At 57.8% G+C, this 113,560-nt stretch carries 113 protein-coding genes, 3 tRNA genes, 2 pseudogenes and 1 other annotated feature (1 of these 119 cut by a window edge); of the genes and pseudogenes, 61 read left to right on the top strand and 57 right to left on the bottom strand.

Features of this window, described 5'->3' with window-relative positions:
* The 3 genes from nhaA to dnaK all read right to left on the bottom strand — a co-directional run.
* Positions 1–803 carry the 5' portion of a Na+/H+ antiporter NhaA gene (nhaA, locus tag ACI2JR_RS10745; protein WP_462478513.1) on the bottom strand. The gene continues 370 nt to the left of window position 1, outside the view, so the window shows 803 of its 1,173 coding nt (coding positions 1–803); it begins with the start codon at positions 801–803; the stop codon falls past the left edge of the window.
* Between the two features lie 224 nt (positions 804–1,027).
* Positions 1,028–2,161, bottom strand: coding sequence for a molecular chaperone DnaJ (gene dnaJ, locus ACI2JR_RS10740; protein ID WP_132729967.1), 1,134 nt, complete (start codon positions 2,159–2,161; stop codon positions 1,028–1,030).
* Positions 2,162–2,248: 87 nt separating this feature from the next.
* Positions 2,249–4,165: a molecular chaperone DnaK gene (dnaK, locus tag ACI2JR_RS10735; RefSeq protein ID WP_132729968.1), complete on the bottom strand. Its 1,917-nt coding sequence runs from the start codon at positions 4,163–4,165 to the stop codon at positions 2,249–2,251.
* Positions 4,166–4,608: 443 nt separating this feature from the next.
* Between dnaK and satP the strand changes: the two genes are divergently transcribed.
* Complete coding sequence (satP, locus tag ACI2JR_RS10730) at positions 4,609–5,175, top strand: acetate uptake transporter (RefSeq protein ID WP_132729969.1); 567 nt, start codon at positions 4,609–4,611, stop codon at positions 5,173–5,175.
* A gap of 47 nt (positions 5,176–5,222) precedes the next feature.
* Here the strand turns inward: satP and ACI2JR_RS10725 are convergent, their stop codons facing one another.
* The 3 genes from ACI2JR_RS10725 to tal form a co-directional block, all read right to left on the bottom strand.
* On the bottom strand, positions 5,223–6,533 hold the full coding sequence (locus ACI2JR_RS10725; protein WP_462478512.1) for an MFS transporter: 1,311 nt from the start codon (positions 6,531–6,533) through the stop codon (positions 5,223–5,225).
* Between the two features lie 123 nt (positions 6,534–6,656).
* Positions 6,657–7,244: a molybdopterin adenylyltransferase gene (gene mog, locus ACI2JR_RS10720; RefSeq protein WP_132729971.1), complete on the bottom strand. Its 588-nt coding sequence runs from the start codon at positions 7,242–7,244 to the stop codon at positions 6,657–6,659.
* Positions 7,245–7,464: 220 nt separating this feature from the next.
* Positions 7,465–8,418, bottom strand: coding sequence for a transaldolase (gene tal, locus ACI2JR_RS10715; RefSeq protein WP_462478511.1), 954 nt, complete (start codon positions 8,416–8,418; stop codon positions 7,465–7,467).
* 203 nt (positions 8,419–8,621) lie between these two features.
* On the opposite strand from tal, the gene ACI2JR_RS10710 reads away from it, so the two are divergent.
* Together ACI2JR_RS10710 and yaaA are read left to right on the top strand one after the other, a co-directional pair.
* Complete coding sequence (locus ACI2JR_RS10710) at positions 8,622–10,052, top strand: alanine/glycine:cation symporter family protein (protein WP_462478510.1); 1,431 nt, start codon at positions 8,622–8,624, stop codon at positions 10,050–10,052.
* A gap of 77 nt (positions 10,053–10,129) precedes the next feature.
* Positions 10,130–10,903, top strand: coding sequence for a peroxide stress protein YaaA (yaaA, locus tag ACI2JR_RS10705; protein ID WP_462478509.1), 774 nt, complete (start codon positions 10,130–10,132; stop codon positions 10,901–10,903).
* Positions 10,904–10,942: 39 nt separating this feature from the next.
* On the opposite strand, the gene ACI2JR_RS10700 is transcribed toward yaaA, so the two are convergent.
* The 7 genes from ACI2JR_RS10700 to yjjY all read right to left on the bottom strand — a co-directional run bounded on the left by ACI2JR_RS10700 (position 10,943) and on the right by yjjY (position 17,711).
* Positions 10,943–11,218: a DUF2502 domain-containing protein gene (locus ACI2JR_RS10700; RefSeq protein WP_132729975.1), complete on the bottom strand. Its 276-nt coding sequence runs from the start codon at positions 11,216–11,218 to the stop codon at positions 10,943–10,945.
* Between the two features lie 223 nt (positions 11,219–11,441).
* Positions 11,442–12,728: a threonine synthase gene (thrC, locus tag ACI2JR_RS10695; protein WP_132729976.1), complete on the bottom strand. Its 1,287-nt coding sequence runs from the start codon at positions 12,726–12,728 to the stop codon at positions 11,442–11,444.
* Between the two features lie 3 nt (positions 12,729–12,731).
* On the bottom strand, positions 12,732–13,661 hold the full coding sequence (gene thrB / locus ACI2JR_RS10690; protein ID WP_462478508.1) for a homoserine kinase: 930 nt from the start codon (positions 13,659–13,661) through the stop codon (positions 12,732–12,734).
* Between the two features lies 1 nt (position 13,662).
* Positions 13,663–16,125, bottom strand: coding sequence for a bifunctional aspartate kinase/homoserine dehydrogenase I (thrA, locus tag ACI2JR_RS10685; protein WP_132729978.1), 2,463 nt, complete (start codon positions 16,123–16,125; stop codon positions 13,663–13,665).
* 25 nt (positions 16,126–16,150) lie between these two features.
* Positions 16,151–16,268 (bottom strand) — a sequence feature (Thr leader region).
* Positions 16,207–16,275 (bottom strand): thr operon leader peptide, encoded by a 69-nt coding sequence (gene thrL / locus ACI2JR_RS10680; protein WP_132730089.1) that lies wholly within the window; start codon positions 16,273–16,275, stop codon positions 16,207–16,209. Its footprint overlaps the feature before it by 62 nt.
* A gap of 212 nt (positions 16,276–16,487) precedes the next feature.
* The gene (locus ACI2JR_RS10675; RefSeq protein ID WP_462478507.1) at positions 16,488–17,174 is read right to left on the bottom strand and encodes a tRNA/rRNA methyltransferase; all 687 of its coding nucleotides are present in this window, start codon (positions 17,172–17,174) and stop codon (positions 16,488–16,490) included.
* 396 nt (positions 17,175–17,570) lie between these two features.
* The gene (gene yjjY, locus ACI2JR_RS10670) at positions 17,571–17,711 is read right to left on the bottom strand and encodes a YjjY family protein (protein WP_049268126.1); all 141 of its coding nucleotides are present in this window, start codon (positions 17,709–17,711) and stop codon (positions 17,571–17,573) included.
* Positions 17,712–17,806: 95 nt separating this feature from the next.
* On the opposite strand from yjjY, the gene arcA reads away from it, so the two are divergent.
* Positions 17,807–18,523, top strand: a complete 717-nt coding sequence (arcA, locus tag ACI2JR_RS10665; RefSeq protein ID WP_002887843.1) for a two-component system response regulator ArcA — start codon at positions 17,807–17,809, stop codon at positions 18,521–18,523.
* Positions 18,524–18,576: 53 nt separating this feature from the next.
* Here arcA and creD read toward each other — a convergent pair whose 3' ends face one another.
* From creD to creA, 4 genes are read right to left on the bottom strand one after another with little or no spacing between them, the layout of a single operon-like run.
* Positions 18,577–19,932, bottom strand: a complete 1,356-nt coding sequence (gene creD / locus ACI2JR_RS10660; protein ID WP_462478506.1) for a cell envelope integrity protein CreD — start codon at positions 19,930–19,932, stop codon at positions 18,577–18,579.
* 57 nt (positions 19,933–19,989) lie between these two features.
* Positions 19,990–21,414 (bottom strand): two-component system sensor histidine kinase CreC, encoded by a 1,425-nt coding sequence (creC, locus tag ACI2JR_RS10655; protein WP_462478505.1) that lies wholly within the window; start codon positions 21,412–21,414, stop codon positions 19,990–19,992.
* Positions 21,414–22,103 (bottom strand): two-component system response regulator CreB, encoded by a 690-nt coding sequence (creB, locus tag ACI2JR_RS10650; protein WP_462478504.1) that lies wholly within the window; start codon positions 22,101–22,103, stop codon positions 21,414–21,416. Before creB ends, creC begins: the two co-directional genes overlap by 1 nt.
* A gap of 12 nt (positions 22,104–22,115) precedes the next feature.
* Positions 22,116–22,589, bottom strand: a complete 474-nt coding sequence (gene creA, locus ACI2JR_RS10645) for a protein CreA (protein ID WP_132729982.1) — start codon at positions 22,587–22,589, stop codon at positions 22,116–22,118.
* A 209-nt stretch (positions 22,590–22,798) separates the two neighbouring features.
* On the opposite strand from creA, the gene robA reads away from it, so the two are divergent.
* Complete coding sequence (gene robA, locus ACI2JR_RS10640) at positions 22,799–23,668, top strand: MDR efflux pump AcrAB transcriptional activator RobA (RefSeq protein WP_132729983.1); 870 nt, start codon at positions 22,799–22,801, stop codon at positions 23,666–23,668.
* Here robA and gpmB read toward each other — a convergent pair.
* Positions 23,665–24,312: a 2,3-diphosphoglycerate-dependent phosphoglycerate mutase GpmB gene (gpmB, locus tag ACI2JR_RS10635; protein ID WP_132729984.1), complete on the bottom strand. Its 648-nt coding sequence runs from the start codon at positions 24,310–24,312 to the stop codon at positions 23,665–23,667. The two genes, robA and gpmB, sit on opposite strands and share 4 nt — an antisense overlap.
* Positions 24,313–24,424: 112 nt before the next feature.
* On the opposite strand from gpmB, the gene yjjX reads away from it, so the two are divergent.
* Entirely contained in the window at positions 24,425–24,940 is a 516-nt protein-coding gene (yjjX, locus tag ACI2JR_RS10630) for an inosine/xanthosine triphosphatase (protein WP_132729985.1), read from the top strand.
* Here yjjX and trpR read toward each other — a convergent pair.
* The gene (trpR, locus tag ACI2JR_RS10625; RefSeq protein ID WP_132729986.1) at positions 24,927–25,253 is read right to left on the bottom strand and encodes a trp operon repressor; all 327 of its coding nucleotides are present in this window, start codon (positions 25,251–25,253) and stop codon (positions 24,927–24,929) included. The genes yjjX and trpR overlap by 14 nt on opposite strands.
* 154 nt (positions 25,254–25,407) lie before the next feature.
* Positions 25,408–27,345, bottom strand: coding sequence for a murein transglycosylase (gene sltY / locus ACI2JR_RS10620; RefSeq protein WP_132729987.1), 1,938 nt, complete (start codon positions 27,343–27,345; stop codon positions 25,408–25,410).
* A gap of 223 nt (positions 27,346–27,568) precedes the next feature.
* On the opposite strand from sltY, the gene ettA reads away from it, so the two are divergent.
* Positions 27,569–29,236 (top strand): energy-dependent translational throttle protein EttA, encoded by a 1,668-nt coding sequence (gene ettA, locus ACI2JR_RS10615; RefSeq protein ID WP_132729988.1) that lies wholly within the window; start codon positions 27,569–27,571, stop codon positions 29,234–29,236.
* Between the two features lie 402 nt (positions 29,237–29,638).
* Here the strand turns inward: ettA and ACI2JR_RS10610 are convergent, their stop codons facing one another.
* The 4 genes from ACI2JR_RS10610 to serB form a co-directional block, all read right to left on the bottom strand.
* Positions 29,639–29,809 (bottom strand): hypothetical protein, encoded by a 171-nt coding sequence (locus ACI2JR_RS10610; protein WP_165905726.1) that lies wholly within the window; start codon positions 29,807–29,809, stop codon positions 29,639–29,641.
* A gap of 146 nt (positions 29,810–29,955) precedes the next feature.
* On the bottom strand, positions 29,956–31,188 hold the full coding sequence (gene nadR / locus ACI2JR_RS10605) for a multifunctional transcriptional regulator/nicotinamide-nucleotide adenylyltransferase/ribosylnicotinamide kinase NadR (RefSeq protein WP_132729989.1): 1,233 nt from the start codon (positions 31,186–31,188) through the stop codon (positions 29,956–29,958).
* A gap of 142 nt (positions 31,189–31,330) precedes the next feature.
* Entirely contained in the window at positions 31,331–32,713 is a 1,383-nt protein-coding gene (gene radA / locus ACI2JR_RS10600) for a DNA repair protein RadA (RefSeq protein ID WP_462478503.1), read from the bottom strand.
* A 9-nt stretch (positions 32,714–32,722) separates the two neighbouring features.
* Positions 32,723–33,694 carry a phosphoserine phosphatase gene (serB, locus tag ACI2JR_RS10595; protein ID WP_132729991.1) on the bottom strand — a complete coding sequence of 324 codons (972 nt, stop codon included), beginning with the start codon at positions 33,692–33,694 and terminating at the stop codon, positions 32,723–32,725.
* A 103-nt stretch (positions 33,695–33,797) separates the two neighbouring features.
* Between serB and ACI2JR_RS10590 the strand changes: the two genes are divergently transcribed.
* Positions 33,798–34,433 (top strand): YtjB family periplasmic protein, encoded by a 636-nt coding sequence (locus ACI2JR_RS10590; RefSeq protein WP_462478502.1) that lies wholly within the window; start codon positions 33,798–33,800, stop codon positions 34,431–34,433.
* An 11-nt stretch (positions 34,434–34,444) separates the two neighbouring features.
* Entirely contained in the window at positions 34,445–35,461 is a 1,017-nt protein-coding gene (lplA, locus tag ACI2JR_RS10585) for a lipoate--protein ligase LplA (protein ID WP_462478501.1), read from the top strand.
* 83 nt (positions 35,462–35,544) lie between these two features.
* Here the strand turns inward: lplA and deoD are convergent, their stop codons facing one another.
* From deoD to ACI2JR_RS10525, 12 genes are all read right to left on the bottom strand, one after another.
* Positions 35,545–36,264 carry a purine-nucleoside phosphorylase gene (deoD, locus tag ACI2JR_RS10580; RefSeq protein ID WP_041143950.1) on the bottom strand — a complete coding sequence of 240 codons (720 nt, stop codon included), beginning with the start codon at positions 36,262–36,264 and terminating at the stop codon, positions 35,545–35,547.
* A gap of 58 nt (positions 36,265–36,322) precedes the next feature.
* A complete protein-coding gene (gene deoB / locus ACI2JR_RS10575; RefSeq protein ID WP_132729994.1) occupies positions 36,323–37,546 on the bottom strand; it encodes a phosphopentomutase in 1,224 nt (407 codons plus the stop codon).
* Between the two features lie 52 nt (positions 37,547–37,598).
* Positions 37,599–38,921, bottom strand: coding sequence for a thymidine phosphorylase (gene deoA, locus ACI2JR_RS10570; RefSeq protein ID WP_132729995.1), 1,323 nt, complete (start codon positions 38,919–38,921; stop codon positions 37,599–37,601).
* Positions 38,922–39,066: 145 nt separating this feature from the next.
* Positions 39,067–39,846, bottom strand: a complete 780-nt coding sequence (gene deoC / locus ACI2JR_RS10565; RefSeq protein WP_462478500.1) for a deoxyribose-phosphate aldolase — start codon at positions 39,844–39,846, stop codon at positions 39,067–39,069.
* Positions 39,847–40,347: 501 nt separating this feature from the next.
* On the bottom strand, positions 40,348–41,127 hold the full coding sequence (locus ACI2JR_RS10560) for a TatD family hydrolase (protein ID WP_132729997.1): 780 nt from the start codon (positions 41,125–41,127) through the stop codon (positions 40,348–40,350).
* A complete protein-coding gene (locus ACI2JR_RS10555) occupies positions 41,124–42,197 on the bottom strand; it encodes a patatin-like phospholipase family protein (RefSeq protein WP_132729998.1) in 1,074 nt (357 codons plus the stop codon). The genes ACI2JR_RS10560 and ACI2JR_RS10555 overlap by 4 nt, the downstream gene beginning before the upstream one ends.
* Positions 42,198–42,349: 152 nt before the next feature.
* Positions 42,350–42,511, bottom strand: coding sequence for a DUF1328 domain-containing protein (locus tag ACI2JR_RS10550; protein WP_004857650.1), 162 nt, complete (start codon positions 42,509–42,511; stop codon positions 42,350–42,352).
* Between the two features lie 110 nt (positions 42,512–42,621).
* On the bottom strand, positions 42,622–43,236 hold the full coding sequence (osmY, locus tag ACI2JR_RS10545; protein WP_132729999.1) for a molecular chaperone OsmY: 615 nt from the start codon (positions 43,234–43,236) through the stop codon (positions 42,622–42,624).
* A 217-nt stretch (positions 43,237–43,453) separates the two neighbouring features.
* Positions 43,454–45,043 carry a peptide chain release factor 3 gene (gene prfC / locus ACI2JR_RS10540; protein ID WP_132730000.1) on the bottom strand — a complete coding sequence of 530 codons (1,590 nt, stop codon included), beginning with the start codon at positions 45,041–45,043 and terminating at the stop codon, positions 43,454–43,456.
* A gap of 91 nt (positions 45,044–45,134) precedes the next feature.
* Entirely contained in the window at positions 45,135–45,812 is a 678-nt protein-coding gene (gene yjjG / locus ACI2JR_RS10535) for a pyrimidine 5'-nucleotidase (RefSeq protein WP_132730001.1), read from the bottom strand.
* A gap of 103 nt (positions 45,813–45,915) precedes the next feature.
* Positions 45,916–46,362: a ribosomal protein S18-alanine N-acetyltransferase gene (rimI, locus tag ACI2JR_RS10530; protein WP_462478499.1), complete on the bottom strand. Its 447-nt coding sequence runs from the start codon at positions 46,360–46,362 to the stop codon at positions 45,916–45,918.
* Positions 46,331–46,744: a DNA polymerase III subunit psi gene (locus ACI2JR_RS10525; RefSeq protein ID WP_132730003.1), complete on the bottom strand. Its 414-nt coding sequence runs from the start codon at positions 46,742–46,744 to the stop codon at positions 46,331–46,333. The genes rimI and ACI2JR_RS10525 overlap by 32 nt, the downstream gene beginning before the upstream one ends.
* Positions 46,745–46,948: 204 nt before the next feature.
* On the opposite strand from ACI2JR_RS10525, the gene rsmC reads away from it, so the two are divergent.
* From rsmC to ACI2JR_RS10505, 4 genes are all read left to right on the top strand, one after another.
* Positions 46,949–47,977: a 16S rRNA (guanine(1207)-N(2))-methyltransferase RsmC gene (gene rsmC / locus ACI2JR_RS10520; protein WP_462478498.1), complete on the top strand. Its 1,029-nt coding sequence runs from the start codon at positions 46,949–46,951 to the stop codon at positions 47,975–47,977.
* Between the two features lie 167 nt (positions 47,978–48,144).
* A tRNA-Leu gene (locus ACI2JR_RS10515) sits at positions 48,145–48,231 on the top strand.
* A gap of 28 nt (positions 48,232–48,259) precedes the next feature.
* Positions 48,260–48,346, top strand: a tRNA-Leu gene (locus ACI2JR_RS10510).
* 30 nt (positions 48,347–48,376) lie between these two features.
* A tRNA-Leu gene (locus ACI2JR_RS10505) sits at positions 48,377–48,463 on the top strand.
* Positions 48,464–48,485: 22 nt separating this feature from the next.
* Here the strand turns inward: ACI2JR_RS10505 and ACI2JR_RS10500 are convergent.
* Positions 48,486–48,725 carry a DUF1435 domain-containing protein gene (locus ACI2JR_RS10500; protein WP_132730005.1) on the bottom strand — a complete coding sequence of 80 codons (240 nt, stop codon included), beginning with the start codon at positions 48,723–48,725 and terminating at the stop codon, positions 48,486–48,488.
* Positions 48,726–48,988: 263 nt separating this feature from the next.
* Here ACI2JR_RS10500 and ACI2JR_RS10495 point away from each other — a divergent pair, with 263 nt between their 5' ends.
* Positions 48,989–50,035: a GGDEF domain-containing protein gene (locus ACI2JR_RS10495; RefSeq protein WP_132730091.1), complete on the top strand. Its 1,047-nt coding sequence runs from the start codon at positions 48,989–48,991 to the stop codon at positions 50,033–50,035.
* Positions 50,036–50,144: 109 nt separating this feature from the next.
* Positions 50,145–50,933, top strand: a complete 789-nt coding sequence (fhuF, locus tag ACI2JR_RS10490) for a siderophore-iron reductase FhuF (RefSeq protein ID WP_462478497.1) — start codon at positions 50,145–50,147, stop codon at positions 50,931–50,933.
* Positions 50,934–50,974: 41 nt separating this feature from the next.
* Here the strand turns inward: fhuF and ACI2JR_RS10485 are convergent, their stop codons facing one another.
* Positions 50,975–52,318, bottom strand: coding sequence for a PTS sugar transporter subunit IIC (locus ACI2JR_RS10485; RefSeq protein WP_132730007.1), 1,344 nt, complete (start codon positions 52,316–52,318; stop codon positions 50,975–50,977).
* Positions 52,319–52,658: 340 nt separating this feature from the next.
* On the opposite strand from ACI2JR_RS10485, the gene ACI2JR_RS10480 reads away from it, so the two are divergent.
* Positions 52,659–53,117, top strand: a complete 459-nt coding sequence (locus tag ACI2JR_RS10480) for a YbaK/EbsC family protein (protein WP_132730008.1) — start codon at positions 52,659–52,661, stop codon at positions 53,115–53,117.
* Between the two features lie 16 nt (positions 53,118–53,133).
* On the opposite strand, the gene bglJ is transcribed toward ACI2JR_RS10480, so the two are convergent.
* The 4 genes from bglJ to pobA all read right to left on the bottom strand — a co-directional run bounded on the left by bglJ (position 53,134) and on the right by pobA (position 56,835).
* Positions 53,134–53,805, bottom strand: coding sequence for a DNA-binding transcriptional activator BglJ (gene bglJ, locus ACI2JR_RS10475; protein WP_462478496.1), 672 nt, complete (start codon positions 53,803–53,805; stop codon positions 53,134–53,136).
* Positions 53,766–54,488: a LuxR C-terminal-related transcriptional regulator gene (locus ACI2JR_RS10470; RefSeq protein ID WP_462478519.1), complete on the bottom strand. Its 723-nt coding sequence runs from the start codon at positions 54,486–54,488 to the stop codon at positions 53,766–53,768. Before ACI2JR_RS10470 ends, bglJ begins: the two co-directional genes overlap by 40 nt.
* Positions 54,489–54,754: 266 nt before the next feature.
* Entirely contained in the window at positions 54,755–55,627 is an 873-nt protein-coding gene (locus ACI2JR_RS10465) for a helix-turn-helix domain-containing protein (RefSeq protein ID WP_462478495.1), read from the bottom strand.
* Between the two features lie 23 nt (positions 55,628–55,650).
* The gene (gene pobA / locus ACI2JR_RS10460) at positions 55,651–56,835 is read right to left on the bottom strand and encodes a 4-hydroxybenzoate 3-monooxygenase (protein WP_462478494.1); all 1,185 of its coding nucleotides are present in this window, start codon (positions 56,833–56,835) and stop codon (positions 55,651–55,653) included.
* Between the two features lie 285 nt (positions 56,836–57,120).
* On the opposite strand from pobA, the gene ACI2JR_RS10455 reads away from it, so the two are divergent.
* The 6 genes from ACI2JR_RS10455 to opgB all read left to right on the top strand — a co-directional run bounded on the left by ACI2JR_RS10455 (position 57,121) and on the right by opgB (position 62,844).
* Positions 57,121–57,897 carry a threonine/serine exporter family protein gene (locus ACI2JR_RS10455; RefSeq protein WP_132730012.1) on the top strand — a complete coding sequence of 259 codons (777 nt, stop codon included), beginning with the start codon at positions 57,121–57,123 and terminating at the stop codon, positions 57,895–57,897.
* Entirely contained in the window at positions 57,888–58,361 is a 474-nt protein-coding gene (locus tag ACI2JR_RS10450) for a threonine/serine exporter (protein WP_132730013.1), read from the top strand. The genes ACI2JR_RS10455 and ACI2JR_RS10450 overlap by 10 nt, the downstream gene beginning before the upstream one ends.
* Positions 58,362–58,455: 94 nt before the next feature.
* Positions 58,456–58,995: a primosomal protein DnaT gene (dnaT, locus tag ACI2JR_RS10445; protein ID WP_132730014.1), complete on the top strand. Its 540-nt coding sequence runs from the start codon at positions 58,456–58,458 to the stop codon at positions 58,993–58,995.
* A gap of 2 nt (positions 58,996–58,997) precedes the next feature.
* Positions 58,998–59,735: a DNA replication protein DnaC gene (gene dnaC, locus ACI2JR_RS10440; RefSeq protein ID WP_132730093.1), complete on the top strand. Its 738-nt coding sequence runs from the start codon at positions 58,998–59,000 to the stop codon at positions 59,733–59,735.
* 65 nt (positions 59,736–59,800) lie between these two features.
* Positions 59,801–60,295 (top strand): DUF2501 domain-containing protein, encoded by a 495-nt coding sequence (locus ACI2JR_RS10435; protein WP_462478493.1) that lies wholly within the window; start codon positions 59,801–59,803, stop codon positions 60,293–60,295.
* A gap of 257 nt (positions 60,296–60,552) precedes the next feature.
* Positions 60,553–62,844, top strand: a complete 2,292-nt coding sequence (gene opgB, locus ACI2JR_RS10430) for a phosphatidylglycerol--membrane-oligosaccharide glycerophosphotransferase (protein WP_462478492.1) — start codon at positions 60,553–60,555, stop codon at positions 62,842–62,844.
* A gap of 38 nt (positions 62,845–62,882) precedes the next feature.
* Here opgB and ACI2JR_RS10425 read toward each other — a convergent pair whose 3' ends face one another.
* Positions 62,883–63,722, bottom strand: a complete 840-nt coding sequence (locus tag ACI2JR_RS10425) for a GNAT family N-acetyltransferase (RefSeq protein ID WP_462478491.1) — start codon at positions 63,720–63,722, stop codon at positions 62,883–62,885.
* Positions 63,723–63,755: 33 nt separating this feature from the next.
* On the opposite strand from ACI2JR_RS10425, the gene ACI2JR_RS10420 reads away from it, so the two are divergent.
* Positions 63,756–64,289 carry a GNAT family N-acetyltransferase gene (locus ACI2JR_RS10420; protein ID WP_132730018.1) on the top strand — a complete coding sequence of 178 codons (534 nt, stop codon included), beginning with the start codon at positions 63,756–63,758 and terminating at the stop codon, positions 64,287–64,289.
* A 79-nt stretch (positions 64,290–64,368) separates the two neighbouring features.
* On the top strand, positions 64,369–65,232 hold the full coding sequence (locus ACI2JR_RS10415) for a MurR/RpiR family transcriptional regulator (protein ID WP_132730019.1): 864 nt from the start codon (positions 64,369–64,371) through the stop codon (positions 65,230–65,232).
* On the opposite strand, the gene ACI2JR_RS10410 is transcribed toward ACI2JR_RS10415, so the two are convergent.
* The 5 genes from ACI2JR_RS10410 to ACI2JR_RS10390 form a co-directional block, all read right to left on the bottom strand.
* On the bottom strand, positions 65,229–65,828 hold the full coding sequence (locus tag ACI2JR_RS10410; RefSeq protein ID WP_132730020.1) for a 2-dehydro-3-deoxy-6-phosphogalactonate aldolase: 600 nt from the start codon (positions 65,826–65,828) through the stop codon (positions 65,229–65,231). The two genes, ACI2JR_RS10415 and ACI2JR_RS10410, sit on opposite strands and share 4 nt — an antisense overlap.
* Positions 65,815–66,687, bottom strand: coding sequence for a 2-dehydro-3-deoxygalactonokinase (locus ACI2JR_RS10405; protein WP_462478490.1), 873 nt, complete (start codon positions 66,685–66,687; stop codon positions 65,815–65,817). Before ACI2JR_RS10405 ends, ACI2JR_RS10410 begins: the two co-directional genes overlap by 14 nt.
* Before the next feature lie 10 nt (positions 66,688–66,697).
* Entirely contained in the window at positions 66,698–68,185 is a 1,488-nt protein-coding gene (locus tag ACI2JR_RS10400) for a sodium:solute symporter family protein (protein WP_462478489.1), read from the bottom strand.
* Positions 68,186–68,359: 174 nt separating this feature from the next.
* On the bottom strand, positions 68,360–68,752 hold the full coding sequence (locus ACI2JR_RS10395; protein WP_132730023.1) for a RidA family protein: 393 nt from the start codon (positions 68,750–68,752) through the stop codon (positions 68,360–68,362).
* A 10-nt stretch (positions 68,753–68,762) separates the two neighbouring features.
* Positions 68,763–70,202 carry an amidohydrolase family protein gene (locus ACI2JR_RS10390; RefSeq protein ID WP_462478488.1) on the bottom strand — a complete coding sequence of 480 codons (1,440 nt, stop codon included), beginning with the start codon at positions 70,200–70,202 and terminating at the stop codon, positions 68,763–68,765.
* Between ACI2JR_RS10390 and ACI2JR_RS10385 the strand changes: the two are divergent.
* Both ACI2JR_RS10385 and ACI2JR_RS10380 read left to right on the top strand, forming a co-directional pair.
* Positions 70,180–70,324 (top strand): annotated as a pseudogene (locus ACI2JR_RS10385) (hypothetical protein). The gene ACI2JR_RS10390 and the pseudogene ACI2JR_RS10385 sit on opposite strands and share 23 nt — an antisense overlap.
* Positions 70,325–70,403: 79 nt before the next feature.
* Positions 70,404–71,624, top strand: a complete 1,221-nt coding sequence (locus ACI2JR_RS10380) for an amino acid deaminase (RefSeq protein ID WP_462478487.1) — start codon at positions 70,404–70,406, stop codon at positions 71,622–71,624.
* A 92-nt stretch (positions 71,625–71,716) separates the two neighbouring features.
* Here ACI2JR_RS10380 and ACI2JR_RS10375 read toward each other — a convergent pair whose 3' ends face one another.
* Positions 71,717–72,727 carry an Ldh family oxidoreductase gene (locus ACI2JR_RS10375; protein ID WP_462478486.1) on the bottom strand — a complete coding sequence of 337 codons (1,011 nt, stop codon included), beginning with the start codon at positions 72,725–72,727 and terminating at the stop codon, positions 71,717–71,719.
* A gap of 67 nt (positions 72,728–72,794) precedes the next feature.
* A complete protein-coding gene (hpaR, locus tag ACI2JR_RS10370; RefSeq protein WP_132730027.1) occupies positions 72,795–73,247 on the bottom strand; it encodes a homoprotocatechuate degradation operon regulator HpaR in 453 nt (150 codons plus the stop codon).
* Positions 73,248–73,535: 288 nt separating this feature from the next.
* Between hpaR and ACI2JR_RS10365 the strand changes: the two genes are divergently transcribed.
* From ACI2JR_RS10365 to ACI2JR_RS10295, 15 genes are all read left to right on the top strand, one after another.
* Entirely contained in the window at positions 73,536–74,168 is a 633-nt protein-coding gene (locus ACI2JR_RS10365) for a fumarylacetoacetate hydrolase family protein (RefSeq protein WP_132730028.1), read from the top strand.
* Complete coding sequence (locus ACI2JR_RS10360) at positions 74,165–74,929, top strand: fumarylacetoacetate hydrolase family protein (protein ID WP_132730029.1); 765 nt, start codon at positions 74,165–74,167, stop codon at positions 74,927–74,929. The genes ACI2JR_RS10365 and ACI2JR_RS10360 overlap by 4 nt, the downstream gene beginning before the upstream one ends.
* Complete coding sequence (hpaE, locus tag ACI2JR_RS10355; protein ID WP_132730030.1) at positions 74,926–76,392, top strand: 5-carboxymethyl-2-hydroxymuconate semialdehyde dehydrogenase; 1,467 nt, start codon at positions 74,926–74,928, stop codon at positions 76,390–76,392. The genes ACI2JR_RS10360 and hpaE overlap by 4 nt, the downstream gene beginning before the upstream one ends.
* Before the next feature lie 10 nt (positions 76,393–76,402).
* A complete protein-coding gene (hpaD, locus tag ACI2JR_RS10350) occupies positions 76,403–77,260 on the top strand; it encodes a 3,4-dihydroxyphenylacetate 2,3-dioxygenase (protein ID WP_132730031.1) in 858 nt (285 codons plus the stop codon).
* Between the two features lie 9 nt (positions 77,261–77,269).
* The gene (locus tag ACI2JR_RS10345) at positions 77,270–77,650 is read left to right on the top strand and encodes a 5-carboxymethyl-2-hydroxymuconate Delta-isomerase (protein ID WP_132730032.1); all 381 of its coding nucleotides are present in this window, start codon (positions 77,270–77,272) and stop codon (positions 77,648–77,650) included.
* A gap of 45 nt (positions 77,651–77,695) precedes the next feature.
* The gene (gene hpaH, locus ACI2JR_RS10340; protein ID WP_132730033.1) at positions 77,696–78,499 is read left to right on the top strand and encodes a 2-oxo-hept-4-ene-1,7-dioate hydratase; all 804 of its coding nucleotides are present in this window, start codon (positions 77,696–77,698) and stop codon (positions 78,497–78,499) included.
* 10 nt (positions 78,500–78,509) lie between these two features.
* Positions 78,510–79,307: a 4-hydroxy-2-oxoheptanedioate aldolase gene (gene hpaI / locus ACI2JR_RS10335; protein WP_462478518.1), complete on the top strand. Its 798-nt coding sequence runs from the start codon at positions 78,510–78,512 to the stop codon at positions 79,305–79,307.
* A 176-nt stretch (positions 79,308–79,483) separates the two neighbouring features.
* Complete coding sequence (hpaX, locus tag ACI2JR_RS10330) at positions 79,484–80,842, top strand: 4-hydroxyphenylacetate permease (protein ID WP_132730034.1); 1,359 nt, start codon at positions 79,484–79,486, stop codon at positions 80,840–80,842.
* A 9-nt stretch (positions 80,843–80,851) separates the two neighbouring features.
* Positions 80,852–81,742, top strand: coding sequence for a 4-hydroxyphenylacetate catabolism regulatory protein HpaA (hpaA, locus tag ACI2JR_RS10325; RefSeq protein ID WP_132730035.1), 891 nt, complete (start codon positions 80,852–80,854; stop codon positions 81,740–81,742).
* Between the two features lie 336 nt (positions 81,743–82,078).
* Positions 82,079–83,641 (top strand): 4-hydroxyphenylacetate 3-monooxygenase, oxygenase component, encoded by a 1,563-nt coding sequence (hpaB, locus tag ACI2JR_RS10320; RefSeq protein WP_462478485.1) that lies wholly within the window; start codon positions 82,079–82,081, stop codon positions 83,639–83,641.
* Between the two features lie 19 nt (positions 83,642–83,660).
* On the top strand, positions 83,661–84,173 hold the full coding sequence (locus ACI2JR_RS10315; RefSeq protein ID WP_132730037.1) for a 4-hydroxyphenylacetate 3-monooxygenase reductase subunit: 513 nt from the start codon (positions 83,661–83,663) through the stop codon (positions 84,171–84,173).
* 290 nt (positions 84,174–84,463) lie between these two features.
* On the top strand, positions 84,464–86,614 hold the full coding sequence (locus ACI2JR_RS10310; RefSeq protein ID WP_132730038.1) for a carbon starvation CstA family protein: 2,151 nt from the start codon (positions 84,464–84,466) through the stop codon (positions 86,612–86,614).
* 95 nt (positions 86,615–86,709) lie between these two features.
* The gene (locus ACI2JR_RS10305; protein WP_132730039.1) at positions 86,710–86,913 is read left to right on the top strand and encodes a YbdD/YjiX family protein; all 204 of its coding nucleotides are present in this window, start codon (positions 86,710–86,712) and stop codon (positions 86,911–86,913) included.
* Positions 86,914–86,924: 11 nt separating this feature from the next.
* Positions 86,925–87,881 carry a GTPase gene (gene yjiA, locus ACI2JR_RS10300; RefSeq protein WP_132730040.1) on the top strand — a complete coding sequence of 319 codons (957 nt, stop codon included), beginning with the start codon at positions 86,925–86,927 and terminating at the stop codon, positions 87,879–87,881.
* 480 nt (positions 87,882–88,361) lie between these two features.
* Entirely contained in the window at positions 88,362–88,907 is a 546-nt protein-coding gene (locus tag ACI2JR_RS10295) for a YfaZ family outer membrane protein (protein WP_462478484.1), read from the top strand.
* A 63-nt stretch (positions 88,908–88,970) separates the two neighbouring features.
* Here ACI2JR_RS10295 and ACI2JR_RS10290 read toward each other — a convergent pair whose 3' ends face one another.
* Complete coding sequence (locus tag ACI2JR_RS10290; protein WP_462478483.1) at positions 88,971–90,341, bottom strand: NAD-dependent succinate-semialdehyde dehydrogenase; 1,371 nt, start codon at positions 90,339–90,341, stop codon at positions 88,971–88,973.
* Positions 90,342–90,555: 214 nt separating this feature from the next.
* Between ACI2JR_RS10290 and ACI2JR_RS10285 the strand changes: the two genes are divergently transcribed.
* From ACI2JR_RS10285 to ACI2JR_RS10250, 8 genes and pseudogenes are all read left to right on the top strand, one after another.
* Positions 90,556–91,356 (top strand): AraC family transcriptional regulator, encoded by an 801-nt coding sequence (locus ACI2JR_RS10285; protein ID WP_462478482.1) that lies wholly within the window; start codon positions 90,556–90,558, stop codon positions 91,354–91,356.
* Between the two features lie 46 nt (positions 91,357–91,402).
* Positions 91,403–92,065, top strand: coding sequence for a LysE family translocator (locus ACI2JR_RS10280; protein ID WP_462478481.1), 663 nt, complete (start codon positions 91,403–91,405; stop codon positions 92,063–92,065).
* Positions 92,058–93,350: a DUF445 domain-containing protein gene (locus tag ACI2JR_RS10275; RefSeq protein WP_132730044.1), complete on the top strand. Its 1,293-nt coding sequence runs from the start codon at positions 92,058–92,060 to the stop codon at positions 93,348–93,350. Before ACI2JR_RS10280 ends, ACI2JR_RS10275 begins: the two co-directional genes overlap by 8 nt.
* Positions 93,351–93,406: 56 nt before the next feature.
* Positions 93,407–94,651, top strand: a complete 1,245-nt coding sequence (gene mdtM / locus ACI2JR_RS10270; RefSeq protein ID WP_462478480.1) for a multidrug efflux MFS transporter MdtM — start codon at positions 93,407–93,409, stop codon at positions 94,649–94,651.
* A 37-nt stretch (positions 94,652–94,688) separates the two neighbouring features.
* The gene (locus ACI2JR_RS10265) at positions 94,689–94,928 is read left to right on the top strand and encodes a DUF2164 domain-containing protein (protein WP_132730046.1); all 240 of its coding nucleotides are present in this window, start codon (positions 94,689–94,691) and stop codon (positions 94,926–94,928) included.
* Positions 94,929–95,025: 97 nt separating this feature from the next.
* Positions 95,026–96,177 (top strand): annotated as a pseudogene (locus ACI2JR_RS10260) (double-cubane-cluster-containing anaerobic reductase).
* Positions 96,178–96,186: 9 nt separating this feature from the next.
* Positions 96,187–96,954 (top strand): putative 2-hydroxyacyl-CoA dehydratase activator YjiL, encoded by a 768-nt coding sequence (gene yjiL, locus ACI2JR_RS10255; protein ID WP_132730048.1) that lies wholly within the window; start codon positions 96,187–96,189, stop codon positions 96,952–96,954.
* On the top strand, positions 96,951–97,199 hold the full coding sequence (locus tag ACI2JR_RS10250; protein WP_132730049.1) for a DUF3343 domain-containing protein: 249 nt from the start codon (positions 96,951–96,953) through the stop codon (positions 97,197–97,199). Before yjiL ends, ACI2JR_RS10250 begins: the two co-directional genes overlap by 4 nt.
* Positions 97,200–97,201: 2 nt before the next feature.
* On the opposite strand, the gene ACI2JR_RS10245 is transcribed toward ACI2JR_RS10250, so the two are convergent.
* The 4 genes from ACI2JR_RS10245 to ACI2JR_RS10230 all read right to left on the bottom strand — a co-directional run bounded on the left by ACI2JR_RS10245 (position 97,202) and on the right by ACI2JR_RS10230 (position 100,162).
* The gene (locus tag ACI2JR_RS10245; protein WP_132730050.1) at positions 97,202–98,266 is read right to left on the bottom strand and encodes a DUF2955 domain-containing protein; all 1,065 of its coding nucleotides are present in this window, start codon (positions 98,264–98,266) and stop codon (positions 97,202–97,204) included.
* Positions 98,256–99,323, bottom strand: a complete 1,068-nt coding sequence (locus ACI2JR_RS10240) for an HlyD family secretion protein (RefSeq protein ID WP_462478479.1) — start codon at positions 99,321–99,323, stop codon at positions 98,256–98,258. Before ACI2JR_RS10240 ends, ACI2JR_RS10245 begins: the two co-directional genes overlap by 11 nt.
* Before the next feature lie 6 nt (positions 99,324–99,329).
* On the bottom strand, positions 99,330–99,794 hold the full coding sequence (locus ACI2JR_RS10235; protein ID WP_132730052.1) for a MarR family transcriptional regulator: 465 nt from the start codon (positions 99,792–99,794) through the stop codon (positions 99,330–99,332).
* A 203-nt stretch (positions 99,795–99,997) separates the two neighbouring features.
* A complete protein-coding gene (locus ACI2JR_RS10230; RefSeq protein ID WP_132730053.1) occupies positions 99,998–100,162 on the bottom strand; it encodes a DUF1127 domain-containing protein in 165 nt (54 codons plus the stop codon).
* Positions 100,163–100,339: 177 nt separating this feature from the next.
* Between ACI2JR_RS10230 and ACI2JR_RS10225 the strand changes: the two genes are divergently transcribed.
* Complete coding sequence (locus ACI2JR_RS10225; protein WP_132730054.1) at positions 100,340–101,752, top strand: aminotransferase-like domain-containing protein; 1,413 nt, start codon at positions 100,340–100,342, stop codon at positions 101,750–101,752.
* 53 nt (positions 101,753–101,805) lie between these two features.
* Here the strand turns inward: ACI2JR_RS10225 and ACI2JR_RS10220 are convergent, their stop codons facing one another.
* A complete protein-coding gene (locus ACI2JR_RS10220) occupies positions 101,806–102,249 on the bottom strand; it encodes a FosA family fosfomycin resistance glutathione transferase (protein ID WP_132730055.1) in 444 nt (147 codons plus the stop codon).
* Entirely contained in the window at positions 102,243–103,151 is a 909-nt protein-coding gene (locus ACI2JR_RS10215) for a LysR family transcriptional regulator (protein WP_462478478.1), read from the bottom strand. The genes ACI2JR_RS10220 and ACI2JR_RS10215 overlap by 7 nt, the downstream gene beginning before the upstream one ends.
* An 86-nt stretch (positions 103,152–103,237) precedes the next feature.
* Between ACI2JR_RS10215 and ACI2JR_RS10210 the strand changes: the two genes are divergently transcribed.
* The 11 genes from ACI2JR_RS10210 to cutC all read left to right on the top strand — a co-directional run.
* Positions 103,238–104,020, top strand: coding sequence for an NAD(P)H-dependent oxidoreductase (locus tag ACI2JR_RS10210; RefSeq protein WP_462478477.1), 783 nt, complete (start codon positions 103,238–103,240; stop codon positions 104,018–104,020).
* Between the two features lie 146 nt (positions 104,021–104,166).
* Positions 104,167–104,745, top strand: coding sequence for a TetR/AcrR family transcriptional regulator (locus tag ACI2JR_RS10205; protein ID WP_132730058.1), 579 nt, complete (start codon positions 104,167–104,169; stop codon positions 104,743–104,745).
* Positions 104,746–104,766: 21 nt separating this feature from the next.
* The gene (locus ACI2JR_RS10200; protein ID WP_132730059.1) at positions 104,767–105,576 is read left to right on the top strand and encodes a winged helix-turn-helix domain-containing protein; all 810 of its coding nucleotides are present in this window, start codon (positions 104,767–104,769) and stop codon (positions 105,574–105,576) included.
* A complete protein-coding gene (locus ACI2JR_RS10195) occupies positions 105,573–106,091 on the top strand; it encodes a FidL-like protein (protein ID WP_085397217.1) in 519 nt (172 codons plus the stop codon). The genes ACI2JR_RS10200 and ACI2JR_RS10195 overlap by 4 nt, the downstream gene beginning before the upstream one ends.
* A gap of 407 nt (positions 106,092–106,498) precedes the next feature.
* The gene (locus tag ACI2JR_RS10190) at positions 106,499–106,777 is read left to right on the top strand and encodes a BMC domain-containing protein (RefSeq protein ID WP_462478476.1); all 279 of its coding nucleotides are present in this window, start codon (positions 106,499–106,501) and stop codon (positions 106,775–106,777) included.
* 16 nt (positions 106,778–106,793) lie between these two features.
* Complete coding sequence (locus tag ACI2JR_RS10185; protein WP_041143877.1) at positions 106,794–107,078, top strand: BMC domain-containing protein; 285 nt, start codon at positions 106,794–106,796, stop codon at positions 107,076–107,078.
* A 14-nt stretch (positions 107,079–107,092) separates the two neighbouring features.
* A complete protein-coding gene (locus tag ACI2JR_RS10180; RefSeq protein WP_015585230.1) occupies positions 107,093–107,371 on the top strand; it encodes a BMC domain-containing protein in 279 nt (92 codons plus the stop codon).
* Positions 107,372–107,424: 53 nt separating this feature from the next.
* Positions 107,425–109,029, top strand: coding sequence for an acetaldehyde dehydrogenase (acetylating) (locus ACI2JR_RS10175; protein ID WP_462478475.1), 1,605 nt, complete (start codon positions 107,425–107,427; stop codon positions 109,027–109,029).
* A 26-nt stretch (positions 109,030–109,055) separates the two neighbouring features.
* Entirely contained in the window at positions 109,056–109,313 is a 258-nt protein-coding gene (locus tag ACI2JR_RS10170) for a EutN/CcmL family microcompartment protein (protein WP_132730061.1), read from the top strand.
* A gap of 15 nt (positions 109,314–109,328) precedes the next feature.
* Complete coding sequence (locus tag ACI2JR_RS10165) at positions 109,329–110,498, top strand: 1-propanol dehydrogenase PduQ (RefSeq protein WP_132730062.1); 1,170 nt, start codon at positions 109,329–109,331, stop codon at positions 110,496–110,498.
* A gap of 20 nt (positions 110,499–110,518) precedes the next feature.
* Positions 110,519–113,560, top strand: a 3,042-nt coding sequence (cutC, locus tag ACI2JR_RS10160; RefSeq protein ID WP_462478474.1) for a choline trimethylamine-lyase, incomplete at its 3' end; no start/stop codon positions are given.

Here is a 113,560-nt window from a genome sequence, read left to right as displayed (position 1 = left end):
GCGAAAAGCGGTAAAATCAGATAAGCCACCCACGGATGCAGGACATGCTCAAGCTGCCTGGCCGGAGATTTGCCGGCGCGTTCCTTCAGCGGGATCATGAAGCCGACAATGACCCCGGCTAAAGTCGCGTGAACGCCGGATTTCAACACCGCGGTCCACAGCACGGCCCCCACCAGGAGGTAAATACCGCTCCGCCGGACGCCGCACAGATTCAGCGCCGCCAGCACGACGATCGCCCCTGCCGCAACGGCCAGCGACAGCATCGACAGATCGTGGGTATAGAACAGGGCAATAATGACGATCGCCCCCAGGTCATCAATAATGGCCAACGCCATCAGGAAAATTTTCAGCGCGGTGGGCACGCGGCTCCCCAACAGGGCCAGAACGCCCAGTGCAAAGGCGATATCGGTCGCCGCCGGAATCGCCCACCCTTCCCGGGTAATCGGATCCTGAGCGTTAAACGCCAGGTAAATCAACGCCGGAACCACCATCCCGCCGAAGGCGGCGACCACCGGGAAAACCGCCTGACGACGGCTGGCTAGCGCGCCCTGAATCATCTCACGCTTCACCTCCAGACCAATCAACAGAAAGAAGACCGCCATCAGCGCATCGTTAATCCACAGCAGCATGTTCTTATTGATTTCCAACGCGCCCACACGCAGCTGAACGGGCGTTTGCAGAAAAGAGTGGTACAGAGCGCTGGTCGCGCCGGTATTAGCCAATAGCATCGCCAGCGCAGCCGCGCAAATAAGGATAATCCCTCCTGAAGCATCGCTACTAAAAAAACGCTGCAGATGTTTCACGTTTACTCTCTCTATAAGGCTAATTCATCGATGAAACTATTTTAGTCGCCATAACACTTCGAAAAAATAAGTTTATTATTGCGTTATAGATCGGCTTTTACGATATGAAACCAGACTTAGCAACAAGCACCCCGGCGGGGAGATACAGAGATCATTAACAGATAGTGGGCTATAAACAAAAAAGCCACTTTAACAATAAAGTGGCTTTTTAAACTCGCTGTGGATTAGCGGGTCAAATCGTCGAAGAACTTCTTCACGCCGTCAAAGAAACTTTTGGAGCGCGGGCTGTTTTTCTCCCCCGTCGGGCCGCCAAAACTTTCCTGCAGATCCTTGAGCAGCTGTTTCTGTTTGTCATTCAGCCCGACCGGCGTTTCAACCACCACACGACACAGCAGATCGCCCTGCGCACCGCCGCGCACCGACTTCACGCCTTTACCACGCATGCGGAACAGCTTGCCGGTCTGCGTTTCGCCTGGTACTTTCAGGTTCACGCGGCCATCCAGCGTCGGAACTTCAATCTCACCGCCGAGTGCGGCCATGGTGAAGTTAATCGGCACTTCGCAGTACAGGTTATTGCCCTCACGCTCAAAAATGGCGTGCTGCTTAACCTGGACCTGAACGTACAGGTCGCCCGCCGGAGCGCCGTGCTCACCCGCTTCACCTTCGCCTGAGAGACGAATACGATCGCCGGTATCGACACCCGCCGGGATTTTAACCGACAGGGTTTTGGTTTTCTCAACCCGACCGTGGCCGTGGCATTTGTTGCACGGATCTTTAATCAGCGTCCCGCGTCCCTGGCAATGAGGACAGGTTTGCTGAACGGCAAAGAAGCCCTGGCGCATCTGTACCTGACCGGCGCCGTGACAGGTTGGACAGGTTTGCGGCTTGCTGCCGGCTTTCGCGCCGCTGCCGTGACAGACATCACACTCTTCCAGCGTCGGAATACGAATCTCTTTCGTCACGCCGCGAACGGCTTCTTCCAGCGTCAGTTCCATGTTGTAACGCAGGTCAGCGCCACGCGCTGCGCGTTGACGGCCGCGACCGCCGCCGAAGATATCGCCGAAAACATCGCCAAAGATATCACTGAAATCTGCGCCGCCGCCAAAACCGCCGCCGCCGCCCATGCCGCCTTGTTCAAAGGCCGCATGGCCGTACTGATCGTAGGCCGCACGCTTCTGGTCATCAGTCAGGACTTCATACGCTTCTTTAATTTCTTTAAATCTGGCTTCGGCTTCTTTATCGCCCTGGTTACGGTCCGGGTGATATTTCATGGCCAGGCGCTTGTAGGCCTTTTTGATTTCACGCTCATCCGCTGTTTTGGAAACGCCCAAAATCTCGTAATAATCTTGCTTTGCCATTGGTGTTTTTCAGCCCCTTAACATGCGTGCACGGGCGGAGAGGAAACCTCTTCGCCCGTGCCAGTGTTTTACCCGTTCAAAGGGCGATTATTTTTTGTCTTTCACTTCTTCGAACTCTGCGTCAACGACATCGTCGTCCTTCGCATTGCCTTCGGAAGCTTCAGCGCCGCCAGCCTGCTGCTGAGCGTGCTGCTGCTGAGCAATTTCCATCAGCTTCTGCGAAGCCTGCGCCAGCGCCTGCATTTTCGCTTCAATATCGGCTTTATCTTCACCTTTCAGCGAGGTTTCCAGCGCGGTCAGCGCAGACTCGATCGCCGTTTTGTCGTCAGCCGGCAGTTTGTCGCCTGCTTCTTCAACCTGCTTACGGGTGCTGTGCAGCAGATGGTCACCCTGGTTGCGGGTCTGAACCAGCTCTTCGAACTTACGGTCAGATTCAGCATTCGCTTCCGCATCGCGAACCATTTTGGCAATTTCTTCTTCGTTCAGGCCAGAAGACGCTTTAATGGTAATTTTCTGCTCTTTACCGCTGTTTTTGTCCTTCGCCGACACGTGCAGGATCCCATCAGCATCGATGTCGAAGGTGACTTCGATCTGCGGCATGCCGCGCGGTGCCGGGTTAATCCCATCCAGGTTGAACTGACCCAGTGATTTGTTATCGGAGGCGCGTTTACGCTCGCCCTGAATCACATGGATGGTTACCGCAGACTGGTTGTCTTCTGCAGTAGAGAACACCTGGCTGTGCTTGGTCGGGATGGTGGTATTTTTGTTGATCAGCGCAGTCATGACGCCGCCCATGGTTTCGATACCCAGCGACAGCGGGGTAACGTCCAGCAGCAGAACGTCTTTCACTTCACCGGTCAGTACGCCGCCCTGAACCGCAGCGCCGATAGCGACCGCTTCATCCGGGTTAACGTCTTTACGCGGCTCTTTACCGAAGAACTCAGCCACTTTCTTCTGCACCATCGGCATACGAGTCTGACCACCGACCAGGATAACGTCCTGGATATCGGACACGGACAGGCCAGCATCCTGCAGAGCAACTTTCAGCGGCTCGATGGAGCGGTTAACCAGATCTTCAACCAGGCTCTCCAGTTTCGCACGCGTCACTTTGATGTTCATGTGTTTCGGACCGGTGGCGTCTGCAGTGATGTACGGCAGGTTCACGTCGGTCTGCTGAGCGGAAGAAAGCTCAATTTTCGCTTTTTCAGCCGCTTCTTTCAGACGCTGCATGGCCAGCGGATCGTTACGCAGGTCAATGCCCTGATCTTTCTTAAACTCGTCAACGAGGTAGTTGATCATGCGGCTATCGAAGTCTTCACCACCCAGGTGGGTATCACCGTTGGTTGCCAGAACTTCGAAGGTTTTTTCGCCGTCAACTTCGTCGATTTCGATAATAGAGATATCGAAGGTACCACCACCAAGGTCGTAAACCGCGATAGTACGGTTGCCGACTTCTTTATCCAGACCGTAAGCCAGCGCAGCGGCGGTCGGTTCGTTGATGATACGTTTGACTTCCAGACCTGCGATACGGCCGGCGTCTTTAGTTGCCTGACGCTGAGCATCGTTAAAGTAGGCCGGTACGGTGATAACCGCTTCAGTTACCGGTTCACCCAGGTAATCTTCTGCCGTTTTCTTCATTTTCTTCAGCACTTCGGCAGAGATCTGCGGCGGTGCCATTTTCTGACCTTTCACATCAAGCCATGCGTCGCCGTTGTCGGCGCCGATGATTTTGTACGGCATGATGGATACGTCACGCTGAACTTCTTCGTCCTGGAAGCGGCGACCAATCAGGCGTTTAATCGCAAACAGAGTATTTTGCGGGTTTGTCACTGCCTGACGTTTAGCCGGCTGACCAACCAGAGTTTCACCATCCTGGGTATAAGCAATGATAGAAGGCGTGGTGCGATCGCCTTCGGCGTTCTCCAGCACACGTGCAGTAGTGCCATCCATAATCGCTACACAAGAGTTGGTAGTACCCAGGTCGATACCAATAATTTTACCCATCTAAACGTCTCCACTAAAAATTCGATCAACATGTGGTTGTAAACCTGTAATAAGGGCGAAACCTTTGGTTTCAACTGCCCCGACATCATTTTTTTCAGGTTCATTCACTGCGGTTGACTACAAGATGGGGTCGCCCACCGCTTCATCAAGGGGGGAGGCAAAAAAATTTTTATCTTTATATTGCCGCCGACGGGACGGGGGCGGGAATATCCACGCCAGGAGCGGGCAGGAAAGCGGCGTTCATTGTTCAGCATCATGCCACCCGACGCCCCGCTCCTCTGCCCGTCGATCAACCATGAGCGGCATTACGCGCTCGCTGCGTAAATTGGCGAAAAATACCCCGCCAGATCATAGACAGTTATCCGGGGCCTCATTATTATGCCGCGCCCCGCCACCGTATGGCGGGGTAATGCTTCCCTTTCTAATCATTATTCTGAGGAATTATGGGCAACACTAAGTTGGCTAATCCGGCACCGCTGGGCCTTATGGGCTTCGGCATGACCACTGTTCTGCTTAACCTGGCGAATAGCGGCCTGTTCGCGTTTGATGTAGCTATCCTGGCGATGGGCATTTTTTACGGCGGCATTGCGCAGATTTTCGCCGGCCTGCTGGAATTTAAAAAAGGCAACACCTTTGGTTTAACCGCTTTTACCTCCTACGGCGCCTTCTGGCTGACGTTGGTCGCGATTCTTCTGATGCCGAAAATGGGCCTGGCAGAAGCGCCAAATGCGCACTTCCTGGGCATGTATCTCGGACTATGGGGAGTCTTCACGCTGTTTATGTTCTTCGGCACCCTGAAAGCCGCACGGGTGCTGCAATTCGTCTTCCTGAGCCTGACCGTCCTGTTTGCGCTGCTGGCAATCGGTCATCTGGCGGATAACGAAGGTATCGTCAAAATTGCGGGCTACCTTGGCCTGGTCTGCGGCGGTAGCGCCATTTACCTGGCGATGGCTGAAGTCCTGAACGAGCAGTTTGGCCGTACGGTGCTGCCAATCGGCGCGCCACTGTGATAAACACCCCCTCGCCCCGACGGAGCGAGGGGGTTGCCCGCGGAACGTTACGGCAGGCGCTGTAACTCCCCCGTCTCAGCGGTAGCTTCGCGATGCATTCCCTGGCGCAGCCAGATTCCCAATCCTAATCCCATCAGCGAAAGCGCCAGTACATACCAGGCGGGAGCCATTGGCGAAACGCCCATTAACATCGTGACGGCAATCGGCGTCAGGCCACCAAAGATGGCGTAAGAGACGTTATAGGAGAACGAAATTCCGGTAAAGCGCACCGCCGCCGGGAAGGCGCGCACCATCACATAAGGCACCGCTCCCACCACGCCGACGCATAATCCCACCGTGCCATACAGCAAGAACAGCTGCTGCGGACTGCTGCCCGCAAGGTGATAAAACGCCCAGCTGGAGAGCGCCAGCAACAGGCTCCCGACGATCAAAGTCCGGCTGGCGCCAAACCGATCCGCCGCCAGCCCCGCCAGCAAACAGCCGATGCACAGCATTATTGTGGCAATGCTGTTGGCCTGCAGGGTGACTGCCGGAGCAAAACCGTAGTGCTTTTGTAGCCAGACCGGCGACATCAGAATCACCACCACGATGCCGGCGGACAGGAGCCAGGTCAGCAGCATAGAGACCACCACCGCTTTCTGATGCTTCAGCACCACGGATTTAACCGGCAGCTCCTGCGCCAGGGCTTTACGCCGCTGCATTTCGAGGAATATCGGCGTTTCCTGCAGCCAACGACGCAAATACATGGCGACCAGGCCAAACACGCCGCCTAACAGGAAGGGAATGCGCCAGCCGCCGTCATGGATCCCCTGCGGCGTCAGGCTGGTATTAATCAGCGTCGCGACCACCGAACCGAGCAGTATACCGACCGTCAGGCCGGCAGTGAGGGTGCCGCAGGCAATACCGATGCGCTTTTCCGGTACGTGCTCGGCCACAAACACCCACGCGCCGGGTACTTCACCGCCGATAGCCGCACCCTGCAGAATGCGCATCAGCAGCAGCAGCAGCGGCGCCACGATCCCCATCGACTCATAGGTCGGCAGCAGACCCATCGCCAGCGTCGGCAGCGCCATCAGCAAAATGCTCAGGGTAAACATTTTCTTGCGCCCGACCAGATCGCCGAAGTGGGCCATGATAATGCCGCCAAGAGGACGCGCCAGGTAGCCAGCGGCAAAGACGCCGAAGGTCTGCACCTGACGCAGCCATTCCGGGATATCCGTCGGAAAGAACAGCTCCCCGACAACGGCGGCAAAGAAAACGAAGATAATGAAATCATAAAACTCCAGCGCCCCGCCAAGGGCAGCCAGCGTCAGAGTTTTATAGTCTTGTCGATTCAGAGGTCGGGTATCTTGTGACATAACAAAGCGCTTTATCCAGAGGTGTATAGGGTGTTTTACCGACGGTGTAAAATAAAAAACACTATATCGTAAATAAAACGGCACACCACCAGCGATGCAGGTTATATCAGGAATGGATCAAATTCAGGATAAAGTTTCACGCCTTGCGCTTTTTGGGCGAAAAGCTGCTACGACATCCGCTGCAGTCTCGACATAGGGGCCCTCAAGCAACTGTATACAATAGGGTACACTGGCAAAAACCCCCTGCACCAGTACCTGACCCTCAGCGTCTTTCACCCCCTCAAGGGTTTCCTGAATCGCTTTCGGTTGACCCGGCAAATTCAAAATCAGCGCCTGTTTGCGGATCACGCCAACCTGACGAGAAAGGATAGCCGTCGGGACGAAGTGTAGGCTAACCTGGCGCATTTGCTCACCGAAGCCCGGCATCATGCGATCGGCGACGGCCAGCGTCGCATCGGGCGTGACGTCACGCCGCGCGGGGCCGGTACCGCCGGTGGTTAACACCAGATGGCAGCCCATCTCGTCAACCAGCTCACACAGCGTTTGCTCGATAATCACCTGTTCGTCAGGGATTAAGCGGGTCTGGAGCTCGAAAGGCGTGGTCAGCGCACGCGCCAGCCACTCTTCGAGCGCCGGGATGCCTTTATCCTGATAGACGCCGCTGGAGGCGCGATCGGAAATGGAAACTAAGCCGATTCGTAAGGTATTCATCGTTATTCCGTTCAAACAGTGTCATGGGACGTTATGAGCTTTAAGGTGCAAAAAGGCAGCGAACCCAGGGCCAGCTAGCATTGATCATGCAATCACCGGGCGAGTGGGCAAAGCCAACGCATCAGCAACCTGAAAGACGACGAGTATAAACAGAATGATACACTGAGGGGAGCGTGACAGACAGTTTAATGTGGCCGACGAACGTCGGCCACATGGGGGATTACAGCAGATCGCCGATCATTTTTTCCAGTTTTTCCTGGTCGATCGCAAACTTACGGATACCTTCCGCCAGTTTGTCTACCGCCATCGGATCCTGGTTGTGCTGCCACAGGAACTGGGATTCGGTGATACGTTCCGGGCGCGCTTTCACTTCGCCGCTGAACGCCAGTTTACGCTCGATAGCGCCTTCGCTTTCTGCCAGCTCTTTCAGCAGAGCCGGGGCGATGGTCAGACGGTCACAGCCGGCCAGTTCGAGGATTTCGCCGACGTTACGGAAGCTCGCGCCCATGACGACAGTTTCGTAACCGTGCTGCTTGTAGTACTCATAGATTTCACTCACCGAAACCACGCCCGGATCTTCAGCCGGCGCGTACTCTTTCTTGTCGGTGTTCGCTTTGTACCAGTCGAGGATACGGCCAACGAACGGCGAGATCAGGAATACGCCCGCTTCCGCACAAGCGCGAGCCTGAGCGAAGGAGAACAGCAGAGTCAGGTTACAGTTGATGCCTTCTTTTTCCAGCTGCTCGGCGGCGCAAATGCCCTGCCAGGTAGAAGCCAGTTTAATCAGAATGCGATCGTTACCGATGCCGGCATCGTTGTACAGCTTGATGATGCGTTTCGCTTTAGCGATGGAAGCCTGAGTGTCATAGGAGAGACGCGCATCAACTTCGGTTGAAATACGGCCTGGAATCAGCTTGAGGATTTCGAGACCAATGTTCACCGCCAGTTTATCGGAAGCATCGATAATCTGCTGCGCGCGATCGCTGCTCTGGCCGCGGGCCCACACAACAGCGTCATCAATCAGCTTACGGTACTCAGGAATCTGAGCCGCGCCAAGAATCAAAGAAGGGTTCGTCGTGGCATCCTGAGGCTGATACAGCTTCATTGCCGCAATATCTCCGGTATCAGCTACGACAGTGGTGTACTGACGCAGAGAAGTCAATTTATCCGTCATGATAGTGTTTCTCTTAAACAGCAGTTAAGGGGATGTAACCGGTCTGCCAAGATGATAACACGCTGCATCTTCAGCGCAACTGCGGACCATGCAAGAGCGCAGAGTGTGATAAACTGGATGAATTAATTCTCTGAATGTTAAGGGATTGTCACTGAATTGGTAACGCTTACAGTAGCGTACCGGCATGGACAAGAGGATGTTTAATGCCTGATTTTTTCTCTTTTATCAATGAAATACTCTGGGGCTCGGTAATGATTTATCTGTTACTGGGCGCTGGCGTCTGGTTTACCTGGCGAACGAAATTCATTCAGTTTCGTTATGTTCGCCAGTTTGGGAAAAGTCTAAAAAAAAGCCTCCTGCCCCAGCCCCACGGGTTAACGTCCTTTCAGGCCCTGTGTACCAGCCTGGCCGCGCGGGTCGGTAGCGGCAACCTTGCCGGCGTTGCGCTGGCCATCGCCGCAGGCGGGCCCGGGGCCGTCTTCTGGATGTGGGTCTCGGCGCTGCTCGGCATGGCCAGCAGTTTTGCCGAATGTTCCCTTGCCCAGCTGTATAAAGAGCGCGATGAGCAGGGGCAATTTCGCGGTGGCCCAGCCTGGTACATGTCCCGAGGCTTAGGAATGCGCTGGATGGGGGTGATATTTTCGATTCTCCTGCTGCTGGCCTACGGGGTTATTTTTAACACGGTTCAGGCCAATTCAGTGGCGAATGCAATGGCCTATGCTTTTGATTTTCCCGTTCTTATCACCGGTGGCTTCCTGGCAGCGATAACCCTGCTGACGATCGTGCGCGGCCTGCGGGGCGTGGCGCGCTTAATGCAGTGGATCGTGCCGCTCATGGCGCTGCTGTGGGTGGCCACCAGTCTGCTCATTGGCCTCTGGCATATCACGGCGCTACCGGCTATTTTCGAAACCATTTTTCGCTGTGCGTTCGGCTGGCAGGAAGCCGCTGCCGGCGCGGTGGGCTATACCATCAGTCAGGCATTAACCAGCGGTTTTCAACGCGGCATGTTCTCAAACGAAGCGGGAATGGGTTCGACGCCTAACGCAGCGGCGGCGGCGGCCTCCTGGCCACCTCATCCGGCGGCGCAGGGAATTGTGCAGATGATTGGCGTATTTATTGATACGATTGTCATCTGTACCGCCAGTGCGGTGATTATCATGCTCGCCCCGCGCGGAGCCACGGAAGATTCCGCCAATGGTATCCAGGCTCTGCAGCAGGCCATGAGCGGGCTAATCGGCGGCTGGGGAGCCGGCTTCGTCGCCTTCATCGTGCTGCTCTTCGCCTTTAGTTCTATCGTCGCAAACTACATCTACGCAGAAAATAACCTGATATTCCTGCGTCTTAATCGCCCTCGCCATATCTGGGGACTGCGGATCCTGACGATCCTGATGGTACTGATGGGGACGCGGATCGGTTTACCGGTCGTCTGGCAGCTGGCGGACACCATTATGGCGCTGATGGCCATCACCAACCTGACGGCGATCCTGCTGCTATCGCCGACGGTGCGGCTGCTGGCGGGCGATTATCTCAGCCAGCGGCGACGCGGCGTCCAGCCGACCTTTGACGCCACGCGCTATCCGGAGATCCGTCAGCAGCTGGCGCCGGGAAGCTGGGATGATCTGCCGCGCGAATAGCGCGGCAATCGCAGCTATCGATCCCACCATGGCCTTTTTTTGTTAAAGTCACGGAAAATCTCCTGCAAGGACTGGATATGTTGATTCTGATTTCACCTGCCAAAACGCTCGACTACCAAAGCCCGCTGGCGACCACACGTTACACTCAGCCTGAGCTGCTGGAGTATTCGCAACAGCTGATCGGCGTCGCGCGCCAGCTCTCTGCGCCGCAGATCGCTAAGCTGATGAGCATCAGCGATAAACTGGCGGATCTGAACGCCACCCGCTTTCACGACTGGCACCCGGACTTTACCCCGCAAAACGCTCGCCAGGCGATTCTGGCCTTTAAAGGCGACGTATATACCGGACTGCAGGCGGAAACCCTCAGCGAAGCCGATTTTGATTTCGCCCAGCAGCATCTGCGCATGCTTTCCGGCCTCTATGGTGTGCTGCGCCCGCTGGATCTGATGCAGCCTTATCGTCTGGAAATGGGCATTAAGCTGGAAAACCCCAACGGGAAAGATCTTTACCAGTTCTGGGGCGACGTGATTACCGACACGCTAAACCAGGCGCTGAAAGCCCAGGGCGACGATATCGTCATTAATCTCGCCTCCGACGAATACTTCCGTTCGGTGAAAACCAAACGGCTGCAGGGGCAAATCATTAAGCCGGTGTTCCTCGATGAGAAAAACGGTAAGTTTAAGGTCATTAGCTTCTACGCCAAGAAGGCGCGCGGTTTAATGAGCCGCTATATCATTGAGAAGCGTCTAACCCAGCCGGAACAGCTTGCCGGCTTCGACAGCGAAGGCTATTTCTTTGATTCAGAAGCCTCCGGTAACGGTGAAATGGTCTTTAAACGCCACGAGCGCTAGCGGGCTCCCCGGCCGCTGCCGGCGGCCGGGGGAATCGGTTTAGCGATGGTGCCAGTCGCGATCCGCTCCGCGGCCGCGATGGTGGTCATGGCGATGCTCATCATGCGGGCGCCAGCGGTTATCGCGCCACTCGTAATGACGTCCCCACCATGCATGATCGCGCCAGTGGCCGCCATCCCAGTAGTTGCCGTGGCTGTCACGATCGCCAATTTGCAGTTTAACCGCCGGAACCAGCGTAATTTCCGCTGCATGTACCACCGCAGGAGCCACCAGCGACATCGAAAGCGCAAGGATCACAGATTTCAGCTTTGACATAGGTTTCCCCTTAATTAACAGTCCCCGTTCGGGCCGATAACAAAAGATTACCCCGCCACAACACCGCTGGTTATTCTCCGCAATCCTAATCTCTGACGTCCGGCATTTATTGGTAATTCATCCATTTTCCCTGCCTGATTTCTGCATAATTTCTCCTTTTTTGCCGCTAAAAAAGCCGGACGCTCAGGTCCGGCTGGATAAATACGCGCAGGGATAAGCGCGGTTACGCTTTGCCCATCATCAGCTGACGCAGCGCGGCGAAATCCGCCGGCAGATTATGCGACAGCAGCGGCAGGTCAGCGCGATCGGCCAGCTCTTTCGGCAGCGGCAGCGTCTCCTGGAGGATCTCTTCAACGCTCTCCTTGAACTTCGCCGGATGCGCGGTGCCGAGGAACAGACCATATTCACCCGGCTGCAGCTGGTCGCGCAGCGCGCGCCAGGCGATGGCTGCGTGCGGCTCAGAGGTGTAGCCAATGGCTTTCAGCTCACGCATCGCCTGTTTGGTGGTTTCATCGTCCACCGCCGCATAGCCCAGCTCGTTCAGACGCCAGACTTTGCGACGGAACAGCTCTTCCACGCGCGGCCAGTTGTTCGGCTGGCTGACGTCCATCGCGTTAGACAGCGTCGCCTGGGTCGCTTTCGGCGCCCAGTTGCCGTCCTGCAGGAAACGCGGCACGGTATCATTGGCGTTGGTGGCGGCAATAAAGCGTTTAATCGGCAGGCCTAAAGACTTCGCCAGCAGACCCGCGGTCAGATCGCCGAAGTTACCGCTCGGCACGGAAATCACCAGCTGGTTACGCGCTTCCTGCGGCAGCTGCGCCACCGCTTCAAAGTAGTAGCAAATTTGCGCCAGCAGGCGGCTGATGTTAATGGAGTTCGCCGAATTCAGACCCAGAGCGACCTTCAACTCTTCATCGTCAAAGGCCTGTTTTACCAGCGCCTGACAGGCATCGAAGTCGCCATCAATCGCCACGGTTTCAATGTTGCCGCCCAGGGTACAGAACAGTTTTTCCTGCAGCGGGCTGATCTTGCCGCGCGGATAGAGGATAACGACTTTCACATTTGGCAGACCGTAAAACGCGTGCGCGACCGCCGCGCCGGTATCACCTGAGGTTGCCGTCAGAATCGTCACCGGTTTGTCGCCGGCGATATGGGTCAGCATCTGCGCCATAAAGCGGCCGCCGAAATCTTTAAACGCCAGCGTCGGGCCGTGGAACAGCTCCAGACAGCCGACGTCATCCTGCACCTTACTGACCGGAGCCGGGAAGGTGAAAGCGGCGGCGATGCGCTGTTTGAGGATCTCCTGCGGGATCTCGTCGCCAATAAAGGCCGACAGAATTGTGGCGCTGCGGGAGGCCAAATCCATCTCCAGCATGTCGTCGATTTCAGTCAGGCTAAATTCCGGCAGATCGTGCGGAAAGAACAGCCCTTGCTGCTTGCCCAGCCCCTGCGTCACGGCCTGCGCGAAGCTGACCTGTTCGTTATGATCTTTTAAGTTATAGAGTTTCATTGGTTATCCCACTACTCGTGCGCCCGCCGTATCCAGCCGGCAAATATGAACGAAGCCTTCCTGATTTTGCAGATAGTGCGTGCCCAGCCACTCCGCGACGCGTTGCGCGGTTTCCGGCTTATCGCACAACGCAAACAGCGTTGGGCCAGAACCAGAGATACCGCACGCCTGCGCGCCGATCTCCATTGCCGCCTGACGCGCTTCACTGAAGCCCGGCAGCAGTTTGGTGCGGTACGGTTCGGCAATCACATCTTTCATCAATTTCGCCGCCAGCTGCGGCTGGCGGGTGTAGCAGGCATGAATAAAGCCCGCCAGGTGACGCCCGTGAGCGATACAGTCCTGGCGGCGATATTGCGCCGGGAGGATGGCGCGCGCTTCCGCCGTCGACACTTTGATCCCCGGATAAGCCAGCACCCATAGCCACTCGTCAAATCCCGGAATCTGCTGGCTGATGATGCCATTCTCTTCAATCATCAGCTGCATCCCGCCCAGATAGCAGGGAGCGACGTTGTCATAGTGGATGCTGCCGGAGATACGCCCTTCCATCTCCCCCATCAGCGCCAGCATGCGCATTTCATTCAGCGGCTTACCGCAGAATTCATTCATCGCTACCAGCGCGGCAACGACCGAACAGGCGCTGGAGCCGAGTCCTGAGCCAATCGGCATGTTCTTTTCCAGCACCATCGAAACCGGAACTTTTTTGCCTATTTCCTGGCAAAAACGCTCCCAGCACTGATAAACAATGTTCTCCTGCGGCGCGGCAGGTAATTTAGCGGCAAAACGACCGACGTTTTGCAGGCTGAAGCTTTCTGCCGCCTCTACCGAGACGTTGTCCCCCAGCAGCGTGCCATCGACCGGCGTCACCGCCGCGCCCAGCACATCGAACCCGACGCTCATATTGGCACTGGAAGCCGGGGCATATACTTTGACCATCTTAAACTCCTAACTTCCATGACAGGGTGCGCAACAGGTCAGCAAACACGCCGGCCGCCGTGACATCGTTACCCGCCCCATAACCGCGCAGCACCAGCGGCAGCGGCTGATAATAATGGCTGTAAAAGGCCAGGGCGTTCTCGCCGTTTTTCACTTTGAACAGAGGATCGTTACCATCAACGGCGGCAATTTTCACCCGACAGGTGCCATCCTCTTCGATATTACCGACGTAACGCAAGACTTTACCTTCGTCACGCGCTTTGGCAACGCGTGACGCAAACTCGTTATCCAGCGCGGGTAGACGCGCCATAAAGCTCTCAACATCGCCGCTGGCGTCAAATTCCGCCGGCAATACCGGTTCGACGACGATATCCGACAGCTCCAGCTCGCGGCCGGTTTCACGGGCCAGAATCAATAGTTTACGGGCAACGTCGACGCCAGAAAGGTCGTCACGCGGATCCGGTTCGGTATAGCCCATTGTGCGCGCCAGGGTTGTCGCCTCGGAGAGATTCATCCCCTCATCCAGCTTACCGAAGATAAACGACAGCGAGCCTGACAGTATCCCGGAGAAATGCAGCAGTTCATCCCCGGCGTTCAGCAGGTTTTGCAGGTTTTCAATCACCGGCAGCCCGGCGCCCACGTTAGTGTCGTAGAGGAATTTACGCCGTGAGCTGCTGGCAGCATGGCGCAGCTGATGATAATAATCCAGCGACGAGGTATTGGCCTTTTTGTTCGGCGTCACCACGTGGAAACCTTCGCGCAGGAAATCGGCGTACTGATCGGCGACCGCCTGACTGGAAGTACAGTCGACGATAACCGGGTTCAGCAGGTGGTACTCTTTAACCAGACGAATCAGCCGCCCGAGGTTCAGCGACTCTTTCGCCTCCGCCAGCTCCGCCCGCCAGTTTTCGAGATTCAGGCCGTGGACGTTGGTCAGCAGGGCCTGTGAATTAGCCACGCCGCACACGCGCAGGTCGATATGCTTGTTTTTCAGCCAGCCCTGCTGGCGCTTGATCTGTTCAATCAGCGCGCCGCCCACGCCGCCCACGCCGATGACAAAGACTTCAATCACCTGATCGGTATTGAACAGCATCTGGTGGGTCACGCGCACCCCGGTGGTCGCATCATCGTTGCTGACCACTACGGAAATCGAGCGCTCGGAAGAGCCCTGAGCAATCGCCACAATATTGATATTGGCGCGGGCTAACGCAGCGAAGAACTTCGCGGAAATCCCGCGCAGCGTGCGCATGCCGTCGCCCACGACGGAGATGATCGCCAGACGATCCATGATCGCCAGCGGCTCCAACTGGCCCTCTTTCAGCTCCAGATAGAACTCCTCTTCCATCACCCGTTTTGCGCGCGCGCAGTCGCTCTGCGGTACGCAGAAGCTGATGCTGTATTCCGAAGAGGACTGGGTGATCAGGACCACTGAAATCCCGGCGCGGGACATGGTGGCAAAGACCCGGGCGGCCATACCGACCATCCCTTTCATCCCCGGGCCGGAGACGTTGAACATCGCCATATTATTGAGGTTGGAGATGCCTTTGACCGGCAGACCGTCTTCCTCGAGACTGGCGCCGATCAGCGTGCCGGGCGCCTGCGGATTACCGGTGTTTTTGATAAGGCAGGGGATCTGGAACTGGGCGATAGGGGCAATGGTACGCGGATGCAGCACTTTGGCGCCGAAGTAGGAAAGCTCCATCGCCTCCTGGTAAGACATCGACTTCAGCAGGCGCGCATCGGGAACCTGACGCGGGTCGCAGGTATAGACGCCGTCAACATCGGTCCAGATTTCACAACAGTCGGCGCGCAGGCAGGCGGCCAGCACGGCAGCGGAATAGTCGGAGCCATTCCGCCCCAGCACCACCAGCTCCCCCTTCTCGTTACCGGCGGTAAACCCGGCCATCAGCACCATATGATCGGCCGGAATGTGGCTGGCGGCAATGCGGCGGGTCGACTCCGCGATATCAACGGTGGATTCAAGGTAATGGCCCACGGCCAGCAGTTTTTCGACGGGGTTAATCACGCTAACTTTATGGCCGCGCGCTTCCAGCAGACCTGCCATAACGGCAATAGATAACTTTTCGCCGCGGCAAATCAGCGCCGCGTTGACGCTATCAGGGCATTGGCCCAGCAGGCTGATACCGTGCAGGACATGTTTAATCTGGGCAAATTCTTGTGCGACAAACGCTTTCAGCTGCGCCAGCGGAAACCCCGGCTGCGCGTCGGCGAGGCCCTGCAGCAGTTCGGCAAAAATGCGTTCGGCGTCGGAGATATTGGTGAGCGCGTCCTGACCGCCGATGGTTTTTTCAATCATCGCGACCAGATGGTTGGTGATTTTCGCCGGGGCAGACAGGACGGTTGCTACCTGCCCCTGCCTGGCATTGCTCTCCAGAATATCGGCAACCCGCAGAAAACGTTCTGCATTTGCCACTGATGTACCGCCGAACTTCAACACGCGCATGGTTGTTACCCCTAGATTTTTTGTCGAAAAAAAAGCCCGCACTGTTCAGGTGCGGGCTTTTTTCTGTGTTTCCTGTACGCGTCAGCCCGCACCGTTACCTGTGGTAATGGTGATGGTGATAATGGTTGTCATCATGCCGATGCGTTTCATGGATGTTGTGTACTCTGTAATTTTTATCTGTCTGTGTCCTGTGCCTATATTGGTTAAAGTATCTGCCGGTTTAAGTCAACGAATTTTTACATTTCGCCTGTTCTCAGGCACCTGGGCAATGCGCCACAATGGCCTGACAATTCCTGCGCATTTGTGGAGTATCGCGCTTGCTATCAGCAGATATAACCATACTAAAATCTTATATCAGCACTTTACTCTGGTAGGTTTTTTTCAATATCGTGCAGCAATCGGTGCAACATCGCCGTGTCGCGCTGCTGCAAAAGCCCGATCCGCTGCTGCACCCAGTCGGTGAGTTTGGTGTCTGCAGAGACGCCAAGTCGGGTCAACAGATCGTGAGTGCGCAGGCGTAATGCCTGCAGCTGATTTGCATCGGCGCAGGCGGAAGCGGCCGACGTCTGCTGCAGCAAAGAGGTCAACTGGTAGCAATAAACCATCACCGATTGCCCTAAGTTAAGCGAAGGATAGTCCGCCACCATCGGCACCCCGGTCAGGACATCGGCGAGCGCCAGCTCCTCGTTGCTCAGCCCGGAATCCTCGCGGCCAAACACCAGCGCGGCATGATTCATCCAGCGCGCTTTTTCTTCCAGCAGCGGCAACAGCTGCTGCGGCGTGGCGTAGTAATGAAAACGCGCCCGGCTGCGGGCGGTGGTCGCGACGGTAAAGTCGACATCGTGCAGCGCCTGCTCCAGGGTGGGATAAGTGCTGATATTATCGAGAATATCGCCGGAACCATGCGCCACCCAGCGCGCGGCAGGCTGCAGATGCGCATCGCTATCGACGATGCGCATGTCGCTAAAGCCCATCGTTTTCATCGCCCGCGCCGCCGCGCCAACATTCTCTGCCCTGGCCGGGGCGACTAATACAATAGATACACGCATTGTGACTCTCTTCTACGTTCTTACGCGGCGAAAATGGAAGCATGTCCATTTTTACGCGGCGAAAATTTACAAAATTGCAACAAAAATCACTAAAATTGCCGTTTATTACCCATAAAAAAGCCTAAACTGTTTCCAACAAACCTCGACACGGAGTATGTTAACAGAACGCTTTTATCCATCTGTTTGCCAATGAGATTTAAGGCAAACGCTCCCGACGGATATTGGATTCAGCATATTTACTAATTTACCCGCGCAACCACTTGAGCTGTGTAAGATTTGTGACTATTAATGGCATTACCATGCAATGATTTCACAAGACTGTTAACGTGCTACAATTGAATTTGATATATGTCAACGAAGCGTAGTTTTATTGGGTGTTCAGCCTCTCTTAGCCTGTTATATTGCTGTTAAAATGGTTAGGATGACAGCCGTTTTTGACACCGTCGGGTCCAGAGGGAAAGTACCCACGACCAAGCTAATGATGTTGTTGACGTTGATGGAAAGTGCATCAAGAACGCAATTACGTACTTTAGTCATGTTACGCCGGACATGTTAATTTGCGACATGCACCAGGCAGGTCAGGGACTTTGGTACTTCCTGTTTCGATTTAGTTGGCAATTTAGGTAGCAAACATGCAGACCCCGCACATTCTTATCGTTGAAGACGAGTTGGTAACACGCAACACGTTAAAAAGTATTTTCGAAGCAGAAGGTTATGATGTGTTCGAAGCGACCGATGGCGCGGAAATGCATCAGATCCTGTCTGAAAATGATATCAACCTGGTGATTATGGATATTAATCTGCCGGGTAAAAATGGTCTCCTGCTGGCGCGTGAACTGCGTGAACAGGCGGACGTCGCGCTGATGTTCCTGACCGGCCGCGACAACGAAGTTGATAAGATTCTGGGCCTTGAAATCGGCGCTGATGACTATATCACTAAACCGTTTAACCCTCGTGAACTGACCATTCGCGCGCGCAACCTGCTCTCTCGTACCATGAACCTGGGTACCGTGAGCGAAGAACGTCGCAGCGTAGAAAGCTATAAGTTCAACGGATGGGAACTGGATATCAATAGCCGTTCGCTGGTTAGCCCAAATGGCGAGCAGTACAAGCTGCCGCGCAGTGAATTCCGCGCGATGCTGCACTTCTGCGAAAACCCGGGCAAAATCCAGTCACGTGCTGAACTGCTGAAGAAAATGACCGGCCGTGAGCTTAAGCCGCACGACCGCACCGTAGACGTGACCATCCGTCGCATTCGTAAGCACTTCGAGTCCACTCCGGATACCCCGGAAATCATCGCCACCATTCACGGCGAAGGTTACCGCTTCTGTGGCGACCTGCAGGAATAACATCCGTTTTCCGGCCATCACCACGTAAAAACGGCGCCTCCTGGCGCCGTTTTTTATTTGCCGATCCGTAGCGTATCCTTCCCGCCACCGCCAGATTTATCCTCCTTCGGTTTCGCCATGGATAGCGTATACCAGTCAACCCGCCGGGTCAGGAACATCAGCGCCGATAGCGCCAGCATCAACACGCCGCTCCCCAGCAGCAGGGCGTTATCCTCCGAACGTAGCAGCGTCCACATCACTCCATCCAGCGCCAGCAGCGAGCAGACAAACAGCAGGCTATTGCGCCACCCTTTCAGCACCGCCTGCAGGTAAACGCCATTGATAGCGGCGCCGAGCAGACTGGCGACAATCCAGGCCGGCGTGAAGCCAAGGTGCTCGGAGAGCGCCAGCAGTACCAGATAAAACATCACCAGCGACAGACCGACCAGCAGATATTGCATCGGATGCAAACGGCAGGCGCTTAAGCTTTCGAAGACGAAAAAGGCCATAAAAGTCAGCGCGATCAGCAAGATGGCATATTTTGTTGCCCGGTCGGTCAGCTGATATTGGTCGGCAGGAGTGGTAACGCTGACATTAAACGCAGGCAGGCTCTGCCATTCGATGGTTTCATCATCGGGGAAATAGTGCGCCATGTTGTTAGCGAACCAGCTGCTTTGCCAGCTGGCGCTAAAGCCCGAAGCGCTGATTTCACGATGCTGCGGCAAAAAATCGCCGAGGAATCCCGGATGCGGCCAGTTGCTGGTCATCTGCAGGTCGCTGTTACGCCCGAGCGGAACCACCGAGAAGCTGCCGGTGCCGCTCAGATTGAGCGCAAACGTCAGCGCCAGCGGCTTTGCCTGTAACGAGAGCGGCGGCATCGGCATATGTATCCCCTCGCCGCTGCCGCTTAGCCCAGGTCCCGGCTCGACGGACAAGGCGACGCCGTCGATTTCCGGAGCGGTTATGGAGCCAATTCCGCGCGCATCGCTGACGCTCACCACCAGAAATGGCCTTCCCAGGGTTATGTTCTCTTTCTGCAGATCCGCCAGCCGCGCCGGGTCAAACTGCGCGTTAAACTGTACCTCGTTATGCCACAGCTGCCCTTCATAAATACCGATCTGGCGAGTCTCCACGTTCTGCCTGCCCTTTACCGCCAGCGACTCAGGTAACCAGTAGCGCAGCCAGCGATTCTGGTATTTCACCGTTGTTTTACCCTCGACACGGGTCAGGGTTTCGACCACCGGAATGACAATCAGCGGCCCCGCCAGCTTTTGCGAACCGCTGGTGCTTTTCTCTAAGGCATCAACAACATCGTTATGATAATCCGCACGTTCAACGATCAGCTGGCGGACCATCATCAGCGGGACAGAGAGCAACAGAATGCACCCCAACAGGGTGCTCATTTTCCAGAACAACGGTGATTTCAACATAGCCTTCTCCTTAGTGAGGCCCTCACCTTAGTCCGGCTATGTGGGGAGAGTTTGAAGCTATGTGAAGGGACGGTGAAGTTGCAGGGTGGCCACCACGCCCCCCTGCGGGCGATTCGCCAGCCGAATCTCGCCCTGATGCAATCGCGCCACCTCGTGGACGAAAGCCAGCCCCAGGCCGCTGCTTTTTTGGCCATTCGCGCGCGGCAGGGAGTAGAAACGCTCAAAAATACGCGCGAGAGCATAGTCAGGAACTCCGCTCCCGTTGTCGCTGACCGTCAGCTGTATACGCCCGTCGCGCGCTTCGGCAGCCATCACAATCTCGCCTCCCGTCGGGGTGAAGTCGATCGCGTTATCGAGCAGGTTGCCCAACGCCTGCGCCAACAGCTCGCTATCCCCTTCCATGGTCAACGCCCTGTCCTGGCAGCGCAGTTGCAGATGTTTCATCGCCAGCACGACCTCACGTTCCTGCGCCAGACGCTGGAAAAGATGCGCCACCGCGATCGGCCGTGGCGTAATCTCCAGACGATTCTCCAGCCGCGCCTGCTGCAGCAGCTTTTCCACCAGCGATTGCATGCGCGCATTTTGCGCGAGGATATTGTCGGTGAAGCGTGCAGCAACCGCCGGAGGCGGCCCTTCCCTCAGGATCTCCGCCGCGCCGCGGATTGCCGCCAGCGGGCTTTTTAGCTCATGCGTCAGCGCATGGGCGTAGTTTTCAATCGCGTGCTTACCTTCCAGTTTGATACGCATGCTTTCGAGCGCCAGCGCCAGTTTACGCAGTTCGCTGCTGCCAACAGCAGGCAGCGGCAGCGGACGATCGGCCGTCACGGAATCCGCGTAGCGCACCAGCTTGCCGATAGAAAAATTGATCCACCAGACCATCGCCGAGCCGATCAGCAGCGCAATCCCTAACAGCGCCCCGCCGGCCCACAAAATGCGACGTTCGCTGCGCTTAATCACCGAAGCCATCGCCTGATTGGGTTTACTGACGGTCAGCACGCCGATAATACGACCGTTATCGGTCACCGGGGCGGCGATATACATCGCTGAGCTGTCCGGATCGTCCGGGTCAGTTCGGGTGCTGCGGGCGCCGTACTGGCCGCGTAGCGTCAGCCAGACATCGTTCCAGCGGGAGTAGTCCTGCCCCACCGCTTCTCCTGTCGAGTCAAAAACGACTTTCCCCTGCGCGTCGGTCAGATAGACGCGGTATTCATTCCGGGTTTTGCGAATCCCCGCAATACTGGCGTTGATCGGCTGCTGGCGCAGCGTCTGAAAGGCCTCGGCCAGACGCCCCTGCTGCGGATTGGCGGCGAGTAAGTCTTCACGCGCCAGCGCGGCCAGCAGCGTTGCGGTATCAATCAGCGTACCTTCCGTTGCGCGGCGTACGCCGGGTTTGACCTCCTGAACGAAAATCGACAGGACGAACCACGCCGCAACGGCGACAATCAGGAAGTAGCCAAGCAGCAGCCGCATGCCGATGCGCATCAGAAGCCTCCCAGGCTATACCCCATGCCGCGGTGGGTGTTAATCGGCGAAAGATGAGGATTCACCTCACGCAGTTTGGCGCGCAGGGTTTTAATATGGGTATCGACGGTACGGTCGTAGCTCTCATGCGCATCGCTCCACACCCGTTCCATCAGCTGCCGGCGGGAAAAAACGCGGCCAGGGGCGTGCAGCAGCGTTTTTAGCAGCAGATATTCATAGCGGGTCAGCGTTAACGGTTGGCCGCACCAGGTCACCTGAGCGGTGGCGTCATTGAGGGTAAACTCGCCCACCTGCAGCCGTGGCGAAGGGGCGGAAAACTTTTGCAACCGGCGTAACACGGTGCGCACTCGCGCGCAGACTTCACGCGGGGAAAAGGGTTTGGCAATATAATCATCGGCGCCGATTTCGAGCCCCAGCAGCTTATCCACCTCCTCGCTGCGCGCCGTCAGGAACAGTACCGGTAACGCCGGATAGCGCGTCAGCAGCTGGCGGCAGAGCTCAAAGCCGCTGATATCCGGCAGACCGACATCCAGAATCGCCAGGTCCGGGATCTGCTGGCGGGCGGCATCCAGCGCGGGTAGCCCGCGCCCGAATACGCTGACGATAAAGCCTTCCTGCTGAAGCATATAGACCAGCGTATCAGCAATACTCTGCTCATCTTCCACCAACCAGATCCGCGGTTGTTGCATCGGCGTTCCCTGTTATTTATTCCATGGCATGATCGGCACGGCGCTGAGCGCGTTCTTCGGCGAACCGTCGACGACTTTATCCGAATAGCTCATGTAGATCAGCGCATTACGTTTACTGTCGTAAAAGCGTACCACCTGCAATTTTTTAAACACCAGCGAGGTGCGTTTCTGGAACACCACCTCACCCTGCGACTTGCCGTTCTTAATCTTATCACTCAGCTCGATCGGCCCGACCTGCTGGCAAGAAATGGCCGCATCAGAGGTATCTTCCGCCAGCCCGAGGCCACCCTTAATCCCGCCGGTTTTCGCCCGGCTGATGTAGCACGTCACATTCTGCACATCCGGATCGTCAAAAGCTTCCACGACGATTTTATGGTCCGGGCCAAAAAATTTGAATACCGTATCCACGGAGCCAATTTGTTCCGCCTGGGCGACCTGACAACCGGCCAGTAAAAACAGCCCGGCTACTAACTTCTTGTATTTCATATTGTTACCATTCTTTAGAATTTAGCGGAGTGATGACGTTCTGCTCAGTGGAAAATGTTTATAGATCACAGCTTTACAAAATTCCTCACCATCGCCACTGACAAATCGCATTTATAAGCAAAAAAAACACTGAATGCTAAAACATCAAAAAATGCTATTATCCGCTACCTTAGTAGCAGGCTACCTGAGTTTAAGGATGAGGACATTTTATGGATCAAGCAGGGATTATTCGCGATCTCCTTAGCTGGTTAGAAGGTCACCTGGATCAGCCACTGTCACTGGACAATGTGGCGGCAAAGGCGGGTTATTCCAAGTGGCATTTGCAAAGAATGTTTAAAGACGTGACCGGCCATGCCATAGGTGCCTATATCCGCGCTCGTCGCCTGTCAAAATCAGCGGTCGCCCTGCGCCTGACTGCCCGCCCGATTCTTGATATTGCGCTGCAGTATCGTTTTGACTCACAGCAGACTTTCACCCGCGCGTTTAAGAAACAGTTTTCTTTAACGCCGGCGCTGTACCGCCGCTCCCCTGACTGGAGCTCCTATGGTATGCGTCCTCCGCTGCGTCTGGGCGAGTTCGCCATGCCGAAGCATGAGTTCGTCACGCTAAGCAATACCCAGCTGATCGGCGTGACCCAGAGCTACACCTGCAAGCTCGAAGAGATCTCTGACTTCCGTACCCAGATGCGCGTGCAGTTCTGGCGTGATTTCCTCGGCAATTCGCCGTCAATCCCGCCGCTGCTGTACGGCCTGCACGAACCGCGTCCGAGCCTTGAAAAAGACGACGAGCAGGAGGTCTTCTATACCACCGCGCTGATGCCGGAGATGGCGAACGGCCACCTGCACAACTCCCAGCCGATCGTTCTGGAAGGCGGAGAGTATGTGATGTTCACCTACGAAGGGCCAGGGACCGGATTGCAGGAGTTTATCCTGACGGTGTATGGCACCTGCATGCCAATGCTCAACCTGACCCGCCGCAAGGGGCTGGATATTGAACGCTTCTTCCCGGAGGATGAAAGCCGGGATCAGGACACGCCGATTCAACTGCGTTGTGAGTACCTGATCCCGATTCGTCGTTAACGCTGCAGCTCATCCAACGCGGGGGCGTCAAGATGCGACACATCCCCCGCCGTTTCCACGACCCAGCCCGATGCCAACCACAGACTCTGCTGATAATCCACCCGTGAAATTGAGCAGTTACGCAAACGCAGGCGGCGTTCCGCATGCGCGGGCAGACCGAGAATCGTACTGACCAGGCAGCCCAACGCGATGCCGTGGCTCACCAGCAGCGGTCGGCTCCCGGCAGGCAGATCCAGGCAGGACGCCAGCGCGGCATGCATCCGTTCGCTCAGCTCCTGCATCGACTCGCCTTGTGGAATACGGCCGTCCGGGGTGCCATTTACCAGCCGACGACGCCACTCCTCTTCTTCTTCACTCAGCGAGTCGATATGGCGCTTCTCAAGAACCCCCATATCCAGCTCGCGCAGCCGCGAATCAAGGGTAACGCCGCAGCCGCAGGCTTCCGCGATAATTTCCGCCGTCCGGCGCGTACGCCCCAAATCACTGGCAATAATATGCGTAATACCCAGCGATCTGGCGCGCTCGCCGACCTGCCAGGCCTGACGTTCGCCGTGGGCGGTTAGCGGGCTGTCGGACTGGCCCTGAATACGTCGCTCGGCGTTCCACTGCGTTTCACCGTGGCGAACTAGGTGTACCTGTAACATGCGTTTTTTCCGTTCTGTGCTCTTCACAATTTCGCTTGCGGGCGCCGTGCCTGCAGCGAAAACGATTTGGAGTATACTGCGATGACGTTAATGTATTCTGAGTCGTTTGATTATGCACCATGTTGTCTCAGCTACCACCAATCCCGCCAAAATTCAGGCAATTCTGCAGGCGTTTAACGAGATCTTCGGCGCCGGATCCTGCCATATTGCGTCCGTCTCCGTCGAGAGCGGCGTACCGGAACAGCCATTTGGTAACGAGGAAACGCGCGCTGGCGCACGAAACAGGGTGAGCAACGCACGTATTGCGCAGCCGAATGCCGATTTCTGGGTCGCCATTGAAGCCGGGATCGACGACGGCAGCACCTTCAGCTGGGTGGTGATTGAAGATCGCCATCAGCGCGGCGAAGCGCGATCGGCGACGTTGCCATTACCGACGGTGATCCTGGAACAGGTTCGCGCCGGTGAGGCATTAGGCCCGGTGATGTCGCAGCATACCGGTATTGATGAGATTGGCCGCAAAGAAGGCGCTATCGGCGTCTTCACCGCCGGTAAACTCACCCGCAGCAGCGTCTATCACCAGGCAGTGGTGCTGGCGTTAAGCCCGTTCCATAACCCTATTTACCGTTAAGCAGAGCCTGTTCCAGCCACTGTCGCAGCTCGGGCGGGGCCGATTTCAGGCTGTTGGAGCCGCGGGTAATGGTGGCAATCCCGGCGCCGAGCTCATTTTTGAGCTCGCGCTGGCTCATTTCGCCACGCAATAACTCTTCAATGATACGCACCCGCGTGCCCAGCGCTTCGCGCTCATCGGGCGTCAGCATTAATTGCAGTAATGGCAGATGCAGATCGTCGGCGTACGCCTGCTGGAGTAACGCTACGAAGCGAAGCCATTCCTGATGACGCTGTTCGGCCACTGCCGCTGAATATGGAGATTGTTGGGTCATGTTACGCCGCCATGTTGAGGCAGGCGACCGTGGCCGCCTGTCGAATGTACTCATTAACGAGTACAAAGCATAACATACTCCGTTCAATACTCTATCGATTTCGCGCGCCGGATCGCCGGCATGCCGCTCTCCGACGCGCGAATCACGGCGAGTATCAGTAGCGTTGCTTCCACTCCGCATCGCTCAGCATCGGCCCATTCTGCCCCATAAAGTAACGGTAGTACGCATCATAGGAGAGCACGTTCTTCACGTAGCCACGGGTTTCCGAGAACGGAATGCTCTCGATGAAGGCCACCGCATCGATGCGCCCGGCGCTATTGCCCTGCCAGGTCCGCACGCGTCCGGGACCGGCATTGTAGGCCGCCGAGGCATAGATACGGTTGTTACCGAACTGCTGATAAACATATTGCAGATAGCTGGTGCCAATATTGATATTGGTTGCCGGATCCAGCAGCTGTGACGGGCCGCTGTAGCCCGGGAGATTAAACATGCTGACCGTATGGGTCGCGGTACCCGGCATGATCTGCATCAGGCCGCTGGCGCCGACCGGCGAGCGGACTTTCGGATTCCAGGCGCTCTCCTGCCGGGCGATCGCCATCGCGTAGCTCTGCGGGATATCTTTGCCGCTGATATAACGCGAGAAGAGATCGTTGTAGGCCAGCGGGAAGCGCTCTTCCAGCTGATCCCATAGCTTTCCGGCGATCGTGGCCTGAACGCTGAGATCCCACCAGTGCTGGTTGAAAGCGTAGCGCGCCAGCTGCGCCTGCTGATCTTTGGTCCGGCTGGTCACCAGGTTCGCCCATTCACTGCGGGCGGTGTTATCCATATTCCAGTACATCAGCTCGCGGACCCGGGCCATTTCCGGCCCCGAGGTCAACGCAGAGTCAAGGTTGGCCGGCGCTTTATCGATCCGGAAGGTAAACTCCTCTCCCAGACGCTGGGCGGCGATCATCGGATAGAAACCGCGCTGCTGCATCAGCGAGTGGAGGATCGCTTTCGCTTCGTCATCGCGCCCGCGCTCCAGCAGCAGATCCGCCTGCCAGTAGCGCCACTCATCTTTCTCTTTCGCTTCCATCGGCAGGCGCGCCAGCCAGGTATTCAGGCCGCGACGATCGCCGATCCCCAGCGCCATCCGCACCCGTCGTTCCACCAGCGGGGTGGATTGCGAACGCATAATGGCGTCATCGCGCCAGACGGCCTGTTCTTCGGTCACGTCGTTGCCCATCAGACGCCAGGCGACGATATCCCGAAGTTCCTGGGTTTGATCGTCATTGAGCTGCTGGGCCTGCACCAGCGAGGGGATCATCAGCCGGGCGTTTTCTACATCCTGGCGGGCGACGCTGGCAAACGCCACCGCCGCCATCTGGCGGGTGAAATCCGTCGCCCCGGTTGTGCGGGCGAAGGTCATCACGGTATTCGGATCATTGGCCAGCGCCACCACCGCGGACGAAATCGTCTGGTATTCAGGCGGCATCTGTTGCGCCAGCACGCTGACCAGGCCGGTATTACCCGCCTTCATCGCCAGGCGAATACGCTCAAGCCAGGCCAACGGGTCCTGCTTGCCGGAAGATCGCCAGGCGCTAAACAGCGCGTCACAGGCATTGGGCTGGCTTTTACCGCTCAGCCACAGCGTTTTCGCCCCTTCCCAGGCTTCCTGCGCCTGGCCCACGCTCAGTTTCGCATAGTAGTAATTACACTGCGCCTCGGTGCTGGCCGGCTTATCCGGACTAAACGCCAGCAGTCCTTGCCAGTCGCTACGACGCGCCAGCTCGTTGACGAAGCGCGATTTAAGGGAACGCGCGGGCGGCAGCGTCGGGTTCGCTTCGATGAAGTTTTTCACCACCAGCGTCGGCTGGTTCATCAGATCGTCAGCAATCTGCCGGTACTGGAGATAGGGGTATAGCGGATAGGTGGTTAGCGTAGGCATCAGCTGATCGACGATGGACATCTGCCGGCTGTCCCATGCCTGCTTAATTTGAGCGTAGCGGCTGCGCTGTTCATCCAGTGAATCCGCATGCGCCAGTTGGCTGAGCGTCAGCAGACTCACGCTGGCCGCCAGCAGACGCCATGCCATCGTTTTGGCTTTTTCCACAAGCTCTTCCTCTATATTAAGTACATCAGAGCAGCATCGTGCCGCGTGTAAAATATCCCGGTGTCGCTTTAGATATGCTAACCAGACAACGCCAAACGTGCCACGTCCTGGACATTTTTTTACTCTTCTGTGAATCCCATCGCCTCTCTGGGATTAACGCGCGAAAAAGGCTACACTTCGCCTTTGAAAACTATTCCGCAAAATAAAAGAGGCGAAGTCCACCGTGGCTCAATTCGTTTATACCATGCATCGTGTCGGCAAAGTGGTTCCGCCGAAACGACATATTTTGAAAAATATCTCCCTGAGCTTCTTCCCTGGCGCGAAGATCGGCGTTCTCGGTCTGAACGGCGCCGGTAAGTCCACCCTGCTACGCATTATGGCCGGTATCGATACCGATATTGAAGGTGAAGCCCGTCCGCAGCCGGGTCTTAAAATTGGCTATCTGCCGCAGGAGCCGCAGCTGAACCCGGAGCAAACCGTTCGTGAGTCCGTGGAAGAAGCGGTTGCCGAAGTGGTTAGCGCGCTGAAGGGCCTGGACGAGGTGTATGCGAAGTACGCCGAGCCGGATGCCGATTTCGATAAGCTCGCGGCGCAGCAGGGCAAGTTCGAAGAGATTATCCAGGCGCACGACGGCCACAACCTGAACGTTCAGCTGGAGCGTGCGGCCGATGCCCTGCGTCTGCCGGACTGGGACGCGAAAATCGCCAACCTTTCCGGGGGGGAACGCCGCCGCGTGGCGCTGTGCCGCCTGCTGCTGGAAAAACCGGACATGTTGCTGCTCGACGAACCGACTAACCACCTGGATGCCGAATCCGTGGCGTGGCTGGAACGCTTCCTCCACGACTTCGAAGGTACCGTGGTGGCGATTACCCACGACCGTTACTTCCTCGATAACGTGGCCGGCTGGATCCTCGAACTCGACCGCGGCGAAGGGATTCCGTGGGAAGGCAACTACTCTTCATGGCTGGAGCAGAAAGATCAGCGTCTGGCGCAGGAAGCCTCTCAGGAAGCGGCGCGCCGCAAATCCATTGAGAAAGAGCTGGAATGGGTACGCCAGGGCGCGAAAGGCCGTCAGTCGAAGGGCAAAGCCCGTCTGGCGCGCTTTGAAGAGCTCAACAACGTTGAGTATCAGAAGCGTAACGAAACCAACGAACTGTTTATTCCGCCTGGAGCCCGTCTGGGGGATAAAGTCGTTGAGGTGAGCAACCTGCGTAAATCCTACGGCGATCGCCTGCTGATCGACGATCTGACCTTCTCCGTACCGAAAGGAGCCATCGTCGGGATCATCGGGCCGAACGGCGCGGGTAAATCGACCCTGTTCCGCATGATGTCCGGCCAGGAACAGCCGGATGCCGGCTCTATCACCCTCGGTGAAACCGTGAAGCTGGCGTCCGTCGATCAGTTCCGTGACGCGATGGATAACAGCAAAACCGTCTGGGAAGAAGTTTCCGGCGGGCTGGATATCATGAAGATCGGCAACACCGAGATGCCAAGCCGCGCCTACGTCGGCCGCTTCAACTTTAAAGGTGTCGATCAGGGTAAACGCGTTGGCGAATTGTCCGGCGGCGAGCGCGGTCGTCTGCACCTGGCGAAGCTGCTGCAGGTTGGCGGCAACGTGCTGCTGCTCGATGAACCGACCAACGACCTGGATATCGAAACTCTGCGCGCGTTGGAAAACGCCCTGCTGGAGTTCCCGGGCTGCGCGATGGTCATCTCGCACGACCGTTGGTTCCTCGACCGTATCGCCACCCACATTCTGGATTACCAGGATGAAGGCAAGGTGGAGTTCTTCGAAGGTAACTTTACCGAATACGAAGAGTATAAGAAACGCACCCTCGGCGCCGATGCGCTGGAGCCGAAGCGAATCAAATACAAGCGTATCGCGAAGTAAGCCACGCAGTCATAAAACGGGCGGCTCATACTATAATGCCGATCATTTAAGGATTCATTGGCCGCTCCTGTGGTGACATAAAAATCCGTAATCACAGCGTGATTACGGATTTTTTTATGCGGGGAAGCCAGAAAACGGATGTCCTGCGGAATATTCCGCTGACTTCCGAGGAATGTTCCGTTCACGGTGAATGCATCACTTTTCTCACCCCCGCGCTGCCAGCCTGTGACCGCTCTGTCGCTATATCGTTGCTGAACGTTTTTTCAGCAACGACCATTATGTCAGCATGGAACATCGGGACAGACAGCAGGGGGTTGGGACGGCTAAAAATCGCTGAGGCGCAGGCGGCCCCGAAGGGGTGAGCTCCAGAGGGAGGGGCGAACAACCTGGCGGAGGCAAGCCTTACGGGGAAGTGACCTCTTGCCGTCCGCGAAAAGCCAGACGGCGAAGACGGGAGACGAAGGTGTCGCGCAGCGACGATTTTTCTTGCCTGAATGCCGGGTTCCCGGGGCCGGACGAAACCGGCCCCGGGCAGTTCACCTGCATGGCGGGAAACAAAAGTGTGCGAAACATATGGTGATATTCCACCGTAAGCGAACGGGATATTTTACAGCACAAGCGAAGAAAACAGCTTCGCCAAACCACCGTTTACCGGCATCACGTCACGCCACGATAAACCCTAAAAATATGCTGGCCGCCTTGAGTGACCAGCAGGACGATCAGCCCGGCTCGCCCATCAGCTGTTTCACCAGCTCGACGCAGCGCAGGAAGCGCGTATCGTAGTCCGGCTCTTTGACATGCACGAAGTCAATCTCATTTTCTTTAAGCAACGACACCAGCAGGGTCTGGAACTCTTTGCGATCCACCGAGCTGCCGAGGCTGCGTAAACCATCGGCCACCCACGGGGTATTGTTCTCCAGCAGGATCACCAGGTCGAAGCGATACTCGTCGATCAGCGCCTGCACGAAAGGGTGCTCGCGCCCCTCATATTTAAGGCAGAAGGCCTGGGTACTGACAAAATCGGTATCGATAAACGCCACTTTATTAGCATATTTCACTGCAAAATCAATGTACTGAGCATGACCAAGCGCGATTTTGTCATAATCGGAATACTGCAACGCCATCTCGTCGCCGCCGAGGTGCGAGAAGACGTAATCACGGCCATACTCCCAGGCGCTGGTGGTATTAAAAATGTTCGAGAGCTTATTCACCAGCGTCGATTTACCGCTCGACTCGCCGCCGAGGATCGCCACCGTACGCACGAAGAACGGCTTCACTTCCGTTGGGATATATTCCCAGTAGCGGAACGGGTTTTCACGGATCTGCCCGCCGCTGATGCTCATAAAGGTGCGCTTAGGATCGATCAGCACGGTTTCGATCCCCAGATGCTGTAAATACTGGTGCGCATCCGCCTCTTCCGAGGTGTAGATCCAGTTTGGCTGAATGCCCTTATCGCTCATAAATCCGCGGATCCCGCGGCTCCAGACGTCCCAGCCGTGTGGGTAAGGCTCCATCCCCTCTTCATTAAACGCATGAATGCGGATGTTTTTCTGATATTTGAAGGTTTGCAGCAGCCAGCGCAAACGGTCAGAGACCGTCGGCTGTTGCGACATCGCGCTGTCTTCGAACAGCTGACGATCGCGGGTATCGTCGTAGCCCATAATGATGTGCAGTTCGTCCACCTGGCTACAGGCGCGCTGAATCAAATAGATGTGCCCGGTATGCAGCGGGTAAAACTTACCAAACACCACGCCGACGCTCTTTTGCTGACGCGGAAACTCAAGGCCGAGAAAACGGTGCAGCGCTTCCAGCTTCTGCGCGCTTGGGCTTTTGATTTTGGCATTCAACAGTTGGCTCAGATAGCCTTTGGTCATTCCGCTGGCTTCCGCCACCTGCTGCAGCGTACAGCCCTTCTGCTTAATGGCGGTTTTGAGATAGTCGAACGATGACACAAGAGCCTCCTGCTTTACTAAAAATAAAGAAAATACCCGATGGCTTTCTGCTGGCGGGCAGGCGGCAAACGAGTGAACGCCATGACCCGGGTGAACGAACGCCGCCTACGCCTCTGCCGCCGCAAAGGCGACGGGTATTTAATTATAAGTCGTCAAAGACACTTAGTGCGTCTGAAAGCTTTTTCACACCAAAGATTTGCATCCCTTCCGGCGCTTTTTTCGGCACGTTGGCCGCCGGGACAATAGCGCGGCGGAAGCCGTGCTTCGCCGCCTCGGAGATACGCTCCTGGCCGCTGGGCACCGGACGGATCTCGCCGGACAGCCCCACTTCACCAAAGACCACCAGATCGTGCGGCAGCGGACGATCGCGCAGGCTGGAGACCATCGCCAGCAGCAGTGCCAGATCGGCGCTGGTTTCCGCCACCTTCACCCCGCCAACAACATTCACAAACACGTCCTGATCGGCCATCTGCAGCCCGCCGTGGCGGTGCAGTACCGCCAGCAAAATGGCCAGACGGTTTTGTTCCAGCCCTACCGCCACGCGGCGCGGATTAGACATCATCGAGTGATCGACCAGCGCCTGAATCTCCACCAGCAGCGGACGGGTGCCTTCCCAGACCACCATCACCGAACTGCCGGAGGTGACTTCGTCGCCGCGGCTGAGGAAAATCGCGGAAGGGTTGCTGATTTCACGCAGCCCCTGTTCGGTCATCGCGAAAACGCCCAGCTCATTCACCGCGCCGAAGCGGTTTTTATGGCTGCGTAAGGTGCGAAAGCGCGAGTCGGCGTCGCCATCCAGCAGCACCGAGCAGTCAATACAGTGCTCCAGCACCTTCGGCCCGGCCAGCGAGCCATCTTTGGTCACATGACCCACCATCACAATCGCCACGCCGCGCGTTTTCGCAAAGCGCGTCAGATAGGCCGCGGTTTCGCGCACCTGGGCAACGCTGCCCGGCGACGACTGCACGTCGGCCATATGCATCACCTGGATCGAGTCGATGACCATCAGCTGCGGCTTTTCTTCATCGGCTATCTGGCAGATTTGCTCAATGCTGGTCTCGGAGAGCATATTGAGATTGGCGGTCGGCAGCCCGAGGCGGTGCGCGCGCATCGCCACCTGCTGCAACGACTCTTCCCCGGTGACGTACAGCGTTTTCATGCTTTCCGCCAGCCGGCACAGCGTTTGCAGCAGCAACGTCGATTTACCGGCCCCCGGGCTACCGCCAATCAGAATCGCGCTGCCCGGCACCACGCCGCCGCCGAGGACGCGGTCAAACTCTTTAAATCCGGTGGAAAAACGCGGTAGCGCCTCAAGGCTGATCTCCGACAGCTTTTGCACCTTCGACACGCCGGCATTACCGGCATAGCCCGTCAGGCGTTCGTTTCTCGCCACCTGCGGCGAAGCGGCAATACGCACCTCAGTGATGGTATTCCAGGCATGACAGGCGCTGCACTGCCCCTGCCAGCGCGGGTAATCCGCACCACATTCATTACAGACAAATGCGCGTTTTGGAGCTTTCGCCACGTTAACCTCTTACTTTTGATTCATGCTGCCCGAGAGGATACAGAATACCCCCATCAGGTCAGCGTGGCGGATGGTGACCTCCGCCAGCTCATTCACTTTGGGTTTAGCATGATAGGCGATCCCCAGACCCGCCGCCTTAATCATCGGTAAATCGTTGGCGCCATCGCCGATTGCCACGGTTTGCGTCGGCGGAATTTCATATTTCTCCGCCAGTTTGCGCAACGTCGCGGCCTTATATTTCGCATCAACGATATCGCCAATCACGTTACCGGTCAGTTTACCATCCATAATCTCCAGCTCATTGGCGACCACGGCGTCAAGATGCAGCTTATCGCGCAGATATTCGGCGAAGAAGGTAAAGCCGCCGGAGGCAATCGCCACCTTCCAGCCCAGCGTTTCCAGCTTCAGCACCAGCTGCGTCAGCCCCGGCATCAGCGGCAGCGATTCACGCACCTGCAGCAGAATATTGGCATCGGCATCTTTTAGCGTCGCCACCCGCTGACGCAGGCTGGCGGTAAAATCCAGTTCGCCGCGCATCGCGCGTTCGGTCACTTCCGACACCAGCTCGCCGGTCCCGGCCAGTTTGGCGATCTCATCAATGCACTCGATCCGAATCGCCGTGGAGTCCATATCCATCACCAGCAGCCCGGGCGTGCGCAGGTGCGGGATTTTACCCAACGGCGCCACATCCAGCCCCGCTTCGTGCGCCAGCCGGGTCGCCCGCTGGGTCAGCGAGCCCGCCAGGCGAATCACCTGGTAGTCTTCGACAACCCAGGATGCGACGATAACCAGCGCCGCCCCCAGTTCGTGCTGCCAGGCCGTCAAACGACGCTTATCAAGACCGCGCCCGTAGAGTAACCAGCCGCTGCGTCCAGCGTGATAATCCAGCGGCATGACCTCATCACCGCTTAGCGAAAGCGGTAATCCAGGCCACAGGGAAACATCTTCAGGCAGGTCGCACCAGGTCAAACTGTTTGGCATTACGGCTCCACATTTCTTTATTCAGACCAGGAAAATAACGCATGAGGCTACCTTGTAACCAACGCTTCTGGCAACATTAAGCTGTAAATATTAAAGGTGGAATATGGTACGCGCAAAACTGAAATTCCGACTGCATCGCGCCGTCATTGTTCTTATCTGTCTCGCACTGCTTGTCGCCCTGATGCAAGGCGCGTCGTGGTTCAGCCAGAACAGCCAAAAGCAACGTAATCCGCAGTTAGAAGAACTGGCCCGCACCCTTGCGCAGCAGGTTACGCTGAATCTGGCGCCGATGATGCGTAGCGAAACGCCCGACGAGAAGCGCATTGGCCAGCTGCTGGAACAGCTTACGCAACGGAGCCGCATTCTTGATGCCAGCGTCTATGACGACCAGGGCGATTTGGTCGCCCGCTCCGGCGAAGGCGTCGACGTGCGCGACCGGCTGGCGCTGGACGGCAAAAAAGCCGGCGGCTATTTCAATCAGCAAATCGTCGAACCCATCGCGGGTAAAAACGGCCCGCTGGGCTATCTGCGCCTGACGCTGGATACCCATACCTTAGCCACCGAGGCGAAACAGGTAGATAATACCACCAATATTCTACGCCTGATGCTGCTGCTGTCGCTGGCCATCGGCGTCGTCCTGACCCGCACCTTGCTGCAGGGGAAGCGCACCCGCTGGCAGCAATCGCCCTTCCTGCTCACCGCCAATAAGCCGGTACAGGACGAAGATAAAGATGAATAAGGAAATCCCCGATGTCGACGCTACGCCTGCTGCTCTCAGACTCCTATGACCCCTGGTTCAACCTCGCGGTAGAAGAGTCTATTTTCCGCCAGATGCCCGCCACGCAGCGGGTGCTATTTCTGTGGCGCAACGCTGACACGGTGGTCATTGGCCGGGCGCAAAACCCGTGGAAAGAGTGCAACACCCGCCGGATGGAAGAGGACAACGTGCGTCTGGTGCGCCGCAGCAGCGGCGGCGGCGCGGTATTCCACGACCTGGGCAATACCTGCTTTACCTTTATGGCGGGGAAGCCGGAGTACGATAAAACCGTCTCGACGCAAATTGTGCTGGCCGCGCTCAACGCGCTCGGCGTGACGGCGGAGGCTTCCGGGCGCAATGACCTGGTGGTCAAAACCGCCGAAGGCGATCGCAAAGTCTCCGGCTCGGCCTACCGGGAAACCCTCGACCGCGGCTTTCACCACGGCACGCTGCTGCTGAATGCCGATTTAAGCCGCCTGGCGAACTATCTCAACCCGGATCAAAAGAAGCTGCAGGCAAAGGGCATTACCTCGGTACGCGGCCGCGTCGCCAATCTGGTCGACCTGCTGCCGGGTATTACCCATCAGCAGGTCTGCGCCGCGATTGAGGAGGCCTTTTTTAACTATTATGGCGAGCGCGTGGCTGCGGAAGTGATTTCGCCGGATAACACGCCGGATCTGCCGAACTTTGCCGAAACCTTCGCCCGCCAGAGCAGCTGGGCATGGAATTTTGGTCAGGCGCCCGCCTTCTCTCATCTGCTGGATGAGCGCTTTCGCTGGGGAGGCGTCGAACTGCATTTCGACGTCGAGAAGGGTCATATCACCCGCGCACAGGTGTTCACCGATAGCCTGAACCCGGCGCCGCTGGAAGCGCTGGCGACACGCTTGCAGGGCAGTCCGTATCGCGCCGAGGCGCTGCGGCAGACATGTGAAGCGCTACGGGCGGATTTCCCCGAGCAGGAACAGGAGCTACGTGAGCTGTCCGCATGGATAGCGGGTGCGGTGCGGTAACGGGGGGAGAAAGGTATCTGCTGCGGCGTGAGCGCCTTAGCGGGAAACCGCGGCCCTCCCCAAATCGGGGAGAGCCGTTCGTCTTACTCTTGATCGCCGAGCAGAACAGATTCGAGGGCGATTTTGATCATATCGTTGAAGGTGGTCTGACGCTCGGCAGCGGTAGTCTGCTCGTGCGTACGGATATGGTCAGAGACGGTGCAGATAGTCAGCGCTTTCGCCCCGAACTCCGCCGCCACGCCGTAGATACCGGCCGCTTCCATTTCCACGCCCAGGATGCCGTATTTTTCCATGACGTCGAACATTGACGGGTCCGGCGTGTAGAACAGGTCGGCGGAGAAAATGTTACCCACGCGGGCGTCTACGCCCAGCGCTTTCGCGGCGTCAACGGCGTTACGCACCATGCCGAAGTCAGCAATCGCCGCAAAGTCATGGTCCTTAAAACGCAGACGGTTTACTTTAGAGTCGGTGCACGCGCCCATACCGATCACCACGTCACGCAGTTTCACATCAGCGCGTACCGCGCCGCAGGAACCCACGCGAATGATCTTCTTCACACCAAAATCGGTGATCAGCTCTTTGGTATAGATGGAGCAGGAGGGGATACCCATACCGTGGCCCATCACGGAGATTTTGCGGCCTTTATAGGTACCGGTGAAGCCCAGCATGCCGCGCACGTTGTTCACTTCGCGCACATCTTCGAGGAAAGTTTCGGCAATATGCTTCGCACGCAGCGGGTCGCCCGGCATCAGCACGACGTCAGCGAAATCACCCATCTCGGCGTTAATGTGTGGAGTTGCCATCGTTTTATCCTTTTATTTTTTGTCTGCATAATGGGCGGGAAGTCCCCGCCCAAATCCATCAGAACATGGCTTTGCCATATTCCATATCAGAGGTACCGAAGTACTTCGCCAGGGTCTGACCGATGTCGGCGAAGGTTTCGCGGTGGCCAAGTGAACCCGGTTTAACCTTCGGACCGTAAACCAGAACCGGGATATGCTCACGGGTATGGTCGGTACCGGTCCAGGTCGGGTCGCAGCCGTGGTCGGCGGTGAGGATCAGAATATCGTCTTCACCGACCAGCGCCATCAGCTCAGGCAGACGGCGGTCGAACAGCTCCAGGCCCGCGGCGTAGCCCGCCACGTCGCGACGGTGGCCCCATGAGGAGTCAAAGTCGACGAAGTTGGTAAAGACGATAGTCTCGTCACCGGCTTCTTTCATCTCTTTAATGGTGGCGTCAAACAGCGCATCCAGACCGGTGGCTTTCACTTTTTTAGTGATTCCACAGTTGGCGTAGATGTCGGCGATTTTGCCCACGGAAACCACCTGACCGCCCTTCTCGTCCACCAGCTTCTGCAGCACGGTGGCGGCAGGCGGCTCGACGGCCAGGTCATGGCGGTTACCGGTACGCTGGAAGTTACCCGCCTTGTCACCGATAAACGGACGCGCAATCACGCGGCCGATGTTGTACCCGCCTTCGGTCAGCTCTTCGCGCGCGATTTCGCACAGCTCATACAGCTTATCCAGACCGTAGGTCTCTTCATGGCAGGCAATCTGGAACACCGAGTCAGCAGAGGTGTAGAAAATCGGCTTGCCGGTTTTCATATGCTCTTCGCCCAGCTGATCCAGAATCACGGTACCAGAAGAGTGGCAGTTGCCGAGGTAGCCCGGCAGGTTTGCGCGCTTAACCAGTTTGTCCAGTAGCTCCTGCGGGAAGCTGTTTTCATGGTCAGAGAAATAGCCCCAGTCAAACAGCACCGGCACGCCGGCGATTTCCCAGTGCCCAGACGGCGTATCTTTACCGGAAGAGAGTTCGTGCGCCCATGCATAGGCGCCGACGATTTCCGCGTTTCCATCCATTCCTGCCGGAATGAAGCCAGTAGAACCTTCATGCGCTTTCGCCAGACCCAGACGAGTCAGGTTTGGCAAATTCAGCGGGCCTTGACGGCCATTGTCAGCTTCCCCTTTGGCACAGGCTTCAGCAATGTGTCCCAGAGTGTCTGAGCCGACGTCGCCAAAACGAGCGGCATCTTCAGTCGCACCGATGCCGAAGGAGTCCAGCACCATAATAAATGCACGTTTCATATTATTCTCCGTACCTTTTGCGCTGCAAAAAAGCGATCAGATCAGTATACCGTTATTCGGTGATTCGGCGATAGACCGTCGGGTTTTCTTTCGGTGCCTTATCGTCCAGTTTAATTGCCGCTTTGACGGCTTTGGCGGCGTCCTGCCAGCTGGTTTCGTCTTTGGCGTGAATCACCGCCAGCGGTCGCTGCCCGTCAACGCTATCGCCCTGGCGAACCATATCGGTAAAGCCAACGCTATAATCAATCGGGTCGGACGCCTGGCGACGGCCGCCGCCCATCGACACCACCGCCATACCCAGCGCACGGGTGTCCATTTCGCTGACAAAGCCTTCACCATCCGCGTAGACCGCTTTGCTCAGCATGGCGGCAGGCAGATAGTTATCGTAGTTTTCAATGAAATCACGCGGGCCCTTCTGCGCGGCCACCATCCGGCCAAAGACTTCCGCCGCTTTGCCGTTATCCAGCACCGCCTGCAGCTTCGCCCGCGCCTCAGCGTCGTCCTGAGCCAGCCTGCCGGAAATCAGCATCTCGACGCACAGCGCCATGGTCACATCAAACAGACGCGGATTACGATATTCACCGGTCAGGAACTGTACCGCTTCACGGACCTCGACGGCATTGCCGGCGCTGGAGGCCAGAACCTGGTTCATATCGGTCAGCAGCGCGGTCGTGCGCACCCCTGCGCCGTTGGAGACGCCAACGATCGCTTCGGCCAGCGCAGCAGAGAGTTCATAGGTCGGCATAAAGGCGCCGCTACCTACTTTCACATCCATCACCAGCGCATCGAGACCTTCCGCCAGTTTTTTCGCCAGAATCGACGCGGTGATCAGCGGGATGGAGTCCACCGTCGCGGTAATATCGCGGGTGGCATAGAAACGTTTGTCGGCAGGAGCCAGCGAGCTGGTCTGCCCGATGATGGCCACGCCAACATCCTGAATAATTTCGCGGAAACGGCTGTCGTCCGGGAAGATATCAAAGCCCGGAATGGCTTCCAGTTTGTCGAGGGTACCGCCGGTATGGCCGAGGCCGCGCCCGGAGATCATCGGCACATAGCCGCCGCAGGCGGCAACCATCGGGCCAAGCATCAGCGACGTCACATCGCCAACCCCGCCGGTAGAGTGCTTATCGACAATTGGGCCGTTAAGGTTAAGGCTTTTCCAGTCCAGAACGGTTCCTGAATCCCGCATCGCCATGGTCAGCGAAACGCGTTCCGGCATCGACATATCGTGGAAAAAGATGGTCATCGCCAGCGCGGCGATCTGCCCTTCGGAAACGGTGTTATCGCGAATCCCGTTGATGAAAAAGCGAATTTCATCATCGCTCAGCGCGTGACCATCACGTTTTTTTCGAATAATTTCTTGTGCGAGAAACAAGGTAACCCCCTGAGGAATAAGGTCAGTTTTGGCGGGCGGCGTTCTCTGCGCCCGCGCTAAGATCCTGTCGTCCGGCCGAGCGCAGCGACGCCGGGGAGACCCAGGAGTCGGCGCTGCCGCGCCTCGTCCGGGCGACATTTACGCCTTAGTAGCTGCTGGCGATCTTACCGTCGCCGTGACCCAACGCTTTCAGCAGGCTGGCCAGCAGGCTGGATGCGCCAAAACGATAGTGGCGAGAGTCCGCCCAGTCAGCGCCAAACAGTTCATCGGCAATCGCCAGAAACTGCCGGGCGTCTTCGGCGCTACGTACGCCGCCCGCGGGCTTAAAGCCGACGGTTTTCTGCACGCCCATATCGCGGATCACTTCCAGCATGATGCGCGCACTTTCCGGCGTCGCGTTCACCGGTACTTTACCGGTAGAGGTTTTGATGAAATCCGCGCCTGCTTTGATAGAGATTTCAGACGCTTTACGGATTAATGCTTCTTCTTTCAGCTCACCGGTTTCGATGATCACTTTAAGCAGTACGTTGGCCGCCGCACAGGCTTCCTTGCAGGCTTTTACCAGATCGAAGCCGACCTGTTCGTTGCCGGCGATCAGCGCGCGGTACGGGAATACCACGTCAACTTCATCCGCGCCGTAGGCAATCGCCGCGCGGGTTTCCGCCAGCGCGATATCGATATCATCGTTACCGTGCGGGAAGTTGGTTACCGTGGCGATACGGATGTCCGGGGTGCCCTGCGCGTTCAGCGTTTTGCGAGCGATCGGGATAAAGCGCGGATAGATGCAGATAGCCGCGGTATTGCCTACCGGCGTTTGCGCCTGATGGCACAGCGCGATCACCTTCTCATTGGTGTCATCGTCATTCAGCGTGGTCAGGTCCATCAGTTTCAACGCGCGCAGGCTGCTTGCAGATAAATCAGTCATTTCATACTCCGACGGCTTATTGCCGGTTCAATAGTTTGTTTCACCTTGCGAGTCTGTGATTATTGTAACATCACCTCGCAGCCACACTTCGACATCCATCACAGTTAATGAAAACCAATTGCTAATTTGCATTATAATAATGTGATTATTGTCACTAAAAATGGTTCAGTACCGACCTTCTCCCGGCCCGACTATCTTTAAGCATAATCAAAATGGCTTACCGCGAGAGGATGTTATTATTATAACATAAACTAACGCTCACTCTCGACAAAAACGGATGACATTTGTGCTGATAACGGCTTAATACCCGTCTATTGCATGAAAATAAAGGGGTTTATTTAAAAGCAAGGAATGATGGAATTATCACATCAGGAAGAAAAGCAGCGATAGATCTGATGCGGTGCGGAATCGAAAGGAATACGGCAATCGCTCTTTTCGCCCGTGACGCGTCGCGCGAAAACAAAACAATGGGCTGCGAAGGCGGGAAGACTCCCTGGCCCCTCACATTGCGTAGAACAATTCTTTTGTATTATTCATCAGGGCGTTAGCAATAACGTCAGCCGGTTCCTCGCGCAGTTCACACAGGGTGGCAAAGACGCGCGCCGCCTGTTCCGGCCGATTAGGTTGCCCCTGAAAGCCATTGAGCGGCATATCCGGGGCATCCGTTTCCAGCAGCAGCGCCGACAGCGGCAGACGCGCCATCACCTCACGGCTCTTACTGGCCCGCGGATAGGTGATGGTGCCACCCACGCCGATTTTATAGCCCGACTGCACAAAACGCTCCGCCTGCTGCAGACTGCCGGCAAAGCCGTGTACCACGCCGGTTCTGGGCAGCGCATGTCGTTTCAGCAGCATCGCCAGCTTATCGTGCGTGCGTCGGGAATGAAGAATCACCGGCAGGTCGTAGCGTTTTGCCAGCCGCAGCTGCGCCTCCAGCACCGCCTGCTGGCGCTCAAACTGCGGATCTTCACGATAGAGATCGAGACCGATCTCCCCCACCGCCACCAGCTTTCGCCCGCGCTGCTGCAGGCAGGCTTCAAGCTGTTCAAGACTGCGTTCATCGTGGCGTTCAATCGCAATAGGGTGCAAGCCTACGGCGGCGTACAAGGCATCGTGCTGTTCCGCCAGCGCCAGCACCCGGGGGAAATGTTCCGCCGCAATTGCCGGAACAATAATTTGCATCACGCCCGCTGCCGTGGCCCGGGCAAGACTCTCTGTTTCGTGACCGGCGAACGGCGGAAAATCAAAATGGCAATGAGTATCAATAAACTGCAGCGTCATGCCAGATCCTCGTTATCAAAGCTGGCATCATTGGCCTGTGGGGCGGCGACGAAGGTTGCCTGATGCGCGTCATTGGCGACAGACGCCGGCGGGACCACCACCGCAGTCGGTTGCACAACCCGCGGCATATGGCGCAGCAATGGCGGACGATCGGCAAGCAGCTTCCCGACCGTCGCCAGAAAGTAGCGCCCGCACTGACGGCCGGTTTTATAGTCTTCCAGCAGCGCCGGTAGACGACTCCCCAGGGCCATGCTTTTCAGCGGTTTCTGGGGAAAAATTTCGAGGATCCGCAGCTTACCCGGCGGCTTCTCAATAAACTGCTGAGTGGCGCGGTAGGTGGCTTCATGGTGTTGTACCAGATTCACAAACGGCTGCAGACTGCTTTCGCCCAGCCAGCGCTCCATTCGCTTAAACCACTGCGGGGTATAGTACATCTGCGAGGGCACCGTGCGGATCACCACGATAGTCTGTGCCCCGCGTTTGGCCGCCTCCTGAACGGGAATCGCATCGCTGACGCCGCCGTCCAGATAGCTGATGCCGTCCAGCATGACGCCGCTGCGATAAAAACCGGGAATCGCGCTCGAGGCGCGGATCAGATCAAGCCAGGTATTTTGCGTGGGGGAAAAGTAGTTTGGCGTATAGTCATCGCCGCGGCAGGCGCACATCCACAGCTCTTTCCCTTGGGCGAAGCGCTCCTCCGCATAGCTCATCGCCAGCGGCATTTTTTGCGATGTCGTCGCCACCAGCCAGTCGAGGTCGATCAGGTTGCCGCCGCGGACAAAGCGCATGGGATCGAAAAATTCGCGGGCGGTGGTGTAGCGGGTGATGACCTTACGCGCATAGCCCTGCTGGTTACACATATACGCCGACAGGTTCTGCGCCCCGGCAGATGTTCCGAGCATAATGTCGAAAGGGTTGAATCCGGCGCGCATAAACTCATCCAGCACCCCGGCGGTAAAAATCCCTCGCTGACCGCCGCCTTCGCACACCAGGCCTAACCTGCCCGGTTCAAACGGCTTCACTGATAACGGCGCAATATTGCCTAACGTTACGGGAATTCGCTGCCCCACCCTGCTTTCCTGTTCTGTTTATTCTATTACAACAATGTAACGTCATTTTTATACCCCTGAAACGGCGAAAGCCAGTCACAAGGACTGGCTTTATGTAAAACTGTATGTCTTGAATGCGTTTTTGGCGACTTAGGCCGGGGTTAAAACGGCCGCTATGGGCGCCGGCGCCCGGTGAACAGACTGACCAGGAACAGAATGATACCGACCACAAAGACAATTTTCGCCGCCCAAGCCGCGGTACCCGCCAGGCTACCAAATCCTAAAGCTGCGGCAATTAAGGCGATGACCAGAAAAATAATGCCCCATCGAAACATAATGCTCTCCTTACCATAGTGGATAACGGTCGCTTTTCTGCGCGCTCAGGCTGCGCATACACCAACCCTGTCGTGCTCTTATTAACGGCAATAAATAAGAATGAATGGAATTATTTAACGCTGAGATTATTTTCGACGCGTTTCACGCCCGAAACGGCTTTCGCAATATCGCCCGCTCGCTCCGCCTGCTGGCGAGAGTCAACGGTACCGGAGAGACGCACGGTTCCGGCGCTGGTTTCAACGGTGACTTTTCGCGACGGGACGATATCATCCGCCAACAGTTTGGCTTTGATTTCACTGGTCACAGCGGTGTCTCCCGCATAGCCCTTCAGACTTGCCGACGGCTCTTTTTCCAGCACGCTAAGCTTGTCATCAACGGAAGCGACGCCTTTAACCTCTTTCGCCACCTTAACCGCCTGCTCCTGCTGCGCCTTGCTGTCCACAGAGCCGCTCAGCGTGACCGCTTTATTCTCCGTTTTCACTGAGATATCGGTGCTGCTGATACTTTTATCGTCGATCAGCGCCGCTTTCACCCTGGCGGTGATGGTGCTATCGTCCATAAAATCGCCGACCTTGTTCAGTGAGCTATCGACAGCCTGACCCGCGCTATTGGCAACAGACTTTGCGCTATCCGTCGTCGAGTTATCTGCATATGCCGAGGCGCTTATCATGGCCGAGCCTAAGAAGAGAGCCAGCAACGTCCCGGCATTCTTTAGTCTTGTCATCGTTATGCCCTCGTTATTTCTGTTTCGGTAAAACAAAATAAGTAGCTTATTAAGCCAGAATTTTAAAAATTACTTATTAAATATAGTAGAAGGCGATGAAGCAGACGGGAAATATGCACAAAAAATCAGTATGGCGGGGATATTTAAGAACTTTCTACAATGCCAGGAACAGGTAAAAAAAGCGTGGAGCGCAGCGCGAGCCGCGCTCCGGAAGGGATTAGTGCTCGCGAGTTTTGCGGAACAACACTTCAGGATAACGTTCCTGCGTCAGATTCAGGTTAACCATCGTAGGGGCGATATAGGTCAAATTATCACCGCCATCGAGGGCCAGCTGAATTTCGTTTTTACGCTTAAACTCCTCAAACTTTTTCACGTCGGTTGATTCCACCCAACGCGCGGTCGCCACGTTCACCGATTCGTAAATCGCTTCAACGTTGTATTCGCTCTTCAGGCGGGCAACAACCACGTCAAACTGCAGCACACCGACGGCGCCGACAATCAGATCGTTATTGGCGATCGGACGGAAGACCTGCACCGCCCCCTCTTCGGAGAGCTGAACCAGCCCTTTCAGCAGCTGTTTCTGTTTCAGCGGATCCTTAAGACGAATACGACGGAACAGCTCCGGTGCGAAGTTCGGGATACCGGTGAACTTCATCATTTCGCCCTGGGTGAAAGTATCGCCAATCTGAATGGTTCCGTGGTTGTGCAACCCGATGATATCGCCCGGATAAGCCTCTTCAACGTGCGAGCGGTCGCCGGCCATAAAGGTCAGCGCGTCGGAAATAACCACATCTTTACCGATACGCACCTGGCGCAGCTTCATGCCCTTCTCATATTTACCGGACACCACGCGCATAAAGGCCACGCGGTCGCGGTGTTTCGGGTCCATGTTGGCCTGAATTTTAAAGACGAAGCCGGTGAACTTGTCTTCTGCCGCCGTCACTTCACGGGTATCCGTTTTACGCGGCATCGGCGCGGGCGCCCACTCAACCAGGCCGTCCAGCATATGATCGACGCCGAAGTTACCCAATGCGGTACCGAAGAAGACCGGGGTAATTTCGCCTGCGAGGAACAGCTCTTTATCAAATTCGTTCGAGGCGCCCTGCACCAGCTCCAGCTCATCGCGCAGCTGCTGGGCCAGATCTTCGCCCACCGCCCGATCGAGATCCGGGTTGTTCAGTCCTTTAACGATCCGCACTTCCTGGATGGTGTGGCCCTTGCCGGTCTGATACAGGTAGGTTTCATCTTTATACAGATGGTATACGCCCTTAAACAGTTTACCGCAGCCAATCGGCCAGGTGATCGGCGCGCAGCCGATTTTCAGCTCGTTTTCCACTTCATCCAGCAGCTCCATCGGATCGCGGATATCACGGTCGAGCTTGTTCATAAAGGTCAGGATCGGCGTATCGCGCAGACGGGTCACTTCCATCAGCTTACGGGTACGATCTTCAACGCCTTTTGCCGCATCGATCACCATCAGGCAGCAGTCCACCGCCGTCAGCGTACGGTAAGTATCTTCGGAGAAGTCTTCGTGGCCCGGGGTGTCCAGCAGGTTAACCAGGCTACCGTGATACGGGAACTGCATCACCGAGGTGGTAATGGAGATACCACGCTGCTTTTCCATCTCCATCCAGTCAGATTTTGCATGCTGGCTGGAGCCGCGGCCTTTTACGCTGCCGGCGGTCTGAATCGCCTGTCCGAACAGCAGCACCTTTTCGGTGATGGTGGTTTTACCGGCATCCGGGTGAGAAATAATGGCAAAAGTGCGGCGCTTAGCCACCTCTTGCAGATAAGGAGACAACGTCATAATTCAATCTTCTTAGTAAACGCGGCAACCGGCCACGCATGTTGAATACGAAAAATTGCGGCTATTTTACCCATCAATAGGGGGGAGGCAATCAGTGTTTACACAGGAGCTGCTCCAGTTCGCTTAAAGAGGCCACCGTCCAGTCCGGCTGGAGGTCCGCAGGCAGTTCGCGCTGATGGGCATTCAGCCAGCAGGTCGCGAGGCCCGCGTTCACACCGCCGCGAATATCGGACTCCGCCGTATCTCCCACCATCAGCACGCGGGAACGTTCGGGGTGGCCCGCCTGCGCCAGCGCGTAATCAAAAATGCGCGCATCCGGCTTCGCCACGCCCACTTCTTCAGAAATAATCAGTAAATCAAAGTGATCGCGCAGCCCGGTGCGCTCCAGCCGGATCTGCTGTAACGACGTAAATCCGTTGGTGATGATGCCCATCTTGACCTTGCCCTGCAGCGCGTTCAGCAGCGATACCGCCCCCGGCAGCGGGGCGCAAATCTCAGCCATGGCGTTCATGAACGCGTCGTTGAGCTCGCCCGGCGGCACGCTGAGGCGTTCGGCCCAGCTATCAAAACGCTGATGCTGTAGCTGCAAAGCGGTGATAGCGCCGTTCTGGTAATCCACCCACAGCGGCTTATTCACGGCCTGATAGTCCTGAAAATCTTCGGCGGTAAAGGTCACGCTATAGTCGAGAAACATGCGCTGTAAACCGGTAAAAGAGTCAAACGTAAACAGCGTTTCGTCGGCATCAAAGAAAATCCAGTCCCACTTCATCGTATCACCTTGTCGTTGCCCACCCCGTAGGCATAGTTGTTGCAGCAAGTCTGAACGCCACCGGCTCCGACTTACCCATAAAAAACCCTACCGCGCCAGGCTGTTACATACTTATCGGCAGCGCCATGACGATCGCATCCTCACGCCCGTCGGCCGTGGGATAATAGTTGCGGCGAAGGGTTGCCTCGTTAAAGCCTAAACTTTCATAGAGGGCGATAGCGGCGGCGTTAGACGCGCGCACCTCCAGCCACAGCGTCACGACGCCGCGCTTTTCGACTTCATCAATCACCCGTTCCAGCAGCGCGCGCCCAAGGCCGCGTCGCTGAAAAGCCGGATCGACGGCGATGTTGAACAGGGTCGCCTCGTCCAGCACAATTTGCGTAATCGCGAATGCCGCCATCACCCCATCGACCGCCAGCTGAAGATTCAGGTAGCGTTCGCCCTGATTGCTGGCAAAGGTGTGTTCACTCCACGGAAAAGCGTGGGCGCGTTGTTCTATTTGCCAGGCACGGGGCAAATCAGCCGTGTTGAGGGTAGAAATCGTGTTCATGTGCGCAGATTTGTTGCCAGAGCGCCATTCGGGCAGACGCGCTGGTCTGGAGTTCATCAAAAGCGGGCGTTGAGACCTGGGCGCCCGCCAGCAGTAACGGTGTGTCAGTGCCCAGCAGCCAGCTGTTGCAGCGGCTATCCTGCGGCAACATCGCCACGCGATCCGGCGTCAACTGCAGCACCTGATCCGGCGTCAGCGCCAGCGCGCGTAAAATATCGCTGATTAGCGGTTCAGTTAGCGACGGCGGGTTTTCCGCCACCATCAGCAAACGAATATGCCCGGGAAGCGAGATAGCGATTTCGCCCTGCAACGCCCCGGGGCGACGCAGCGACCACTGGGTAATACCCAGCTGCTGTAATTGCCAGTCTCGTCGGGAAGTCATAGCGAAACACTCCTGTTAATCAAGCGCGCAATATAGCAAATCCGTGGTATCTGCGCCAACAAACTCCATACATTGCGCAGCAACGCCGCACGTCGTCGCGGCCATCAGGCAATATGGCGTCCGACAGCGCCAATAGCGCCAACAAAGAGGCAGCCTCAAGGATAACGTGTATAATCGGCGCCAGTCTTAATGAAGGAGTGTTTCATGTCTGCTTTTACCCCGGCAAGTGAAGTCTTGCTGCGCCACAGTGATGATTTCGAACCCGCACGCGTTCTGTTTGCCGGTGACCTGCAGGATGACCTGCCAGCACGCCTGGACACTGCAGCCAGCCGCGCCCATACCCAGCAGTTTCACCACTGGCAGGTCCTGAACCGCCAGATGGGCGATAACGTCCGTTTCAGCCTGGTGGCTGAAGCCAGCGACGTCGCCGATTGCGATACGCTGATTTACTACTGGCCGAAGAACAAGCCGGAAGCACAGTTTCAGTTGATGAACCTGCTTTCGCTGCTGCCGGTGGGCAGCGATGTTTTCGTCGTCGGCGAAAACCGCAGCGGCGTGCGCAGCGGCGAGCAGATACTCGCCGAATATGTCCCCCTGAGCAAAGTGGACAGCGCGCGCCGCTGCGGGCTGTATCACGGGCGTCTGGAAAAACAGCCGGGCTTCGATCCGCAGCAGTTCTGGGGCGAATACCCGCTGGAAAATCTGACGATTAAGACCCTGCCTGGCGTATTCAGCCGCGATGGGCTGGATATCGGCAGCCAGCTGTTACTCTCCACCCTGACCCCGCACACCAAAGGGAAAGTGCTTGATGTCGGCTGCGGCGCAGGGGTGCTGGCGACCGTGCTGGCCAGCCATTCGCCGAAGGTGCGCTTAACGCTGTGTGACGTCAGCGCGCCAGCGGTCGAAGCCAGCCGCGCGACGCTCGCCGCAAACGGCATTGAAGGCGAAGTCTTCGCCAGCAACGTGTTCTCCGAAGTGAACGGTCGTTTCGACATGATTATCTCCAACCCGCCGTTCCACGATGGCCTGCAGACCAGCCAGGAAGCCGCGCAAACCCTGATACGCGGTGCGGTACGTCACCTGAACAGCGGCGGAGAGCTGCGCATTGTCGCCAACGCCTTCCTGCCATATCCGGATGTGCTGGATGAAATCTTCGGCTTCCATGAAGTGATCGCCCAGACCGGCCGCTTTAAGGTCTACCGGACCGTGATGACCCGTCAGGCGAAAAAATAACGCTTCCCCTCTCCGGCGACGGGCCAGCCACGTCGCCGGTTTTACCCCCGTATTCGGCCATTTTTGCAACAATCAATTCAAGCGATACAATTAACTATTGACGAATAGCTGAAAACCACTAGAATGCGCCTCCGTGGTAACGATACTTTTATCAGTATCGATGGTATGCGAAGGTGGCGGAATTGGTAGACGCGCTAGCTTCAGGTGTTAGTGTCCTTACGGACGTGGGGGTTCAAGTCCCCCCCCTCGCACCATAAACCACGCAGATATCGCTCGCACTGTGCGAAGGTGGCGGAATTGGTAGACGCGCTAGCTTCAGGTGTTAGTGTTCTTACGGACGTGGGGGTTCAAGTCCCCCCCCTCGCACCAACGAGGCGATATCAAAATTAAGAATACTGTGCGAAGGTGGCGGAATTGGTAGACGCGCTAGCTTCAGGTGTTAGTGTCCTTACGGACGTGGGGGTTCAAGTCCCCCCCCTCGCACCAATATTCTTACCCTTCTCTTGCATTATCCCATCAGCTTTAAATTCAACGTCATCAGCATTATCCCACTGATCAACGCGACGCAAGACGGCAGCAACACGAAATGGCGCAATTGTCGGTGCCAGATCATTAATGCCGACATCAGCATTCCGACCGTCACCAGCCCACGCCAGGCCTCCACCGACAGATCGGCAAACCCCAGAACAGCAATCAATACGCCAGGAAGTAGCACACCCCATCCACTGCCTAAAGTTCGCTGCAACATGTTTTCACCTCTCAAAACGATAATGATAACCAATATCATATGATAATGTTTATCATTTGTCATGTTCTGTACGGCAGGATGTGCGGTTCTTTACGTTCGCGCTAATGACATATATTCATGAAGGTGATAAATTAAGCGGACGGCACTAATGCATTAAATTATTTGATCATTTCGTTAAAACCGTAATAAGGTTATTGCTTTTCATCGTCCATTTTTGGCAGCCATCATTTTGAAATTTAATGACTAATAACGACATCCTCAATATGACTGCACAATCCTGGCAAAAGCATTACCAAAAAAAATATCAGTATTCCTTACGGCTTTTTCTACTGCTGAATTTCATTTCGGCGTTTTTATCGCTGGTCAGCCCGCTGTTTAACACCGCCAGTTTTACCCTGCCCTGTACCCTGCTCGTGCTTCTCAGCACGGCCTTAGCGTTATGGCACTGGAAGTTCTCCCGCCACAAAATCAATATTGCGCTTATTTCTCTAATCTTCGGCGTACTGTGGGCCTGGCATATTACCGAAAAGGCTTTCATGCTGGCGCCGCCGCATTTTAACTTTCTGGTTATTGCCTTATTAAGCATATTGTTTATTGGCGCTATCGCCTTTCCCAATAATATCATTGCTTTTACGCTGCACTCGCTGCCCACCTTTATCGCCTGCCTGATCCTGGCGGAAGGCGAACAGTGGCTACGGATGTCCTACTGCCTGGCTCTGCCCCTTGCTGGCATAACGCTGCAGAGCATCGTTCAAAAACGTAGCGACGCATTCACCCAGGGGCTAATGGATAAGCTATTGCAGGAACGTAACACCCTCAACGATCTCAGCATGCTCGACCCCCTTACCGGCCTGTATAACCGTCGCGGGTTACAAAACCGACTGGATACCATTCTGGCGGTGAGCGGTAATGACCATCATGTCCTGCTGCTGGATATCGACCATTTTAAAGCCTACAACGACCACTACGGGCATATGATGGGCGATCAGGCGCTGATTCAGGTCTCGGCAGCGATTCGCAATGCCGTGCGCTCACGCGATATCGTCGCTCGCTTTGGCGGTGAAGAGTTTATGGTGCTGCTGACCAACAGCACGGCGGAAACCGCCTCTCTGGCCGCAGAGCGCATCCGCCAGCAGGTTTACGATTTGAAAATCCCCCATATGTTTAATGAGAGCGTCGCCACCAACGTCACCATCAGCATTGGCATGACGCCGCTGACGGATTCCGACATCGACAGCGCGCTGAAAAGAGCCGATACCGCGCTCTACGAAGCGAAAAATCTCGGACGTAACATTATTCTTGCCAGCTGAACCCCCACCGCTGCACTGGCAGCAAGACGCTAACAAATCCCTTGCCATTGCCCTGACAACTTACTAGTATCACTAATCATTCTCATTAAGATTTGTATCTGGCGATCTGATGGCTTACCGTTCCATTCCATTCAGCAACGACATTATCTGGCAGACTCCGCTGCCGCCGGCTGAATATGCGTTGGCGAATGCCATCCGGGAAAAGATCTCCGCGCTACGCCCGCATCTGCTGGATTTTCTCCGTCTGGATGAAGAAGCCCCCCATTGCGCACTCACGCTGGCGGAGTGGTCTGAGCCCACGGCGCTCAGCTCGCTGCTGGCGACCTATTCCGATCATATCTATCGCAACCAGCCTACGGCCCTACGTGAACAGAAGCCGCTGATTTCACTGTGGGCGCAATGGTACATCGGTCTGCTGGTGCCGCCGCTGATGCTGGCGCTGCTTAGTGAAGAGAATGCCATTAGCCTGGCGCCGGAACATTTCCACGTAGAATTTCACGAGACGGGCCGCGCGGCCTGTTTCTGGATTGATGTCCATGCGGATCCCGCCGCCCGCCGGCACTCGCCGCAAGCGCGTATGGAAACCCTGGTGACCCGCGCGCTGCAGCCGGTTGTTACGGCGCTGGAAGCGACCGGCAATATCAATGGCAAGCTTATCTGGAGCAATACCGGCTATCTGATTAACTGGTATCTGGGTGAGATGAAAGCGCTGCTGGGCGATGAACAGGTTGCCGCCCTGCGTCAGCACTGTTTCTTTGCAAAGCAGTTCGCTGATGGCGAGGACAATCCGCTGTGGCGGACGGTCATTTTACGTGAAGGGCTGCTGGTGCGGCGTACCTGCTGCCAGCGTAACCGCCTGCCCGACGTTCAGCAGTGCGGGGACTGCACGCTGAAATAATCTCCGGCTACGGGCGGCGATCGGGCCGCCCGTCGGTTTTCTTATGCCGTCTGCTGGTTTTCTTCTTCCACGCGCTGGGCCTCTTCAGCCTCCTGCGCCAGCAGCTGTTTCTCATACACCTTAAAGAACGGGAAGTAGATAATCGCTGAGACGCAGGCGAGGATAATCACCAGTATCGCCGCGCGGAAATCCCACCCCAGAGCCCAGGCGGCGCCAATCGGCGCCGGCGCCGTCCACGGCACGACGGAAATAACCCGCCCAATCAGATCCAGCTTCATCGCCGCCCAGGCCAGGACGGCGTTAACCATCGGCGCCAGCAGGAACGGAATAAAGAATACCGGGTTCATGACGATCGGCGTCCCGAAGATCACCGGTTCGTTAATATTAAACATACTCGGCACCACGCTCAGGCGACCGATAGAACGCAGGTGCGCCGAACGGCTACGCAGGTAGCAGATGACCAGCCCCATGGTGGCGCCGGACCCCCCGATCACAATAAAGAATGTCCAGAACGCCTCCATAAAGATATGCGGGAGGGGGGCACTCTGCGCCAGCGCCTGCTGGTTCATCCCGAGGTTAGTCAGCCAGAACATCTGCAGCATGCCGGAAACAATGGCCGCGCCGTGAATCCCGGCAAACCACAGCAGGTGGCCGATCAATACCGCCAGCAAAATCGCCGGTAAGGAGTCAGCAGCAGAGACCAGCGGTTTAAAGATCGCCATGATGGCCTGCGGAATAAGCATGTCAAAATGGTGCTGAATAAACAGGCTCAGCGGATACAGGGTCAGGACGACCACCAGTACCGGAATCAGCAGGTCGAAGGAGTTTTTGATCATCGGCGGCACCTGATCCGGCAGGCGAATGCCGATATTATGTGCCTTCAGGAAACGCATCATTTCAACGCAATACACCGCCACGAGGATCGCGGTAAAGATCCCCGTCCCCCCCAGGCTATCGACCGGCAAATTGCCGTTCGTTTTCGGTGCCGCCACCAGCAGAAAGGCCATGATTGACAGCATGCTGCACATAAATGGATCGAGCTGGTTGGGCTTCTCGTAATGTTTGCCGAGGTTATAAGCGATCGCGGCGCAGATATAAATCGACATGATGCCCATTGTCATATCGAACGGCGTCAAAATTCGCCCTTCAAACTCTTTAGCCAAATCCAGCCAGGCGCGAGCAAATCCCCAGGTGGTATCCGGCGAAAACGGCGGGTAAGCAAAGACCAGCAGGAATGAACCGACGATCATAAACGGCATTGCCGAAATAAAGCCGTCACGAATAGCCATCACGTGGCGCTGCGACGAGATACGCCCGGCAACAGGGCTAATATAATTTTCTACAAAGCGAAATATCAGATTAAACGCAGCATGGTTAGCAGACATAGCAGCCCTCCTGACAGGCTTTAGACACAGGCCCAACAACGATTATCCTGCCGTTGTGATGAAATAAGTTCTGTGAGCGGATAAACACGCTGGCTATCCTGTTCGCTATACTGCTCAAGTCAGTACGATTCATACACGGCTCTTTTGTTATGAGTGGTACAGGGAAGTTACCCATTCAGTATTCCTCTGAGCGCGCATAACAGCAACCGGTTACAGTAACCGGTTGCGGTGATTGTGAAGAAGATCCACAAATTAGAAAAATTCCGGATTATCCGCCGCCAATATTTACACTCCGCCAGGCTTATGACAGATTTAAATGGACACTAATCAGGAGATCCCAATGAGTCTGCAGTCCGTGCGGCAGTTTTTTGCCGAGCATGCCCCCGATATCGAAATCATCGAACTCAATCAAAGTACGGCTACCGTTGCGCTCGCTGCCGCGGCACATCGGGTTGAGCCTGGGCAAATCGCCAAGACCCTGTCTTTAAAAGTGAAGGATCAGGTCATCCTGGTGGTCGCCAGCGGTGATGCGCGGCTGGATAATAAAAAACTAAAGGAAGCGTTTGGCGCGAAAGCGCGCATGCTCAGCAGCGATGAGGTGGTGATGTTAACCGGGCACCCGGTTGGCGGCGTCTGCCCTTTCGGCCTGGAGAACCCGCTGGTCGTCTATTGTGATATTTCGCTGAAGCAGTACCCGGAAGTTTTACCTGCGGCGGGAGCGATCCATAGCGCGGTACGCATTTCTCCTGACCGAATGGTGCAGCTGACCGATGCGACCTGGATTGACGTTTGCCAGTAGCCTACCGCAGGCAAGATCAGGCGAAGTCCACCTCTGCCGTTTTTTCTCCGTTCAACGACAGATGCATCAGAAGATCGGCCGCGCTCAGCAGGCCGATATCAGAACGGACGCCCAGCTTGATCATGGCGTTACATTTATGGGCTCGGATGGTTTTGATATTCCGATCGAGCTGAATCGCTATCTCGGACAATGAATAACCGTAGGTCATATAGCGAAGAATGCTATGTTCAGTGGGACTCAGTATGTAGCCGCACGGCTGCGGGTGCTGACAAATATACGGCTCGTCAGGCGGCGGCGCAAGAAGCGATAATAACTGTTCCTGCAACAGTTCCCGGCGGACCGATTTATTTAAAACGCCGTGCAGGCAAGAGGGAGTCAGTTGGTGAATTAAGCGAACTTCCCCTCGATCGTTAGCTAAAATAATTCGCCGCACGTCAGGATGAGAACAGGCTATCTCATGAAGAAAAAGCAAGCTTTCCAGCCGCGGCTGACGGTGACCGGAAAGGGAAAAAATAACCGCAGAAATATTCTTAACGTTGAATACTTGCTTTAATGACTGAGCATCTTTAAAAAACTGAATACGATAACTGGCGCCGACTTCAGCGTTTAACAGATAGCGAAGCGCGACTTCCGTCATCACACATTGTTCTACAACAGCAATATATCGTGTGGCGCTCTCTTTTCCCATTCCCGCTGTTCTCCGTAGGCTGAGTATATACTCAACTCTTTCATTCCCTGCGCACTATTCATCCACGCGTACATTTCTGCATTACTGCGCAGAGATAAACGGCGTAACGCGCTATTCTTCTGCGCGCTGACCGTCTTATTACTTTTTTTCAGTAACGAGGCGATCTGATTAATTCCCCAACCTTTCGCCAGAAGTCGTAAAACTTTACGTTCCGAGAGGGTCAAAACGCTCGCCGTCTCCTGAACGCGGCCACCGCTCTCTGCCTGCGGGACGAATACGGCCTGGCTAACGCTTGCGCCAGGGGCTTCACCTGCGCGGATCGCGGCGCCGACGCACGCCACCGGTTCACTCTCGGAAATGAGGGTACTTTCAGGGCAGGCTAAAAATTCCCTGGCCTGGGTGTCACATGAACGTCCAATCAGATAAACCCAATGAATATCCCGGTAGCGGGCCATTAAGGAGCAGTAGTGCTCACAAACTTCCCGCAGCTGCATGATTTCACCGGATAAATCGGCCACAACCACCCTGGTCCGCCGCAGCTGAAGTAGCGTAAGATCTTCCTGAGAGCGGCAATAAATGAAGTCATAATCAGGAAGATATTCTCCGGTAATGGCTTTTAAGCCGGACTGCATGACCGGTATTTTGCTGATAATAATGCCGTGCTTATCCTGTGCTGGTAACATAAATCCTCCGCTTCCCGTAGAAGATTCACGGCTGGCATAAACAGATGGGGGATCTGGCAACCACCCTGTTATTTTGCCAGATGAATCTTTCTCGTCCCTGGCGAACGTGTCGGCCCGACGTTCTGAACCAACTTTATATGGTGAGTAACCTATTAATTGCTGATGTTAGCAATTAATAACGTTAACACAGATAATAAACGGCACTAAATTAGAAAAAATTAAAACAAACATTAGAAATAATAAATTAAAACCTGGGCTGGCGGCCTTTATTTAATATCATCTCTGAATGCTTTGGGCGACATACCGCTATAGCGGCGGAAAAAGCGAGAAAAATAGGTTACATCGGAAAAACCCAAATAATCAGAAAGTTGCGTCACGGTCATCGTGGTATATTGCAGATTACGCCGTGCCTCAAGCATCAACCTTTGATGTAAAACCCCCAAAGCGCTGCAGCCATAAAATTCACGGCATAAATAATTAAGATGCGTCGCCGAAAGCCCTACCTGGCGGGCATACTCCGCCAGCGGCAGATGTTCTCGATAATGACTTTCAATAAGACGGGAGAAATGACGCATGACGCTGCGCTTACGTTCGGCTTTCCCCTCCGCGGCCGGCGTCGACGGCAGACACTGGCGATTCAGCCACACCAGTAGCGTGCCTGACAGCGAATGCAGCATCATTTCGCGCGCGTCCCGATCTTCACAATACTCTTCACACAATGCCGTAAAGAGGACGCGAATATGCCCGCGGGAGCGTTTAACCGCCACGCACTGCGCCTGGCTGAGGACATCAAGCTGGCGGCCAAACTGGTTTTCAAAGCGGCTGAGCAGCGGCAACGCCAGCGACAAAACATAACCCTCGGTACCCGGGGAAAAGCGAAAGCCATGGATACACAACGCCGGTACCACCTGAATGCATGATTCCGTCATCACGCGCGTGGTCCCTTCAATTTCGATTTCCGCCCTGCCTTTATGCAAATAGAGTAACTGGACCAGCTCCGCATGCTGATGCCGACGGATATGCCATTCATACAGGCTGCTGCGCTGCAGGATTGACTCGCAGTGCAGCAGGTCGGGCGTCGGCCAGTCGCGCTCTTCACCATACAATTTAAACACCGGAACGCGATTTACCGCCTGCATGACGACTCCTGCTATATTCAACGCTATACCACACGCGCCATCGGTAGACCGACATAGTTTTCCGCAATGGTAGTCAGTCCGGCGCGTGAACCAAGATAATAGCGGCGATCGGCCGCCTGCATTTTTTTATCGAATTCGCTTTGCTGCGGGAAATCATGCAGCAGGCGGGTCATGAACCAGCTGAAGCGCTCGCCTTTCCACACCCGGTCCAGCGCGAAACGCGAGTAGCTCGCCAGCAGATCGGCGCGGCCGCGGTGATAATACTCGCGCAGGATCCGCCACAAATAGTTCACATCGGAGGCCGCCAGGTTCAACCCTTTTGCCCCGGTCGGCGGCACGATATGCGCCGCATCCCCCACCAGGAACAACCGCCCGTACTGCATCGGTTCCACCACGTAGCTGCGCAGCGGCGCGATGCTTTTCTCAAGTGAGTGACCAGTCACTAACTTTGTCGACAGCTCATCCGGCAGGCGGCGCTTCAACTCTTGCCAGAAGCGTTCATCGGACCACGCGGCAACGTCGTCGCTTAGCGGTACCTGTAAATAGTACCGGCTGCGGGTGAGTGAGCGCTGACTACAAAGGACGAATCCGCGTTCATGGTGCGCATAGATAAGCTCAGGATTCACCGGCGGGGTATCCGCCAGCAGCCCCAGCCAGCCAAACGGCCAGACGCTTTCATACTCTTTAATCACGTCGCGCGGGATGCTTTGTCGCGAGACGCCGTGAAACCCATCGCAGCCGGCGATGAAATCGCACTCCAGGCGACAGGTTTCCCCGCCGCTGACGAAGGTGACTGACGGCCGGTCGCTCTTCGCATCCTGAATCACCACATCGCTGACGCTATACACAATCGGCGCTCCGCATTCTGCGCGCGCCGCCATTAAATCCCGGGTCACCTCGGTCTGGCCGTACACCGTCACGCTTTTGCCTCCGGTGAGCTCCGTCAGAGCAACCGGCACCCGCTGTCCCTCAAACAAAAACTCGACCCCATGGTGCACCAGGCCCTCCGCATCCATGCGTTCCGCGACCCCCGCTTCGCGCAATAGCGCAACGGTGCCGCTTTCCAGAATGCCCGCGCGGATACGGCCAAGCACATACTCTGGCGTTTGCCGCTCGAGGATCACGCTACGAATGCCGGCACGATGCAGCAGTTGGCCCAACAGCAGCCCGGAAGGGCCGGCACCGATAATAGCGACCTGTGTTTTCATAGGGTTGTCTCACTCCCGCACGGTTAATTATTTGTTTATTTTTTGTTTATTAAAAGTTCATTACTGCATTTTTGATAAGTCGGATGCGAAAAAGAAGGCCATAACTGGTGCAAAAATTGCACTTTCCAACAGTTTTGCCAAAGTGTGGCCGGGGTCAAATTCCATTCCGTTCGCCGGTGGCGACTTTTTACCCATTGTTTGATCCCCCTCCGCAGTGGCGGCGGGCGTTCAGGTTAAAGTAGCGGCAGACACTACGGCATCGGACGTGACGGACAGCAGGTATCTATGCAAGCAGATCGGGCAGTGCAGCGCACAATTACGCGATTGTGTATCCAGTGTGGTCTTTTCTTATTACAGCACGGTGCGGAGAGCGCGCTGGTGGAGGAGCTATCGACGCGTCTCGGGCGAGCGCTGGGCATGGACAGCGTCGAGAGCGCCATTTCTTCGAATGCGATTGTGCTCACGACCATCAAAGACGGCGAATGCCTGACCTCCACGCGCAAAAATGTCGATCGCGGCATCAATATGCATGTGGTCACCGAAGTGCAGCATATTGTGATTATGGCCGAGCATAAGCTGCTGGATTATAAAGATGTCGAAAAGCGCTTTACGCAGATTAAGCCCCTGCGCTATCCGCGCTGGCTGGTGGTGCTGATGGTTGGGCTCTCCTGCGCCTGCTTTTGCAAGCTAAACAACGGCGGCTGGGACGGCGCGCTGGTGACCTTCTGCGCCAGCACCATCGCGATGTATATTCGCCAGCTTTTGACCCATCGTTCGATGCATCCGCAGATCAACTTCTGTATTACCGCCTTTGTCGCCACCACCATCTCCGGGTTGATGCTTCGTCTGCCCGCGTTTACCAGCACGCCAACGGTGGCGATGGCCGCCAGCGTCCTGCTGCTGGTTCCCGGATTCCCGCTCATTAACGCCGTCGCGGATATGTTTAAGGGGCATATTAATACCGGTCTGGCGCGCTGGGCGCTGGCCAGCCTGCTAACGCTGGCCACCTGTATAGGAGTGGTCATGGCGATGACCGTATGGGGGCTACGCGGATGGGCATAATTTCCTATTTTTTTGCTCTGCTCCAGGATATGGCGCTGGCGGCGATTCCGGCAGCCGGGTTCGCCATGGTATTTAACGTCCCGCAGCGCGCGCTGCGCTGGTGCGCTCTGCTGGGGGCTATCGGCCATGGTTCGCGGATGGTGATGATGACGGCGGGGTTTAATATTGAGTGGGCCACCTTCCTCGCCGCGCTGCTGGTCGGCAGTATCGGTATTCAGTGGTCCCGCTGGTATCTGGCGCACCCGAAGATTTTTACCGTGGCGGCGGTGATTCCGATGTTCCCCGGTATCTCCGCCTATACGGCGATGATCTCGGCGGTAAAGATCAGCCATTTCGGCTATTCGGAAGAGATGATGATCATGCTGCTGAGTAATTTCCTGAAGGCCTCCTCCATCGTCGGCGCGCTGTCTATTGGTCTGTCCATTCCGGGACTCTGGCTGTATCGTAAGCGCCCGCGGGTATAGTCAACCGCGCCCGGTCGCTCCTTCCTGGCCGGGCGCTGTGCTACTATGTGTGCTATTCCCCCTCTCTATTGTTGTTCAGAGTTGAGATAGTGTTATGTCTTCGCGAATATTAACCACCGATTTCAGCGGCCTGGAAGATTTCATCCAGGATCATGCAGCCGTTCTGGCAAAATCGGCCAGCGGCACCGTGGCCGTTTTTGCCAACAATGCTCCTGCGTTCTATGCGCTCACGCCGCAGCGTCTGGCGCAGCTGCTGGAGCTGGAGGCAAAACTGGCCCGCCCCAACAGCGATATTGCGCTCGATACGCAGTTTTTTGACGAACCCGCTGCCGCGCCAGTCGCGATTCCACTGGGGAAATTCGCCATGTACGCCGACTGGCAGCCGGATGCTGATTTTCAACGCCTGGCCGCGCTGTGGGGTATCGCCCTCAGCCAGCCGGTGACACCGGAAGAGCTGGCGGCGTTTGTCGCCTACTGGCAGGCGGAAGGCAAGGTCTTTCATCATGTGCAGTGGCAACAGAAGCTGGCGCGCAGCGTACAAATCGGCCGGGCCGGCAACGGCGGGCAGCCGCGGCGCGATGTGAATACGGTCAGCGAACCGGATAGCCATATTCCACGAGGTTTCAGAGGATGAGCATGAAAAACGTTGGCGAGCTGATGAAGCGGCTGCAAAAAATGATGCCTGCTAATGTCGAACCGGCGTTCAAAACCGGCGAAGAGCTGCTGGCCTGGCAGAAAGAGCAAGGCAAACTGCGCTCGGAAGCGCTGGAGCGGGAAAACCGCGCCATGAAAATGCAGCGGACGTTTAACCGCTCCGGCATCCGCCCGCTGCACCAGAACTGCTCGTTTGATAACTATCGGGTCGAGTGCGAAGGCCAGATGAACGCCTTGTCCAGAGCGCGCCAGTACGTTGAAGAGTTCGATGGCAATATCGCCAGCTTTATCTTTTCCGGCAAGCCGGGCACCGGCAAAAACCACCTTGCCGCCGCCATTTGCAACGAGCTGCTGCTGCGCGGGAAATCGGTCTTAATCATTACCGTCGCCGATATTATGTCAGCGATGAAAGATACCTTCGGCAACCGGGAAACCAGCGAAGAACAGCTGCTGAATGACCTGAGCAGGGTCGATCTGCTGGTGATCGATGAGATCGGAATGCAGACGGAGTCGCGCTATGAGAAAGTGATCATTAACCAGATCGTCGATCGCCGCTCCTCCTCAAAGCGCCCGACCGGGATGCTCACCAACAGCAATATGGACGAAATGAACAAGCTGCTCGGCGAGCGGGTGATGGATCGCATGCGCCTCGGCAACAGTCTGTGGGTGATTTTCAACTGGGACAGCTACCGTCATCGGGTCACCGGCAAAGAGTATTGAGATATATCTGAAGCCAGCCGGGGTTATACTGCAAGCATGCTTAAGTAACCACGATGAGTACATCTATGAAATCTGCACAATCCTTGTTCCGCACCCTGATCATTGCCGGCGCCTTTATGGCCGCCGGCGCGCATGCCGCCTCCTGGCAGGACTCCCTTTCCAGTGCCGCTAACCAGCTCAGCAGCCAGGGCGGATCCCAGCAGGGCGGCGGTCTGTCGATGTCCTCCCTGACCAGCCTGCTGAACGGCGGCAATCAGTCCCTGACCTCCAGCAGCATGAACAACGCCGCCGGGATTATGTCCTATTGCGCACAACAAAAGCTGGCCTCGGTCACCAGCACGGAAAACGTCAAGAACCAGGTTCTGGATAAGCTCGGCCTCAGCACCCCGGAAAAGCAGAAAGAGGACACCAGCTATCTTGAAGGTTTACAGGGTCTGCTGAGCAGCAACAACGGCCAGCAGCTGAACCTGAACACCCTCGGCAGCAGCCCGCTGGCGGAGAAAGTAAAAACCAAAGCCTGCGATCTGGTATTAAAACAGGGCGTTAACTTCCTCTCCTGATCGTTCCCTCCGGGGCCGCGTTTAACGCCTTAGCGTTGTCAACGCGGCCGCAATCACTATTTTCCCCCTTTTACGCCCCGATTCCCCCTTGCATACCGGATGCGACGCCGATCAAAAACGGCGATTTCTAAACCAATTCTGAACCACAGCACAGTTTCATGACTCTACAATTGCAGCAATATGGCACTGCAATTACAGTGTAGCGTGGAAAGCGATCTATCCGGCCAGCGGTCAACTGGCGCTAATGAGGGTGAACTGTGTCAGAGTTGTTATCCATCGCCTTGTTTCTCACCTCGGTGGTGATTTATGCCTTAAAAGCCGGTCGCAACACCTGGTGGTTTGCCGCCACGTTAACGGTGCTGGGGCTGTTTGTGGTCCTCAATATTACCCTCTACGCCAGTGACTATTTCACCGGCGACGGGATTAATGACGCGGTTCTCTACACGCTGACTAACAGCCTGACCGGCGCGGGCGTCAGTAAATACATTCTTCCTGGCGTCGGGCTGGTGGTGGCGCTGGTGGCCGTATTCGGCACGCTGGGGTGGGTGCTGCGCCGTCGTCGCCATCATCCGCATCACTTTGGCTACAGCCTGCTGGCGCTGGTCCTGGCGCTGGCCTCCGTGGATGCCAGCCCGGCGTTCCGCCAAATCAGCGAGCTGGTTAAATCGCAATCTCGCGATGGCGATCCGGATTTTATCGCCTATTACGAAGAGCCGGCAAAGAGCATCGCCAATCCCCGCCTGAACCTGGTCTATATCTACGGTGAAAGCCTCGAACGCACCTATTTCGACAACGACGCCTTTCCCAACCTGACGCCTGAACTCGGCAAGCTGAAAAACGAAAGCCTCGATTTCAGTAACACCGAGCAGCTGCCGGGTACCGATTACACCATCGCCGGCATGGTCGCTTCACAGTGCGGGATCCCGCTGTTCGCGCCGTTTGAAGGTAACGCCTCGGCATCGGTTTCCAGCTTCTTCCCGCAAAATATCTGCCTCGGCGATATTCTGAAAAACTCCGGCTACGAAAACTATTTTGTGCAGGGCGCCAATCTGCGCTTCGCCGGAAAAGATGTGTTCCTGAAATCGCACGGTTTTGACCATCTGTATGGCGCCGAGGAGCTGAAAAGCACGGTGGATGACCCGGCTTACCGTAATGACTGGGGCTTCTACGATGACACCGTGCTTGATGAGACCTGGAAAAAATTCGAAGCGCTGTCGCAATCTGGCAAACGCTTCTCGCTCTTTGCGCTGACCGTCGACACCCACCATCCGGACGGGTTCATCTCCCGGACCTGCCAGCGTAAAAGCTACGAAATGGGCGGTAAAAAGAATCTTTCTTTTAGCGCCGTCACCTGCAGCCAGGAACATATCGCCGCGCTGATTGAGAAGATCAAAGCCTCGCCGTATTTCAAAAATACGGTCATCGTGGTCTCCTCCGATCATCTGGCCATGAAAAACACCGCCTGGGATTATCTCAATAAGCAGGATCGCCGCGATCTGTTCTTCGTCCTGCGTGGCGACCAGCCGCAGCAGGATACGCTGGCGGTGAAGCGTAACACCATGGACAACGGCGCCACGGTGCTGGACATTCTCGGCGGCGATAACTTTATCGGCCTTGGCCGCAGCAGCCTCTCCGGGCAATCGCTGTCCGGCATTTTCATGAATATGAAAGAGAAAGTGCTGGCGTGGAAGCCGGATATCATCCGACTGTGGAACTTCCCGAAAGAGATGAAAAACTTCACCATCGACGCCCAGAAGAACATGATCGCCTTCTCCGGTAGCCACTTCCGTCTGCCGCTGCTGCTGCGCGTCTCGGATAAACGCGTCGAGCCGCTGCCGGAGAGCGAATATTCCGCCCCGCTGCGCTTCCAGCTGGCCGACTTTGCCCCGCGCGATAATTTCGTCTGGATCGACCGCTGCTACAAGATGGGTCAACTCTGGTCACCTGAGCTGGCGCTCTCCACCGACTGGTGCGTCTCGCAAGGCCAGCTTGGCGGCGAGCAAAAGGTACAGCATGTTGATAAGCCCCAGTGGCAGGGAAAAACGGCGTTTAAAGATACCGTTATCGATATGGAACGCTACAAAGGCAACGTTGATACCCTGAAGATTGTCGACAACGATATTCGCTACAAGGCCGACAGCTTTATCTTTAACGTTGCCGGCGCGCCGGAAGAGGTCAAGCAGTTCAGCGGGATTTCGCGCCCGGAATCCTGGGGTCGCTGGTCCAATGCCCAGCTCGGCAGCGAAGTGAAAATTGAATTTAAACAGCCGCTGCCGGAAAAATTCGATCTGGTGATTACCGCCAAAGCTTACGGACCGAACGCCTATAAGCCGATCCCGGTGCGCGTCGGCAACAGTGAGCAGACGCTCACCCTGGCCAACGATGTCTCCACCACTACGCTGCATTTCGACAATCCGTCACGCAGCGATACGTTGATCATCGTCCCGCCGGATCCGCAGTCCACCAACGAAGGCAATATTCTCGGGCATGCACCGCGCCAGCTGGGTATTGGGATGGTGGATCTTAAAGTAGTAAAAAGCGACGGTTAACCCCGCCCGCCCGGCTCGTGACGCGAGCCGGGCAAACGTCATGAGCGCGATGCTGAGGGCAACGTGCTCAACTCCACGCACATTTCATATTGCTTCAGCGCCAGGGTGGTATATCCCGCCGCGCTGAACAGCGGCGTAAAAGATTCCGGGATGGTCACCGAGGTCCCCAGGCCGGGGAATTCGCGGGCCAGCGCCAGCAGCATATCATGGGCCAGCCCGCGGCCACGCGCGGCGGGATCGACCCACATAAACTGCAGCTGCGGCGTGTGGGTTACTGTAGCCAGCACTGCGAAGGCCTGCTGATTCAGCGTTAATGCCCGACACGGCAGCGTACTGAAGGTCAGCGGGTCCATCAGCCACGGCAGCCGGCCATTGATCTCCGCCCCTGCTCTGCGCACCAGCGTTAAGACATTGCACTCTTCCAGCACCGGAGTTATCTCGCCCTCTGGCGGCGAACTCAGGTAGCCGCATAGTCCGTGGCGCACGACAAAACCGAGAGACTGGTACAACGCCACCGCCGCAGAGTTTTCGCGGATCACCTCCAGCCACATCCGACGCACGCCCTGGGCCTGTAACGCCGCCATCAGCGGCAGCATCAACCGGCGGCCGATCCCTTTTCCACGATAAACCGGACGCACGGCGAATGCCGCCAGCCGGGCTTCATCCCCACGCCGGGCCACAACGGCCATGGCCGCCGGCGTCTCACCGTCCAGCCAGACGCAGGAGTCAAGCAGGCTCAGGCCTTCGGAGCCAAAACGTTGAACGAAGACCGCCACCGGCAGCGAAACCGGCACCAGATAATCCTCAAAGCAGTCGCGAAGTATCGCGCTTAACTGTTCACTGCTGAAATCGGTCGCAGGGACGGCTCGCAATGCCATGCATTTCTCCCGAATATTGCTATGCTGAAGCGAATGAAAAATAACACTATAACCGCCGACGTGACATTTCGCCTGACCCAGGAGAGCGATATTGCTCTCCTGCCCGCCATTGAGCGCTCGGCGGCCCAGGCGTTTCGCCAGATACCCGCCTTCGCCTGGCTGGCGGATGGCCCGGTACTCGACCGGCATCAGCATCGCCTGTATCTGGAAGCCGGCCACAGCCTGGTGGCGGCGGCCGACGGGCAAGCAATAGGATTCCTGCTAAGTGAACCGCTGGACGACGCGCTGTTTATCGTCGAAGTTTCCGTACATCAGGCGTGGCAAGGAAAAGGGATTGGCCAGGCGATGATACGGCACACGATCGACAGCGCCCGCCGGGATGGCTACCCGGCGGTCACCCTCACCACCTTTCGCGATGTCCCCTGGAACGCGCCGTTTTATACGCGGCTGGGGTTCCGCATGCTCAATGAACAGCGCCTGCCGTCCGGGCTGGCGGCAAAGCGGCGCCAGGAGATAGCCCACGGTCTGCCGCCAGAGACGCGCTGCGCCATGCGCCTGGCGTTGTAACCGGCCCCGGCCAGGGCTGCTTTTTAGCGGCTGAATATGGTACAAAGTATCATGCTAAATTTACCGTCTGGTACTCTGTATGGCCTACTCGATTGATATCATTTCCTGCATCACCGACCGCTTTCTCGAGCTGACCGTCACCGAAAAGCGGATCGCCCAGTTCATTCTCGATGATGTCGCCGCGGCGGCAGAGTTACCTATCGCCGAAATCGCCCGTTTGACCAGTACCAGCCAGGCCTCCGTCACCCGCTTTGCCCGGGCGCTGGGATGCAAGGATGTTCGTGAGCTGAAGATGAAGCTGGCGCAATCGCTGGCCGTGGGTCAGCGTTTTATTCTCGATGTGCCGGATCTGGAAGGGGTACAGGGGATTTACGAATCCATCATCGGGGTACTGGAAACCAACCGCCGGGCGCTGGATATCGACGCGCTGAAGCGCGCCGTTTCGTGGCTCAGCGCTGCGCGACAAATTCTGGCTATCGGCATGGGCGGCGGTTCAACCATCTGCGCGCAGGAGATTCAGTATCGCCTGTTCCGTCTGGGCCTGCCGGTGGTCAGTCAGAACGACGGCCTGCTGGCGCGGATGATGAGCTCCGCCGTCACGCCAAAAGATGTGGTTATCGTTCTGTCGCTCGGGGGGTATACCAAAGAGATCGTTGAGAGCGCGGCGATCGCCATGCAGTATGGCGCGAAGGTGATCGCGATTACGCCGGCAGGTACGCCGCTGGCGGAACAAGCGGATCTGGTCTTACCGCTGCTGGTGCGTGAAAACGACTATATTTTCAAACCCAGCACCTCCCGCTATGCCATGCTGGCGATGGTCGATGTGCTGGCCACCGAACTGGCGATGGCCAACAAACCGCAGGCGAAAGACCGGCTGCGCCGCATCAAGCTGGCGCTCGACAGCCACCGCGGCGGCGTCGACCGTCAGCCGCTGGGCGATTAAGCCTGGCTGGCGGCAATAAAGCGCCGGGCCTGTTCACGGGTACGTTCCGGCGTCTGCCCGGCACGATACAGGTCGCTACCTAATCCCGCCCCGGCACAGCCCGCCTGCACCCAGTCGGCAAGGTTATCCGGGGTCACGCCGCCAACCGCCAGCACCGGCACATCCGGCGGCAGTACCGCCTTCAGGGCGCGAATATAGTCCGGGCCAAAGCAGGATGACGGAAAGATCTTGAGCCACTGCGCTCCGGCATCCAGCGCGCTAAAGGCCTCCGTTGCGGTCGCACAGCCGGCGCAAACCAACATCCCCTGTTCAACCGCCCGCCGAATGACCGTCGGTTGCGTATTGGGCGTCACAATCAGCTTCGCGCCGGCCTGCGCCAGAACATCGACCTGCCCGACGTTAAGCACCGTCCCCGCGCCAATCGTCGCCCGGGTAGCAAACTGCCGCACCATCTGTGGAATGCTGTCCTGCCAGTCCGGCGAGTTGAGCGGGATTTCAATATAGCGAAAGCCCGCGCGAATCAGCATATCAACATGTTGTGCCGCTTCTGTGGGACGAATGCCGCGTAAGATCGCCACCAGTTTAAGCCTGTCCATTCATTATCCTCGCCATACCGCGTAAAAACGCCTCATCCCCGCCACAGCAGTTCACCTTCATACCTCGGGCCGCCATCGCCAGGCGATAGCGGTCGGTTAGCGCCGGAGAGCCCACCAGCGTGATGCGATCTCCGCGGTAGCGTGCGCTAAATGCCGCCACCTCCGCGCCAACCAGCAACCCTGAGAGATAGTCGCTGACCGATGCCGACGGCAGTCCGCCCAACACCCGGGCCGCACGGGCGCCGAACAGTTCCGTCACCAGCGACGGCGTCGCGATACCCTTTTCCAGCCCTCGCTCAAATGCTGCCGCGTCCGTCTGCTGGGCAGGCAGCTGCTTGCCAATCAGCGACTGATTAAGCAGCAGATGATGCAGTTCGCCGGTCATCGAGGTGGAAAAATGACGTACCATCCCGTCCTCTACCTGCACCCATTTACAGTGCGTGCCCGGCATCACGTAGCAATCGGCCGGGGCCATCTGCGCTGCGCCCAGAAGCTGCGTCTCTTCACCGCGCATCACGTTGTAATCTCCGACCTGCTCAACCTTCAGGCCAGGAACAATCCACACCGCGTCCGCGACGGCAAACAAATGCTGTCCAGGCGCATCAAGCGCCGCCGGGCAGGCCAGATAGGGTACCGGCTGCCAGCCCGCGTCGCTGCCGATCATCCCGGCCATCACCACCGGCAGGGCCGCGTCACCGCGCCACGGCGCCAGATGCTGGCGGAAAATCTCCGCCGGCGCCTGCCCGTTGAGCCGGGTGATCCCGAGGGGTAGCCGTTTTGTCTCCACGCACTTTCCGTCACGAATCAGCCAGCCGCGAAGCTGCGTAGAGCCCCAGTCGACGGCAATATAGCTTTTCATTGCGCCTCCCTTAGCTCTGCGACGGTTGACGTTTACCAATCGGCAACGGCGGTGCCGCCGGACGGCTTTCACGTTCGCGGGTAATCATCTCCAGCGCCTCTTCGCGGCTCATGCTACTGGCCGGCGTCACCAGGGTGACCACTATGGAAGCAACCAGGCTGGTCAGCACCGACGGAATGCACGGGTTGCCCCAGAAGGCCAGCCAGTCGCTGTCCATCAGAACCGCCACCGACGCCCCTGCGCCCCCGACCAGCGCGGCGACCGCCCCCTGCCAGTTAAAGCGCGTCCAGAAGCGGCCGAGCATGGTACAGATAAACATCCCGGACATAATCATCGAGATCATTTTGGTGATGTAGCTAATGATGTCGTTCGAGGTCAGGGCGAAAACCAACGCCAGGGCGATGACCAACACGAGAAACATGCGCGACAGGCGAATCGCTTTCTCAGGCGCCGGCATATGGCCAGTGACCAGGGTGTAGAGGTCGCGTAGCATAATCGACACCGCGGCAATGGCGTCAGAACTGCCGGAGGACATATTGGCCGACATTCCGGCAATCAGGATCGCCATCGCCAGCACCGGAGGCAGTACCTGGGTAGCAAACAGGAAGGCAAAACCGCTATTTTCGAGGTGCGCATTCATGGTCCATACCGCCATACCGATAATCGCTGGCAGGAAGGAGAACCCCAGGTACAGCAGGCCGGTAATGGTAAAGGACTGGCGTACGGAGGAAACGGTTTTCGCCGAGTAGATACGCTGGCGATAGGACGGTGTTGCCAGAACGCCCACGCCAATGACCACCGCCAGGGAGAGGGCGGGGAGGACGCCAAGCTTATCGACGGCAAACAGACTCTGCGCCGCCGGATCGACCGCCTGCTGAATGTGGCTCCAGCCGCCCACGTGCTGGACGGCAAAAATCGCCATCAGAATAAATCCGACGAACAGTACAATGGATTGAATCGTATCGATCCAGACCACTGCGGAATAACCGCCAATCCCGACGTAAACCACAAAAGCCAGGGCAATAATAATTTTCGCGACATTAATATCAATTCCGCTGGCCCACGCCAGATATAAGCCGCCACCTAATATATGAGCCCCCAGCCAGCCAATAGAGGCGATAAAAATGAGTATCGCCACCAGGTTTTTAATTATTTTACTGCCGCCGGTGTAATACGACATTTCTTCGCTCATGGTCATAAAGCGAAATTTCCGTACCGGCGCAAATAACCATGCCACCAGCAAAATCCCCACCGCGCCGCCGAGACCATACAGCATCCCCGCCCAGCCGTTGCTGTAGCCAAAGCCCACGGCGCCCACGCTAGAGCCGGTGCCAACCATAGTCCCCACCGTCGACCCCAGCGTCAGGAACATCGGCAGAGAGCGGCCCCCCAGTAAGAAATCATCGCCGTTCTTTTGCTTACGTGAAACATACCAGCCTAAAGCTATCATCGCGCAGGCATAAACGGAAAACCAAATCAGGAATGACATATTATTCATTGCTCACATCCAGGCATAATAAATAATATTCGAACCGCTGAATATTATGAGTTAATCGTAACGATGCCAGAAAAAAGGCAAAGCAACCTCGTTCGCGCCGATGGCTTGATGCAATCTGGCACGGCTATCACATTTTTAGGCGTCATTCCCCACCCGCCGGTGGGGAAAGATTATTTATCCGCGCGCGGCGTTATAGCAGGTCACATCCACTTCGACTTTGCACTCCACCACCAGATCGGCAACGCAGCAAATACGCGCCGGCGGATGATCGCCGAAGAATTCACGAAACACTTTATTGAAGGACTGGAAGTAGCGCGCGTCGGTCAGAATCACTTTCACATGCACCACATCGGCAAGGGTATAGCCCGCTTCGCTCATAATATCGACGCAGTTCTGAATCGCCAGCCGCGACTGCTCGACAATCCCCCCTTCCACGACTTCCCCGTTTTTCATCGGCGTCTGGCCAGACACGTACAGCCAGCCCCCGGCTTCGACCGCGCGGGCGAAAGGCAGATGCTGCCCGCCGGTGCCGGTACCGCCTTCAACGCCATAACGTTTAATGCTCATATTCCACTCCTTAGTCCATCTGACGACGCAGGAAACGCCCTGCGCGCCCGGTAATTTTTTTATCGCTGCCGTAGCTCATGATGCCGTTAACCATCACCGCTTCGATGCCCTCAGCGGGCTGTTTCGGATCGGAGAAGCTGGCGACATCGCGCACCGTCTGCGGATCAAACAGAACCAGATCGGCAAAATAGCCAACTTTAACCAGACCACGTTGCGGCAAGCGGAAACGCGCCGCCGACAGCCCGGTCATTTTGTGAATCGCCGTGGTCAGCGGGAACAGCTGCTCATCACGACTGTAGTGGCCGAGCACCCGAGGGAAAGCGCCCCATAACCGTGGATGCGGCATCGGATCGTTGGGTAAACCATCGGAGCCGATCATCGTGACGGGGTAGCGCATCACCCGACGTACGTCCTGCTCATCCATGTTGTAGTAAATAGCCCCGGCAGGTATCAGCTGTCCCGCCGCCTCATGCAGGCTCACCTGCCAGTCGCTGGCAATCTGTTTAAGCGTTTTGCCCGCCTGTTCCGGCCGGGATTCTGACCAGGTGATCACAATGTCAAATTCATCGGTGACCTGTTTCATATCCAGGGTTGAAGAGCTGGCGGAATAAGGGTAGCAATCGCAGGCTATTTCCTGGCGCTGGCGCATCTCATCAAAGAAGGCCAGCGTCTCGCGCGTGCGTCCCCAGTTCTTTGCCCCGGCGCATTTATGGTGCGAGACCACCACCGGCACGTTACCGTGGCGGCCGATACGAAACGCTTCATCGAGGGCCTCGAGGATCGGTTCGAATTCAGAACGCAGATGGGTGGTGTAAACCCCCTTCTCCGCCGCCAGCTCTTCCGCCAGCGCCATCACCTCTTCGGTGGTGGAGTGAAATGCGCTGGCATAGGCCAACCCGGTGCTGAGACCCAGCGCCCCTTGACGTAACGCATCGCGCAACTGGATGCGCATGCCGGCAATCTCGGTTTCCGTCGCCGGACGGAACAGATCGTCCATATGGTTATTACGCAGCGCGGTATGGCCGATCAGCGTACCCACGTTGAGCGACGGCCTTGCGGTCTCCACCGCGTGAGCGTAGGCCTCGACGGTGGGATAGATAAACAGCTCCTGCTCGCCCAACAGATTCATCGGGTCGGGGACGTCGCCGCGCATGGTCGCCATCGCCGCGCTAATCCCGCAGTTGCCGACGATAACCGTCGTCACGCCCTGGCTCAGTTTTGGCAGATACTCCGGCATACGAATGACGTTGATATCGTCATGGGTATGGACATCAATAAAGCCCGGCGCCAGCACGCGGCCCAGGCCGTCAATCTCGCGTTCAGCCGTCACCTGTAACGCCGGCGCGATATCGACAATACGGTCGCCCTTCACCGCCACGTCGCCGCGATACTGCGGGCCGCCGCTCCCATCAATCACCGTGACGTTCTTGAAAAGCCAGTCAACCTTCATAGCAATTACTCCCTTTCGACTATGCCGACAAGTTAACCATTTACAAGGCGAAAAAACAGTGGAAAACTACGCAGAATCCAGATCATTTTGTGATACTTTTATTCAAAACAAATAATTTTTAAGTATTAAAATAATATTTATCAATCAGTTATAACTGATACCCACTTAATATCCGCACGTAAACCCTTAAAGGATAGTGTTATGAAATACCATTCCGATACGCTTGTCCCGCATAAATCCGCCGTAATGTCATCGCCTGCTAACCTGCTGGCGGAAGACGTATGTCTCCCCGCCGCGCTGGTAAAAAAAACGGCGCTGGAAAATAACATCCGCTGGATGCAGCGCTACGCCGATGCCCGCGGTGTTTCGCTGGCGCCGCACGGCAAAACGACGATGACGCCGTGGATTTTCCAGGCGCAGCAACGCGCGGGGGCGTGGGGGATCGGGGTGGGGAGCGCCTGGCAAGCCAGCGCGGCGATGGCCAGCGGAATTGAACGGGTATTGATGGTTAATCAGCTGGTCGGCAAGGCCAACATGCAGCTGGTGGCGCAGCTGAAGGCGCATTATCGCGCGGTGGATTTTATCTGCTGCGTGGATAGTCTGGCGAACGCCCGCACGCTGTCGGCTTTCTTTAACGCGCGCCAGCAAACGCTGGACGTCCTGATTGAACTGGGCGTCCCCGGCGGGCGCTGCGGCTGCCGCAGCGTGGACGACGCGCGGGCGCTGGCACAGGCGGTGGGCGACCTGCCGGGCCTGAAACTCCGCGGCCTGGAACTGTACGAAGGGGTGCTGCACGGCGACGACCCGCAGCCGCAGGTCGAAGCGCTGCTGCAACAGGCCGCCGCCCTTGCCTGCCAGATGGCGCCGCTGGTCGACGGCGAGTTTATCCTGACCGGCGCGGGCACCGTCTGGTATGACGTGGTGTGCGACGTGTGGCTGGCGGCGCAGAAACCTGCGCAGTGCCGGCTCGTGATCCGTCCGGGCTGCTATATCACCCATGACAGAGGGATCTATGCTGTCGCCCAGCAGGAACTGGTTGCACGCGATCCGATAGCCTGTGGCCTGGGCGGCGATCTGACCTCCGCGCTGGAGCTAATGGCGATGGTGCAGTCGGTACCGGAGGCGGATCGTGCGGTGGTCAATTTCGGCAAGCGCGACTGCGCCTTCGATGCCGGGCTCCCGCAGCCGATCGCCCACTATCGCGACGGCCGGTCATTACCGCTGCAGGCGGAGATGATGGTCAGCGTCGGGATTATGGATCAGCACTGTATGTTGCGCCTGGCGCCGGGTTGCGATCTGCAGGTCGGTGATATTGTGGTCTTTGGCACCTCGCATCCGTGCCTGACCTTCGACAAGTGGAAAACGCTGCTGCTGGTGGATGACGAGTACAACGTGCTGGAGGAGCTGGATACGCTGTTCTGATGAAGATCCCGGATAGCGGCTGACGCCTTATCCGGGCTACTGCCCGGCCCGCCGCTCCTCCGTCCCCCCCAAAAAACCACCGGGCCGCTCAGCTATTCGCACAGCGCGGAAATCTCGTCAAATAACGAACGGCTGAGGGTGACGCCCTGGCGTTCGCTTTCTTCGCGACAGCGATAGCGCCGCTCACCGGGAAGCCTTGCTCCCTGCGCCTGCATGTTGCTAAAAAGCGTCTCCGCCCGCGCGAGGTGCTCCTGCGCCTGCGCGCCGAGAAAACGCTGCGGATCCAGCGCCAGAATCAGCTCGCCGCCGTAGGGCAGCCCGCCGGCGCCGTCATCCCATGCCAGCGATTCGGCGCTGGTCATATCGCCAATCAGCGGCCCGGCAAGCAGCTCAACCATCGCCGCCAGCGCGGAGCCTTTATAGCCGCCAAAGGTCAGCATCGCCCCGGACAGCACCTCCCCGGCATCCGTGGTCGGCTGACCTGCGCTATCGATCCCCCACCCTTCCGGCAACGCCTTCCCGGCACGCTGATGCAGCTGGATTTCGCCGCGCGCCGCCACGCTGGTCGCCATATCGAAAATAAACGGCGGCCTGTCGTCCCGCGGCCAGCCAAAAGCGATGGGGTTGGTGCCAAACAGCGGCAGCGTGCCGCCGGCGGGCGCCACCCACGCATGACCCGGCGTACAGGCCAGCCCGACCAGGCCAGCCTCGGTCAGTGGTTCAATATCGGCAAACAGCGCCGAAAAATGCACGCAGCGGTTAATCGCCAGCGCAGCGATGCCGCTGTGTCGCGCTTTCGCCACCAGCAGCGGCAGCGCCCGTTCAAACGCCAGCAGCGAAAACGCGCCGCCGGCATCGACGCGGACAATCGCCGGCGCCCGGTCGTCAATCCGTGGTTCAGCGTCCGGAGAGACCTTGCCTTTGCGTAAGGTGTCGATAATCCCCAGCAGTCGCCACAGGCCGTGGGAAGCGCAGCCATCGCGCTCCCCGCCGGTGACGTTACGCGCCACGGCCGCCGCATGATCCGCGCTGAATCCATTAGCGCTTAGCGCCCGTATCGCCAGCGCGTAAGCTTCGGGTAACGCAAGAGTGACCGATTCCATAACCTTCTCCTCTACTTTTTTTCATCTCAGCTAAAGTTAGCCTGGTAAAGGCAGCTCTGTCGCTAACCTACTCTTCCTCATCACCCTCACCGCGTCCGGCATTTTGGCGGTTTCCGAGCGCGATAAACTCCCCCAGCAGCGCCGTCAGCTGCCGCATCTTTTCGCTGGTGAACTGTTCTTCAATCAGACGATAGGCCTCTTCCACCTGCGCCTGCGCGCTTTCATACAGCGTATTGCCCGCGGCGGTCAGCGAAACGTACAGCTTGCGCTGATCGTTAACCGGCTTAAGGCGCAGTACCAGGCCATCGCGCTCCATACGGGTCAGGATACCGGTCAGGCTCGGGCGCAGAATACAGGCGCGAAACGCCAGATCGTGAAAGTCCATCGACGGGTTTTCCGCGAGGATGCGCACAATACGCCACTGCTGCTCGGTGAGATTATGCCGTTTGACGATCGGCCGGAAATGGCTCATCGCCGCTTCCCGCGCCTGCAACAGCGCAATGGTTAACGAATCATGCATTACATATCCTCTACGTCACACTCTGAAATCTATTAACAAGTTAATAACTAGCGTCTATCCTGCCACGACGCAACCGGTTTCTGCACCTGAAAAGTACCAGCCGATGGTATAAAAATAAATAACACATTGATTAACAAAAATAAAAAATTAAATGTGTAAATTTATTGTTAATCCGATCACAAAACATTCACTTCTGTTTGCCAAACCTCTCCGCAAAGAATAAAAGATGATCATTAACATATTAATGAAATCCCTTCGAATCCGATATCCGTCCCAGAGGAGTGGTGAATGAAAGGTACCATCTTCGCCGTTGCGCTCAACCATCGCAGCCAGCTCGACGCCTGGCGCGACGCGTTCCAACAGGCCCCCTATAAAACGCCGCCGAAAACCGCGGTCTGGTTTATCAAACCGCGTAATACCGTCATCGGCGACGGCGAGGCGATTCCGTATCCGCAGGGCGAAACCGTACAGAGCGGGGCTACCGTCGCGCTGATCGTCGGTCAAACCGCGCGCAAGGTCTCTCCCGATGACGCCGCCGCGTTTATCGCCGGCTACGCGCTGGCCAATGACGTCAGCCTGCCGGAAGAGAGCTTCTACCGTCCGGCGATCAAAGCCAAATGCCGGGACGGTTTCTGCCCCATCGGCGCCCTCTCTCCGGTACGTAACGTGGACAATCTGACCATCATTACCGAGATCAACGGTCGCGAAGCGGATAGCTGGAGCACCGGCGATCTACAGCGCAATGCCGCCGAGCTGTTAAGCGCGCTGAGTGAGTTTGCCACCCTGACCCCTGGCGACGCCATTCTGCTTGGCACTCCGCACCATCGCGTCACCTTGCACCCTGGCGATCGCGTACGGATCCTCGCCGAAGGTTTCCCGGCGCTGGAAAACCCGGTTGTGGCAGAAGGAGAACTGGCATGAAACAGGCACGCATTGAATGGCAAGGCAACGTGTACGACGTCCGGCTCAATGACCATAACCAGCCGCGCCTCGCCGATGGCACTACGCTGCAGGAGGGCGAATTCCGCTGGCTGCCGCCCGCCGACGGAACGCTGTTCGCGCTCGGTCTGAACTATGCCGATCACGCCAGCGAGCTGGAGTTTAAGCCGCCGGAGGAGCCGCTGGTGTTTATCAAAGCGCCGAACACCTTTATCGGCCACCAGCAGGAGTCGGTACGCCCGGATAACGTCGAATACATGCATTACGAAGCCGAGCTGGTGGTGGTGATAGGCAAAACCGCACGAAAAGTCAGCGAGGCCGATGCCATGGAGTACGTGGCCGGATATACCGTCTGCAACGACTACGCCATTCGCGACTATCTGGAAAATTACTACCGGCCGAATCTACGGGTAAAAAGCCGCGACACCCTGACCCCCATCGGGCCGTGGATCGTGAGCAAAGAGGCGATCCCGGATCCGCATAACCTGACCCTGCGTACCTGGGTCAACGGCGAGCTGCGCCAGCAGGGCACCACCGCCGATCTGATCTTCAGCGTCCCGTTCCTGATCGCTTACTTAAGCGAATTTATGACCCTGCAAGCGGGCGACATGATCGCCACCGGCACGCCGAAAGGGCTGTCCGACGTGGTGCCGGGTGACGAAACGATCGTCGAAGTCGAGGGCGTCGGCCGCCTGGTCAACCGCATCATCAGCCAGCAAGCGTATGAGGAGAAGCTGTCATGAAAAAAATTAACCACTGGATCAACGGCAAAAACGTCGCGAGCGCAGAATATTTCCATACCACCAACCCGGCCACCGGTGAAGTGCTGGCGGAAGTGGCTTCCGGCGCTGAGGCCGAGGTCAATCAGGCCGTTGCCGCAGCGAAAGAGGCCTTCCCGAAATGGGCCAATCTGCCGATGAAAGAGCGCGCGCGCCTGATGCGTCGCCTGGGCGATCTGATCGATCGCGACGTCCCGGAGATCGCGGCGATGGAAACTGCCGATACCGGCCTGCCGATCCATCAGACCAAAAACGTGCTGATCCCGCGCGCTTCCCACAACTTCGAATTCTTTGCCGAAGTGTGCCAGCAGATGAACGGCAAGACCTATCCGGTTGACGACAAGATGCTCAACTACACCCTCGTGCAACCGGTAGGCGTGTGCGCGCTGGTCTCGCCGTGGAACGTGCCGTTTATGACCGCCACCTGGAAGGTCGCGCCGTGCCTGGCGCTGGGCAATACCGCGGTGCTGAAGATGTCTGAGCTGTCGCCGCTGACCGCCGATCGTCTGGGAGAGCTGGCGCTGGAAGCGGGTATCCCCGCCGGGGTACTCAACGTGGTGCAGGGCTACGGCGCCAGCGCCGGCGATGCCCTGGTGCGTCATCACGACGTCCGCGCGGTCTCGTTTACCGGCGGCACCGCCACCGGTCGCAATATCATGAAAAATGCCGGACTGAAGAAGTATTCGATGGAGCTGGGCGGCAAATCGCCGGTGCTGATTTTTGAAGATGCCGATATCGAGCGCGCGCTGGATGCCGCCCTGTTCACCATCTTCTCGATCAACGGCGAACGCTGCACCGCCGGGTCGCGCATCTTCATTCAGCAAAGCATCTACCCGCAGTTCGTCAAACGCTTCGCGGAGCGCGCCAACCGTCTGCGCGTCGGCGATCCTACCGATCCCAATACCCAGGTCGGGGCGCTGATCAGCCAGCAGCACTGGGAAAAAGTCTCCGGCTATATTCGTCTGGGAATCGAAGAAGGCGCCACCCTGCTGGCCGGCGGCCCGGACAAGCCGTCCGATCTGCCAGCGCACCTGAAAAGCGGCAACTTCCTGCGCCCGACGGTGCTGGCGGACGTCGACAACCGTATGCGCATCGCGCAGGAAGAGATCTTTGGCCCGGTGGCCTGCCTGCTGCCGTTTAAAGACGAGGCGGAAGGTCTGCGCCTGGCCAACGATATCGAATATGGCCTCGCCTCCTATATCTGGACCCAGGATGTCAGCAAAGTCCTGCGCCTGGCGCGCGGCATCGAAGCCGGCATGGTGTTCGTCAATACCCAGAACGTGCGCGACCTGCGCCAGCCGTTCGGCGGTGTGAAAGCCTCCGGTACCGGCCGTGAAGGCGGCGAGTACAGCTTTGAAGTGTTCGCCGAAATGAAAAACGTCTGTATTTCCATGGGTGACCATCCGATCCCGAAATGGGGCGTATAAGGAGAACAAGATGGGCAAATTAGCGTTAGCCGCCAAAATCACTCACGTGCCGTCAATGTACCTCTCTGAACTGCCGGGGAAAAACCACGGCTGTCGTCAGGCAGCCATCGACGGGCATAAAGAAATTGGCAAACGGTGCCGTGAAATGGGCGTCGACACCATTATCGTTTTCGATACCCACTGGCTGGTCAACAGCGCCTACCACATTAACTGCGCCGACCATTTTAAAGGCGTCTATACCAGCAACGAGCTGCCGCACTTTATTCGCGATATGACCTACGACTATGACGGCAACCCGGAGCTGGGCCAGCTGATTGCCGACGAAGCGGTCAAACTGGGCGTGCGCGCGAAGGCGCACAATATCCCCAGCCTGAAGCTGGAATACGGCACCCTCGTGCCGATGCGCTACATGAACAGCGACAAGCATTTCAAAGTGGTGTCGATCTCCGCTTTCTGCACCGTTCACGATTTTGCCGACAGCCGCAGGCTGGGCGAAGCCATCGTCAAAGCGATTGCAAAATATGACGGTACCGTTGCGGTGTTCGCCAGCGGCTCGCTGTCGCACCGCTTCATCGACGACCAGCGCGCCGAAGAAGGGATGAACAGCTATACCCGCGAGTTCGACCATCAGATGGATGAACGCGTGGTGAAGCTGTGGCGCGAGGGCAAGTTCAAAGAGTTTTGCACCATGCTGCCGGAGTACGCCGACTACTGCTACGGCGAAGGCAATATGCACGATACGGTGATGCTGCTCGGCGTGCTCGGCTGGGATAAATACGACGGCAAGGTCGAGTTTATCACCGACCTGTTCGCCAGCTCCGGTACCGGCCAGGTCAACGCCGTCTTCCCGCTGCCGGCTCAGGCGTAAGGGGTCGCTATGCCGCATTTTATCGCTGAGTGTACCGACAACATCCGCGAGCAGGCTGATTTACCGGGCCTGTTCGCCCGGATTAACCAGGCGCTGGCCGCCACCGGCATCTTCCCGATGGCTGGCATCCGTAGCCGCGCCATCTGGCTTGACAGCTGGCAGATGGCCGACGGCCAGCAGGATTACGCTTTCGTGCATATGACGCTGAAAATCGGCAGCGGGCGCAGCCTGGAAAGCCGCCAGGAGGTAGGCGAAATGCTGTTCGGGCTGATCAAAGCCCACTTCGCCGCCCTGATGGAGAGCCGCTATCTGGCGCTGTCATTTGCGATTGAAGAACTGCACCCGACGCTGAACTACAAACAGAACAACGTCCATGCGTTATTCAAATAGCGCCACCCGGCGCCGCGACACCGAACGAGGTTACAGGAAGCCACTATGCTCGATAAACAGACCCGAACCCTGATCGCCCAACGGCTGAACCAAGCCGAAAAGCAGCGGGAGCAGATCCGCGCCATCTCGCTGGATTATCCCGCGATCACCATTGAGGATGCCTACGCCGTTCAGCGCGAGTGGGTCGATCTGAAGATCGCCGAAGGCCGGGTACTCAAAGGCCATAAGATCGGCCTGACCTCCAAAGCGATGCAGGCCAGCTCGCAAATTAGCGAGCCGGACTACGGCGCACTGCTCGACGATATGTTTTTTCACGACGGCAGTGATATTCCCACCGACCGCTTTATCGTGCCGCGCATTGAAGTGGAGCTGGCTTTCGTACTGGCGAAACCGCTGCGCGGCCCGAACTGCACCCTGTTCGACGTCTACAACGCCACCGACTATGTGATCCCGGCGCTGGAGCTGATCGACGCCCGCTGCCATAACATCGATCCACAAACGCAACGTCCACGCAAAGTGTTCGACACCATCTCTGATAACGCCGCTAACGCCGGGGTGATCCTCGGCGGCCGGCCGATCAAGCCCGACGAGCTGGATCTACGCTGGATCTCGGCGCTGCTGTATCGCAACGGCGTGATCGAAGAGACCGGCGTCGCCGCCGGCGTGCTGAATCACCCGGCAAACGGCGTCGCCTGGCTGGCGAATAAGCTGGCGCCGTACGACGTGCAGCTGGAAGCCGGGCAGATTATTCTCGGCGGTTCGTTTACCCGTCCGGTCGCGGCGCGCAAAGGCGACACCTTCCACGTCGATTACGGCAATATGGGCGCAATCAGCTGCCGCTTTGTGTAAGGAGAGGATGATGGACAATACCTTTAAAGCGGCGCTGCAGGCCGGACGCCCGCAAATCGGGCTATGGCTGGGGCTGTGCAGCAGCTACAGCGCTGAACTGCTGGCCGGAGCCGGGTTTGACTGGCTGCTGATCGACGGCGAACACGCGCCGAACAACGTGCAGACCGTGCTGACCCAGCTCCAGGCCATCGCACCCTATCCCAGCCAGCCGGTGGTGCGCCCCTCATGGAACGACCCGGTGCAGATCAAGCAGCTGCTGGACATCGGCGCGCAAACCCTGCTGGTGCCGATGGTGCAAAACGCCGAGGAGGCGCGGCTGGCGGTGAAAGCCACCCGCTATCCGCCGGCCGGTATTCGCGGCGTCGGCAGCGCCCTGGCCCGCGCTTCACGCTGGAATCGCCTCCCGGACTATATCCATCAGGCGAACGATGCCATGTGCGTGCTGGTGCAGATTGAAACCCGCGAGGCGTTGAAAAATCTGCCGCACATTCTCGACGTCGAAGGCATCGACGGTGTGTTTATCGGCCCGGCGGATCTCAGCGCCGATATGGGTTTCGGCGGCAACCCGCAGCACCCGGAAGTGCAGGCGGCGATTGAAAGCGCCATCGTGCAGATTCGCCAGGCGGGGAAAGCGCCGGGCATTCTGATGGCCAATGAACCGCTGGCAAAACGCTATCTCGAGCTCGGTGCGCTGTTCGTCGCCGTTGGCGTGGATACCACCCTGCTGGCCCGCAGCGCGGAAGCGCTGGCGGCGCGCTTTACCGACAGTATCGCGTCGTTAATCAGCAGCGATAAATCCGTTTATTAAACGTTCCATACCCGAAGTAGTTCGGATTGTAGCGACATGGCAGAGAGAGGCAGGACGCCTTTCTGACCTCCCCGCCGTCGCTATCACGCATGGCCGGGGCAGGATTCCAGGAGCGGGTAATCCGCCGCCCGCGCCCATGCCACTCTGAAGTATGACGCGTATTCGTGGAGTGCATCATGACGACCTCAACCCTGCAAAATAATGATAATAAAACCGCTGCAACCGAACAGCGGGTGATCAAAAAGCTGTTCCGTCGACTCATCACGTTCCTGTTTGTTCTCTTTGTTTTCTCATTTTTGGACCGCATTAATATCGGCTTCGCCGGTCTGACGATGGGCAAAGATCTCGGCCTGACCTCCACCATGTTTGGCCTGGCGGCGACGCTGTTTTACGTCACCTACGTCATGTGTGGCATCCCCAGCAACATCATGCTGGCAAAGGTCGGCGCCCGCCGCTGGATCGCCGGGATCATGGTGGTCTGGGGGATCGCTTCGACCTGCACCATGTTCGCCAGCAATCCGCATACTCTCTACATCCTGCGGATGCTGGTCGGCATCGCCGAAGCCGGCTTTCTGCCGGGGATACTGGTCTATCTGACCTGGTGGTTCCCGGCCTACTATCGCGCCCGCGCTAACGCCCTGTTTATGATAGCGATGCCAGTGACCATGATGATTGGCTCACTCCTTTCCGGCTACATTCTGGCGCTCGACGGTCTGTGGAACCTGAAAGGCTGGCAGTGGCTGTTCCTGCTGGAAGGGCTGCCGTCAGTGGTGCTCGGGGTGGTGACCTGGTTCTTCCTCAACGATACCCCGGATCAGGCCAGCTGGCTGGATCAAGAGGAGAAGCAGGCGTTGAAATCGATGATCGAACGCGAGCGGGAAAACGCCGCCATCCTTCCAACCTCGGCGCGTTCCACCCTGCGGGAGGTGCTGACCCCGGCGGTACTGATGTACACCCTCGCCTATTTCTGCCTGACCAATACCCTGAGCGCCATTAACATCTGGACGCCGCAGATCCTGCAAAGCTTCAACACCGGCAGCAGCAATATCATGATCGGCCTGCTGGCGGCGATCCCGCAGTTCTGTACCATCTTCGGGATGATCTGGTGGAGCCGGCGCTCCGACCGGCGCAAGGAGCGCAAGATGCACACCATCCTGCCGTATTTGTTCGCTGCCGCGGGCTGGCTGCTGGCCTCCGCCACTCACCACAGCCTGATCCAACTGATCGGCATTATCATGGCTTCCGTCGGATCCTTTACCGCGATGGCGATTTTCTGGACCACCCCGGATCGGGTGATCAGCCTGCAGTCGCGGGCGGTGGCGCTGGCGGTGATCAACGCGATCGGCAATATCGGATCCGCCGTCAGTCCGCTGCTGATCGGTATTCTGCGCGATACCACCGGCAGCTTTAGCTCCGGACTGTGGTTCGTCGCCGGGTTGCTGATCGTCGGCGCGCTGGTGCTGACCCGGATCCCGATGAGCTCGCGGGAAGACGCCTCGGCGGCGGCAGGACTTGCCGCGCAGAAAAGTCATTAAGGAGCGCCCATGTGCCAGGCCTCAATCGCCAATATCGATATCAACAAAGATTATGATGAGAGTCTGGGGACCGAGGAGGTGCACTATCAGTCGTTTGCCCGCATGGCGGCCTTTTTTGGCCGCGATATGCAGGCGCATCGCCACGACCAGTACTTTCAGATGCACTTTCTCGATACCGGACAGATCGAGCTGCAGCTCGACGATCACCGCTACTCGGTGCAAGCGCCGCTGTTTGTCCTGACGCCGCCGTCGGTGCCGCACGCCTTTATCACCGGCTCCGACAGCGACGGGCACGTGCTGACCGTACGCGAGGATCTGATCTGGCCGCTGCTGGAGGTGCTCTACCCCGGCACGCGGGAAGCCTTCGGCCTGCCGGGAATGTGCCTGTCGCTGGCGGACAAGCCCGATGAGCTGAGGGCGCTGACGCACTACTGGCAGTTAATTAAACGCGAGTCGACCGCGCAGCTACCGGGGCGCGAGCACACCCTGGCCCTGTTGGCGCAGGCGGTGTTCACCCTGCTTTTACGTAACGCGAAGCTTGATGACCACGCCGCCAGCGGGATGCGCGGTGAATTGAAACTGTTTCAGCGCTTCAACCAGATGATCGACGCTCACTACCACCAGCACTGGGCGGTACCGGACTACGCCGGCGAGCTGCATGTCACCGAATCGCGGCTGACCGATATTTGCCGTCGTTTCGCTAACCGGCCGCCGAAGCGGCTGATCTTCGACCGTCAGCTGCGCGAGGCCAAACGGCTGCTGCTGTTTTCCGACAGCGCGGTCAATGAAATCGCCTGGCAGTTAGGGTTTAAAGACCCGGCCTATTTCGCGCGCTTTTTTAACCGCTTAGTGGGCTGTTCGCCGAGCGCGTTTCGCACGCAAAAGGTGCCGGTCTCCTGAAGGTCCGGCGAGCGGGAAATCTCCCGGATAGCGGCGTACCGCCCTATCCGGGCTAGCGTCACGTACCCGTCTGCGGCCCCGGTAAGCGCCGCGCCGCCGGGGAGTTGTCGCGTCCCGGTGGGCAAAAAGCCGTCCGGATCACAGAATCGTCCAGCGCCTGAAAAGTACCTGCCGTTGACCTAAAAGTCTCTTCACGGAAGCCGCGTTAACCGCTTCAATTGAACAACAAAAACAAAACATAAATTTAACATTGATGCCCTGGCAACTTCGCCCACGCCGCCCTCCCGGCGGCCCGAAGCAGGACGGGATATTCCGATAAATACTGAAGAGGCCCCTATGAAACCTGAAGATTTCCGCGCAGACGCAAAACGCCCGTTAACCGGTGAAGAGTACCTGAAGAGCCTGCAGGACGGCCGTGAAATTTATATCTACGGTGAGCGTGTCAAAGACGTCACCACCCACCCGGCCTTCCGCAACGCCGCCGCCTCGGTGGGCCAACTGTACGATGCGCTGCACAAACCGGAAATGCAGGACGCCCTGTGCTGGAACACCGATACCGGCAGCGGCGGCTATACGCATAAATTCTTCCGCGTGGCGAAAAGCGCCGACGACCTGCGCCAGCAGCGCGATGCCATCGCCGCATGGTCGCGCCTGAGCTACGGCTGGATGGGCCGCACCCCGGATTACAAAGCCGCCTTCGGCTGCGCGCTGGGCGCGAACCCGGCCTTTTACGGCCAGTTCGAACAGAACGCCCGTAACTGGTACACCCGGATTCAGGAAACCGGCCTGTACTTCAACCACGCCATCGTCAACCCGCCGATCGACCGCCATAAACCGGCCGACGAAGTGAAAGACGTTTACATCAAGCTGGAGAAAGAGACCGATGCCGGGATCGTGGTCAGCGGCGCGAAAGTGGTCGCCACCAACTCGGCGCTAACCCACTACAACATGATCGGGTTTGGATCCGCCCAGGTGATGGGGGAAAACCCCGACTTCGCCCTGATGTTCGTCGCGCCGATGGATGCCGAAGGCGTCAAGCTTATCTCCCGCGCCTCTTATGAAATGGTCGCCGGCGCCACCGGATCGCCCTACGACTATCCGCTCTCCAGCCGCTTTGACGAAAACGACGCGATCCTGGTGATGGATAACGTGCTGATCCCGTGGGAAAACGTGCTGATCTATCGCGATTTCGATCGCTGCCGCCGCTGGACGATGGAAGGCGGCTTTGCCCGCATGTATCCGCTGCAGGCCTGCGTCCGCCTGGCGGTAAAGCTCGATTTTATCACCGCCCTGCTCAAGCGCTCGCTGGAGTGCACCGGTACGCTGGAATTCCGCGGCGTGCAGGCCGACCTCGGCGAAGTGGTGGCGTGGCGCAATATGTTCTGGGCGCTGAGCGACTCGATGTGTTCTGAAGCCACCCCGTGGGTCAATGGCGCCTGGCTGCCGGATCACGCCGCGCTGCAAACCTACCGCGTGATGGCGCCGATGGCCTACGCCAAAATCAAAAACATCATCGAACGCAACGTCACCAGTGGCCTGATCTACCTGCCTTCCAGCGCTCGCGATCTGAACAACCCGCAGATCGACCAGTACCTGGCGAAGTACGTGCGCGGATCGAACGGCATGGATCACGTCGAGCGCATCAAGATCCTCAAACTGATGTGGGATGCCATCGGTAGCGAATTCGGCGGCCGCCATGAACTGTACGAAATCAACTACTCCGGCAGCCAGGATGAGATCCGCCTGCAGTGCCTGCGCCAGGCGCAAAGCTCCGGCAACATGGACAAAATGATGGCGATGGTCGACCGCTGCCTGTCCGAGTACGACCAGAACGGCTGGACTGTGCCACATCTGCACAGCAACGCTGATATCAATATGTTGGATAAGCTGCTGAAGTAGCTCGCAGCGGGAGGTCACAATGCAATTAGATGAACAACGTCTGCGTTTTCGCGATGCCATGTCCAGCCTGTCGGCTGCGGTTAACGTTGTCACCACCGCGGGCGACGCCGGGCGCTGCGGCATCACCGCGACGGCGGTATGCTCGGTTACCGATACACCGCCGTCGGTGATGGTGTGTATCAACGCCAACAGCGCGATGAACCCGGTATTTCAGGGCAACGGCCAGCTGTGCATCAACGTGCTGAACCACGAACAGGAAGTGATGGCGCGCCACTTCGCCGGCATGACCGGAATGGCCATGGAAGACCGTTTCAGCCTCTCCTGCTGGCAGGACGGTGCGCTGGGGCAGCCGCTGCTGAAAGGGGCGCTGGCAAGCCTTGAAGGCGCAATTAGCCAGGTCCAGACCATCGGCAGCCACCTGGTCTATCTGGTTGAGATCAAGAACATCACCCTGAGTCAGGAAGGCCACGGACTGATTTACTTTAAACGCCGTTTCCATCCGGTAATGGTGGAAATGGAAGCGGCGATGTAATTCTCTCTGACCCGCTCTTCTCTCTTTCCTCTCCCGACGGGGGAGGAAAAGAGCTAATAAAAAATTCTTGTGATCTCAATCACATGTTTCCCCACTGTTCATTTCCTGTCCAACCGCTTATCCCGCCAGGTGACCGCTTAACCCCACATACAACCACTCGCCGATTTACCCAACTTTACGCAGCCGAGGTTCTGGCAAAATTCCTCCTGACAGAGCAATCAATACCTCCTCAAACCTTATTCAACACCAGACGGTTTCGGCCAATTATTCATCTAAAAACCAGGTTTACTATGGATACTAAAAAGCTATTCAAGCACATACCCTGGGTGATTCTTGGAATCATCGGGGCATTTTGCCTCTCGGTCGTCGCCCTACGCCGCGGTGAGCACGTCAGTGCCCTGTGGATCGTGGTCGCGTCGGTTTCCGTTTATCTGGTGGCCTATCGCTACTACAGCCTGTACATCGCCCAGAAGGTGATGAAGCTCGACCCCACCCGTGCGACGCCGGCGGTCATTAACAACGACGGCCTGAACTACGTCCCGACCAACCGCTACGTGCTGTTCGGCCACCACTTTGCCGCCATTGCCGGCGCAGGTCCGCTGGTCGGCCCGGTGCTGGCGGCGCAGATGGGCTATCTTCCCGGCACCCTGTGGCTGCTGGCGGGGGTGGTGCTGGCCGGCGCGGTGCAGGACTTTATGGTGCTGTTTATCTCCTCGCGCCGTAACGGTTCTTCGCTGGGTGAAATGATCAAAGAAGAGATGGGGCCGATACCGGGTTCTATCGCCCTGTTCGGCTGCTTCCTGATTATGATCATCATCCTCGCGGTACTGGCGCTGATCGTGGTGAAAGCGCTGGCGGAAAGCCCGTGGGGCGTCTTCACCGTCTGTTCGACCGTGCCGATTGCGCTGTTTATGGGGATCTACATGCGCTTCCTGCGCCCCGGCCGCGTGGGTGAAGTGTCGGTTATCGGCATCGTGCTGCTGGTGGCTTCTATTTACTTCGGCGGCGTCATTGCCCACGACCCGTACTGGGGCCCGGCGCTGACCTTTAAAGACACCACCATCACCTTTACCCTGATCGGCTATGCGTTTATCTCCGCGCTGCTGCCGGTGTGGCTGATTCTGGCGCCGCGCGACTATCTGGCGACCTTCCTGAAAATCGGCGTTATCGTCGGCCTGGCGCTGGGCATCGTGATCCTCAACCCGGATCTGAAAATGCCGGCGGTCACCCAGTACATCGACGGTACCGGCCCGCTGTGGAAAGGCGCGCTGTTCCCGTTCCTGTTTATCACTATCGCCTGTGGCGCGGTATCAGGCTTCCACGCGCTGATCGCCTCCGGTACCACGCCGAAGCTGCTGGCGAACGAAACCGACGCCCGCTTTATCGGCTATGGTGCGATGCTGATGGAGTCCTTCGTGGCGGTGATGGCGCTGGTCGCAGCTTCTATCATTGAACCGGGCCTCTACTTCGCGATGAACACCCCGCCGGCCGGTCTGGGCATTGTGATGCCGAACCTGCACGAAATGGGCGGAGAAAACGCCGCGATGATTGCCGCCCAGTTGAAGGACGTGACCGTCCATGCGGCGGCGACCGTCAGTTCCTGGGGCTTCGTGATTTCGCCTGAACAGATCCTGCAAACCGCGAAAGACATCGGTGAACCCTCGGTACTGAACCGCGCGGGCGGCGCGCCGACGCTGGCCGTCGGTATCGCTCACGTGTTCCACAAAATCATCCCGATGGCGGATATGGGCTTCTGGTACCACTTCGGTATTCTGTTTGAAGCGCTGTTTATCCTCACCGCGCTGGATGCCGGTACCCGCGCCGGTCGCTTTATGCTCCAGGATCTGCTGGGTAACTTCGTGCCGTTCCTGAAGAAAACCGACTCGCTGGTGGCCGGGGTGATTGGTACCGCGGGCTGCGTCGGCCTGTGGGGCTACCTGCTGTATCAAGGGGTGGTCGACCCGCTGGGCGGCGTGAAGAGCCTGTGGCCGCTGTTCGGTATCTCTAACCAGATGCTGGCTGCCGTGGCGCTGGTGCTGGGCACCGTGGTGCTGGTCAAAATGCAGCGCACCAAATACATCTGGGTCACGGTGATCCCGGCCGCATGGCTGCTGCTGTGCACCACCTGGGCGCTGGGTCTGAAACTGTTCAGCACCAACCCGCAGATGGAAGGCTTCTTCTTTATGGCTCAGCAGTACAAAGAGAAGATTGCCGCCGGTGGCGAGCTGAGCGCGCAGCAGATTGCCAACATGAACCATATTGTGGTGAACAACTACACCAACGCCGGACTGAGTATTCTGTTCCTGGTGGTGGTCTACAGCATCATCTTCTACGGCATCAAAACGTGGCTCAAAGTCCGTAATAATACAGTACGTACCGATAAAGAGACCCCGTATGTGCCGGTGCCGGAAGGCGGCGTGAAGACCTCGTCACATCATTAATCCGTTCCTGTTCAGCCCCGCTTCGGCGGGGCTTGTCAGTGAATGGCCGCCCAAATAACCCGATCGGCGGGCTCAACACATATCAGGAACGCGTCATGTTTGGTAACTTAGGTCAGGCTAAAAAGTACCTGGGTCAGGCGGCGAAGATGCTGATTGGCATTCCGGACTACGACAATTACGTCGAGCATATGCAGACCAACCATCCGGATAAGCCGTACATGACCTATAACGAATTTTTCCGCGAACGCCAGCAGGCCCGCTACGGCGGCGACGGTAAAGGCGGCGTACGCTGCTGTTAATGGAGGCAAACATGGCACCGATTGCAGTCACTCTGTTGACCGGTTTTCTTGGCGCAGGCAAAACCACCCTGCTGCGCCATATTCTCAATGAGCAGCACGGTTTTAAAATTGCCGTCATCGAAAACGAATTTGGCGAAGTCTCCGTTGACGATAAGCTGATTGGCGACCGCGCCACGCAGATCAAAACCCTGACCAACGGCTGCATCTGCTGCACCCGCTCCAACGAGCTGGAAGACGCCCTGCTCGATCTGCTCGACAGCCGCGATCGCGGCGACATTGCTTTCGACCGGCTGGTGATTGAGTGCACCGGCATGGCCGACCCCGGCCCGATTATTCAGACCTTTTTCTCCCATGAGATTCTCTGCGAACGCTATCTGCTGGACGGCGTGATTGCGTTGGTGGATGCGGTTCACGCCGACCAGCAGATGAACCAGTTCACCATCGCCCAGTCGCAGGTGGGCTATGCCGACCGTATCCTGCTGACCAAAACCGACGTCGCCGGCAACAGCGAGGCGCTGCGCGGACGGCTGGCGCGCATCAACGCCCGGGCGCCGGTGTATACCGTCGTCCACGGCGATATCGACCTGAGCCAGCTGTTTAATACCAGCGGCTTTATGCTGGAAGAGAACGTGGTCACTGATAAACCGCGCTTTCACTTTATCGCCGATCGGCAAAACGACGTCTCGTCTATCGTGGTCGAGCTGGATTACCCGGTCGATATCAGCGAGGTGTCGCGGGTCATGGAAAACCTGCTGCTCTCATTCGCCGGGCAGCTGATGCGCTACAAAGGAATGCTGTGGATCGACGGCGAACCGAACCGCCTGCTGTTCCAGGGCGTCCAGCGCTTATACAGCGCCGACTGGGACCGCCCGTGGGGCGACGAGGCCCCGCACAGCACGCTGGTGTTTATCGGCATTAACCTGCCGGAAGAGGAGATCCGCGCGGCGTTCGCCGGATTGCGGAAGTAACGGTTCGAACGTTCCCTCTTCCTGGGGGAGAGGGACAAAGCGAAGGCATCAGGCGCTATATCGTTCCTTCCATGTATCACGAGAGATAACGTTTCCTCCGGTGTACTTTCAGACGATCGCTTCATAGCGCAATTCGAGCGTTTCTCTTAAGGCATTAGAGTCATTTTTAATCACAGAAATGTAAGTTTAAGTTTTTGCTTGTTACTATAGAAACATTTTCGGAAATTATTAGAAAGCGAATAAGTTCAGCTCCAATCAATATATCCCGCCCCGTTCAATTGCTGTTTAGGCAAAAAATTAAACTTACCCTAAACGGCAAAACGTTAATCATTGACGCTGCGACAAGGTAACCAATTCACAACATCAAAAGAGCGTTTTAATAACAGTTCCGGCATAAAACCTCGACCTACATCAAATTTGCAGTCGTAAATATCACCTGTTAGGGTGTCCTCAGATTAATTTGATGACGAGGCATAAACCATGAAAAAGCTCAATATCCTTATCCTTTCTGCGCTGACCGCGGTTTCCGGCTCCGCAATGGCGATGGGCTTTACCGTCGAGCAGGGGAAAAACTTTACCAACCTCAATATGGAACTGGGTAAATCCTCCTCCGGTCTTTATGCCGAAAGCAACTGGCTCAAAAATACCGACGACGGTACCCAGACCGGCGGCGTTGGCGCGGGTTATAACCTGGAAGTTGGCCCGGTAATGCTGAATGCCGGCGCGAAAGCCATCTACCTTGGGCCGAAAAAAGGCGATAACGGCGTGGCGTTCCCAATCGGCGGCGGCGTTAACGTTGCGCTGACCGACAGCATCCACGTATTCGGTGAAGGTTATGCCGCGCCCGAAGGCCTGAACAACAGCGTGAAAAACTACGTTGAAGCCAACGGCGGCGTGAGCTGGACTCCGATTACCCCGGTGACGCTGAAAGTAGGCTACGCTCACGTGAGCGTCGACGGGAAAGACGGTCGTCCGAACCACACCCTGATTGACGGCGCCTATATTGGCGGTGGGGTCACCTTCTGACAACCTCGATAACAGTAAAAAAAACCTGCCGGGTGGCAGGTTTTTTCTTTTAGCGTTCTGAGCTTACCGGCGAATGACTACCAGCTTCTGGTTCACAAACTCTTTAATCCCCAGATCCGACAGCTCGCGGCCAAAACCGGAGCGCTTCACGCCGCCGAACGGCAGCTCCGGCGCGGTATCGGTCAGCCAGTTGATATAGACCATCCCGGTTTCGATCCGCGACGCCATCCGCTTCGCCCGTTCGATATCCTGGCTGAAGATCGCCCCGCCGAGACCATAGTGCGAATCGTTCGCCAGTTTCACCGCCTCGTCGTCGTCCTTCACCACGTAGATTTGCGCCACCGGGCCGAAGAACTCCTCAAAGTATGCCGGGTTTTCGCGCGTGATGCCGGTCAGAATGGTCGGTTCAAAGAAGTTGCCCTCCCCCTGCGCCGCTTTGCCGCCGAAGTGCAGCTTCGCACCGTTTTTCACCGCCTCGTTGACCTGTGTAGCCAGCGTCGCGAGCGCGTCTTTAGAAGACAGCGGCCCGAGAGTAGTGCTTTCGTCCAGCGGATCGCCCATTTTCACCTGCTTAAACGCCTCGGTAAATTGGCTGAGGAAGGTATCGGCGATTTTCTCATGCAGGATAAAACGCTTGGCGGCGGTGCAGACCTGCCCGGCGTTGTTCAGTCGCGCCTGCATGCCGGTTTTCACCGCCTTTTCGAGGCTGGCATCATCCAGCACGATGAACACGTCGTTCCCACCCAGCTCAAGGGTCGATTTTTTGAGGTGCTTCGCCGCCTGCGCCGCCACCACGCTCCCCGCTTTTTCAGAGCCGGTCAGCGCCGCGCCCTGGACGCGATCGTCGGCGATAATCTTCGCCACCTGATCCTGGGAGATAAACAGATTGGTCCACGCGCCTTCCGGTGCCCCCGCCTCGCGCACCAGATGGGCAAAGGTCTCTGCGCAGTGCGGAACGATGCTGGCATGTTTGGCGATCACCGGATTACCCGCTGCCAGATTCGGCGCCAGTACCCGCATCAGCTGATAGTAAGGGAAGTTCCACGGCTCCACCGCCATCAGCACGCCGATGGGATGGTGCTCAACCCAGGCTTCGCCGAGGTCAGATTGATACTTCACCGGAGCGAGAAACTGTCGCGCGTTATCGGCGTAGTAGCGAGCGATTTGCGCGCAGAGTTTCACCTCGCCGCGGCTTTGCGCAATCAGTTTCCCCATCTCCTGGCTGGCAATTTTCGCCAGCTCTTCGGCCCGGCTGTCGATCAGATCCGCCAGCTTGTGCAGGATCGGTAAGCGCTGTCCGATATCGCCCTTCGACCAGGCGGAATGGTAGAGCGCATCCGCCCGTTGCAGCGCCGCTTCCACGTCCGCATCGCTGTGCGGGGCGTACTCTTTAATCAACTGATTATTTGCAGGATTCACCGTCTGGTAAGCCATATCGTATGTCTCCTTGTTATCGCTAATCATGTAGTCATAAATACTACTCAGGCTATTAAGGGTAGTAGAGATAGCTAAGCATGCGGGTAAAGTTAGGTATATACGGAGGATTCCGTACTGGGGGTCGCCGCCGACGGCGCGCGCCTCATCCCGCAGACAGGCCCGGACGGGCGTGTTATAAAACCCAACTATCCCCTCAGCAAAGGAGCAGGCCGTGAGCCGCACGCGTGATATCCCGCAGACCTTCTGGCGCGATGAAACTCTCCCCTGGCTGGAGCTGCGCAGCACCTGGCAAAGCCGCCAGCCCTATAAACGACACCGTCACCCGCAGCTGTCGCTGGGGGCCATTGTCGCTGGAGAAACCTGCTGTGTTTGCGACGGGCAGGGGTATCTCCTGCAGCCGGGCGATCTGATTGTCATCCCGGCGCAAATGCCGCGCAGCGGGCAGCCGCGAAGCTACCATATGCTCTACCTCGATATGAGCTGGTGCCTGCAGCAGCTGCCGCAGATGCCTCGCCATGCGCAGCTGACCGTGGCGCAGCCGGTGATTCGCCATCGCCAACTTTTCGCGCAATATCAGCAGATTGTGGCGTTAATGGCGCAGCAGCAAACGGCCGATCTGCCAGCCAGGGTGGCGCAGTTACTTCAGGCGCTGCCGCTGCAGGCCGCCGCGGAAACGCCTCTGCGCGCCATCAGCTCCCAGCTCTACCAGCGCCTGGCGGCGGACCTGCTGGCGCCCCCCTCGCTCGACGCGCTGGCCCACGAGTTCGCCCTGCGTAAAGAGACGCTGATTCGCACCTTTAAGCAGGACACCGGCCTGACCCCCGCCAGCTTCATGAATATGGCGCGTATAGAATTCGCCAAAACGCGCCTGCGCGCCGGGGATGAGATTGCCGATGTCGGCTACCAGGCGGGTTTTGCCGACCAGAGCCACTTCCATAAAACCTTCGTCAGCTATACCGCCGCCACGCCGCGCCAGTACGCGCTTGGCCGATCAATATCAGACAATAATTAGCGCTCCGGCTGCCGTAGCCTGACTTCAGGTTACTTCAGAGGTCGCTATGGACATGTTTTCCCCGCTTTTTCCACCCGCTTTCCCGGCGCTGGCGCTTTCCCACTTCGTCGCCCTGCTCAGTCCCGGGCCGGATTTCTTTTTACTGATTGGCTACGCCATCCGCTATCGCCTGCGCGGCAGCGGCGGCCTGTGTCTCGGGATTGCCGCCGGCAACGGGCTGTACATCCTGCTGGCGATTATCGGCTGGGGCGTGCTGCGCCAGGCGCCGCTGCTGTTTACCCTGGTCGAGCTGCTGGGGGCGGCGTATCTGCTGTGGATTGGCAGTCGGCTGCTGCAAAGTCGCCCGTCGGCGCTGGACTGGCACACAACCCCTGGCGCACGGCCCGGGCTGGCTAAACAGCTGCTGCTGGGGCTCGGCTCTTCGTTGCTCAATCCGAAAAACGCGCTGTTTTATCTGGCGCTGATGACTTCGCTGCTCGGCCCCGACGTTACCCTGCTGCAGCAGGCAACCTGCGGCATCTGGATGGTCAGCGTGGTGCTGGTATGGGATCTGTTGCTGGTCTCGCTGATCGCGCTTGCCCCGGTTCAGCGCCGCCTCTCCGGTATGGTCTGGCGCGTTGAGCGGGCGGCGGGGGCGGTGCTAATGGGATTCGGCCTGTGGATCGTGTGGCAGTTTTTGCACGAGTCCGCCGTCAGGTTATATGCTTAAGCCTATGGAAAAACTCGCTGAACTGAAACGCGCCAAACTGCTGGCGCTGTCGCTACTGCTGATTGCAGTCGCCATCTTTATCACCACCCTGCTGCTGCCGCCGACGCCATGGGTCAGCGCGCTGAAGGCCATTTCCGAAGCGGCGATGGTCGGCGCGCTGGCCGACTGGTTCGCGGTGGTGGCGTTGTTTCGCCGTATTCCGCTGCCGTTTATCTCCCGGCATACGGCGATTATTCCCCGTAATAAAGACCGGATCGCCGATAATCTCGGCTATTTCGTGCAGGAGAAATTCCTCGACACCCCCTCGCTGGTGGCGCTCATCCGCCGCTATGAACCCGCGCTGATGCTCGGCAACTGGTTCAGCCAGCCGGCCAACGCCCAGCGGGTGGGTCACCATCTGCTGCAGGTGATGAGCGGCTTTCTCGAGCTCACCGACGACGCCCGCATTCAGCGCCTGCTGCGCCGGGCGGTACACAAGGCGATTGATAAGGTCGACCTGACGCAGACCAGCGCCATGATGCTGGAGGGATTAACCCGCAACAATCGCCACCAGAAGCTGCTGGACTCGCTGATTACCCAGCTGATCGCCCTGTTGCAGCGCGATAGCTCACGCGCGTTCATCGCCCGCGGGATTGTCCGCTGGCTGGAGACCGAACACCCGCTGAAGGCCAAAATCCTGCCCACCGAATGGCTGGGCGAGCACAGCGCCGATATGGTCACCGACGCGGTCAATACCCTGCTCGACGAGGTGACCCAGGATCGCAGCCATCAGATCCGCCAGGCGTTCGATCGCGCAACCCTAAAACTGATCGACAGCCTGAAATCCGATCCGCTGCTGGCCGAAAAAGCGGAGAACATGAAGGCGTATCTGAAAAACGATGAAACCTTCAACCGCTACCTTGGCGAGGTGTGGGCCGACCTGCGGACGTGGATTAAAAACGACGTCACCCACGATGATTCGCGGATTAAACAGCGTATTGCCGACGCCGGACAGTGGTTTGGCGAGACCTTGCTCCATGATGATGCGCTGCGCGAGTCGCTGAACGAGCACCTTGAGCAGGCGGCCCACCGGGTGGCGCCGGAGTTTGCCGCCTTCCTGACCCGCCATATCAGCGATACGGTTAAAAGCTGGGACGCGCGGGATATGTCGCGGCAAATCGAACTGAACATCGGTAAAGACCTGCAGTTTATCCGCATCAACGGCACTCTGGTCGGCGGCAGCATCGGCCTGCTGCTGTGGCTGTTATCGCAAATTCCGACGCTGCTGCATCTTAAGATTGGCTGAAAATGGTAGCATCACAACGCTTCCGGCGATAAATACCCGATAAGGAGGGGCAGACTATGCGATGGATATCGCGACTATTTGCTCGTCATTCCGCTACGCTTGTCTTTCCCATGGCGTTGATTCTCTATGATTTTGCCGCCTATCTGACCACCGACCTTATCCAGCCCGGGATCATCCACGTGGTGCGCGATTTCAACGCCGACGTGGCGCTGGCGCCGGCCTCGGTCAGCCTGTATATGGCCGGCGGTATGGCCCTGCAGTGGCTGCTGGGACCGCTCTCAGACCGTATCGGCCGTCGGCCGGTACTGCTTGCCGGAGCGCTGCTCTTCACCCTCGCCTGTCTCGCGACGATGTTGACCACCTCCATGACGCAGTTCCTCGTCGCGCGCTTCGTTCAGGGCACCAGCATCTGTTTCATCGCCACGGTCGGCTACGTCACCGTGCAGGAGGCCTTTGATGAGAAAAGATCGATTAAGCTGATGGCGGTGATCACCTCGATCGTCCTGGTGGCGCCGATCGTCGGCCCGCTTTCCGGCGCGGCGCTGATGCACTTCGTCCACTGGAAAGCGCTGTTCGGGATTATCGCCGCGATGGGGTTTATCGCCTGGCTGGGGCTGCTGCTGAACATGCCGGAAACGGTGCGCCGCGGCGACGTGCCCTTCAGCGCCGGTAGCGTGGTTCGTGACTTCCGCGACGTCTTTCGCGACCGGATCTTTTTGTCCGGCGCCGCCACGCTCTCGCTGAGCTATATCCCGCTGATGAGCTGGGTGGCGGTCTCGCCGGTTATCTTAATGGATGACGGCGGGCTCAGCAGCGGCGAATTCGCCTGGGTCCAGGTGCCGGTCTTCAGCGCGGTGATTATCGCCAACCTGTCAGTAGCGCGCTGGGTGCAGGACCCCACGCGCCCGCGCTTCGTCCTGAGCGCGCTGCCCCTCCAGGCCATCGGGCTGGCGCTGCTGATTTTCGGCAACCTGGCGTGGCCGCACGTTTGGCTATGGTCGGTGCTGGGGACCTGCTTCTACTCTTTCGGCATCGGGCTGATTTTCCCGACGCTGTTCCGCTTTACCCTGTTTTCCAACGATCTGCCGAAAGGCACCGTCTCCGCGTCGCTGAATATAGTGATCCTCAGCGTCAGCGCGCTGGCCATTGAGGGGGCGCGCTGGCTATGGTTTCACGGCGGCAGATTGCCGTTCCACATGCTGGCGGTGGTCGCCGGGATCGCGGCCTCCTGCTGCCTGGACGGGTTACTACACAATCTGCGCCAACGTTCAGAAGCGGCCATCGAAGCCCGGCAATCCTGATAAACTTAGCGTATAACCCCACAGAGAAAGAGCAAAGATGAGCGATATTGAACTCAGCCCGGCGCAGCGCGACCTGCTACGCGAGAAGCTAAGCACATACTGTGAAACCCATTTCGACCTCGAGCTGGAGCAGTTCGACGCCGAGTTTTTTGTCGACTTTATCGCCAAAGAGCTGGGGCCGCTGTTTTACAACGCCGGCATCGAAGAGGCCATCCGGACCCATCTCGCCTGGAGCGAGCGGATTCAGGAAGAGATGGATTTGAAAAAAGTCTATTAGGTCGGTCAACGCCCGCAGGAGATCAATAAACACACACTTATGGAATGGTTATAATGCAGATTCTTGCATCATCTCCCGTGTACGGGGAAGGAAAACCATGTCGCTTATCACCGATCTACCCGCCATTTTCGATCAGTTCTCCGAAGCTCGCCAGAAGGGCTTCCTCACCGTGATGGAACTCAAAGAGCACAACATTCCGCTGGTGGGCACCTACTGCACCTTTATGCCGCAGGAGCTTGCCATGGCGGCTGGCGCGGTGGTCGTCTCGCTGTGTTCTACCTCCGATGAAACCATCGATCAGGCGGAGAAAGAGCTGCCGCGCAACCTCTGCCCGTTGATTAAAAGCAGCTACGGCTTTGGCAAAACGGACAAATGTCCCTACTTCTACTTTTCCGACCTGGTGGTCGGCGAAACCACCTGCGATGGCAAAAAGAAAATGTACGAGTACATGGCAGAGTTTAAAGCGGTCCACGTGATGCAACTGCCGAACAGCGCCAGCGATCCCGCCTCGCGAGCGCTATGGAAAGCGGAGATTCTGCGTTTACAGCAGGCGCTGGAAGCCCGTTTCGCTACCCCAATCAGCGAGGCGGCGCTGCGCGAGGCGATCGTGCTGAAGAACCGCGAGCGCCGGGCGCTGGCCAATTTCTATCGCGTGGGCCAGCTTAATCCTCCCGCGCTCAGCGGCAGCGACATCTTAAAAGTGGTCTACGGCGCGACCTTCCGTTTTGACAAAGAAGCGCTGATCGCCGAGCTGAACGAGATGGCCGATCGCGTACGTCATGAATGGCAGGCAGGCACCCGGCTGGCGGCCCGCCCGCGTATTCTGATCACCGGCTGCCCGATCGGCGGCGCGGCGGAAAAGGTGGTCCGCGCCATCGAAGAGAACGGCGGCTGGGTGGTCGGTTATGAGAACTGCACCGGCGCGAAGGCCACCGAACGCTGCGTGGCAGAGAGCGGCGACGTCTACGACGCATTGACCGACAAATACCTCGCCATCGGCTGTTCCTGCATTTCGCCGAACGACCAGCGTTTAACCCTGCTGAGCCAGATGGTCGAAGAGTAGCAGGCGGATGGCGTGGTGGATGTGATTTTACAGGCCTGCCACACCTATGCGGTGGAGTCGCTGACGATTAAGCGCCACGTCCGCCAGCACCACCACATCCCCTATATGGCGATTGAAACCGACTATTCGACGGCCGATATCGGTCAGCTCAACACCCGCGTCGCGGCGTTTATTGAAATGCTGTAAGGAAGAGTCGTGGTTTTTACGCTAGGTATTGATTCAGGTTCCACGGCGACGAAGGGCATCCTGCTGGCGGATGGCATCATCCAGCGGCGCTTTCTGTGCCCGACGCCGTTCCGCCCCGCCGACGCGATTGTCGAAGCCCGGGAAACCCTCAGCGCCGGGCTGGCATCCCGGCCGTTTTTGACCTTAACCGGCTATGGCCGCCAGCTGGTGGATTTTGCCGATAAGCAGGTGACGGAGATTTCCTGCCACGGGCTTGGCGCCCGCCTGCTGGCTCCGGCAACCCGCACGGTGATTGATATCGGCGGCCAGGACAGCAAGGTGATCCAGCTCGATGAGCACGGCAATCTCAGCGACTTCCTGATGAACGACAAATGCGCGGCGGGCACCGGGCGCTTTCTTGAGGTGATTGCGCGCACGCTTGGTGCCAGCGTAGAGCGGCTGGATGCTATCACCGAGGGCGTTACGCCGCACGCCATCACCAGCATGTGCACGGTCTTCGCCGAATCCGAAGTGATCAGCCTGCGATCGGCGGGGGTACCACCGGAGGCTATTCTGGCCGGGGTGGTTAACGCCATGGCCCGGCGCAGCGCCCACTTCATCGGTCGGCTGCCGGCGCAGGGGCCACTGCTGTTTACCGGCGGCGTCAGCCGCTGCGCGACGTTCGCCGCTATGCTGGAACGTCACGTCGGCATGGTGGTGCACAGGCATCCGGACGCCCAGTTTGCCGGGGCCATCGGCGCGGCGCTGATCGGCCAACGCCAGAGGCGACGAGAATGACGACGTATCTGTTTTTATTTCATTCAACGGTAGGGGTGGTGCGGATGCGTAAAGCCCTGCAGGCGGCGGGACTCTCCTTTCAGGTCAAGGATATCCCGCGCCAGCTGCGCAGCGGCTGCGGGCTGTGCATTTATCTGCGCTGTCTACCGGGAGAAGAGCAGCGCTGGGTGACCCCCGGGGAAACGGCGGCGATTTACCGCTATGCCGATGGGCAGTGGCGCTGCGCCTCAAGCTGGCCAGCCTGAGGCTATTCCGTGATAACAAACCGCGTCGGGGCGAAACAGTTCAGGATCCGGTGCACCAGAAAGACCAGCGTCAGCGTCACAATAAGCGACGTGGTCACCGAGGTGATGCGATAGAGGTCGCTGAAGATCAGATCCTGGTCGGGTTGCAGATTCTGGCCGAACATAATCCCGATCGTGGTAATACTGGCGAAACCCACCCCGGCGCCGACCTTCTCCATCACGTGCAGGCGCGCGCTGAAGGCCAGCCCCAGGCCGATCAGCGGCATCATCAGCACCATATGATTGCTGAAATCATAGATCAGTAGCTGCACCACCAGAATATACAGGCACGCCAGCACCACCCCCACCACGCGCCACAGCGAGCTGATCACCGCGCCGCGATAGTGCATCGGGAAGAGGATCAAAATCCCCGCCATCAGCGCCGAGAGGGAATCGCTCAGATCGCAGATCTGGAAGACCACGAAAATGAGGGTGGCGACGGTACCGGAGAGCAGAGACTCATGGCGGATGCGGGCGGCGTCTTTCTCGATGCGCGGCGGCGGCTTCCGCGGTTCCACATCCGGGATCAGGTAATTCATTAACGCGCTGAGCGCCACCGCCATCACGCAGGCTTCCATATTAGAGAACAGCAGCGTGTGCCAGTTGCTGGTGGGATAGCTCATAAAGTTGAGCATCGTGCTCTGACAGACCACCCCCATCGACCCCAGCAGAAACAGCGGCCCCTGGCTCATAAAGCGAAAACGCATCACGTAGAGGCCAAAAACCACCAGCGTCATGATCACCGGCCATTGCGACAAATAGCCGACGATCAGCACCATTTCCACGCAGTTAACCGCCGCGCTAAAAATGAACTGCGTTGCGACGTGGCGGTTGAAAACCGGCACCAGCGACAGCAGCATCAGCGGATAGACCACAAAGAAAACGCCGTACTGCACGTCGTAGAAGGTCGATATGCTCAGCGCAATCATCCCGGCGAAGGCAATGCGCAGCGTCTGGCGAAAGTCATTCGCCGTATAGACGATATTGCCGTGCGGGGTGAAGACCCGGGCCAGCGTATTAATAGACATAGTGCAGCAGGCTCACCAGATGGATCTGCAGCCCGGCAAAGGTACGGGCGAACGGCCCCTCGCTATTATAGAGCTGTACCGTAGCGCGAGCCCCGGTCGGCAGCGCCTTTTCCAGCGGCTCGTCGAGGGCGACGTGGATACGCATCCGCTGAGCATCGCGTACCCAGCGGGTGGACTGCTCCGGCTGCGACAGCTGGCCGTTAACCTCTTCCTGGCCGGCCAGAATACCGGCATCGCTGCTGGTGACGTGCGCCGGGAAGACTTTACCCGGCAGAGCGTCAAAGACCACCGCGGCATCGGTATTCACTCCGGTATGACGCAGGCTTTTCTCCCGAAAATCGGCGACGATATCAGTATGGTTGCTGACCAGCGCCAGCAGCGGCGTGGCGGCGGTAGCATACAGGCCGGGGTTGAGCTGCAGGTTGCTCACCATCCCGTCCGTTTCGGCGTAGACTTTGCTCCAGCCAAGGTTGAGCCGCGCCTCTTCCAGCGCATTACGGTATTTTTGCAGCGTAACGTTGCGGCTATCGTCACGCTCCCCGCGTTGGATTAACAGATTCTGAATGCTGGCATTCAGCGCGCTCACCGCTTGTTCGCTGCTCTGCCAGGTGGTGCGCACCTTATCCAGATCCGCCTGCGAGACGTTCTGCATGGCGCTCAGGCGCTGGTAGCGATCGAGGGTGACCTTATCGTTGCGGGCGGTGTACTGCGCGGTACGCAGGTTGGCGCGCGCGGCGGCGATCTGCGCATCCAGCTGCTGGTTGCTCAGCTTCGCCTGGGCAAGCGCAATCTGTGCTGCCTGGACTTTGTTGATAAACGGCGTCGGATCCAGCTCATAGAGCAGGTCTCCCTTCTTCACCTGGCTATTATTGTGCACATAGACCTGTGACACATAGCCGGAGACCCGCGGTGCGACCGGGGTCACCACCCGCATCACGGTGGAGTCCGGCGTCAGCGGGATCCAGATATCGGCAACGATAAACCAGGCGAATACCACCAGGAAAGTGGCAATACTCACCCTTACCCAGCGGGCAAATTTTTGTTCTGGCGTCATCATAGTTTTTTAGATCTTATTATCTTCTTCGCGGATGATCCGCAAATTGCAGGCGATTTGATTTAATGTGGCGCTGAAGGTGGCGAGATCGTCCGGCGGAATGGTCCGGGTGACCCGGGTTTGATAAACCTCAATCACGCGGTTCAGCTCTTCCAGTATCGACCGACCTTCCGCCGTCAACGTCAGCAGGCGTATACGTTTGTCATAGGGCGATGTTGAACGTAGCAGATAGCCCTGGTTTTCGAGCTGCGTGAGGGTGCGCATCAGCGGCGGCAGTTCAATGCCCTGCACCTCCGCCAGTTCGCTGACTGAGACGTTGTCCCCCAGCTGATGCAGCTGCATCAGCACCGTCCAGCTTGACTGGGTCAGGCCGGTCTCGGTGATGGCGGCGTCGATGGTCGCGCGCCACTGGCGGACCACCATCGCCATCCGCATCCCCATCGGGCGGCGGGCAAACAGTTCGTCTTCGGTCATGTTTCTTTCCTCAGTTAGCTGAGAAGAAATAATACTTATCAAGATAAGTATCAAGAAACAGCGGAAGCAGAAGCATTAATTGATAAATATCGTGAATGTCATAACTCTGGCGGGTATTTCCCCGGTCACGCTGCGCTTATAAGGGCTACGGGGCGATAGCCCTTATAAGGCGTTTACGCGCAGTCCGGGGAAAAGCGCATTTTTTAATTTATCTGATCCCGCCGTAACCCGACGTCTTTCAGCTGTTCGTCGCTCATTCGCTGCAGTACCCGTCGGGTTTGTTCCCGAAGCCACCATTTTTTGAGCGCCCGACTCAGTAATACGAAGCCGATAAACGGCTGTCTTGCCCGGTTCTCGTGAAATTCCATCCTCTACCTCCTCGCCTTACCAGAGGCTTTATCTTCACGGATCCGAGGCTAAACAATACAGATTCACAAAATACTTTTCTTTAACATACAGATTGGCTAAAACGGTATCTGCGTGGAATTTTTCCCGCCAATCTGTACCGGTTTATCCATCTGTATGGCGAAAATAAGGGATACAGCATGACGCGTTATCAACATCTGGCCAATCTGCTGGCGGAGCGTATTGAACAAGGCCTGTATCGCGACGGTGAAAAGCTGCCTTCGGTACGCAGCCTGAGCCAGGAGCACGGAGTCAGCATCAGCACCGTTCAGCAGGCCTACCAGACCCTGGAACAACAGCGGCTGATCACCCCGCAGCCGCGATCCGGTTATTTTGTCGCCCCGCGGAAAGCTCAACCGCCGGTGCCGCCGATGTCGCGCCCGGTACAGCGCCCGGTGGAGATCACCCAGTGGGATCAGGTGTTGACCATGCTCGACGCGCGCAACGACAAATCGATCATCCCTTTCGGCGGCGGTTCACCGGACGTCACTCAGCCGAGCCTGAAACCGCTGTGGCGCGAGCTCAGCCGGGTGGTACAGCATAATCTCAGCGAAGTACTTAACTATGACGAACTGGCGGGGCGCCGCGAACTGCGGGAGCAGATCGCCCGCCTGATGCTGGACGGCGGTTCCGTGGTCACCGCCAACGATCTGGTGATCACCAGCGGGTGTCACAGTGCGCTGTCGCTGGCCCTGCTGTCGGTGTGCCAGCCTGGCGACATCGTCGCGGTGGAGTCGCCGACCTATTACGGCACCATGCAGCTGCTGCGCGGTTTAGGGATCAAAGCCATTGAGATCCCGACCGATCCGGACAGCGGGATCAGTATTGAAGCGCTGGAGCTGGCGCTGGAGCAGTGGCCGATCAAAGGGGTGATCCTGGTTCCCAACTGCAACAACCCGCAGGGGTTTATTATGCCGGACGCCCGTAAGCGGGCCGTGCTAACCCTCGCCCAGCGCCACGATATCGTCATTTTTGAGGATGATATTTACGGCGAGCTGGCCACCGACTACCCGCGTCCGCGCACCATTCATTCATGGGATATCGACGGCCGGGTCATGCTCTGCAGTTCCTTTACCAAAACCATTGCCCCCGGACTGCGCATCGGCTGGATTGCGCCCGGCCGCTATTACGATCGTCTGCTGCAGATGAAATATGCCGCCAGCGGCACCAACGTCCCGGCCACCCAGCTGGCGGCCTCAACGTTCATTAGCGAAGGCCACTACCATCGCCACGTGCGGCGCATGCGCCAGATCTATCAGCGCAACATGGAGATCTATACCTGCTGGCTGCGGGAGTATTTTCCCTGCGGGATCTGCGTCACCCGACCAAAGGGCGGCTATATGCTGTGGGTCGAGCTTCCCGAACACGTGGATATGGTCTGCGTCGCCAAACAGCTGTGCCGCCTGAAAATCCAGGTCGCGCCGGGGTCGCTGTTTTCGGCCTCGGGGAAATACCGCAACTGCGTCAGGATCAACTGCGCCCTGCCGCCGATCGACAAGCACCGGGAGGTGATGGTGAAGCTGGGCGAAGCGGTGAAGGTGGCGATGGAGTGAGTTTTTCACCGTCACGAACTGGCTTGTCCCCGGCAGCGCTACGCTGACCGGGGCTAAGGGTTCCCGGCCACCTGCGGGTCCTCGTCAAAAAACACCATCCCTTTATACGGCCGCTCGCGACAGGCGGCCAGGCGACGGGCCAGGCTGCCGACGTGCAGCTCCAGCTTGTGGCCGTCGGGGTCGAGGAAGTAATAAGACGCCCCTTCGCTTTTATTCACTTTCCACATCGTCACCCCGGCCACCTCCAGACGGGCGGCAAACCCGGCGAAATCGGCTTCGGCGATGCTAAACGCGTAGTGGGTATAGTCGCTCTCCTCCGGCGGGGTGGGGCGCCGCTGCGGGTCCAGCGACAGGCACAGCCACAGATCGCCGCAGGCAAGATAGGCTCCGCCGTCCCAGCGGGCGTGCAGCTTCATCCCCAGCAGCTGGTGATAAAAGGCGACGCTCGGCGCCAGCTCGCTGACTGCCAGGGTCAGGTGATTTAATCCGCTCAGCATGGTTTATCCTCTAATGACATCACGATTTGCTGCCGTAGCCATTGGTGCGCCGGATCGCGGTGCCAGCGCTCGTGCCACAGCATCAGCATATCAAACCCGGCCACCGCCAGCGGCGGCTCAATAACCGTCAGCCCGCTAACCCCGCGCACCAGCCGCTCCGGCACCACCGCCACCAGCTCGCTGTTGCGCAGCGTCTCCAGCATAAACAGGAAATGTGGCACCGAAAGGACAACCCGTCGCGCCAGCCCGAGATTAGCCAGCGCGATATCGGTCGCCGCATGAAAACCGCCGCCGTCCGGCGAGACGATCGCCTGCTCCAGCTGGCAGAACCGTGCAAGGCTCAGCCCGGGATTGAGCGCCGGGTGCCCCGCTCTGCCCGCCAGCACGTAACGCTCGCTGAACAGCAGTCGCTGATGCAGTTCCGGCGGCGCGCCATCCCGGGTATGAAGAACCAGATCCACCTCGTCACGTTCCGCCTGCTGCACCAGCCGTGCCGGCTGGAGCTCAAACACCGCCAGGCGGCTGGCCGGCGATGCCAGCCGCAGCGCGTGCAACGCCGGAAGCAAAATCGCCGAGGCCATATAATCTGTCGCCGCGACGCGCCAGGTCTGCGCCGCCGTCGCCGGATCGAACCGACTGGCGGGCGCCACCGCCTTCTCGAGGGCGGTGAGCGCATCGCGCAGCGGCCCGCGTAACTCATCGGCGCGAGCGGTAGGCAGCATGCCGCGCGGCCCCGGCAGTAGCAGCGGGTCGGCAAAGATCTCCCGCAGTCTGGCGAGCTGGATACTGACCGATGGCTGCGACAGATTCAGCCGCTGCGCCGCCCGCGTGACGTTGTGTTCACTCAGCAGCACATCGAGGGTGCGCAGCAGATTAAGGTCCAGACGGTGTAAATTAATCACAGCTATACCTGAGATTTAAGTAATTAATTTCTACTATAACGGCTCAGCGCCTACTCTGCAGCTCTCCACAGCCCAGAGGTGATGTTATGAAAGTACTGTTGATTTACGCCCATCCTGAACCCCGTTCGCTAAATGGCGGTTTAAAAGATTTTGCCGTGCAACATCTGCAGCAGGCCGGGCACGAGGTGCAGGTCTCCGATCTCTACGCCATGCGCTGGAAAGCGGGCTTTGATGCCGACGACAGTAGCGCCCCGCCGGTCGGCGAGTTCTGGCGTTCGACGCTCGACTCAAAGCAGGCCTTTGAACAGGGAACGCAAAGTGCGGATATCGTTGCGGAGCAGGAGAAGCTGCTGTGGGCCGATACGGTGATTTTTCAGTTCCCGCTGTGGTGGTTCTCGATGCCCGCCATTATGAAAGGCTGGATAGATCGCGTGTATGCCTACGGTTTTGCCTATGGCGTCGGCGAGCACAGCGATAGCCATTGGGGCGATCGCTACGGCGAAGGGACCTTCGTCGGCAAGCGAGCGATGCTGGTCGTCACCGCCGGCGGCTGGGCGGAGCACTATTCGTCGCGCGGTATCAACGGACCGATCGACGATATTCTGTTCCCTATCCAGCATGGGATACTGTTTTACCCCGGCTTCGAGGTGCTGCCGCCGCTGGTGTTCTACCGCACGGAGAAAACGGACGAGCAGCGCTTTGCGCAGCAGTGCCGAGAGCTGGGGCAGCGGCTGGATACCCTGGCGAGCACCGCGCCCATCCCGTTCCGCCGGCAAAACCACGGCGATTATCTGATCCCGTCCCTGACGCTGCGTCCGGAGCTGGCGCCGGGAGAGAGCGGCTTTGTGGTGCACCGCCACAACGGGTAATTCGCGCTGGCGATACCCCGGGCAAACGGGATATCGCCATCATGGGTATGATGAATTGTGAGCCTCCACGCAATAACGGAAACCCATCGCCCTGCACCGCCCAACATGTTGATCGCTATCAAGAATAATCATACCGTCTGGTCGGTATGATTCCGGCCATGAATATGGAAGCCCAGCACCGCAAAAAAGATCCCGCCCGCCTGCATCAGCAACTGCTGGAGTCAGCGGCAACCATTGCCGGCAGGGATGGCATCGCCTCGCTCTCGCTGAACGCCGTTGCTCAGGGGGCAGGCGTCAGTAAAGGCGGTCTTCTGCATCACTTTCCCAATAAACAGGCGCTGCTCTTCGCCCTGTTCGCCCGTCTGCTGGCGATTATGGAAAAGGCGATAAGCGAGCTGATGGCCGCCGATAATATCGCTTACGGGCGCTTTACCCGCGCCTACCTGCACTATCTTTCCGACCTGACGGACACCCACGAAAGCCGCCAGCTGATGGTGCTGTCGCTGGCGATGCCGGACGAACCGGTGCTGCGAAAATGCTGGCGCGACTGGATGCTGGGGTATCTGGCGCAGGGGGATGAACTGGATAACAGCCATACCGGTACCCTGGTGCGCTATGCCGCCGACGGCATCTGGTTATCGGAGCTCACCGAAGGGCGCACCATGAGCAGCGAACACCGCCGATCCCTGGTGAGCGATCTGACGAAGATGACGCTTCCCGCGTGAAGCGCTTAGATTGAGGCCGCGATGCGCTACAACATCCATGCCCGTCTCATTTATGATGCAACGGACGGCACACTGACCCTACCGGGAAGCGATGAACCAGACAGCCAGCTGTCGATCACCGCCAGCGCGCTGCTGTACTATTTTCTGCGCCATCCCGAGGTTATCAGCCGCGACGAAGTGCTGAAAAAGGTCTGGGATGATAACGGATTAACCTCATCTAACAGCAACCTCAACCAGTACCTGAGCATGCTGCGCAAGACCTTCCGCCACTATGACATCGACAATATCATTGTCACCGTGTCGCGCGGCCTGCTGCAGCTCAACCCCGATTTAACCATCGCCATCATTGACGACGGCGCGGTGGTTCCGGCCGCGCCCGAGGCGCAAATCCCGCCGGCGCAGGAGTCCATTTCGCCTTCCGCCGCCGAGGAAAACGCCGCCCCCTCGCGGCATGCGCGGGGCACCTGCTGGTATCTCGCCGGAGCCAGCCTGCTGACCATCGCCCTGCTGCTGCTGGCCTTTGCTTTCGTCGGCGGCAGCGAATCCCGCCCCATCACCCTGACCCAAATGACCCACAGCCAGTGCGAGCTGCTGGCCAGCGACGAGATGCTGCGATCGGTCTCCGCCAGCGCCTACGGCAAAAATTTTGATGAGGTGCGCCAGCGGCTGAAGCTGGAGTGTAAACCCGGCGAACGCTTCGTCTTCTTCTATGGCGACAGGCTGGAAACTAACGGCCTGGGCCGGGTGTTTCTCGCCCACTGCGCCATGCATGAAGACAACCCGTTCAGCTATTGCGATAACTATTTCTACTACTCCTGGAAGCCGCAATGAGACTCGCCCCCCGTCCCTTCTTCGCTCTCTCGGCCCTGGTGTTTATCACCGCCGCGGGGATCAGCGCCTGGAAACTGCTGCCGGTTGAAAAAGACGGCGTGATGAGCTGTTCCAGCAAAGCCATCATGCGTTTTGAGAACATGGATAAAGAGAACGTGAACGGCAATATCCATTTTAATTTTGCCGCCAACGGCAAAGGCTCGATGGTGGTCGAAGGCTATACCGACTCTGCGGCCGGCTGGCTCTATCTGCAACGCTACGTCAAATTTAACTGGACCAGCCAGCGCATCTCTGCCACCGAGCGCCACTACCGCATCAGCAAATGGGAATCCAGCGCCTCGTCCATCGACGAGTCCCCGGACGTGATCTTTGCCTATTTTATGCGTGAGATGTCCGACAGCCACGATGGCCTGTTTCTTAACGCCCAGAAGCTCAACGAGAAGGCAATTCTGCTGAGCTCCATCAACTCTCCGCTGTATGTCTGCACCCTGAAATCCGGCAGTCAGTTCGATTAATCCCACTCCCCTGCTTTCCCGGTATCGCCCTCACCGCGAAACCGCACTTTTTGCATTTATCTGGCGGAAAAAAACATGACCATACCCACATTTAATTGAGGGATATATTACCCCGCGTCCGCAATAAATTAGCACCCCATTAACATTCCCCGCGGCGCGTCTCAACGCGCGAAAACCCCCCCGTGGCAACGCCAAATTCCCGCACGATATATCAGCACAAACAGATAAATCAGAGGCTATAAAAGGCTAAATAACCGAGTAAAAATCTAAAAATAAACATTTAACAGATTTAAATTTCACTCAGTCTTCATTTCCCTATAGTGGACGTCGAACGCCGCTACCGCGTGTTGACGCCGTAACGCGGACGGTTTTCCCGAATCACAAAACCTGTTCTGGAGGAGATCACAATGGGTGATGCATTGGGGATTATTGAAACCAAAGGTCTGGTGGCCTGCATTGAAGCGGCGGATGCAATGTGCAAAGCCGCCAACGTCGAGCTGATTGGCTATGAAAACGTCGGCTCCGGGCTGGTCACCGCGATGGTGAAAGGCGACGTCGGCGCCGTCAAAGCGGCGGTGGACTCCGGCGTGGAATCGGCGCAGCGCATCGGGGAAGTGGTGACCTCGCTGGTTATCGCCCGCCCGCATAACGACATCAACAAAATCGTCATTAAACACAAGGCTTAAGGCCAGGAGAACGCAAATGGGTGATGCATTAGGTCTGATTGAAACCAAAGGTCTGGTGGCCTGCATTGAGGCGGCGGACGCGATGTGCAAAGCCGCCAACGTCGAGCTGATTGGCTATGAAAACGTCGGCTCCGGGCTGGTCACCGCGATGGTGAAAGGCGACGTCGGCGCCGTCAAAGCGGCGGTGGACTCCGGCGTGGAATCGGCGCAGCGCATCGGGGAAGTGGTGACCTCGCTGGTTATCGCCCGCCCGCATAACGACATCAACAAAATCGTCGCGCATTACAAAGTCGCGGAATAACGGGAGACAACATGATGAAAGAAGCGCTTGGTCTGATCGAAACCAAAGGTCTGGTGGCCTGTATTGAAGCCGCGGACGCGATGTGTAAAGCCGCCAACGTCGAGCTGATTGGCTATGAAAACGTCGGCTCCGGGCTGGTCACCGCGATGGTGAAAGGCGATGTCGGCGCCGTCAATGCCGCCGTAGATTCCGGCGTCGAAGCGGCAAAACGCATTGGCGAAGTGGTGACCTCTCGCGTCATTGCCCGCCCCCATAACGATATCGAAAAAATCGCGTCGCAGCACAAGGCATGACCTGACAGGGCGCGCCCCGTCTCCACTCTTTTAGTCTGATGAAGGATAGACTCATGATTGAACTGGATAACGATTTGCTGTCCCGCCAGAACGCGCGGGAACTGGTGCGCAGCGCCAAAAAGGCTCAGGCGATTCTGGCCACCTTTTCGCAGCAACAAATCGACGCCATCGTGAAAAACGTGGCCCAGGAAGCAGCGCACCACGCCGAAGCGCTGGCGAAAATGGCCGCGGAAGAGACCGGATTTGGCAACTGGCAGGATAAAGTGCTGAAAAACCGTTTCGCCTCGCTGCGCGTCTACGACGCCATCAAAGATATGAAGACCGTCGGCATCATTCATGACGATCCGCTAAAAAAAGTGATGGACGTGGGCGTGCCGCTGGGCGTGATTTGTGCGCTGGTCCCGTCAACGAACCCCACCTCTACGGTTATCTATAAGACGCTGATTGCCCTGAAAGCCGGCAACGCGATTATCTTCTCGCCGCATCCAGGCGCGCGTCAGTGCAGCTGGAAAGCGATTGAGATCGTCAAGCGCGCCGCCGAAGCGGCAGGCGCGCCGGCGGGCTGCGTCAGCGGCATTACCGAACTGACGCTGGAAGCCACCTCGGAGCTGATGCACAGCAAAGAGGTCTCGCTGATTCTGGCGACCGGCGGTGAAGGGATGGTTCGCGCGGCCTATGCTTCCGGCACCCCGACGATCAGCGGTGGACCGGGTAACGGACCGGCCTTTATCGAACGCAGCGCCGATATTCACTGCGCGGTGCAAGACATCATTACCAGCAAAACCTTCGATAACGGAGTCATTTGCGCCTCAGAACAGTCGATCATCGTCGAACGCTGCATTTACGACGACGTCCACCGCGAGCTGGAAGCCCAGGGCGCGTACTTTATGAATGAAGGCGAAGCGGCCAAAATGGCGGCCCTGCTGCTGCGCCCGAATGGCACCATCAACCCGAAAGTGGTCGGCAAAACCGCGCTGTATCTCAGCCAGCTGGCCGGTTTCAGCGTCCCGGCCAGCACCAAAGTGCTGATCGCCGGGCAGACCACCGTCTCCCACCAGAACCCCTACTCCCGCGAAAAACTGTGCCCGATTCTCGGCCTGTACGTAGAAGAGGACTGGAAGGCCGCCTGTCACCGGGTAATGGAACTGCTGAGCAACGAAGGCCTCGGCCATACGCTGGTGATCCACACCCGCAACCAGGATGTGATTCGTCAGTTCTGCCTCGAAAAACCGGTTAACCGCATTCTGATCAACACCCCGGCGGCGCTGGGCGGCATCGGCGCGACCACCAATATCACCCCGGCATTAACCCTTGGCTGCGGCGCGGTCGGCGGCGGCTCCAGCTCCGATAACGTCGGCCCCATGAACCTGCTCAACATCCGCAGAGTCGGCTGCGGCGTGCGTTCCATCGATGAACTGCGCGCCCCAGGCAGCCGCCCGGAACCGCAGCCGACCATCGTCACCCCAGCGGATAACCCGCACCGCAGCATTCTTGACGACCAGCGTTTCACCTCCGCGGGCGCCGCCACGCTCTGCCCGACCCGTAGCGTAACGGCCGATGACCGCTTTGCGATCGCCGCCGCGGCCGCGGAAGGCGAGATCAACGAGCAAAACGTGGAACGCATCATCCGCCAGGTGCTGGAGCGCTTAGGTCAGTAATGCATTGAGATAAGGCGATAAAAACAATGATTCTCGCAAAGGTAGTCGGACATGTCGTCGCCACGCAGAAATGCGCAGAGCTACGCGGCAGCAACCTGCTGCTGATCGTCAAGTTAGATGATGACCAGCAGCCGATGAAAGACCAGACCTGGGTCGCCGTCGACAGCGTCGGCGCCGGCATGCACGACATCGTCCTGGCGGAAGAGTACTTAGCGCTCAATAAGGATCGCTACACCGCCATGTCGGTGGTCGCCATTGTCGAGAACGTGTTTCGGGACGCTTAAGGAGCGAATAACCCAATGAGTGAATTTTTGCTGAAACCCCGGATCCGCTTTGGTCAGGACGCGCTGGCGGTCCTTAACGAGCTGCCGGCCCGTAACGTCCTGCTGGTGACCGACAAGGCGATGGTCAAATTTGGCCTTGCCGAACGCGTGACTGGCCCCTGGCGCCAGCGCGGCATCGCTTTCCAGGTCTGGGATGACGTGGTCGCGGATCCGGATATCGCCACCCTCGTACGCGGGATGAAGCTGATGGACGCCCGCTATCCGGAGCTGGTCGTGGCGCTGGGCGGCGGGTCGGTCATTGACGCGGCCAAAGCGGTTATTTTCGCCCTCGCCCAGACCCGTCCGCAGGCCGGGCGCCAGCCCCCCTGCTTCGTGGCGATTCCGACCACCAGCGGCACCGGCTCTGAAGTCACCGCCTTTTCGGTGGTGAAAGCCCATACCGAAAAACTGGTGCTGGTGGATTCATCGCTGCTGCCGGATATCGCCATTCTCGACCCGTCGCTGGTGGCTTCGGTGCCGCCGGCTATCACCGCCGATACCGGCATGGACGTGCTGTGCCACGCGCTGGAAGCCTACGTCTCCCGCGCCGCCAGCGACTTTACCGATGCGCTGGCCGAAAAGGTAGTACAGCAGGTTTTCCGCTATCTGCCGACCTGCTGGCGCAGCGGCGACAATCTGCTGGCGCGCGAAAAAATGCACAACGCCTCCTGCATGGCGGGGATGGCCTTCACCAACGCCTCCCTCGGGATTACCCATAGCCTGGCCCACGCGCTTGGCGGCGTCTTTCGCGTGCCGCACGGCCGCGCCAATGCGCTGCTGATGGCGGAGGTGGTGGCATGGAATGCCGATTATCAGGGCCAGTGCGACACCGAGGCCGCCGTTAAATATGCCCGCCTGGCGCATTTGCTCGACCTGCCCGCCGGCAGCACCCGCCAGGGTGTCGCCAGCCTGCTGGTGGCGATTCAGACCTTAAAAGATGAAATGGCCCTGCCAACCGGCATCGGCGATACCGACGTTGATGGCGCCGATTTTGATCATCGGCTGGCGGAGATGGTCGGCCAGGCGCTGCGCGATAGCTGTACGCCAACCAATCCGCGCACCCCGGACGCTCACGCCTTAACCGAGATTTATCGCCGGGCCTGGACCGGTCACCAGGGCGGCGCTGCCGTTCAGGGTCACCCATAAAAAGATTGGAGAAGCTTACCATGGCACACTACAGCTTAACCCCGCGCGTCACCGTGCTGGCACAACGTTTACTGTCACAAAAAAGCACCCTCTGTACCGAACATGCCGCCGCGCTGAGCGCCCTTGATGGCGATATCGCCGGTATCCCCGCCGCCGTGAAACCGGCGCGCCGTTTCTATGAACTGATGCGCCAGCTGCCGGTGTGCATCAGCCCCGACGAGCTGATCGTCGGCAACCAGACCCGTCAGCCACACGGGGCGATTTTCCACGATGAGAGCGCAATGCATCGCCCGTCGGCGTTCCGCTTCCTGAATCTTAACGACGAACTGGACTCCCCGGACTACCGGCTGATTGTCGAAAAAGGCGTGCTGGCGATCAAACACCAGCTGGAAGAGAAAACCCGCAGCCTCGGCAGCGCCGTTAGCCGCAGCGGGATGGATGAAGTCAACGGCTGTCGCGCCGCGATTTACGCCTGCGACGCCCTGCTCACCCTCGCGCAGAAGCTGGCCGCCAGCGCCGAAACCCTTGCGGCGGCGGAAAGCAACGCCTACCGCCAGGCCGAGCTGCTGGAGAGCGCGGCGATCCTGCATCACGTGCCGGCCCATCCGGCGCGTAACTTTAAAGAAGCCTGCCAGGCCTTTTACCTGTTCCAGCTGGCGCTGCAGCTGGATAACGGCAGCTATGCGGTGAACCCGGAAGGCGCCGACAAGGCCCTGCTGCCGTGGTATCAACGCGATATCGCCAGCGGCGCCCTGACCGCGCAGCAGGCGTATGAGATCGTTGAATGCCTGTGGTTCAAACTGGCGGAACTGAGCGAAGTCCGCGCGGCCTGCGCGATCGACGGCTATCCGATGTTCGACGCCCTGCGCCACAGCGCCAGCCTCGATGACGCCAGCGTGGTCATCAACGAACTCTCCGCTCTGTTCCTCTGCGCGCAACGCAATCTGAGCGCGCTCAACCTGCCGGTGCGCCTGTTCCGCGGCAAGCAACACCTCGCCAGCGTGCCGTTCGCCGCCGACAGCGCTACTCCGGTCATGGAAGGGCTGACACCGCGGATGCAGCGCCTGCGTAACCACTACCTGCAGGCGCGCCCGAGCGTCTCTATTTACCGCGCGCTGGCCTTCACCGAAGTGGTCAAAGCCAACCCGGGGATGCCCACCATTCTGCTGCGTGCCAAAGCTTTCCGCCGCGCCTGCGAAACCGCGCCGGTTCTGATTCAGAACGATGAGCTGATCGTCGGCCATCCGTGCGGTAAAGCCCGTGCCGGCGCCTTCTCGCCGGATATCGCCTGGCGCTGGGTACGCGACGAGCTCGACACCATGAGCACCCGTCCGCAGGATCCGTTTGAGATCAGCGAAGAAGATAAGAAAACCATCCGCGAAGAGATCGTCCCGTTCTGGGAAGGCCGTTCGCTGGATGAGATTTGTGAAGCGCAATACCGTGAAGCCGGGGTGTGGGCGTTCAGCGGCGAGACGTTCGTCAGCGACCTCTCCTATCACCAGATTAACGGCGGCGGCGATACCTGCCCTGGCTACGACGTGCTGCTGTTTACCAAAGGGATGAACGGCATCAAAGCCGATGCCCAGGCCCACCTCGACCAGCTGAGCATGGAAAATCCGCAGGATATCGACCGCATCTACTTCTACAAAGCGGCGATTGAAACCTGCGAAGGAGTGGTGAACTACGCTCAGCGCATCGCCGCGCACGCCCGCGAGCTGGCAGCGCAGGAGCCGAACGCCCGGCGTCGCGCCGAGCTGCTGACCATTGCCGAAGTGAATGAGAACGTACCGGCGAACCCGCCGAAAACCCTGCAGGAAGCGCTGCAAAGCATCTGGACCGTCGAGTCGCTGTTCGAAGTGGAAGAGAACCAGACCGGTCTGTCGTTAGGGCGCGTCGACCAGTACTGCTACCCGATGTTCGAGGCCGATATCCGTGAAGGCCGTCTGACCCACGACGGGGCGCTGGAGCTGATGCAGGCATTCATCATCAAGTGCGCCGAACTGATGTGGATGTCCAGCGAACTGGGGGCGAAATACTTCGCCGGCTACCAGCCGTTTATCAACCTCACCGTCGGCGGCCAGAAGCGCTCCGGCGGCGACGCCTGCAACGATCTGACCTATCTGATTATGGACGCCGTGCGCTTCGTGAAGGTCTATCAGCCGTCGCTGGCCTGCCGGATTCACAACCAGTCGCCGCAGAAGTATATGGAAAAAATCGTCGACGTGGTGAAGGCGGGGATGGGCTTCCCGGCCTGCCACTTCGATGATTCCCACATCAAGATGATGCTGCGTAAAGGCTTCGATTTTGAAGACGCGCGCGATTACTGCCTGATGGGCTGTGTTGAGCCGCAGAAATCCGGGCGGATCTATCAGTGGACCTCCACCGGCTACACCCAGTGGCCCATCGCCATCGAGTTCGTGCTCAACCGCGGCCGGATGGTGCTGTTCGATAGTTACCAGGGGCTGGATACCGGCGACCTGCGCGAGCTGCAAACCTTCGAAGCGTTCGACGCGGCGGTGAAACAGCAGATTGCCCATATCGTCCGCCTGTCGGCGATTGGGACGGTGATCAGCCAGCGCGTCCACCGCGACGTGGCGCCGAAACCGCTGATGTCGCTGCTGGTCGAAGGCTGCATGGAGAGCGGCAGGGACGTCGCCGCCGGTGGCGCTGTCGTTAACCACGGGCCGGGGCTGATTTTCTCCGGGCTGGCGACCTACGTCGACTCCCTCGCGGCGATCCGCAAGCTGGTGTACGAAGAGAAGAAATACACCCTCGAGCAGATCCGCGATGCGCTGCTGGCCAATTTCGAAGGCTATGAAGCGCTACGCCGCGACTGCCTGAATGCGCCGAAATATGGCAACGACGATAACTACGTCGACCAGTACGCGCTGGATATCACCGAGTGGACGGAACGCGAGTGCCGTAAGTACAAGATGCTCTACTCCACCCTCAGCCACGGCACGCTGTCGATCTCCAACAACACGCCGATTGGCGAACTGACCAACGCCACTCCGAACGGCCGCCTGGCGTGGATGCCGCTGTCCGACGGTATCAGCCCGACC

It is taken from the genome of Klebsiella sp. NPDC088457, assembly GCF_044900465.1.
Classification (GTDB): Bacteria; Pseudomonadota; Gammaproteobacteria; order Enterobacterales; family Enterobacteriaceae; genus Klebsiella.
The sequence above is the reverse complement of the archived record's forward strand: the minus strand, read 5'-3'. Positions and strand labels throughout refer to the sequence as shown.

Coding starts and splice junctions, on each gene's coding strand:
- ACI2JR_RS10310 (WP_132730038.1), top strand. CDS start 84,464: ATGGATACTAAAAAGCTATTCAAGCACATACCCTGGGTGATTCTTGGA.
- ACI2JR_RS10710 (WP_462478510.1), top strand. CDS start 8,622: ATGCCTGATTTTTTCTCTTTTATCAATGAAATACTCTGGGGCTCGGTA.
- mog (WP_132729971.1), bottom strand. CDS start 7,244: ATGAATACCTTACGAATCGGCTTAGTTTCCATTTCCGATCGCGCCTCC.
- ACI2JR_RS10495 (WP_132730091.1), top strand. CDS start 48,989: ATGACTGCACAATCCTGGCAAAAGCATTACCAAAAAAAATATCAGTAT.
- hpaH (WP_132730033.1), top strand. CDS start 77,696: ATGCTCGATAAACAGACCCGAACCCTGATCGCCCAACGGCTGAACCAA.
- ACI2JR_RS10400 (WP_462478489.1), bottom strand. CDS start 68,185: ATGAATAATATGTCATTCCTGATTTGGTTTTCCGTTTATGCCTGCGCG.
- ACI2JR_RS10175 (WP_462478475.1), top strand. CDS start 107,425: ATGATTGAACTGGATAACGATTTGCTGTCCCGCCAGAACGCGCGGGAA.
- creA (WP_132729982.1), bottom strand. CDS start 22,589: ATGAAATACAAGAAGTTAGTAGCCGGGCTGTTTTTACTGGCCGGTTGT.
- ACI2JR_RS10435 (WP_462478493.1), top strand. CDS start 59,801: ATGAAATCTGCACAATCCTTGTTCCGCACCCTGATCATTGCCGGCGCC.
- creD (WP_462478506.1), bottom strand. CDS start 19,932: ATGTTGAAATCACCGTTGTTCTGGAAAATGAGCACCCTGTTGGGGTGC.
- dnaK (WP_132729968.1), bottom strand. CDS start 4,165: ATGGGTAAAATTATTGGTATCGACCTGGGTACTACCAACTCTTGTGTA.
- ACI2JR_RS10200 (WP_132730059.1), top strand. CDS start 104,767: ATGCGCTACAACATCCATGCCCGTCTCATTTATGATGCAACGGACGGC.
- ACI2JR_RS10210 (WP_462478477.1), top strand. CDS start 103,238: ATGAAAGTACTGTTGATTTACGCCCATCCTGAACCCCGTTCGCTAAAT.
- prfC (WP_132730000.1), bottom strand. CDS start 45,043: ATGACGTTGTCTCCTTATCTGCAAGAGGTGGCTAAGCGCCGCACTTTT.
- ACI2JR_RS10405 (WP_462478490.1), bottom strand. CDS start 66,687: ATGAAAAGCTATATTGCCGTCGACTGGGGCTCTACGCAGCTTCGCGGC.
- ACI2JR_RS10295 (WP_462478484.1), top strand. CDS start 88,362: ATGAAAAAGCTCAATATCCTTATCCTTTCTGCGCTGACCGCGGTTTCC.
- ACI2JR_RS10225 (WP_132730054.1), top strand. CDS start 100,340: ATGACGCGTTATCAACATCTGGCCAATCTGCTGGCGGAGCGTATTGAA.
- hpaX (WP_132730034.1), top strand. CDS start 79,484: ATGACGACCTCAACCCTGCAAAATAATGATAATAAAACCGCTGCAACC.
- ACI2JR_RS10170 (WP_132730061.1), top strand. CDS start 109,056: ATGATTCTCGCAAAGGTAGTCGGACATGTCGTCGCCACGCAGAAATGC.
- hpaE (WP_132730030.1), top strand. CDS start 74,926: ATGAAAAAAATTAACCACTGGATCAACGGCAAAAACGTCGCGAGCGCA.
- ACI2JR_RS10465 (WP_462478495.1), bottom strand. CDS start 55,627: ATGCAGGCGGTAAATCGCGTTCCGGTGTTTAAATTGTATGGTGAAGAG.
- ACI2JR_RS10360 (WP_132730029.1), top strand. CDS start 74,165: ATGAAACAGGCACGCATTGAATGGCAAGGCAACGTGTACGACGTCCGG.
- ACI2JR_RS10265 (WP_132730046.1), top strand. CDS start 94,689: ATGAGCGATATTGAACTCAGCCCGGCGCAGCGCGACCTGCTACGCGAG.
- ACI2JR_RS10240 (WP_462478479.1), bottom strand. CDS start 99,323: ATGATGACGCCAGAACAAAAATTTGCCCGCTGGGTAAGGGTGAGTATT.
- ACI2JR_RS10380 (WP_462478487.1), top strand. CDS start 70,404: ATGAAATACCATTCCGATACGCTTGTCCCGCATAAATCCGCCGTAATG.
- ACI2JR_RS10675 (WP_462478507.1), bottom strand. CDS start 17,174: ATGCGTGTATCTATTGTATTAGTCGCCCCGGCCAGGGCAGAGAATGTT.
- ACI2JR_RS10290 (WP_462478483.1), bottom strand. CDS start 90,341: ATGGCTTACCAGACGGTGAATCCTGCAAATAATCAGTTGATTAAAGAG.
- satP (WP_132729969.1), top strand. CDS start 4,609: ATGGGCAACACTAAGTTGGCTAATCCGGCACCGCTGGGCCTTATGGGC.
- creC (WP_462478505.1), bottom strand. CDS start 21,414: ATGCGCATCGGCATGCGGCTGCTGCTTGGCTACTTCCTGATTGTCGCC.
- ACI2JR_RS10375 (WP_462478486.1), bottom strand. CDS start 72,727: ATGGAATCGGTCACTCTTGCGTTACCCGAAGCTTACGCGCTGGCGATA.
- ACI2JR_RS10275 (WP_132730044.1), top strand. CDS start 92,058: ATGCTTAAGCCTATGGAAAAACTCGCTGAACTGAAACGCGCCAAACTG.
- ACI2JR_RS10725 (WP_462478512.1), bottom strand. CDS start 6,533: ATGTCACAAGATACCCGACCTCTGAATCGACAAGACTATAAAACTCTG.
- hpaI (WP_462478518.1), top strand. CDS start 78,510: ATGGACAATACCTTTAAAGCGGCGCTGCAGGCCGGACGCCCGCAAATC.
- ACI2JR_RS10470 (WP_462478519.1), bottom strand. CDS start 54,488: ATGTTACCAGCACAGGATAAGCACGGCATTATTATCAGCAAAATACCG.
- thrB (WP_462478508.1), bottom strand. CDS start 13,661: ATGGTCAAAGTATATGCCCCGGCTTCCAGTGCCAATATGAGCGTCGGG.
- ACI2JR_RS10305 (WP_132730039.1), top strand. CDS start 86,710: ATGTTTGGTAACTTAGGTCAGGCTAAAAAGTACCTGGGTCAGGCGGCG.
- hpaB (WP_462478485.1), top strand. CDS start 82,079: ATGAAACCTGAAGATTTCCGCGCAGACGCAAAACGCCCGTTAACCGGT.
- ACI2JR_RS10455 (WP_132730012.1), top strand. CDS start 57,121: ATGCAAGCAGATCGGGCAGTGCAGCGCACAATTACGCGATTGTGTATC.
- ACI2JR_RS10450 (WP_132730013.1), top strand. CDS start 57,888: ATGGGCATAATTTCCTATTTTTTTGCTCTGCTCCAGGATATGGCGCTG.
- hpaR (WP_132730027.1), bottom strand. CDS start 73,247: ATGCATGATTCGTTAACCATTGCGCTGTTGCAGGCGCGGGAAGCGGCG.
- ACI2JR_RS10420 (WP_132730018.1), top strand. CDS start 63,756: ATGAAAAATAACACTATAACCGCCGACGTGACATTTCGCCTGACCCAG.
- creB (WP_462478504.1), bottom strand. CDS start 22,103: ATGCAACAACCGCGGATCTGGTTGGTGGAAGATGAGCAGAGTATTGCT.
- yjiA (WP_132730040.1), top strand. CDS start 86,925: ATGGCACCGATTGCAGTCACTCTGTTGACCGGTTTTCTTGGCGCAGGC.
- thrA (WP_132729978.1), bottom strand. CDS start 16,125: ATGCGCGTGTTGAAGTTCGGCGGTACATCAGTGGCAAATGCAGAACGT.
- pobA (WP_462478494.1), bottom strand. CDS start 56,835: ATGAAAACACAGGTCGCTATTATCGGTGCCGGCCCTTCCGGGCTGCTG.
- robA (WP_132729983.1), top strand. CDS start 22,799: ATGGATCAAGCAGGGATTATTCGCGATCTCCTTAGCTGGTTAGAAGGT.
- yjjX (WP_132729985.1), top strand. CDS start 24,425: ATGCACCATGTTGTCTCAGCTACCACCAATCCCGCCAAAATTCAGGCA.
- ACI2JR_RS10700 (WP_132729975.1), bottom strand. CDS start 11,218: ATGTCAAAGCTGAAATCTGTGATCCTTGCGCTTTCGATGTCGCTGGTG.
- ACI2JR_RS10185 (WP_041143877.1), top strand. CDS start 106,794: ATGGGTGATGCATTAGGTCTGATTGAAACCAAAGGTCTGGTGGCCTGC.
- yjjY (WP_049268126.1), bottom strand. CDS start 17,711: ATGACTAAAGTACGTAATTGCGTTCTTGATGCACTTTCCATCAACGTC.
- deoC (WP_462478500.1), bottom strand. CDS start 39,846: ATGACTGATTTATCTGCAAGCAGCCTGCGCGCGTTGAAACTGATGGAC.
- fhuF (WP_462478497.1), top strand. CDS start 50,145: ATGGCTTACCGTTCCATTCCATTCAGCAACGACATTATCTGGCAGACT.
- dnaJ (WP_132729967.1), bottom strand. CDS start 2,161: ATGGCAAAGCAAGATTATTACGAGATTTTGGGCGTTTCCAAAACAGCG.
- ACI2JR_RS10480 (WP_132730008.1), top strand. CDS start 52,659: ATGAGTCTGCAGTCCGTGCGGCAGTTTTTTGCCGAGCATGCCCCCGAT.
- ACI2JR_RS10500 (WP_132730005.1), bottom strand. CDS start 48,725: ATGTTGCAGCGAACTTTAGGCAGTGGATGGGGTGTGCTACTTCCTGGC.
- mdtM (WP_462478480.1), top strand. CDS start 93,407: ATGCGATGGATATCGCGACTATTTGCTCGTCATTCCGCTACGCTTGTC.
- ACI2JR_RS10315 (WP_132730037.1), top strand. CDS start 83,661: ATGCAATTAGATGAACAACGTCTGCGTTTTCGCGATGCCATGTCCAGC.
- ACI2JR_RS10195 (WP_085397217.1), top strand. CDS start 105,573: ATGAGACTCGCCCCCCGTCCCTTCTTCGCTCTCTCGGCCCTGGTGTTT.
- ACI2JR_RS10205 (WP_132730058.1), top strand. CDS start 104,167: ATGATTCCGGCCATGAATATGGAAGCCCAGCACCGCAAAAAAGATCCC.
- ACI2JR_RS10590 (WP_462478502.1), top strand. CDS start 33,798: ATGGTACGCGCAAAACTGAAATTCCGACTGCATCGCGCCGTCATTGTT.
- hpaD (WP_132730031.1), top strand. CDS start 76,403: ATGGGCAAATTAGCGTTAGCCGCCAAAATCACTCACGTGCCGTCAATG.
- ACI2JR_RS10525 (WP_132730003.1), bottom strand. CDS start 46,744: ATGACTTCCCGACGAGACTGGCAATTACAGCAGCTGGGTATTACCCAG.
- ACI2JR_RS10410 (WP_132730020.1), bottom strand. CDS start 65,828: ATGGACAGGCTTAAACTGGTGGCGATCTTACGCGGCATTCGTCCCACA.
- lplA (WP_462478501.1), top strand. CDS start 34,445: ATGTCGACGCTACGCCTGCTGCTCTCAGACTCCTATGACCCCTGGTTC.
- bglJ (WP_462478496.1), bottom strand. CDS start 53,805: ATGGGAAAAGAGAGCGCCACACGATATATTGCTGTTGTAGAACAATGT.
- ACI2JR_RS10425 (WP_462478491.1), bottom strand. CDS start 63,722: ATGGCATTGCGAGCCGTCCCTGCGACCGATTTCAGCAGTGAACAGTTA.
- ACI2JR_RS10550 (WP_004857650.1), bottom strand. CDS start 42,511: ATGTTTCGATGGGGCATTATTTTTCTGGTCATCGCCTTAATTGCCGCA.
- deoB (WP_132729994.1), bottom strand. CDS start 37,546: ATGAAACGTGCATTTATTATGGTGCTGGACTCCTTCGGCATCGGTGCG.
- ACI2JR_RS10235 (WP_132730052.1), bottom strand. CDS start 99,794: ATGACCGAAGACGAACTGTTTGCCCGCCGCCCGATGGGGATGCGGATG.
- dnaC (WP_132730093.1), top strand. CDS start 58,998: ATGAAAAACGTTGGCGAGCTGATGAAGCGGCTGCAAAAAATGATGCCT.
- thrC (WP_132729976.1), bottom strand. CDS start 12,728: ATGAAACTCTATAACTTAAAAGATCATAACGAACAGGTCAGCTTCGCG.
- ACI2JR_RS10610 (WP_165905726.1), bottom strand. CDS start 29,809: ATGTTTCGCACACTTTTGTTTCCCGCCATGCAGGTGAACTGCCCGGGG.
- rimI (WP_462478499.1), bottom strand. CDS start 46,362: ATGAACACGATTTCTACCCTCAACACGGCTGATTTGCCCCGTGCCTGG.
- ACI2JR_RS10180 (WP_015585230.1), top strand. CDS start 107,093: ATGAAAGAAGCGCTTGGTCTGATCGAAACCAAAGGTCTGGTGGCCTGT.
- ACI2JR_RS10395 (WP_132730023.1), bottom strand. CDS start 68,752: ATGAGCATTAAACGTTATGGCGTTGAAGGCGGTACCGGCACCGGCGGG.
- yaaA (WP_462478509.1), top strand. CDS start 10,130: ATGTTGATTCTGATTTCACCTGCCAAAACGCTCGACTACCAAAGCCCG.
- ACI2JR_RS10230 (WP_132730053.1), bottom strand. CDS start 100,162: ATGGAATTTCACGAGAACCGGGCAAGACAGCCGTTTATCGGCTTCGTA.
- ACI2JR_RS10280 (WP_462478481.1), top strand. CDS start 91,403: ATGGACATGTTTTCCCCGCTTTTTCCACCCGCTTTCCCGGCGCTGGCG.
- yjjG (WP_132730001.1), bottom strand. CDS start 45,812: ATGAAGTGGGACTGGATTTTCTTTGATGCCGACGAAACGCTGTTTACG.
- ACI2JR_RS10485 (WP_132730007.1), bottom strand. CDS start 52,318: ATGTCTGCTAACCATGCTGCGTTTAATCTGATATTTCGCTTTGTAGAA.
- rsmC (WP_462478498.1), top strand. CDS start 46,949: ATGTCTGCTTTTACCCCGGCAAGTGAAGTCTTGCTGCGCCACAGTGAT.
- ACI2JR_RS10390 (WP_462478488.1), bottom strand. CDS start 70,202: ATGAAGGTTGACTGGCTTTTCAAGAACGTCACGGTGATTGATGGGAGC.
- deoD (WP_041143950.1), bottom strand. CDS start 36,264: ATGGCAACTCCACACATTAACGCCGAGATGGGTGATTTCGCTGACGTC.
- ACI2JR_RS10220 (WP_132730055.1), bottom strand. CDS start 102,249: ATGCTGAGCGGATTAAATCACCTGACCCTGGCAGTCAGCGAGCTGGCG.
- hpaA (WP_132730035.1), top strand. CDS start 80,852: ATGTGCCAGGCCTCAATCGCCAATATCGATATCAACAAAGATTATGAT.
- ACI2JR_RS10165 (WP_132730062.1), top strand. CDS start 109,329: ATGAGTGAATTTTTGCTGAAACCCCGGATCCGCTTTGGTCAGGACGCG.
- arcA (WP_002887843.1), top strand. CDS start 17,807: ATGCAGACCCCGCACATTCTTATCGTTGAAGACGAGTTGGTAACACGC.
- ACI2JR_RS10250 (WP_132730049.1), top strand. CDS start 96,951: ATGACGACGTATCTGTTTTTATTTCATTCAACGGTAGGGGTGGTGCGG.
- osmY (WP_132729999.1), bottom strand. CDS start 43,236: ATGACAAGACTAAAGAATGCCGGGACGTTGCTGGCTCTCTTCTTAGGC.
- gpmB (WP_132729984.1), bottom strand. CDS start 24,312: ATGTTACAGGTACACCTAGTTCGCCACGGTGAAACGCAGTGGAACGCC.
- ACI2JR_RS10560 (WP_132729997.1), bottom strand. CDS start 41,127: ATGACGCTGCAGTTTATTGATACTCATTGCCATTTTGATTTTCCGCCG.
- ACI2JR_RS10245 (WP_132730050.1), bottom strand. CDS start 98,266: ATGTCTATTAATACGCTGGCCCGGGTCTTCACCCCGCACGGCAATATC.
- trpR (WP_132729986.1), bottom strand. CDS start 25,253: ATGACCCAACAATCTCCATATTCAGCGGCAGTGGCCGAACAGCGTCAT.
- serB (WP_132729991.1), bottom strand. CDS start 33,694: ATGCCAAACAGTTTGACCTGGTGCGACCTGCCTGAAGATGTTTCCCTG.
- ACI2JR_RS10415 (WP_132730019.1), top strand. CDS start 64,369: ATGGCCTACTCGATTGATATCATTTCCTGCATCACCGACCGCTTTCTC.
- dnaT (WP_132730014.1), top strand. CDS start 58,456: ATGTCTTCGCGAATATTAACCACCGATTTCAGCGGCCTGGAAGATTTC.
- ACI2JR_RS10365 (WP_132730028.1), top strand. CDS start 73,536: ATGAAAGGTACCATCTTCGCCGTTGCGCTCAACCATCGCAGCCAGCTC.
- ACI2JR_RS10345 (WP_132730032.1), top strand. CDS start 77,270: ATGCCGCATTTTATCGCTGAGTGTACCGACAACATCCGCGAGCAGGCT.
- ACI2JR_RS10190 (WP_462478476.1), top strand. CDS start 106,499: ATGGGTGATGCATTGGGGATTATTGAAACCAAAGGTCTGGTGGCCTGC.
- tal (WP_462478511.1), bottom strand. CDS start 8,418: ATGACGGATAAATTGACTTCTCTGCGTCAGTACACCACTGTCGTAGCT.